The sequence below is a fragment of the Kiloniella laminariae DSM 19542 genome, assembly GCF_000374005.1.
GTDB lineage: Bacteria > Pseudomonadota > Alphaproteobacteria > Kiloniellales > Kiloniellaceae > Kiloniella > Kiloniella laminariae.
Genome location: NZ_KB893167.1, coordinates 57672 through 173014 on the forward strand (window position 1 = coordinate 57672; position 115343 = coordinate 173014).

General features: G+C 50.0%; 107 protein-coding genes, 5 tRNA genes and 1 riboswitch (2 of these 113 cut by a window edge). Of the genes, 76 read left to right on the forward strand and 36 right to left on the reverse strand.

From position 1 onward, the window contains the following. Window position 1, reverse strand: partial view of a type II and III secretion system protein family protein gene (locus tag B152_RS24155; protein WP_020593594.1) — a 1-nt sliver only. 1403 nt of this gene lie to the left of the window's left edge; a 1-nt sliver of its 1404-nt coding sequence is all that appears in the window; only part of the start codon is in view: it crosses the left edge, with 1 base visible at window position 1; its stop codon lies beyond the left edge, outside the window. Next, a protein-coding gene (cpaB, locus tag B152_RS24160; protein ID WP_157231143.1) for a Flp pilus assembly protein CpaB crosses the window boundary here: on the reverse strand, window positions 1-885 show its 5' portion. It extends 3 nt beyond the left edge of the window; 885 of the gene's 888 nt are visible here — the first part of the coding sequence; its start codon is at window positions 883-885; the stop codon falls past the left edge of the window. The genes B152_RS24155 and cpaB overlap by 4 nt, the downstream gene beginning before the upstream one ends. Before the next feature lie 130 nt (window positions 886-1015). Next, on the reverse strand, window positions 1016-1207 hold the full coding sequence (locus tag B152_RS0116780; RefSeq protein ID WP_020593596.1) for a Flp family type IVb pilin: 192 nt from the start codon (window positions 1205-1207) through the stop codon (window positions 1016-1018). A 350-nt stretch (window positions 1208-1557) separates the two neighbouring features. Here B152_RS0116780 and B152_RS0116790 point away from each other — a divergent pair, with 350 nt between their 5' ends. After that, window positions 1558-3039 carry a cobyric acid synthase gene (locus B152_RS0116790; protein WP_020593598.1) on the forward strand — a complete coding sequence of 494 codons (1482 nt, stop codon included), beginning with the start codon at window positions 1558-1560 and terminating at the stop codon, window positions 3037-3039. 147 nt (window positions 3040-3186) lie between these two features. Next, window positions 3187-4221, forward strand: a complete 1035-nt coding sequence (locus tag B152_RS24165; RefSeq protein WP_020593599.1) for a GlxA family transcriptional regulator — start codon at window positions 3187-3189, stop codon at window positions 4219-4221. Window positions 4222-4251: 30 nt separating this feature from the next. On the opposite strand, the gene B152_RS0116800 is transcribed toward B152_RS24165, so the two are convergent. From B152_RS0116800 to B152_RS0116835, 8 genes are all read right to left on the reverse strand, one after another. Continuing rightward, a complete protein-coding gene (locus B152_RS0116800; RefSeq protein WP_020593600.1) occupies window positions 4252-4941 on the reverse strand; it encodes a fumarylacetoacetate hydrolase family protein in 690 nt (229 codons plus the stop codon). Window positions 4942-5066: 125 nt separating this feature from the next. After that, window positions 5067-5438 carry a HesB/IscA family protein gene (locus B152_RS0116805; RefSeq protein ID WP_020593601.1) on the reverse strand — a complete coding sequence of 124 codons (372 nt, stop codon included), beginning with the start codon at window positions 5436-5438 and terminating at the stop codon, window positions 5067-5069. 65 nt (window positions 5439-5503) lie between these two features. Further along, complete coding sequence (locus B152_RS0116810; protein WP_020593602.1) at window positions 5504-5905, reverse strand: SUF system Fe-S cluster assembly protein; 402 nt, start codon at window positions 5903-5905, stop codon at window positions 5504-5506. Beyond that, on the reverse strand, window positions 5905-7170 hold the full coding sequence (locus tag B152_RS0116815; RefSeq protein ID WP_020593603.1) for an aminotransferase class V-fold PLP-dependent enzyme: 1266 nt from the start codon (window positions 7168-7170) through the stop codon (window positions 5905-5907). The genes B152_RS0116810 and B152_RS0116815 overlap by 1 nt, the downstream gene beginning before the upstream one ends. Before the next feature lie 47 nt (window positions 7171-7217). Beyond that, on the reverse strand, window positions 7218-8549 hold the full coding sequence (sufD, locus tag B152_RS24170; protein ID WP_020593604.1) for a Fe-S cluster assembly protein SufD: 1332 nt from the start codon (window positions 8547-8549) through the stop codon (window positions 7218-7220). Then, window positions 8549-9298, reverse strand: a complete 750-nt coding sequence (sufC, locus tag B152_RS0116825; RefSeq protein WP_020593605.1) for a Fe-S cluster assembly ATPase SufC — start codon at window positions 9296-9298, stop codon at window positions 8549-8551. Before sufC ends, sufD begins: the two co-directional genes overlap by 1 nt. A gap of 59 nt (window positions 9299-9357) precedes the next feature. Beyond that, window positions 9358-10815 (reverse strand): Fe-S cluster assembly protein SufB, encoded by a 1458-nt coding sequence (sufB, locus tag B152_RS0116830; RefSeq protein ID WP_020593606.1) that lies wholly within the window; start codon window positions 10813-10815, stop codon window positions 9358-9360. A gap of 45 nt (window positions 10816-10860) precedes the next feature. Then, a complete protein-coding gene (locus tag B152_RS0116835; protein ID WP_020593607.1) occupies window positions 10861-11328 on the reverse strand; it encodes an SUF system Fe-S cluster assembly regulator in 468 nt (155 codons plus the stop codon). Between the two features lie 396 nt (window positions 11329-11724). On the opposite strand from B152_RS0116835, the gene upp reads away from it, so the two are divergent. Continuing rightward, window positions 11725-12369, forward strand: coding sequence for a uracil phosphoribosyltransferase (gene upp / locus B152_RS0116840; protein WP_020593608.1), 645 nt, complete (start codon window positions 11725-11727; stop codon window positions 12367-12369). Between the two features lie 98 nt (window positions 12370-12467). Here upp and B152_RS0116845 read toward each other — a convergent pair whose 3' ends face one another. The 3 genes from B152_RS0116845 to B152_RS0116860 form a co-directional block, all read right to left on the reverse strand. Then, entirely contained in the window at window positions 12468-13133 is a 666-nt protein-coding gene (locus tag B152_RS0116845; RefSeq protein WP_020593609.1) for a substrate-binding periplasmic protein, read from the reverse strand. Window positions 13134-13397: 264 nt separating this feature from the next. Further along, a complete protein-coding gene (locus B152_RS0116850; RefSeq protein WP_020593610.1) occupies window positions 13398-14573 on the reverse strand; it encodes an MFS transporter in 1176 nt (391 codons plus the stop codon). Window positions 14574-14809: 236 nt separating this feature from the next. Beyond that, window positions 14810-16309 carry a DEAD/DEAH box helicase gene (locus B152_RS0116860; RefSeq protein WP_020593612.1) on the reverse strand — a complete coding sequence of 500 codons (1500 nt, stop codon included), beginning with the start codon at window positions 16307-16309 and terminating at the stop codon, window positions 14810-14812. Window positions 16310-16495: 186 nt separating this feature from the next. Here B152_RS0116860 and B152_RS0116865 point away from each other — a divergent pair, with 186 nt between their 5' ends. Continuing rightward, window positions 16496-17122 (forward strand): hydrolase, encoded by a 627-nt coding sequence (locus tag B152_RS0116865; RefSeq protein ID WP_020593613.1) that lies wholly within the window; start codon window positions 16496-16498, stop codon window positions 17120-17122. 5 nt (window positions 17123-17127) lie between these two features. Next, entirely contained in the window at window positions 17128-17832 is a 705-nt protein-coding gene (locus B152_RS0116870; protein WP_020593614.1) for an alpha/beta fold hydrolase, read from the forward strand. 54 nt (window positions 17833-17886) lie between these two features. Here the strand turns inward: B152_RS0116870 and B152_RS0116875 are convergent, their stop codons facing one another. The 3 genes from B152_RS0116875 to B152_RS0116885 form a co-directional block, all read right to left on the reverse strand. Continuing rightward, window positions 17887-18549 (reverse strand): class GN sortase, encoded by a 663-nt coding sequence (locus tag B152_RS0116875; protein ID WP_157231145.1) that lies wholly within the window; start codon window positions 18547-18549, stop codon window positions 17887-17889. A 14-nt stretch (window positions 18550-18563) separates the two neighbouring features. After that, window positions 18564-21137: a marine proteobacterial sortase target protein gene (locus tag B152_RS0116880; protein ID WP_020593616.1), complete on the reverse strand. Its 2574-nt coding sequence runs from the start codon at window positions 21135-21137 to the stop codon at window positions 18564-18566. 168 nt (window positions 21138-21305) lie between these two features. Next, window positions 21306-21659, reverse strand: a complete 354-nt coding sequence (locus B152_RS0116885; RefSeq protein ID WP_020593617.1) for a hypothetical protein — start codon at window positions 21657-21659, stop codon at window positions 21306-21308. A gap of 59 nt (window positions 21660-21718) precedes the next feature. Here B152_RS0116885 and B152_RS0116890 point away from each other — a divergent pair, with 59 nt between their 5' ends. Continuing rightward, window positions 21719-22153: a hypothetical protein gene (locus B152_RS0116890; RefSeq protein WP_020593618.1), complete on the forward strand. Its 435-nt coding sequence runs from the start codon at window positions 21719-21721 to the stop codon at window positions 22151-22153. A 140-nt stretch (window positions 22154-22293) separates the two neighbouring features. Here B152_RS0116890 and B152_RS0116895 read toward each other — a convergent pair whose 3' ends face one another. Both B152_RS0116895 and B152_RS0116900 read right to left on the reverse strand, forming a co-directional pair. Further along, complete coding sequence (locus B152_RS0116895) at window positions 22294-22500, reverse strand: hypothetical protein (protein ID WP_020593619.1); 207 nt, start codon at window positions 22498-22500, stop codon at window positions 22294-22296. Between the two features lie 457 nt (window positions 22501-22957). Further along, window positions 22958-23227, reverse strand: coding sequence for a hypothetical protein (locus B152_RS0116900; protein WP_020593620.1), 270 nt, complete (start codon window positions 23225-23227; stop codon window positions 22958-22960). A gap of 303 nt (window positions 23228-23530) precedes the next feature. Here B152_RS0116900 and B152_RS26660 point away from each other — a divergent pair, with 303 nt between their 5' ends. Next, window positions 23531-23719, forward strand: coding sequence for a transposase (locus B152_RS26660; protein WP_083921926.1), 189 nt, complete (start codon window positions 23531-23533; stop codon window positions 23717-23719). 284 nt (window positions 23720-24003) lie between these two features. Here B152_RS26660 and B152_RS24175 read toward each other — a convergent pair whose 3' ends face one another. Continuing rightward, on the reverse strand, window positions 24004-25371 hold the full coding sequence (locus B152_RS24175; RefSeq protein ID WP_020593622.1) for a sensor histidine kinase: 1368 nt from the start codon (window positions 25369-25371) through the stop codon (window positions 24004-24006). Further along, complete coding sequence (locus B152_RS0116915; protein ID WP_020593623.1) at window positions 25361-26035, reverse strand: winged helix-turn-helix domain-containing protein; 675 nt, start codon at window positions 26033-26035, stop codon at window positions 25361-25363. Before B152_RS0116915 ends, B152_RS24175 begins: the two co-directional genes overlap by 11 nt. A 359-nt stretch (window positions 26036-26394) precedes the next feature. On the opposite strand from B152_RS0116915, the gene B152_RS0116920 reads away from it, so the two are divergent. Next, complete coding sequence (locus B152_RS0116920; RefSeq protein WP_211212232.1) at window positions 26395-27441, forward strand: hypothetical protein; 1047 nt, start codon at window positions 26395-26397, stop codon at window positions 27439-27441. 170 nt (window positions 27442-27611) lie between these two features. Continuing rightward, entirely contained in the window at window positions 27612-28475 is an 864-nt protein-coding gene (locus B152_RS0116925; RefSeq protein ID WP_020593625.1) for an urea carboxylase-associated family protein, read from the forward strand. 236 nt (window positions 28476-28711) lie between these two features. Here B152_RS0116925 and B152_RS0116930 read toward each other — a convergent pair whose 3' ends face one another. Beyond that, window positions 28712-29281 carry a cysteine hydrolase family protein gene (locus B152_RS0116930; RefSeq protein ID WP_020593627.1) on the reverse strand — a complete coding sequence of 190 codons (570 nt, stop codon included), beginning with the start codon at window positions 29279-29281 and terminating at the stop codon, window positions 28712-28714. A gap of 203 nt (window positions 29282-29484) precedes the next feature. Here B152_RS0116930 and B152_RS0116940 point away from each other — a divergent pair, with 203 nt between their 5' ends. Further along, on the forward strand, window positions 29485-29925 hold the full coding sequence (locus tag B152_RS0116940) for an Lrp/AsnC family transcriptional regulator (RefSeq protein ID WP_020593629.1): 441 nt from the start codon (window positions 29485-29487) through the stop codon (window positions 29923-29925). Between the two features lie 99 nt (window positions 29926-30024). Then, window positions 30025-30124: riboswitch (purine riboswitch) on the forward strand. A 99-nt stretch (window positions 30125-30223) separates the two neighbouring features. Beyond that, window positions 30224-31249, forward strand: a complete 1026-nt coding sequence (locus B152_RS0116945; RefSeq protein ID WP_020593630.1) for an adenosine deaminase — start codon at window positions 30224-30226, stop codon at window positions 31247-31249. A 93-nt stretch (window positions 31250-31342) separates the two neighbouring features. On the opposite strand, the gene parE is transcribed toward B152_RS0116945, so the two are convergent. Then, complete coding sequence (parE, locus tag B152_RS0116950; protein WP_026261657.1) at window positions 31343-33334, reverse strand: DNA topoisomerase IV subunit B; 1992 nt, start codon at window positions 33332-33334, stop codon at window positions 31343-31345. 332 nt (window positions 33335-33666) lie between these two features. On the opposite strand from parE, the gene B152_RS0116955 reads away from it, so the two are divergent. Then, window positions 33667-34068 carry a hypothetical protein gene (locus B152_RS0116955; RefSeq protein ID WP_020593632.1) on the forward strand — a complete coding sequence of 134 codons (402 nt, stop codon included), beginning with the start codon at window positions 33667-33669 and terminating at the stop codon, window positions 34066-34068. 388 nt (window positions 34069-34456) lie between these two features. Further along, window positions 34457-34621 carry a hypothetical protein gene (locus tag B152_RS26065; RefSeq protein ID WP_020593633.1) on the forward strand — a complete coding sequence of 55 codons (165 nt, stop codon included), beginning with the start codon at window positions 34457-34459 and terminating at the stop codon, window positions 34619-34621. Window positions 34622-34894: 273 nt separating this feature from the next. On the opposite strand, the gene B152_RS0116965 is transcribed toward B152_RS26065, so the two are convergent. Further along, entirely contained in the window at window positions 34895-35092 is a 198-nt protein-coding gene (locus B152_RS0116965; protein ID WP_020593634.1) for a hypothetical protein, read from the reverse strand. Between the two features lie 778 nt (window positions 35093-35870). Between B152_RS0116965 and B152_RS0116975 the strand changes: the two genes are divergently transcribed. Both B152_RS0116975 and B152_RS0116980 read left to right on the forward strand, forming a co-directional pair. After that, entirely contained in the window at window positions 35871-36284 is a 414-nt protein-coding gene (locus B152_RS0116975; protein ID WP_020593637.1) for a FecR family protein, read from the forward strand. A gap of 23 nt (window positions 36285-36307) precedes the next feature. After that, window positions 36308-36916 carry an OmpA family protein gene (locus B152_RS0116980; RefSeq protein WP_157231146.1) on the forward strand — a complete coding sequence of 203 codons (609 nt, stop codon included), beginning with the start codon at window positions 36308-36310 and terminating at the stop codon, window positions 36914-36916. Between the two features lie 35 nt (window positions 36917-36951). On the opposite strand, the gene B152_RS0116985 is transcribed toward B152_RS0116980, so the two are convergent. Continuing rightward, window positions 36952-39036, reverse strand: coding sequence for a CHASE2 domain-containing protein (locus tag B152_RS0116985; protein WP_020593639.1), 2085 nt, complete (start codon window positions 39034-39036; stop codon window positions 36952-36954). 253 nt (window positions 39037-39289) lie between these two features. Between B152_RS0116985 and B152_RS0116990 the strand changes: the two genes are divergently transcribed. Further along, a complete protein-coding gene (locus B152_RS0116990; RefSeq protein WP_020593640.1) occupies window positions 39290-39916 on the forward strand; it encodes a response regulator transcription factor in 627 nt (208 codons plus the stop codon). Between the two features lie 490 nt (window positions 39917-40406). Further along, the gene (locus B152_RS0116995; RefSeq protein WP_020593641.1) at window positions 40407-43385 is read left to right on the forward strand and encodes an NAD(P)-dependent oxidoreductase; all 2979 of its coding nucleotides are present in this window, start codon (window positions 40407-40409) and stop codon (window positions 43383-43385) included. Window positions 43386-43618: 233 nt separating this feature from the next. Here B152_RS0116995 and glnA read toward each other — a convergent pair whose 3' ends face one another. After that, on the reverse strand, window positions 43619-45028 hold the full coding sequence (gene glnA / locus B152_RS0117000) for a type I glutamate--ammonia ligase (RefSeq protein ID WP_020593642.1): 1410 nt from the start codon (window positions 45026-45028) through the stop codon (window positions 43619-43621). Between the two features lie 54 nt (window positions 45029-45082). Continuing rightward, a complete protein-coding gene (locus tag B152_RS0117005) occupies window positions 45083-45421 on the reverse strand; it encodes a P-II family nitrogen regulator (protein ID WP_020593643.1) in 339 nt (112 codons plus the stop codon). Between the two features lie 497 nt (window positions 45422-45918). On the opposite strand from B152_RS0117005, the gene B152_RS0117010 reads away from it, so the two are divergent. From B152_RS0117010 to gloA, 55 genes are all read left to right on the forward strand, one after another. After that, window positions 45919-45995, forward strand: a tRNA-His gene (locus B152_RS0117010). A 179-nt stretch (window positions 45996-46174) separates the two neighbouring features. Further along, entirely contained in the window at window positions 46175-46528 is a 354-nt protein-coding gene (locus B152_RS0117020) for a PilZ domain-containing protein (protein ID WP_020593644.1), read from the forward strand. A gap of 108 nt (window positions 46529-46636) precedes the next feature. Then, window positions 46637-47587, forward strand: a complete 951-nt coding sequence (locus B152_RS25535; protein WP_020593645.1) for a tetratricopeptide repeat protein — start codon at window positions 46637-46639, stop codon at window positions 47585-47587. Window positions 47588-47696: 109 nt separating this feature from the next. Continuing rightward, window positions 47697-49160, forward strand: a complete 1464-nt coding sequence (locus tag B152_RS24190; RefSeq protein WP_020593646.1) for a bifunctional ADP-dependent NAD(P)H-hydrate dehydratase/NAD(P)H-hydrate epimerase — start codon at window positions 47697-47699, stop codon at window positions 49158-49160. A 155-nt stretch (window positions 49161-49315) separates the two neighbouring features. After that, window positions 49316-49567 (forward strand): hypothetical protein, encoded by a 252-nt coding sequence (locus B152_RS0117035; protein WP_020593647.1) that lies wholly within the window; start codon window positions 49316-49318, stop codon window positions 49565-49567. A gap of 181 nt (window positions 49568-49748) precedes the next feature. After that, window positions 49749-50474, forward strand: a complete 726-nt coding sequence (locus B152_RS0117040; RefSeq protein ID WP_281168730.1) for a DUF4197 domain-containing protein — start codon at window positions 49749-49751, stop codon at window positions 50472-50474. Between the two features lie 158 nt (window positions 50475-50632). After that, window positions 50633-50717 (forward strand) — tRNA-Leu (locus B152_RS0117045). A gap of 106 nt (window positions 50718-50823) precedes the next feature. After that, entirely contained in the window at window positions 50824-52251 is a 1428-nt protein-coding gene (tig, locus tag B152_RS0117050) for a trigger factor (RefSeq protein ID WP_026261659.1), read from the forward strand. A 122-nt stretch (window positions 52252-52373) separates the two neighbouring features. After that, window positions 52374-53015 carry an ATP-dependent Clp endopeptidase proteolytic subunit ClpP gene (gene clpP / locus B152_RS0117055; protein ID WP_020593650.1) on the forward strand — a complete coding sequence of 214 codons (642 nt, stop codon included), beginning with the start codon at window positions 52374-52376 and terminating at the stop codon, window positions 53013-53015. A 206-nt stretch (window positions 53016-53221) separates the two neighbouring features. Beyond that, complete coding sequence (gene clpX, locus B152_RS0117060) at window positions 53222-54487, forward strand: ATP-dependent Clp protease ATP-binding subunit ClpX (RefSeq protein ID WP_020593651.1); 1266 nt, start codon at window positions 53222-53224, stop codon at window positions 54485-54487. Window positions 54488-54623: 136 nt separating this feature from the next. Next, window positions 54624-57023: an endopeptidase La gene (lon, locus tag B152_RS0117065; RefSeq protein WP_020593652.1), complete on the forward strand. Its 2400-nt coding sequence runs from the start codon at window positions 54624-54626 to the stop codon at window positions 57021-57023. 177 nt (window positions 57024-57200) lie between these two features. Then, the gene (locus B152_RS0117070) at window positions 57201-57473 is read left to right on the forward strand and encodes an HU family DNA-binding protein (RefSeq protein WP_020593653.1); all 273 of its coding nucleotides are present in this window, start codon (window positions 57201-57203) and stop codon (window positions 57471-57473) included. Between the two features lie 135 nt (window positions 57474-57608). Next, window positions 57609-57684, forward strand: a tRNA-Val gene (locus B152_RS0117075). A gap of 449 nt (window positions 57685-58133) precedes the next feature. Next, a tRNA-Asp gene (locus B152_RS0117080) sits at window positions 58134-58210 on the forward strand. A 29-nt stretch (window positions 58211-58239) separates the two neighbouring features. Beyond that, a tRNA-Asp gene (locus tag B152_RS0117085) sits at window positions 58240-58316 on the forward strand. Window positions 58317-58577: 261 nt separating this feature from the next. Continuing rightward, window positions 58578-58949, forward strand: coding sequence for an NADH-quinone oxidoreductase subunit A (locus B152_RS0117090; protein WP_033406840.1), 372 nt, complete (start codon window positions 58578-58580; stop codon window positions 58947-58949). After that, window positions 58940-59494, forward strand: a complete 555-nt coding sequence (locus B152_RS0117095; protein WP_020593655.1) for a NuoB/complex I 20 kDa subunit family protein — start codon at window positions 58940-58942, stop codon at window positions 59492-59494. The genes B152_RS0117090 and B152_RS0117095 overlap by 10 nt, the downstream gene beginning before the upstream one ends. Window positions 59495-59527: 33 nt before the next feature. After that, window positions 59528-60148 carry an NADH-quinone oxidoreductase subunit C gene (locus B152_RS0117100; RefSeq protein ID WP_020593656.1) on the forward strand — a complete coding sequence of 207 codons (621 nt, stop codon included), beginning with the start codon at window positions 59528-59530 and terminating at the stop codon, window positions 60146-60148. Further along, window positions 60149-61327, forward strand: coding sequence for an NADH-quinone oxidoreductase subunit D (locus B152_RS0117105; protein WP_020593657.1), 1179 nt, complete (start codon window positions 60149-60151; stop codon window positions 61325-61327). Further along, window positions 61324-61941: an NADH-quinone oxidoreductase subunit NuoE gene (gene nuoE / locus B152_RS0117110; RefSeq protein WP_020593658.1), complete on the forward strand. Its 618-nt coding sequence runs from the start codon at window positions 61324-61326 to the stop codon at window positions 61939-61941. The genes B152_RS0117105 and nuoE overlap by 4 nt, the downstream gene beginning before the upstream one ends. Further along, entirely contained in the window at window positions 61934-63220 is a 1287-nt protein-coding gene (nuoF, locus tag B152_RS0117115; RefSeq protein ID WP_026261660.1) for an NADH-quinone oxidoreductase subunit NuoF, read from the forward strand. The genes nuoE and nuoF overlap by 8 nt, the downstream gene beginning before the upstream one ends. Before the next feature lie 9 nt (window positions 63221-63229). Further along, window positions 63230-65296, forward strand: coding sequence for an NADH-quinone oxidoreductase subunit NuoG (gene nuoG / locus B152_RS0117120; protein ID WP_020593660.1), 2067 nt, complete (start codon window positions 63230-63232; stop codon window positions 65294-65296). Then, on the forward strand, window positions 65289-66320 hold the full coding sequence (nuoH, locus tag B152_RS0117125) for an NADH-quinone oxidoreductase subunit NuoH (RefSeq protein WP_020593661.1): 1032 nt from the start codon (window positions 65289-65291) through the stop codon (window positions 66318-66320). The genes nuoG and nuoH overlap by 8 nt, the downstream gene beginning before the upstream one ends. Window positions 66321-66374: 54 nt before the next feature. Continuing rightward, on the forward strand, window positions 66375-66863 hold the full coding sequence (gene nuoI / locus B152_RS0117130; RefSeq protein WP_020593662.1) for an NADH-quinone oxidoreductase subunit NuoI: 489 nt from the start codon (window positions 66375-66377) through the stop codon (window positions 66861-66863). 74 nt (window positions 66864-66937) lie between these two features. Beyond that, entirely contained in the window at window positions 66938-67549 is a 612-nt protein-coding gene (locus B152_RS0117135; RefSeq protein WP_020593663.1) for an NADH-quinone oxidoreductase subunit J, read from the forward strand. A 2-nt stretch (window positions 67550-67551) separates the two neighbouring features. Next, the gene (gene nuoK, locus B152_RS0117140; protein ID WP_020593664.1) at window positions 67552-67863 is read left to right on the forward strand and encodes an NADH-quinone oxidoreductase subunit NuoK; all 312 of its coding nucleotides are present in this window, start codon (window positions 67552-67554) and stop codon (window positions 67861-67863) included. Window positions 67864-67870: 7 nt separating this feature from the next. Continuing rightward, entirely contained in the window at window positions 67871-69805 is a 1935-nt protein-coding gene (gene nuoL / locus B152_RS0117145; protein WP_020593665.1) for an NADH-quinone oxidoreductase subunit L, read from the forward strand. Window positions 69806-69810: 5 nt separating this feature from the next. Beyond that, window positions 69811-71340 (forward strand): NADH-quinone oxidoreductase subunit M, encoded by a 1530-nt coding sequence (locus tag B152_RS0117150; RefSeq protein WP_020593666.1) that lies wholly within the window; start codon window positions 69811-69813, stop codon window positions 71338-71340. Window positions 71341-71353: 13 nt separating this feature from the next. Then, the gene (gene nuoN / locus B152_RS0117155) at window positions 71354-72808 is read left to right on the forward strand and encodes an NADH-quinone oxidoreductase subunit NuoN (protein ID WP_020593667.1); all 1455 of its coding nucleotides are present in this window, start codon (window positions 71354-71356) and stop codon (window positions 72806-72808) included. A gap of 6 nt (window positions 72809-72814) precedes the next feature. Beyond that, complete coding sequence (locus B152_RS0117160; protein WP_020593668.1) at window positions 72815-73582, forward strand: biotin--[acetyl-CoA-carboxylase] ligase; 768 nt, start codon at window positions 72815-72817, stop codon at window positions 73580-73582. A gap of 14 nt (window positions 73583-73596) precedes the next feature. Then, window positions 73597-74382 carry a type III pantothenate kinase gene (locus tag B152_RS0117165; protein ID WP_020593669.1) on the forward strand — a complete coding sequence of 262 codons (786 nt, stop codon included), beginning with the start codon at window positions 73597-73599 and terminating at the stop codon, window positions 74380-74382. Window positions 74383-74387: 5 nt separating this feature from the next. Then, window positions 74388-76073 carry a ribonuclease J gene (locus B152_RS0117170; RefSeq protein ID WP_020593670.1) on the forward strand — a complete coding sequence of 562 codons (1686 nt, stop codon included), beginning with the start codon at window positions 74388-74390 and terminating at the stop codon, window positions 76071-76073. Window positions 76074-76115: 42 nt separating this feature from the next. After that, window positions 76116-76520, forward strand: a complete 405-nt coding sequence (mce, locus tag B152_RS0117175; protein ID WP_020593671.1) for a methylmalonyl-CoA epimerase — start codon at window positions 76116-76118, stop codon at window positions 76518-76520. 59 nt (window positions 76521-76579) lie between these two features. Beyond that, window positions 76580-76825 (forward strand): DUF1467 family protein, encoded by a 246-nt coding sequence (locus tag B152_RS0117180; protein ID WP_020593672.1) that lies wholly within the window; start codon window positions 76580-76582, stop codon window positions 76823-76825. Between the two features lie 138 nt (window positions 76826-76963). Further along, window positions 76964-77410 carry a hypothetical protein gene (locus B152_RS24195; protein WP_157231148.1) on the forward strand — a complete coding sequence of 149 codons (447 nt, stop codon included), beginning with the start codon at window positions 76964-76966 and terminating at the stop codon, window positions 77408-77410. Between the two features lie 217 nt (window positions 77411-77627). Next, on the forward strand, window positions 77628-78947 hold the full coding sequence (proS, locus tag B152_RS0117190) for a proline--tRNA ligase (protein WP_020593674.1): 1320 nt from the start codon (window positions 77628-77630) through the stop codon (window positions 78945-78947). 30 nt (window positions 78948-78977) lie between these two features. Then, window positions 78978-80225, forward strand: a complete 1248-nt coding sequence (locus tag B152_RS0117195; RefSeq protein ID WP_020593675.1) for a lipoprotein-releasing ABC transporter permease subunit — start codon at window positions 78978-78980, stop codon at window positions 80223-80225. Continuing rightward, on the forward strand, window positions 80218-80898 hold the full coding sequence (locus tag B152_RS0117200; RefSeq protein ID WP_157231149.1) for an ABC transporter ATP-binding protein: 681 nt from the start codon (window positions 80218-80220) through the stop codon (window positions 80896-80898). The genes B152_RS0117195 and B152_RS0117200 overlap by 8 nt, the downstream gene beginning before the upstream one ends. A 240-nt stretch (window positions 80899-81138) precedes the next feature. Next, complete coding sequence (gene dnaE / locus B152_RS0117210; RefSeq protein ID WP_020593678.1) at window positions 81139-84624, forward strand: DNA polymerase III subunit alpha; 3486 nt, start codon at window positions 81139-81141, stop codon at window positions 84622-84624. 219 nt (window positions 84625-84843) lie between these two features. Then, a complete protein-coding gene (rpsB, locus tag B152_RS0117215; protein ID WP_026261661.1) occupies window positions 84844-85632 on the forward strand; it encodes a 30S ribosomal protein S2 in 789 nt (262 codons plus the stop codon). A gap of 97 nt (window positions 85633-85729) precedes the next feature. After that, a complete protein-coding gene (gene tsf / locus B152_RS0117220; protein ID WP_020593680.1) occupies window positions 85730-86656 on the forward strand; it encodes a translation elongation factor Ts in 927 nt (308 codons plus the stop codon). Between the two features lie 154 nt (window positions 86657-86810). Continuing rightward, a complete protein-coding gene (gene pyrH, locus B152_RS0117230) occupies window positions 86811-87527 on the forward strand; it encodes a UMP kinase (RefSeq protein WP_026261662.1) in 717 nt (238 codons plus the stop codon). A gap of 31 nt (window positions 87528-87558) precedes the next feature. Next, window positions 87559-88101: a ribosome recycling factor gene (gene frr / locus B152_RS0117235; protein WP_020593683.1), complete on the forward strand. Its 543-nt coding sequence runs from the start codon at window positions 87559-87561 to the stop codon at window positions 88099-88101. A 26-nt stretch (window positions 88102-88127) separates the two neighbouring features. Next, window positions 88128-88844 carry an isoprenyl transferase gene (locus B152_RS0117240; protein WP_020593684.1) on the forward strand — a complete coding sequence of 239 codons (717 nt, stop codon included), beginning with the start codon at window positions 88128-88130 and terminating at the stop codon, window positions 88842-88844. Continuing rightward, entirely contained in the window at window positions 88807-89649 is an 843-nt protein-coding gene (locus tag B152_RS0117245) for a phosphatidate cytidylyltransferase (RefSeq protein ID WP_026261664.1), read from the forward strand. Before B152_RS0117240 ends, B152_RS0117245 begins: the two co-directional genes overlap by 38 nt. A 17-nt stretch (window positions 89650-89666) precedes the next feature. Further along, window positions 89667-90860: a 1-deoxy-D-xylulose-5-phosphate reductoisomerase gene (locus tag B152_RS0117250; protein WP_020593686.1), complete on the forward strand. Its 1194-nt coding sequence runs from the start codon at window positions 89667-89669 to the stop codon at window positions 90858-90860. A gap of 102 nt (window positions 90861-90962) precedes the next feature. Then, the gene (rseP, locus tag B152_RS0117255) at window positions 90963-92057 is read left to right on the forward strand and encodes an RIP metalloprotease RseP (protein WP_020593687.1); all 1095 of its coding nucleotides are present in this window, start codon (window positions 90963-90965) and stop codon (window positions 92055-92057) included. A 45-nt stretch (window positions 92058-92102) separates the two neighbouring features. Continuing rightward, window positions 92103-94394, forward strand: a complete 2292-nt coding sequence (gene bamA, locus B152_RS0117260) for an outer membrane protein assembly factor BamA (RefSeq protein WP_020593688.1) — start codon at window positions 92103-92105, stop codon at window positions 94392-94394. A 45-nt stretch (window positions 94395-94439) separates the two neighbouring features. Further along, window positions 94440-94955 (forward strand): OmpH/Skp family outer membrane protein, encoded by a 516-nt coding sequence (locus B152_RS0117265; protein WP_157231150.1) that lies wholly within the window; start codon window positions 94440-94442, stop codon window positions 94953-94955. 21 nt (window positions 94956-94976) lie between these two features. Beyond that, window positions 94977-96014, forward strand: coding sequence for a UDP-3-O-(3-hydroxymyristoyl)glucosamine N-acyltransferase (gene lpxD / locus B152_RS0117270; protein ID WP_020593690.1), 1038 nt, complete (start codon window positions 94977-94979; stop codon window positions 96012-96014). Continuing rightward, a complete protein-coding gene (gene fabZ, locus B152_RS0117275) occupies window positions 96007-96477 on the forward strand; it encodes a 3-hydroxyacyl-ACP dehydratase FabZ (RefSeq protein WP_020593691.1) in 471 nt (156 codons plus the stop codon). Before lpxD ends, fabZ begins: the two co-directional genes overlap by 8 nt. Then, window positions 96474-97262, forward strand: a complete 789-nt coding sequence (lpxA, locus tag B152_RS0117280) for an acyl-ACP--UDP-N-acetylglucosamine O-acyltransferase (protein ID WP_020593692.1) — start codon at window positions 96474-96476, stop codon at window positions 97260-97262. Before fabZ ends, lpxA begins: the two co-directional genes overlap by 4 nt. A gap of 1 nt (window position 97263) precedes the next feature. Further along, window positions 97264-98091: an LpxI family protein gene (locus B152_RS0117285; protein ID WP_020593693.1), complete on the forward strand. Its 828-nt coding sequence runs from the start codon at window positions 97264-97266 to the stop codon at window positions 98089-98091. Next, window positions 98084-99259 (forward strand): lipid-A-disaccharide synthase, encoded by a 1176-nt coding sequence (gene lpxB / locus B152_RS0117290; RefSeq protein ID WP_020593694.1) that lies wholly within the window; start codon window positions 98084-98086, stop codon window positions 99257-99259. Before B152_RS0117285 ends, lpxB begins: the two co-directional genes overlap by 8 nt. Before the next feature lie 48 nt (window positions 99260-99307). Then, window positions 99308-99712 (forward strand): lactoylglutathione lyase, encoded by a 405-nt coding sequence (gene gloA / locus B152_RS0117295; protein ID WP_020593695.1) that lies wholly within the window; start codon window positions 99308-99310, stop codon window positions 99710-99712. Window positions 99713-99784: 72 nt separating this feature from the next. On the opposite strand, the gene B152_RS0117300 is transcribed toward gloA, so the two are convergent. The 3 genes from B152_RS0117300 to B152_RS0117310 form a co-directional block, all read right to left on the reverse strand. Then, entirely contained in the window at window positions 99785-101089 is a 1305-nt protein-coding gene (locus B152_RS0117300) for a citrate synthase (protein ID WP_020593696.1), read from the reverse strand. Between the two features lie 101 nt (window positions 101090-101190). Then, entirely contained in the window at window positions 101191-102618 is a 1428-nt protein-coding gene (gltX, locus tag B152_RS0117305; protein ID WP_020593697.1) for a glutamate--tRNA ligase, read from the reverse strand. 237 nt (window positions 102619-102855) lie between these two features. Next, entirely contained in the window at window positions 102856-103764 is a 909-nt protein-coding gene (locus B152_RS0117310) for a LysR family transcriptional regulator (protein ID WP_020593698.1), read from the reverse strand. Window positions 103765-103874: 110 nt separating this feature from the next. Here B152_RS0117310 and B152_RS0117315 point away from each other — a divergent pair, with 110 nt between their 5' ends. Both B152_RS0117315 and B152_RS0117320 read left to right on the forward strand, forming a co-directional pair. Beyond that, window positions 103875-105134 (forward strand): MFS transporter, encoded by a 1260-nt coding sequence (locus tag B152_RS0117315; RefSeq protein WP_020593699.1) that lies wholly within the window; start codon window positions 103875-103877, stop codon window positions 105132-105134. A 19-nt stretch (window positions 105135-105153) separates the two neighbouring features. Then, window positions 105154-107238 (forward strand): ComEC/Rec2 family competence protein, encoded by a 2085-nt coding sequence (locus tag B152_RS0117320; protein ID WP_020593700.1) that lies wholly within the window; start codon window positions 105154-105156, stop codon window positions 107236-107238. Window positions 107239-107307: 69 nt separating this feature from the next. Here the strand turns inward: B152_RS0117320 and lexA are convergent, their stop codons facing one another. The 6 genes from lexA to B152_RS0117350 form a co-directional block, all read right to left on the reverse strand. Beyond that, entirely contained in the window at window positions 107308-108009 is a 702-nt protein-coding gene (gene lexA, locus B152_RS0117325) for a transcriptional repressor LexA (protein ID WP_020593701.1), read from the reverse strand. Between the two features lie 112 nt (window positions 108010-108121). Further along, the gene (locus tag B152_RS0117330; RefSeq protein WP_020593702.1) at window positions 108122-109315 is read right to left on the reverse strand and encodes a molybdopterin molybdotransferase MoeA; all 1194 of its coding nucleotides are present in this window, start codon (window positions 109313-109315) and stop codon (window positions 108122-108124) included. Next, window positions 109315-109797: a cyclic pyranopterin monophosphate synthase MoaC gene (moaC, locus tag B152_RS0117335; RefSeq protein ID WP_020593703.1), complete on the reverse strand. Its 483-nt coding sequence runs from the start codon at window positions 109795-109797 to the stop codon at window positions 109315-109317. Before moaC ends, B152_RS0117330 begins: the two co-directional genes overlap by 1 nt. Before the next feature lie 25 nt (window positions 109798-109822). Beyond that, window positions 109823-110617 (reverse strand): indole-3-glycerol phosphate synthase TrpC, encoded by a 795-nt coding sequence (trpC, locus tag B152_RS0117340; RefSeq protein ID WP_020593704.1) that lies wholly within the window; start codon window positions 110615-110617, stop codon window positions 109823-109825. Further along, on the reverse strand, window positions 110614-111651 hold the full coding sequence (trpD, locus tag B152_RS0117345) for an anthranilate phosphoribosyltransferase (protein WP_020593705.1): 1038 nt from the start codon (window positions 111649-111651) through the stop codon (window positions 110614-110616). The genes trpC and trpD overlap by 4 nt, the downstream gene beginning before the upstream one ends. A gap of 31 nt (window positions 111652-111682) precedes the next feature. Then, window positions 111683-112246: an anthranilate synthase component II gene (locus B152_RS0117350; RefSeq protein ID WP_020593706.1), complete on the reverse strand. Its 564-nt coding sequence runs from the start codon at window positions 112244-112246 to the stop codon at window positions 111683-111685. A 192-nt stretch (window positions 112247-112438) separates the two neighbouring features. Between B152_RS0117350 and B152_RS0117360 the strand changes: the two genes are divergently transcribed. Both B152_RS0117360 and cueR read left to right on the forward strand, forming a co-directional pair. Next, complete coding sequence (locus B152_RS0117360; protein WP_083921932.1) at window positions 112439-114904, forward strand: heavy metal translocating P-type ATPase; 2466 nt, start codon at window positions 112439-112441, stop codon at window positions 114902-114904. Between the two features lie 4 nt (window positions 114905-114908). Further along, a complete protein-coding gene (gene cueR / locus B152_RS0117365; protein WP_020593709.1) occupies window positions 114909-115301 on the forward strand; it encodes a Cu(I)-responsive transcriptional regulator in 393 nt (130 codons plus the stop codon). Window positions 115302-115343: the final 42 nt, after the last annotated feature.

The window sequence follows — 115343 nt, forward strand, 5'->3', positions numbered from 1 at the left end:
TTGGTCACCTACGATGACAGAACTGTTCCCGCGGGAGACGACCAACCCGCCTCCACCCGATGGGGTCTTTCCTTTGGAGAGAACCTTGCTTGCTTCATAATCCCAAGTATAGCTATCGCCCTTTACTGTTTCTTCTTCTGTAACAGCTGAACCAGTCTCAATAATTATCTGCATTTCTTCATCGTCTTTTGCCAATGGCCGCAGGCTTAGGGAAATGCGTCCCAGGTTTGTTGATACGGCGACGATCTCGACCTGGGCGGGGTTCATTTCCAGGGTAACCGTCTTGGCATTCGCATTTGTCTGGCCTTCTTCAGTCTGCAGGTCTGTGCCAAGAGCCAGAACTCGAACATTGGTGAGGATTGTCTCGCTCACCTTGCGTTGATCTGTTGCATCTTCAGTATTTTGCAGGTTCTGAGTAAGGATCAAGTCTACACGATCTCCAGGGAAAACTAGTCCACTAACCCCTGTGTCACTGGATATCCCGATTGAAACTGCACGTTGCCCGGGTTTGAGGACCGCGGCGAGGAATCCTCTTTCTCCTGGACTGACAAATTTATTGAGAAGGATAGGCTCTCCTGCGTCAATGTTAGATCTGGATACCCTCCCATTGAGGTTATCCATTTTGAAGTCTTCTTTTGTCAGGTGCTGGTCAGTCGCAAATTTTCCTGGCCAGGGTTGCCAGGAAAAATCGGATTCGTTAACGAATTTTCCCAGAGGAATGGAAGTTTTGGCTACCAGTATATGAACATCTGCTTGGGCTGCTTCAACCGTAACCTGAGCAGTTTGCACAGGCTTGCGATTTGCCTTAAGCCAGTTGTTGGCGATAAAGGCTGTTCCTGCACTTAGCAAGAGTGCGATCAGGATAAGAAGTAGTCTGCGTGCCATCATGAAGCCATGGTAAGGGAATAGGGTAAATGCTTCGTAAATATATGCGGTGTATGAATGCTAACGCCCCGATTCTGCATAAAAAAAGGCTGGCTCGAATGAGCCAGCCTTTTTGCTGATTCTATGGCTGTTATGGAGTTGTTGCCGCAGTCGAAGCTTTGGACAGTTCACCATCAACAACACCGAAGATGTCTTTAAGTGAATCACCCATCGCACTGAGGGCGCCAATTGCTGCAACAGATACCAGAGCGGCAATAAGGCCATATTCGATTGCGGTTGCACCGCTTTCGTCGTTCAGAAAATCTTTAGCAAATTTTTTCATGTTCGGGGCTCCTGTTCCTCTCGAAAACCTGCGATCATATTGGCACTTACTTATTAACAAATAGTAAATAAAATTAATGACTGTAATTTTTTATAGAATACATTTTATTTATATTTAAGTTTTCTTTTTTATTCAAGTAATGACAATTGAAAATACTTTTATGATGTATGTATGTAAAATTTTATATTAAGTGGTGACTGTTTTGTGAGAAGACGCATAGGATTCCTGTTCCGAAGTTTTGATTTCTGTGTGGCCTTTGGTGTCTTTGATAAACATAGGAAACAATGTAGAAGCTAAATAAATAGAATGATTTCTGTGGTTAAGCGAGGTGTCCGGTGGCGTACGCAGTAATGTTTCAGGGAACAGGATCTGATGTTGGGAAGTCTTTGCTGGTTGCGGGCTTGGCCCGGGCGTTGAGCAATAGGGGCTTTAAAGTGCGCCCTTTCAAGCCTCAGAACATGTCAAATAATGCGGCTGTTACGGCTGAAGGCGGTGAAATTGGCCGGGCCCAGGCACTTCAGGCCAGAGCCTGCCGGGTCAGGCCCTCGACGGATATGAACCCGATACTGTTAAAGCCACAAACCGATCTGGGGTCACAGGTTATTGTACAGGGGAAGATCTGGGGCAATACAACCACGAGCAACTATTGGCAGAAGCGCCATGAATTGATTGCAACAGTTCTGGAGAGCTTTCAGCGTCTTTCATCAGATGCGGACATTGTTCTGGTCGAAGGTGCCGGGAGCCCGGCGGAAGTTAATCTCCGGTCTGGTGATATTGCTAATATGGGATTTGCAGAGGCTGCAGATATTCCGGTTGTCTTGATCGGAGACATAGACCGGGGGGGCGTTATCGCTTCTATCGTTGGAACAGCTTACCTGATTTCTCCGGAAGAACGCGCCCGTATAAAAGGAGTGCTGATCAACAAATTTCGGGGAGATTTAGCTCTGTTTGAGACTGGCCTGAAAATTATCGAAGAAAAAAGTGGTTTTCCTTCTCTTGGCGTTATTCCTTTTTTTCCAGCAGCCCGTAAGCTGCCGGATGAGGATGCCGTTGCTGTTCAGTCTGCTCGCTCGCGGATCGGGTTCTCCCCAAAATCTATCCGGATTGCTGTGTTGCTGATTTCCCGGATATCAAATTTTGATGATATGGATCCCCTGATTGCTGAGACAGAAGTCGAACTCAGCTTTATTCATCCCGGGGAAGTTCTTCCTGCGGATTGTGATCTGGTGATTCTGCCCGGGTCAAAAGCAACGATTTCTGACCTGGCCTTTCTGCGGGAACAGGGATGGGACGTTGATCTGGCTGCCCATGTCCGCCGGGGAGGTCATGTTGTTGGTATCTGTGGGGGGTATCAGATGATGGGGATGACGATCTCTGATCCTGACGGCATTGAAGGAGATCCCATGACCGTGCCCGGCTTGGAGCTGTTGCCTGTAGATACCGTATTGACGCCGGAGAAAAAACTGATGGAGGTTTCTGGCCGGGACGCAGCGGATAATACGTCTCTGGAGGGGTACGAAATGCATGTGGGGGTCACAACGGCTCGTGCCGGTGTTGGAAATATGATGCCGATGCTTTACCTGGAAGATGATAATCGGCCAGAGGGATGCTCTGTCAGGGGAGGGCAAATTTCCGGATGTTATCTGCATGGTTTGTTCTCTTCTGACGGCTTCAGGAATAGTTTTCTTGATCGAATAAAAAGCCGGACGAGCCAGGATTTCTCTTATGAAGCTGAAATTGAAGTGACACTTGATGCCCTGGCAAACCATCTGGAAGAGCATGTTGATATCGATCGCATACTGGAAATTGCTGGTTATAAACCAGTAGTGTAAATTTAATGTCGTTGATGTCGTTTGTGGATATCTTTCTGGTGTTCTGGTGCAAAATACTGGCTTGGGTTTTCGTTTGTATGGAACAGGTCGAACGATCCCTCAGATAATCTAGGGCAGGGGATTGTTGAAAATTTACAGGGCGTGGTGATGCTTGATTTCCGTTATGAAGGGCGACCTATCAACGTGAAGGTGCTCCTGATGCCCGAGTTCCCTCAAACCGATGCTTCTATGGTTATTGACGTTATGCGGGTGACTAACCGGGTCAGCGGGCGGGAAATCTTTCGCTGGCAACTGCTGAGTGAGCAGGGGGGCGCGGTTACGGCAAGCAATGGAACTTCTATTAATAATACAAAGGTTATGTCGGAAGAGGACATGACAGATACAGACATGATTATTGTCTGCGCCAGTTATCAGATCGACCTCTACACCACAGCGGCAATCAAAGCCTGGTTACGTAAGGCAGACCGTAAAGGTATTGTTATTGGCGGGGTGGAGAGTGCATCTTACGTGCTTATTCTTGCCGGACTTATTCGGCATTCTCCAACGGCAATTCACTGGGAAATGCTGGCACATGTGAGAGAGCGTTATCCTGAAATAGATATCTCCAATGATCCTTACGAAATTCATGGCAAGCGTTTCACCTCGGCGGGTGGAACTGCCACGCTTGAAATGATGCTCAAGCTCGTTGGCTGCCTTTACGATACAAGCCTGGCAACAGAAGTGGGATATCAGTTTCACCACCCCCAGGTCCTCGCTCTGAGAGATGGGGAACGGGATAAGCGTACTGTGAGCCTGAGATTACGGGTTCATGAACCGAGCCTGATCAAAGTTGTCGAAATCATGGAACAGAATATAGAATTTCCGCTGGAGATAGAGGAACTGGCCAAAGATCTGCCTATATCTCGTCGACAACTTGAACGGCTTTTCCGGAAACATCTTAATGACACCCTGACCGGGTATTATCTCAAATTGCGTTTACGTTCTGCCCGCGAATTGTTGCAACAAACATCGATGTCTGTATTCGAGGTTGCTCTTGCCAGCGGCTTTGCCTCTGCACCCTATTTTTCACGCGCCTATAAAACCCGGTTTGGGGTTTCTCCGCGGGCTGACCGGCAGAAATATCTATCTTCTTATGGTCGCTCTGGTATTCCAGAAGTCCAGGTTATTAATCAGATACATTAGACGGTATCTAAGAGAAACAGTCTTCCTGTCTCAACTGACCCTGAAGACCAGAGGCTCCAGTCCTTCAACTGTCGCTGTGACAGTCTCTCCACGATGGAGCGGCCCCACACCTGCGGGGGTGCCCGTCATGATGATATCGCCTGAGCGAAGTTCGAAGAGGCGGGAAAGGTGGGCGATAATATTCTCGACGGACCAGATCATGTCGCCGAGCCGGGCTTTCTGTTTTATGTCCAGATTCACAGTAAGAGAGATTGCAGCTGAATCCGGCAATGTGGACTGTTTTTCACTGGGGGTGATCTTTCCACAGGGAGCAGAATGTTCAAAGGCTTTGGCAACATCCCAGGGGTGGCGATTGTCTTTACAGATTTTCTGCAGGTCCCGGCGAGTCAGATCTACGCCGACGGCAAACCCAAAAACATGCTGCAGGCTCTCTGTGGCAGAGATGTTCGTTCCTCCGCTTTTGAGTGCGACAACAAGCTCAACTTCGTGATGAAAATCTTCTGTCGCTGACGGGTAGGGGATATCTCCTCCTTCAGCAACAAGCGCTTCAGCCGGTTTCAAAAAGAAAACCGGAGTTTCCGTTTCCGGGTTTCCACCCATTTCTCGGGTGTGTTCGGCATAGTTCCTGCCGACACAAAAAATGCGTCGGACAGGAAACAGTTTTTCACTTCCGACAATCGGGAGGCTGGTAATTGCTGCAGGTTCGAAAAGGTATGTCATGGGATGCTCATTATCAGAAACAGTAACTGATAAAAGCACCTCTTACAGGAGAGGGGAAGGGAAATCAGGTCCAGAAAACTTAAGTCCTGAGAAACTTAAATTTAGAAAACTCAGGTCCCGAGAAATCAGACGGGGAGTTCTGCTGTATTACTTTCCGGTGCGACATGGAAGCTTTCGCCACAGCCACAGCGGCCTGCTTCATTGGGATTGCTAAAAACAAAAGCACTCTGAAATTTGTCTTCAACAAAATCCATTTCACTGCCGATCAGATACATAACTGCCGTCGGAGCGATAAAGATTTTTACACCTTTGTCTTCGACGACATCTTCGAATTTTTTCTGTTCGTGAGCGTATTCGACAACATAACTCAGGCCAGAACAGCCTTTGGTGCTGATGCCAACGCGCAAGCCCAAAACCCCGTCATCAGGGCTCTGGTCGATCAGTTTCTTCACACGCGCGGCTGCTGCATCTGTGAGGGTGATCAGTTTTGGCATCATCTTCTTGGCGCCTTCTTCTTTAATGGGTAACCGGAATATAGTTTACTATATGTAGGTGCTGTTCTCTACATGAAAAGCCCCAGGGCCAGTTGGGCATCTTCGCTCATCATGTTTTGGTTCCAGGGTGGGCTCCAAGTCAGAACGACGGTTACCTCTCCTATGCCTTCAACGGCTGCAACGGCTTCAGCCACCTGACCCGGCAATTCTCCGGCGACGGGACAGGCCGGAGCCGTAAGCGTCATGCTGATATCAACGTCCCCGTTTTCGGCAATGTCGTGTTTGTAAATCAGGCCAAGATCATAAATGTTCACCGGAATTTCCGGGTCATGGACGGATTGAAGGGCATCAATAACCTGAGTTTTGGATGCAATAGCGCTGCCAGCAGGCAAGGGGATTCCTGCTTTTGCCATAAAACCTTCTTCGGCATTTGGCAGGAAGTCACTCAGGGTTTTTCCATCATTAAACATCAGCTAAAAAGCTCCCGAACTTTTTCCAGAGCATCTGCAAGGGCATCGACTTCTGCACGGGTATTGTATATCCCGAATGAAGCCCTGGCCGTGGCTGGCAGATCAAACCGCTGCATCAAGGGTTGGGCGCAGTGATGTCCTGCCCGAACGGCAACACCCCGGCGATCAAGGATTGTTCCAATATCATGGGCGTGTGCTTCTTCCATGATAAAGGACAGGATGCTGGCTTTTTCTTTTGCCCTGCCAATGATTGTCAGGCCAGGAATACGACTGAGCCGTTCGGTGGCATAGGCCAGAATGCCATGCTCATGAGCGGAGATATTGTCCTTGCCCAGAGCCTCGACATATTCAATGGCAGCTCCCAGACCTATGGCTTCGACAATGGCCGGGGTTCCGGCTTCAAAGCGGTGCGGGGTATCCTTGTAAGTCGTCTTCTCAAAGGTGACGAGGTCAATCATTTCACCGCCCCCCTGATAGGGAGGCATACTGTTGAGAAGGTCTCGTTTACCATAGAGAACACCGATACCACTTGGTCCATAGACTTTGTGACCGGAGAAGCAGTAGAAGTCGGCATCAAGGTCTTGGACATCAATGATCGCATGTGGGGCGGCCTGACAGCCATCGACCATGACTTTTGCCCCATGTTCATGGGCAACGCGGATAATATCTTTGATCGGGGTGACTGTCCCAACCGCGTTGGAGATATGGGTAATGGCAACCAGCTTTGTCTTGGGAGTGAAGAGCTTTTCGTATTCATCGAACAGAAAGTTGGCATCTCCGTCAATCGGGACAACCTTGATAACAATACCGATCTGGTCTCTGAGCAATTGCCAGGGAACTATATTGGAGTGATGCTCCATATGCGAGATGATGATCTCGTCTCCGGCTTTGAGGAAGTGCCTGCCGTAACTGTGAGCCACCAGATTGATTGCTTCGGTTGCGCCTTTGGTCAGAACACAAAGTTCAGGAGATTCCGCATTGATAAAGCGGGCCGCTGCGTTACGTCCGGATTCAAAAGCTTCAGTGCAGGCCTGGCTCAGACTATGAACACCACGGTGGACATTGGAATAGTAGGTTTCATAGGCTTCCTGCATACGTTCCAGTACCTGGCGTGGTTTCTGGGCCGAAGCTGCACTGTCGAGGTACACCAAGGGACGACCATAAATTTCCCGTTTAAGGATCGGGAAATCTTCCCGTATTTTTTCCACATCAAATGCCAGGAGGGAATTGTCTCCTGCCTTGTTTACCGTGGCGGGCTTGTCCATTGTGCTATTCGTACTCATTCTACTTAATCCTCTGCCAACAAACAGGGCTATTGAGGGTTTTTGCCAAGCCAGTCAGCAATTCTTGTCAGAAAAAGATCTTTCAGATCTTCGTTTTGCAGTGCTTCCACAGCATCTGCAAGAAAGGCATTCACCAACAGAGACTGGGCCTGCTCCCTGCTCAGTCCACGGGAACGCAGATAAAACAAGGCATCCTCATCAATCTGGCCCGAGGTACAACCATGACTGCAAATCACGTCATCGGCGAAGATCTCAAGCTCTGGTTTGACGTCAACTTCTGCTGTATCAGACAGAAGCATCGCCCGGTGAGACTGATTACCGACAGTTTTCTGCGCCTGTTCGTGAACAATGATCTTGCCCTGAAACACACCGCGCGACTTACCAGCCAGAATGCCTTTGATAACCTCGTCACAGCTGGTGTGAGGTGTTTTATGATCAACACGTGTGGTGATATCACAGTGCTGGTCATCTTTGACCATATAGGCACCGTTGATATGGCAAGATGAATTGGGAGCAATCAGATTGACGTTGATATCCGAACGGGCCATGCGACCGCCTGTATTCAAAATAAAGCTGTCATAGCTGGAACCATTGCCAACATCTGCCTGTACAGAGGAGACGTGGAAAGCGGAGGGGGTGCTTTCCTGAATACGATAATGATGCAGTGTTGCATTCTCAGCCAAGGTGACATCGGTCACAGAGTTTGAAAAATAAACGTGGGCTTCCCTGTCTGCGACCTGTTCAATGATTGTGGCTTTGCTGCCGGCTCCGACCATAATCATATTACGATTATGATAGGAACTCTGTGGTGTACCGCTCCCGTAATGCAGAATTTCAATGATTTTTTCTACAGAGATATCCTTGGCGATCTCGATAATAAATCCGTCTGTCATCAGCGCGGTATTGAGGGCGACCAGTGGCTGTTCCTGCGCCAGATCCCGTGGCTGGAGCTTTTGTTGAAGATTATTTACTTCGTTGGAATCTGATTGTAGCGCTGCAGAAAAACTCTGTAACTTTACGCCTTTGGGTAAGTCTGTGTCGGAAAGGTGTTCCGAATAGAAACCATCAACAAAGACCAGACGGTGTGATTTTTGTTCACCAAGTAACCGGGGCAGGTCCTTAACTGAAAGCTTTTCCTCTGTCCTGGATACTGGTGCGAGAAACTGTTGTTTACGCAGGGGATTCAGACTTGTGAATTTCCACAGTTCGGTTTTGGCAGAGGGAAGACCAACTTCCTTGAACAAGGACAGGCCAGTATTGCGCAAATCGGAAATCCAATCGATATCGGCACCGGGAAGACGATTTCTTGCCTGATCAAAATGGGCAATGAATACGTCCTGATCGTTAGCGGATGTCATCATCAGGCTGCCTCACCGGAATAGTCAGCATAACCTTTCTCTTCCAGCTCGAGAGCCAGTTCCTTGCCGCCGGACCGACGGATCTCGCCGTGGGCAAGTACATGTACCTGGTCTGGAACAATGTAATTGAGGAGACGCTGATAGTGGGTAATCACCAGGATCGCATTATTTTCAGAGCGGAGTTTGTTTACACCGTCAGCCACGATGCGCAGGGCGTCGATATCCAGTCCGGAATCGGTTTCGTCAAGTACGGCCAGTTTGGGGTTAAGAACGGCCATCTGAAGAATATCGTTACGTTTTTTCTCGCCACCTGAGAAGCCAACATTTACAGCACGTTTCAGCATATCGTCCTTGATGCCGAGCTCTTTGGTTTTCCCGCGGAGCATTTTCACGAACTCCATGCCATCAAGTTCTTCTTCACCGCGATATTTACGCTGGGCGTTCAGGGCTTCTTTCAGAAAGGTTGTGTTGGTTACACCCGGGATTTCAACCGGGTACTGAAACGCCAGGAAAATCCCTTCTCCAGCACGTTCTTCAGGTTCTAGTTCGGAAATATCCTTGCCGTCAAAAAAGATGGAACCCTGGGTGACTTCATAGTCATCACGACCAGCCAGAACGTTGGCGAGAGTTGACTTACCTGATCCGTTCGGGCCCATGATAGCATGAACCTCACCTTTGTTGATGGTCAGGTTGATGCCTTTAAGGATGGATTTTCCCTCGACTTCTGCGTGAAGATTTTTGATTTCCAACATAGCGCTTAACTCTTCTTTTCTAATCTTTAAAATTCAGTCTGGTTTATGGTTCGGCGCGTCTAGCCGACGCTGCCTTCCAGGCTGATACTCACCAGTTTCTGGGCTTCAACGGCAAATTCCATCGGCAGTTCCTGGAGCACTTCCCGGCAAAAGCCGTTCACAACCAAACCAACCGCGTCTTCTTCGGAAATTCCGCGCTGGCGGCAATAGAACAGCTGGTCTTCGCTGATTTTTGATGTCGTGGCTTCATGTTCGAGCCGGGCAGAACGGTTTTTACTTTCGATGTAGGGCACGGTATGGGCACCACAGGTGTCGCCGACCAGAAGGGAATCACACTGGGTGAAGTTACGTGCTCCTTCAGCCTTGGCACTTACCCGGACCAGACCGCGATAGGTGTTCTGGGATTTTCCGGCCGAGATCCCTTTCGAGATAATCCGCGAAGTGGTGTTTTTACCCAGATGGATCATCTTGGTGCCGGTATCTGCCTGCTGACGTCCATTGGTGATGGCAACAGAGTAGAACTCGCCGACAGAATTATCTCCCTGAAGAATACAGCTGGGGTATTTCCAGGTAATTGCCGAACCGGTTTCAACCTGGGTCCAGCTGATCTTGGAATTTTTTCCCCGGCAGATACCGCGTTTGGTGACAAAGTTATAAATCCCGCCTTTGCCTTCTGCATCACCAGGATACCAGTTCTGGACGGTCGAGTACTTGATTTCTGCATCATCCATGGTGACGAGTTCGACAACGGCTGCATGCAGCTGGTTTTCATCCCGCATCGGAGCGGTACAGCCTTCCAGATAACTCACGTAGGAGCCTTCGTCTGCAACAATTAGTGTGCGCTCAAACTGGCCGGTGTTGAGTTCGTTGATGCGGAAATAGGTCGACAGTTCCATGGGGCAGCGGACGCCTTTGGGAATGTAGACAAAGGACCCGTCGGTAAAGACAGCCGAGTTCAGGCAGGCATGTTTGTTGTCACCGTAGGGGACCACCGATCCCATGTATTTTTTAACCAGTTCTGGATATTCCTGAACCGCATCGGAGATCGAACAGAAAATAACGCCAACTTCCTTGAGTTGCTCGCGGAACGTCGTTGCCACAGAAACGGAATCAAAAACGTAATCGACTGCAACACCCGCCAGAACTTCCTGCTCGCGGATTGGAATGCCCAATTTTTCGTAAGTTTTTAAAAGCTCGGGGTCTACTTCGTCGAGACTTTGTGGACGGTCTTCGTTGCTTTTTGGAGCCGCATAATAGTAGGAGTCCTGGTAGTCAATTGGTGCATGCTGCAGTTTGCCCCAGGTTGGTTCCGGCATTGTCAGCCAGTGGCGATAGGCCTTCAAACGCCACTCCAGCAGCCATTCCGGTTCGTTTTTCTTTGCTGAGATAAAGCGCACAGTGTCTTCGCTCAACCCTTTGGGAGCCTTGTCGCTTTCTATATCAGTAACGAAACCGTATTTGTATTTCTCCATCTCAAGAGATTTGACCTGTTCGACGGTTTCTAATGTGGCTGCCATATCTAGTACTCTCCTACCGGAATGTGTTTCTTGCTTTCGGACCTGTCAGGCGTCGACAGTGCCCTTGGGTCTTGTTTCCGGTTTTTGTTTATCAATCATAAAACTGTTTTCGAAGTCGATCATGTCCGCCAGTGTGACGGTTTTCAGAGCTTCCGCGACAACACTGTTAACCCGGTTCCAGTTGCCCCGCATTGGGCAAAGGTTCTCAACTGTACAGTTGTCTGCTGCGCCATCAACACAGGCGGTCAAGGCAATCGGGCCTTCCATTGCCTGGAGAATATCAGCCACGGTAATGGCTGTAGCTTCCTGATGGCAAATATATCCGCCTCCGGCACCGCGCAGCGAAGTGATGAGTTCTTGTCTGGAGAGAAGGCCAAGAATCTTGGCAACAGTAGGCAGAGGCAATCCTGTCTCTTCGGATAATTGAAGCGCGGTGACAACACGCTCTTTTTTCCGTGACATCTGTCCAAGAACAACAACTGCATAATCCGTAAGCCGGGTAAGGCGAAACATGGTTTTTCTCCATACTGGACTAATTTAGTCCGATTTTTTAAATAGCTCAAAAATGCCAAATTGCAACTGCTTTTTTTCAATTTTTTCTGATTCAAGAAATCCTTCTAATGGACGGTAATTGCTGGAAATTGTCAGAAAAACCAATCTAGCCAAAAAGATAGAGGAAATTCATAATTTAATTTGCGACTATTTGTCGCCTATAAAATACATCTTTAGTTTGGTCGAAAAAGAGAAAAGAAAAACTCAAAGCTTAGAGGCAAGGAATTTGCTGTGGTATAGAGGACTCCTGTTTTCAGGATTGACCAGGGCTCGACAGGCCGTGTGTAAGAGGGTAAGTAACACTTAAATCACAGAGAAAATCATCGAGTTTCAGAAATTGTAGAAAAGGTAGGCCTCATGAACAAAAGCGTGCCCGCAAATGTTACCATAGTCGATCACCCGCTGGTGCAGGTCAAGCTGACCCAGATGCGCAGGAAAGAGACCATTTCTTCTGACTTTCGTCGCCTGCTCAAGGAAATCTCTCTTTTGCTGGCTTATGAGGTAACCCGTGATCTTGCCCTGACCGAGCGCGAGATCGAAACGCCGATTGAGCGTGCAATGTTTCCTGTGCTTCGCGATCGAGAGCCTTGTTTTATTTCCATTCTTCGTGCTGGAAACGGTATTTTGGATGGTATGATGGATCTCTTGCCTTCTGCACGTGTCGGGCATGTGGGGCTTTACCGGGACCATGAGACGCTTGAGGCTGTTGAATACTATTACAAGGTGCCTTCGGATATTGCTGATCGTGAGGTTATTGTTGTCGATCCGATGCTGGCGACGGGTCATACTGCTGTCGCAGCAATTGAAAGACTGAAAAAGGATGGTGCTAAAAATCTGAAATTCCTTTGCCTTCTGGCCGCACCGGAAGGAATTGCGGAATTCCATAAAGGCCATCCGGATGTGCCTGTTTTTACAGCATCAGTTGATAAAAAACTCAACGAGCACGGGTATATTGTACCAGGCTTGGGCGATGCCGGGGACCGTATTTACGGGACAAAATAACCGGTTCTGGTGTCTGTGTTTCAGGCAATAAATTTTTAGGGCTCCGCAATTTTCGGAGCCCTTTTTGTTCTGTTAAGTCAGAAGAGAAGAACAGTGTTTTATTGATAACTCTTCCAGATTTTCTGGTAGGTACCGTTATAGCGGATGACTCTCAATCCGTGATTGAAGTCTTCAAGCAGTTCATCGACATCTTCAAGTTTTTCTGAAAAACAAAGATAATAAGGCTGGCTGTTCAGCTCACGATACTGAACATTACCGGATTGAGCATTATCCGGGCTTCCCTGATGGGACATTGTATAGAGGACAATATCGCGATAGCTGTAGATGGCCTGTACACGCCCGTTTTGCAACATGGAGAGCAGTTGCTTGTCATCTGTGGCTTCCTGTACCTTGATGCCATGATCCAGGAGTTCCTGATGAGGGGCATAACCCCGTACAGCTGCGACGGTCAGTCCCCGAAGGTCTTTGAGGGAGTCAAATGCCCCCAACTCTGCTCCTTTGGCCAGGAAGACCCCCTGGCTGTGATTACCCAAAAGGTCGGAAAAGCGAAAGGTACCTTCCCGTTCGGGCAGATATGAACAGCCGCAAAGACCATCGGCCTGGCCGGTTTCAACCAGCTTAACAGAACGTTTCCAGGGGTAGAATGTCGTAATGACTTCGTGACCACTCTGCGCAAAAGCAGCGCGCATGACCTCGACATCAATCCCTTCTCGGCCTTGTTCAGCTGTTCCTATCTTGTAGGGAGCAAAGGGACTGCAGGCCATGTTGACAGGACGCTTGGTCTCTTGTGCTTGTTTGCAGAGGCAGAGAAATCAGAAAAAGAGCTGCAAATATCAGATTTTGCCATTTCACGGATGAGTAACTCGAAATACTATTCATAATATATCAAGTAAACGTCAAGAAACTTTATAAAATCTTACCTTTTGTGACGGGGATATTGTTATGTAATTCAATGAAGGGTTGATAGTTATTGTTGTTTAAGTGCAAGGATTTAAGTGAATATTCCATGTATTCGACAACAGGCAGGGTTACGGATGCTCCTGGCCTGTAACATTCTCGGTTGTGCGTTTGGAACTCATAGGGACTCTGCTTGCAAGATAGAGGATAACCAGGCCGCCGATTGAGGCGAATCCGGCCATGGCGAAAAAAGCATAGGTCGGCTGGATTTTATAGAGCCAGCTGGAGAGCAGCATGGCCATGCCCATCATAAGACCATTGGCAACCCCGGAATAGAGGCTTTGTGCCGAAGCGGACAAGCCTGCGGGGGCGTGCCGGGAAATAAAGGCCATTGCGCCGAGGTGGGTCGCGCCGAAAGTTAGGGCGTGCAGCAGCTGAAGGGCGATGATGATAACAAGACTCTCGCTGAGGCCAAGACCAACCCAGCGCAGCAAAGCTGCAGCAGCTCCTAGTGTGATGAGATGAAGAGAGCGGGCGCTTTTGAACAGCTTGTCACTGAAGGCAAAAAGCAGAATTTCAGCAACCACACCAATTGCCCAGAGAGTGCCGATCAGGCTTTCACTATAGCCAAGCGACTGCATATAGAGAGAGATAAAGGCATAGTAAGCGGCATGACTGCCGATAATCATACCGGCACCCAGGGTGAACAGCAGAAATTTTGGGTTCTTTAACAGAAGCTTGATGTTCTTATTGGCTGGTTCTACAGGCAGGCTAGGGAGTAACCAGCTGGCTCCGGCGACGCAGGCCAGAGAGATAAGAATGAACCAGAGCCGCCAGTCAACATCAACCCTCTCGAGTACATAACCGATAGCAAAGCTGGTGAGGATGAAGGCAAGAGAGCCCCAGAGTCTGATGCGGCCATAGTCCAGATTATGCAGCCGGACGGCGCGGAGAGTCTGGCTGTCACCAAGAGGAATCAGGGAGAGGTAGGTTGAAGCGGCACAGGCCTGCAAAACCAAAAAGGCAATAAAGCTGTTTGAAAAATAGAACCCGAGAAAACAGGCAGCGGAAACGAGTGCCGTTGCCGAAAGAATGGTTCTGTGCAGTCCGCTGCGATCTGAGAGATAGGCGATGCTCGGGGATGCAAGGATCTTGATCCAGGGGGCAATGGAGAGGATCAGGCCGATATCGGATTCTGAGATCCCCCGGCTTTTGAGCCAGAGCGGCCAGAAGGGCAGAACGATCCCCATCATCATGAAGACACAGATATAGAAAATAGAATAGGGGGTACCCAGATGGTGCTTCACTGTGACCTCGTGCTGATAGGGATCTGTCCGGAATTCTGGCTAGAGGTAGCTTACGAAGCTGGGCAGATGACCGGCGTTAAGGAAATACAACCTATCACCCAGGAAAGAGCTTGCAACTTTTTGTTGAAGGATGAGGGGGATAAAGAAGCAGTCGGGATGCAAAAAGGCGGCTGAAACAGCCGCCTTTGCAATCTTTATCCTGCCTAGGAATGTGGCAGATACAACAACTTCTCGGGTCAGGCTACTTTTGCTTCGCGAAGAATAAAAGCAGGGGTGTGATCACCGAAAGAGCTGGTCGGGTTACTTGGTTCAGAAGAGGGTTCTCTTTCGCCGATTGTCGCAGAGGGTTTTGCTCTTCTGCGGGATGCTGCCGGGGTTCTCCGGTCAGCAGCTGCAGAAGTTTTCCGTTCCGGACGCTCTGTTGTCGTGGTTTCGACCAGGGCAATCTCGGCCTTCTCTGGCTCGACAGCGGGTTTTTCCGAAGATGCTGCTCTTGCCGGGCGACGTGCAGGTCTTTCCCGGCCAGAGGGTTTCGCTGAATCAGAACGCGCCGGGCGCTTGCGCCGACGGCCTTTGTTGGCTTCAGCTTCCTCGTCAGTCCAGCTTTCGAAACCTTCGAGGCTCTCGACAGGGACGTCGCTGCCGATCATGTTGATCACATTCCGAAGCGATTTGTAATCTTCCATCATGGCCAGAGTGAAGGCCTTGCCCGCCCGACCAGCTCGACCGGTACGACCAATACGGTGGACATAGTCTTCGGCGTTGATCGGCACATCGAAGTTAAAGACGTGGGACACGGCCGGAATATCGAGACCGCGTGCAGCAACATCCGAGCAAACAAGAAGCTTGACCTTGCCATCGCGGAAGAGTTCAAGAGTTTCGGTCCGGGATGACTGCGCCATATCACCATGCAGGGCTGCAGCCGAGAAACCGTGAACGTTGAGCGATTTGTTCAGGATGTCGACGTCTTTTTTGCGGTTGCAGAAAAGAATGCCGGACAGGATATCGCCCTCGTCGCGCATCAACTTTCGCAAAGCGTCGCGTTTATCCTTGGAATCCCCGTTGATCTTGATGATCTTCTGTTCAACGGTTACGGCAGTTGATGCCGGTTTGGAGACAGAAATTTCTTTGGGATTGCTCAAGAATTTGTCAGAAAGTTTCTTGATTTCCGGGGCCATGGTCGCCGAGAAGAACAGGGTCTGGCGCAGCGGTGGCAACAGGGAAACAATTTTTTCGACATCGGGAATGAAGCCCATGTCGAGCATGCGATCTGCTTCGTCAATCACCAGAAGTTTGGTGTCGACCAGCATGATTTTGCCGCGTTCAAACAGATCAAGCAGGCGGCCCGGCGTGGCGATGAGAACATCAACCCCGCGTTCCAGCAGTTTGATCTGGTCGGCAAAAGACGATCCGCCAATCAGCAGAGCTTTGCTCAGCTTACTGTGCTTGCCGTAGTTTTCGAAGTTTTCCGAAATCTGGGCGGCAAGTTCGCGGGTTGGTGTCAGGATCAGAGAACGCGGCATTCTTGCCCGCGCCCGACCACTGGACAGCATTTCAATCATTGGCAGGGTGAAAGAAGCGGTTTTCCCGGTTCCTGTCTGGGCACAGCCCAAAACGTCACGACCCATCAATACGTAGGGGATAGCTTGTTCCTGGATAGGCGTAGGTGTCGTGTAGCCGACTTCCTCGATGGCCTGCAGGAGCTTTGGATTTAATCCAAGATCAGAAAAGCTCATGTATTCCTTAGCACGCAAGAGCGTTAGTCTATAAAAGCAACGGGAGAGGCAGGTAAACTGCGGAGATATTCCCGAAGCGACGTGCGCATAATACGTAAAGCTTTGAAAAAGTCAATTTCTGCTTTGATTTTCGGGTAAAATCTATTGTTAATCTATTATTCCAGAGCTTTCGGGCAGGAATTAAGTTTGTTTTCCCTGCGGGTAAGCTTTAAGGACAAAGAGGTAATTCAACAGCTGCAGGCGGAAGAAGAGATGCTGATTGACGCGCAAAAGGCCCTGGTTGTCGTGATCGATGTCCAGGAAAAACTGGTTCCGGCGATCCATGAGCTGGAGCCTTTGCTCAAGGCAAGTGAACTGGTGTTGAAAAGTGCCTGTGAGCTGAATGTGCCTGTACTGGTGACAGAACAGTACCCGCGCGGTCTGGGTCATACCATCGAACGGCTGAAGACTTACTATGCACCGGGGGATGTCTTTGAGAAAATGTCGTTCAGCTCGGTCGGCTGTAGCCCTTTTATGGCGCAGCTCAAACAGAGCGGGCGTCAGCAGGTGGTCATCATCGGCATAGAAGCCCATGTCTGCGTACAGCAGACGGTGCTGGAGCTGCTGGACGAGCGGTTTGACGTCTTTGTGGTGGCGGATGCTGTCGGATCACGTACGCCGGAAAACAAGCAGCTGGCGCTTGAGCGCATGATCCGCTCTGGTGCCGAGGTGGTTTCGGCCGAGATGGTTCTGTTTGAGCTGCTGCGCGAAGCGGGAACCCCTGAGTTCAAGACGCTTTCCCGACTGCTGAAGACAGATAAAAGCGAACTTTGAACAGCATGTCCGATAAAGAACGCCTTGTTTTCCTGCCCGGCCTACTGTGCAACCAGCGGCTCTGGCGGCCTCAGATCACCTTTCTGGGCGAGGATTACGTCTGTAACGTGCCGGATCTGACGCGGCAGGACAGCATTCCTGATCTGGCGCTTTCGGTGTTGCAGCAGATCCGGGGCAAGTTCAATCTGGTTGGCCTGTCCATGGGCGGCTACGTCGCGCTGGAGATACTACGGCAGGCCCCGGAGCGGGTAAAGCGACTGGCCCTGATTGATACCAAGGCACGGGCGGATACGCCTGAGCAGCAACGCCGTCGCCGCGGGCTGCTGGCGCTGGCGGGCAAAGGGCGTTTCAAGGGAGTGACTCCCCACCTGATGCCGCTGCTGATCCACCCCGACCGCATGGCGGATGAAAGCCTGACCGGGCCGATATACCAGATGGCCGAAGAGGTCGGGCAGGAAGCCTTTGTCCGTCAGCAGACCGCAATCCTGACGCGGGAAAGTCATCTGGATGTCCTGGCGAAAATCAAATGCCCGACCCAGATTATCTGTGGACGACAGGACCTGATTACCCCGCTGGACTGTGCCGAGGAAATACAGGCGGGGATTGCCGGATCAGAGCTGCTGGTTGTTGAAAATTGCGGCCATCTCGCCAATCTGGAAGCGCCCGATCTGGTCAATAAAACACTGAAAAGTTGGCTGAAAACATCTTGATGTTTTGAATTATATATTTCCTTTAATGGGCTGATAATAAAATATATTTATGTGTTATTGAGGGCCTGTTTCATTGACCAGATGCCCTTCGACAATATAACGCAAAGGGCCGGGTTCAAGCGCATCAAAGGGCCAGCAGGTCACCAGGGCAATCCGGCGTTCATAATCATCGCCATAGAGTGCCGAGGCATCCCATGGCGCGACACGCAACTGATCCACCGCATAGTCAAACTGTTGCCCCCGGTTGTTGGTCACGGTGATGATATCACCTTTGCTGACCTGTTCGAGATAGGCAAAATGGGTGTCGCGGTGCGCGGCAAAGATGGCGGTACCAAACTCGCCGGGGCTGGCCGAATTGCCAAGGTGACCGGGACCGAAAGCCAGGGCTTCACCGCTGCTGCCGTTTAGGACAATGGTCTTCCCGCTGGAGATCGCCGGGATCTCGATACTGGCAACCGGGAAGGTATCGGCCCAGGGCCAGGCCTTGGCCGGGCGACCTGAATGCAGGGTCTCGCTCCAGGCCTGTTGCAATAACAGCTGGGCCAATCCGGCCTTGGCCTTGATGTAGAGACCTTGCCCGAGCAGGGTAATGCCAATGAGGAAAGACCCCAGCAGCAGAAAATTCACTGCCTGTCGGCGGAGCAGACGGGGGAGATATTTAGACGACCAGAGGCTTTCCGCGCTATCTTTCTGGAGGTGCCGGGGAGGCTTCTTCATCAAGGAACCCCCGATCAAGAGCTTTCTCCTTCTCTGTTGTCACGGGCTCTGTTGTTTTGGTCTCTGACGTTCAGGCGATGACCGTTAACAACGTGGCTGATCGGGGCGTGGTCAAGGCGTTGACGAATCAGCCAGAACAGCAGGCTGAACATCAACAGCAGCAGGCCGATCAGCATTCTGGTCTCCGCATCGGTTGCCGTGGCGGGCAGGGGGATAGACTTTTTGCCACTGCTCTGGCTTGTCACGCGGGTGGGGCTGGTCGCAATCAGGGAGAGTGCGGCCTGATCATTTTCGAAGCCCCTTTGTTCGGCTTGACCCGGTTGTTGAGGTAAAGGACGGGTGCCTTGATCCGGGGTGCCCTTTTCCAGCGGGCCAAAGACCTTGTCAAAATCCCATCCTGCGGGCAGGTTCAGTGGAACTTCTGTGCTGCCAAGCTCTGCGTCTTGTGGGCGGCTGGGGGTTACGTCAACGGCGACCAGACTGGTCAGGCGGCTGATCAGGTGAAAATCCATCGCTGTGGTGGTGATGAGCTGATCCAGCTCTGCGGGATTGTTGCCAAGGAACATCTGACCTTCGTAATCGGCGATCTTCTTCCGGGCCCAAAGCTTGTCGATCCCGCTTGAAACCGTGGCCTGTGCCAGTGGCAGACGCACCGACCAGGGCTGATCGTTGAAACGGCCCGACAGCACCATAAAGTCTTCGGGCTGGCCTACATCAGGCTGGCCTGAAGGGGTGTCCGCTGGGCTGTTGTTCCCCGAAATTTCATCAGAGGGGGGCACTTTGCGTCTTGCAGCAATCACCAGCGGTTCACCGCTATAGAGATCGGGCAGGGTCGCGGGACTGAGTTCGTAGGTGGCTGAGCTTGCCTTTTTTCCTTCCCAAGTGAGGGCAAGATCGGTCATCACCGGGTTTTCCAGTTTGGTGAAGAGGGCGGCCATACGCTCGCGCACCTGTTGTTCTGAGCCGATATGGGTAAAGCTGCCTTTGCCCATTTCCGAAGCCCGGGCCATAAAGTGGCTGTTAGGGGCGGAACCAATGCCGACGGTAAAGATCCGCGAGCGGCCGCGTTGTTTGACGATGGTATCAAACATTTCCTGTTCGTTGCCGATCGCCCCGTCGGTCAGGAAAACCACCTGCCGCAGGATATCGCTGTTGCTGACATCACCATCCTGAAGGGCGGCTTTGAGCGCGGGCAGCATTTCGGTGCCGCCGTTGGCTTCGAGGCCAGAGACAAAACGCCGGGCCTGATCAAGGTTTGTCGCAGAGGCATCGACAGCCCCGTTAAAGAGCACATCATAGGTGTCGTCAAAGCGCACAACGTTAAAACGGTCCTGCGGGGCGAGCCTGTCCAGGGCAAAAAGCAGGCTGTCTTTGGCCTGGACCATGGAGGGACCCGCCATGGAGCCGGAATTATCAATGACAAAGATAATCTCGCGCGCAGGGTTGGCAAAGTCTTTGGCTTGCAGATCGACCAGCTTGGGCGGGGTGATAAAGGCGAGCAGGAAATCGCCCTTGTCTGTGTTCTGACTGAAGAGGGCGGCACGGGGGCTTGCCCCCTTGTCAGCCTGCCAGGTCAGCTCAAAATCCCGGTCTGCGGGCACGACGTCTTCGCTGAGTTTGATCCGGGTATCGTCAGGGCTGTCGTGATCAATGGTCACCGCGTGAAACGGGCTTCTGATTTCGCCCAGCGGAAAGCCTGCGGCCAGATGAACGCTCAGGTAAACCGGATTGCTTGGGGCAGAAACCCGGGGATCAAGCACGGGGGCCGTGATTGTGTCGCGATCGGGCACCGGATCTTTGCCTGTTGTGCTGTTTTGATCGTTTGCAGCCTCATCTGCTGTTTCAACGCTGCCCCACTGGCTTTTGTCGCCATTGTTTGGGTCGTTGTTAAAAGAGACAGTTTCGACCAAACGGGGTTTGGGATTGTAGCGCGGGGCCACCACCATGGGATAACGCAGCGAGAACTGCCCGTCAGACTGTTTGACAGTTTCCTGGTATTCGATCTGGACCACGATGATTTCACCGGGGCCGATATTGGCAACCGCATTGGTGAAAAGATTGGGGCGCTGCTGTTCCACCAGGGCGGTTTTTTTGCCTTCGCGTTTTGCTTCCTCATAGATCTGTCGGGCTTCTTCGCGGGGTTTGATCTGCCCTTCGATAAAGCGTGTACCGATCTGCATCTTCAGACTGTCCACAGCGGCCTGTTCGGGCAGGGGAAAGACATATTTGCCCTCGACCCAGCCATTGGTCGGATTGCGAAAGCGCTGGGTGACCTTGGTCCGGGCAATCGGGCCGTTGATATCAATCTCGACCGAGGTCGCCAGCTGCGGTGCCTCGACCATCAAACCCGGCTCGGTCCCCTGAAGCAGCAACGAGCCACGGGTGGATTCCCCCGCTTTCACCACAGCCGTTCCATTACTGGGTGCAACATTGGGGAGAGGGCTATTGGCCCAGCCAACCGAGGGAAAGGCAAAGCTGCTCGCCAGAGCCAGCGCAGAGAGCCATCTCCGGCTGTTTCGTCTGCAGAATCTGTCAGACAAGGAACGGGATACGAAAAGAAGCGAAGTTTTGCAGCGAGAGATACCCATGACACGGCCCTGTTGGTTTTGAATTTATTTTTTCAACAGGAGGATGTTGGGCGCACTTTATGCCCAAACCGAGGTCATTTATGACCAAAAAACGGCCATATCAGGGGGAGTTTGTGGGAGCCGCTATTGTCTGTTGTTGGTTATCTCTGCACTAAAACGGTACTTGTCTCAGCGTTTTAAATTTTCAAAATCCAACTTCACCTCAGGTGACGTAAAAACTAAAATAATATCCCGTCCACCAAGCATAGTAACAATCATTTCTACCCTGTTACCTTGGGCCTCTACATGTAATATCATGTCTATGATACCCAAATGAGATTCTAAGGATTGATATACTCCTATACCATACTGCTTACTTCGAGCATCTTTCCAATTACTGATAACAAGCTTACAAGGTTTTTCTATAGTCTCATTTTCATAAATATAATCATAGTACATTTCGATTACTTTAGCTTCTGAATCATAAAAAAATGCTTCAACTACATTATCTGCAAATTCGTATTTCAATAAATCATCAAACATTCTCTAGGTCTTTGTTTGGGTGCTATCGTCAGGGAGGATTTTTGCTATTGGAATAAAAAATGTTCAAAAAAATGATATCAGCTTTGTTTTTGATTTTCCTAGCGGCAGGATCTTTGTTGGTCTGGAAATGTTACTCGGAACAACCAGCCAATATAATCAAATCGGCTGTACCAATGTTGGATTTTACTGATCATGAGATACTTTACAGTAATAGAGATAAAGGTGTTTTTGGTGGAACAACAATTTATTTGATAAAAATATCAGATATTGAGTCTCAGGATATAATAAACAACTGTGAGAATTTGGGATTCACAAAACAAGTATATGACTATAAAGATTTTACTGATGATTTATGGAGTGATTTGAATAACACGAAAGAAAGCCTCGGCGTAGGTATGTTCCCTGCCTGTTTCCATTCATCGAGAACAAAGTTAGACCGGAGCTTTATAATTATTGATAGAGGATATATTTATTTTCAATCCTCTTATCTCTAACGGCATTTATATAAAATATAAATGATCTCAAATGTATTCGAAGTGCATGTTAGGAAAATGGACACTTCTATTAACGTGTTTTTGGCGGCTTGTTGGTCTGACGGGTGCTTTGATGTCGACAAGTGAACAGTTTAAAAAGGCTAAATGATTTCTATTATTGATTTAACCTCTTTAAGTAAATTCATCACCTCGGCCTGAGTCGCACCCATACGTGGATGGTAATCAAAATCATCTAGTCCATCAAAAGTTTCATTCAAAGCGTTGTTGATAATTATTAACTCTTCAAGAGAAACATTTATGATTATTCTACCATTATCTATCTTATCTAATTCCACAGTAATACCCATTATTTAAGATCATCAAAATACCCTTTACCTCTGGTTGGTTATCTATTTTTTATCAAAATATCTTTTTGAATATGGCCAATTTGTTCAATCCGACTTTAGGGATGAACACAAAAGAAATCATCATTTATTTGGAGATTTATATCTCTGGCGTTTGAAATTTCGTTTTAAATACAGAGAAGTTCACGCTAAATACTATTATTATTTTGCAAAATCTATGTTTGTATTTTTTCGCATCTCTGTTTTTGGTTTTATTGTTATCCCCTCGATTAAGAAAATATCATATTGATGATTTTGATAGAGGAAATGTGGACACGATTATGATGCGCTTTATGCCCAAACGAAGTTATTTATAACTAATAAAGCGGCAATCCTGGGGCGGTCCAGAGGCCGGAAAAATTGTTGAACTAAGGTTAGGTGATCGTCAGCCAATTACCGTTCCTGTACACGTCTTCAACACCTAATCAAAGTCATACTTCCTCACAATACCTTTCGAGTTCACCATAATTTCAATTAGCATATCAAGATCTAGCCGGAAGGGTTCATCTCTTGGAAACATCAAAACCTGAAGTACCCCTCGGTTATCGACAACGATATGAAATATTTCCTCCCCATTTTGATCCATTATCTCCAGGGCTGTACCTTCATATTCAATGTCCCCGGTTGTTAGGCAAGAATCGTATTTTTCAATGAGTAGAGAGCTCTCGATTATATCTTTATACTTTGTCATAAAACTCTTCCCCAGACTTTATCTGTACCTTCAATTCAGTCATGATCCCCACCCAATAGCGAAGTAAACCCCATTACATTATATGCCTGATAACCAATCTTATTCGGAAAAATTAAAGCAGAACGCCCAGTCCAACTGAAGTGATCCTAGAACTTGGCCCGAAAGTATTTGAGTGATTACAATTGGTTATGGTTTTATTGGTTTTCAACAACAAATGGATCTCACCATGGTTCGGACTGCAACCACTCGGCGAGATTATGATCGGCCTAATTGCGGTTGTGCAAGTGATTTGACTGATCCGGAATGGGATTTGATAAAGGGCTTCATGCCGTTTCCCTATTTCAGGGTCGTACTCGGACAACGGATTTACGTGAGGTGATGAATGGTATTCTTTATATTGCAACAACTGGATGCCAATGGGTGATACTTGCCCGCCTGAGAGTTTCAGTCACAGTCTGGAGGATAAAAAATCAACTCCAGGACCCGAAATGAAAACCATCCACGATCATCCCACCCCAAAAGATGCCGACGCCCGCAAGGCGGTCGCGTCCGTGATCTGTTATCCCAATACGACCTTGCCTGCCTTTGATACTGCGTTTTTTGATCGCGCGCGCGGGGATGGAACTGGTGGCCGAGACCTATATCCCGCCGCGGGATGCACGTTGTTTTGAGGTGTCTGCCGGGCACTTTGACCACATTGTCTCGATGCAGGTAGGAGATGTTTCCGACAAGATGCCCGATTAGTCTTTACTCAAAATCCAGCTCAGAGATTAAGCCTACTGGCTTGGCAAGATAATGGTAACCTGAAAGCCGTTATGGTTTTCAAGTTTGAGTTGACCATTGTGAATGCGAAGCACTGCGGCAACCAATGACAGTCCAAGGCCGTTACCCGGGAGATTCCTGCTTGATTCAACCCGATAAAAGCGTTCGAGAACGTTGGATTGTTCGTTTTCCGGTATTCCAGACCCGGCATCATGAATAACGATTTCTGCGCCCGTTTCGACAGCGGAGAGGGTAATTGTGATTGTGCTGTTGGCCGGGCCGTATTTGACGGCATTGTCGATCAGGTTGGTAAAACATTGGGTGATCAGGTCACGATCCCCTAGGATCTGGCCCGCAACAGACTGTCCACTTAGGGTATCCTTCAGGATAATGTTTTGCCCCTTGTCTTCGGCAAGGGGTTCATAGATTTCAATCGCGTCTTCGATCAGCGATCCCAGAGGCATGGGGGCAAAGTTTGTCTCAAGTTCTCCGGTTTCCAGTCTTGTGATGCTCAATAGAGCGGAAAAGGTAACGAGCAGCTGGTCGACTTCGGCGATTGCCGCCTCAACCAGTTTTCTGTTCTCGTCATTTTCAGTCAGGGGAACCAGGCGTTCAAGACGGCCATGCAATCTGGTCAAAGGGGTTCTTAGATCATGTGCGATGTTGTCGGTCACATGACGGATGCCATCCATCAGGGTTTCGATACGGTCAAGCATGGAGTTCAGGGTATGGCCCATGACGTCGATTTCATCGCTGGTCCGGGAGACGGGGATGCGTTTGGAAAAGCGCCCGAGCATGATTTCAGAACAGGTCGCACTGATGAGGGAGAGACGCTTTTTCAGGCCGCGATGAAGGATAACGCCGGCAATCGTCCCGCCACAGAGGCTCAAAAGCAGGGCGCCCAGAAAAACAATAAAAACCTGATCTTCGAGCTCTTCTTCCTTGGTCGTATCCAGGCCGAGCAATAGGTGATACTGCCCGCCGAGAGGCCTGCTTAAAAAACGGTACTCGAGAGGGGTTGTATGATCATCTTCAAGCTCGGTAAAACCTGCGGTTTTGGGCACCTTTTCAGGCCAGGCGGGGATGTTTCCCGAGAGCTTTCTATAAGTTTTATCGGTCAAGAGGTAGATCTTTGACGCTGAAAGCTCTTGCCTTGCCCGGCGATCAATCAGGGTCTGGAGCAAGGTTATTCCCCCCAGATCATAGACTTCGTTCAGATCATTGATTTTGGTCTGGAGGCGGCTGTCGATTTCCTTTTCCATGAAGTGTTCCGAAGTTTCTGAAACGATGCCCTCAAAAATGAAATTGATCAGAAAGAAGACCCCGCCAATACTCAGGGCGAATTTGAGGGAAAGGGAAAGACGGGGAAGCTTAATCTTCACGGATACAATACCCCGCGCCACGAATTGTATGAAGGAGTTCGACGTTAAAGCCTTTGTCGATTTTATTGCGCAGTCTGCTCATATGAACATCAATAACATTGGTCTGAGGAGCAAAGTTATAATCCCAGACCTGTTCAAGCAGGATCGTTCGCGTGACGACCTGTCCCGCATGTCGCATCAGGAATTCCAGTAATTTGTATTCTTTGGGCTTGAGGTCGATTGTTTTACCCGCGCGGGTGGCCTTGCGCGATAGCAGGTCAATGCGCAGGTCCCCGACCGTCAGTTCGGTTTCCCCGCCAGAGGGCAGGGTTCTTTTCAGCAGAACCTGTACCCGGGCAACCAACTCGGCGACAGAAAAGGGTTTGACCATATAGTCATCCCCCCCGGAATGCAGGCCGTCAATTCTGTGACGGACTTCACCCAATGCGGAAAGTAACAGAACCGGGGTGGTGATTTCGGTCGCCCGAAGCGTCCGCAAGAGCGACAGCCCGTCCTTGCCGGGAAGCATGCGATCGAGAATGATAATGTCGTAATTTTCGTTCGCGGCCATATAGAGACCTTCGCGGCCATCGTGAACGCTGTCGGTAACAAAGCCGGATTCAGCCAGAGCCTGGGAAACAAAATCAGCGACTTCGAGGTCATCTTCGATTATCAGCGCTCGCATTTCTTAAGGTCATTTCATAGCTGTCTGAGAGGGAATCCGGCCAGTAAGTCCAGACGGGTAAGTCCTCCTGATCGGTAAATCCGGACAAGAACCGCCTGGGTCCGTTTGTTATGCGCGGATAATAACACGGGGAAAAGATGAATAAACAACATGAACAAAAATTTAGAATTCAACCACATTGGGGATAGGTAGAATGCCTTAACTTCTCGCTCGAGATCAGGTTTCAGCAGATCAAGAGGGATGGTTAAGCGGTTATGATTAAAAAGCGGAAACTCAATAGACTGTTCACATTGTCGATTTTCTCGGTTTCCATTCTTTCCGTCGCAAATATATCGGGGGTGATCCCGGGCCCCGTTTCAGTGGAAAAGGTTATTGAAACACTGCGTGATGTGGGAACCTCAAGCTATCTAAACTTGAGCAAGCAGCCTTTTCTGGTGGGGGAGCTGTCGAGCAATTCCTTGTTTTTTGCCCGGAAACACCCGGACATCTTTCAAGATAACCAGGGTGTCCTTGAGATAAAACCCGGGGTACATGACATTGATTTCCCTATTAATCTTGATGGATCTTTGCTGATCCAGCCCGGAACAACCCTTAATTTTTCCGCCAACAGCTACCTTCTGGTCAGGGGGGCGTTGACGGCTCTGGGGTCATCAGATGCGCCTGTCGTTCTGCGGGGGCAGAAAGATCAGTTGTGGAAAGGAATATATGTTCATGATGCAGGTAATCTGTCTGAACTGGATCATGTGATTATTTCCGATACCACAGCGTTCGAAGACGGGTATCTGAAGTTAACCGGAGGGGTGACGTTTTATAAATCGGCCCTGAAAATCACAAACAGTGACTTTAAAAACTCCGTGGCTGAGGACGGGTTGAATATCATCAACTCTGAATTCTCGCTTGCGCACACGCGATTTGAAAACATGCGTTCGGACGCGCTGGACAGTGATTTCTCGCAGGGAAGTATCAACAACGGCGTGTTCCATACCATCGGTGGGGACGCGATTGATCTTTCGGGAACCAGAAGCTGGATCCAAAGCCCGCAGATTACTTCTGTGCACGACAAGGCGATTTCTGCGGGCGAAAACTCGACAGTGGATGTGATCGGCGGGTCTGTCAGATCTGTGGGGGTCGCGGCGGCGTCCAAAGACGGCAGTCTCGTGAAAATCAGCGAGACACGTATAGACGATGTCACCTTGTTTGGACTGATGACCTATATCAAGAAATCATCTTATAGCTTTCCCACCCTGGAAGCCCATAACCTTTTCTGGGGAGAAGGGAGCGCCGGACCTGCTGCGAACAACTGGATCCGGCAGGCAGGAACCGTTCTGACCGTAGATGGTCACAATGTTGTTGAGGAGACTGTTGATGTCAAGGCGCTCTATAAAGGGGCCGTGATGTCCAAATAATGCCCTGATGGTGAGCAGCTATCGGGACTTTGAGTGTTTTCTTGTGGGGGAGGTCTTGTGGTTGGCAGGGTGAGCAAACCAAACCCCGGTTTGGGGCAAATCCGTTTCTTGCCCGCGCTGAGAGTTTCCGTCACAGTCTGGAGGATAAAAAATCAACTCCAGGACCCGAAATGAAAACCATCCACGATCATCCCGCCCCAAAAGACGCCGACGCCCGCAAGGCGGTCGCGCCCGTGATCTGTTATCCCAATACGACCTTGCCTGCCTTTGATGCTGCGTTTTTTGATCGCGCGCGCGCGGGGATGGAACTGGTGGCCGAGACCTATATCCCGCCGCGGGATGCGCGTTGTTTTGAGGTACCTGCCGGGCATTTTGTCCGCATTGTCTCGATTGAAGGGCCGCAGGTCGGTGATCTGAATTTCTGGAACGCGCACGATCTGACCGAGCGGTTTTTCAGTGGCAAGACCCGGGCGCTGCACGGTACCCATATCAGTACCGGGGATCGGCTCTGGAGTACCTTGCCACATCTGCGTCCGCTGGCGACGGTGACCCGTGACACGCTGGACTGGTACGGCTTTGATGAATTTGGTGGCGGGGTACACGATGTGATCGGTACACGCTGTGACCCCTATACCAATGCGGTGCTGCAGGGGACGGATTATCACTATTGCTGTCATTCCAATCTGACCCGGGCGCTGGCGGCACATTGCAGCCTGCCGATGGATGAGGCGGAACTGCTGGTCCATGATGTGCTCAATGTCTTTATGTGTACCGGCTTTACCAAAGATACCCACCAGTACTTTATGAAAGCCAGTCCGGTGCGCCCGGGGGATTATCTGGAGTTCTTTGCCGAAACCGATCTGCTGGGCGGCATGTCGGCCTGTCCGGGCGGGGATTGCGGATCATCGCATTCGGGCGATGCCGCGGCCTGTTATCCCATGAAAGTTGAGGTCTACAAGCCGCAGGCCGGGACGCTGGAGGGCTGGAGCCCGTCGCGGCCTTCTCCCTATTCCGGGGGGCATGGCGTGGCCTAATATGGCCAGGTTTTTGCCAAAGGACAGAAGGGATCAAGAAAAGGGCGCTGGTTCTGTTGATCCCGTTTGTTCTGCGGGAGTGACGGGGTAGCGGAATTTCCATAAAAATGGCGGCTCACCATGTGGGCCGCCATTCGTTGTTTGGGCGTGTTTATGTCGGTTGTGGCATGACGCCCGGATTTTTCAACCCTGCCAGTGTGTGGTCTGGTTTTGTCTTGTTTGCCTTTATTGAGGTCCTATGAGGCCAAAAGTTCTTTTGTTGTGACAACCTGACAGAATTCGTTATGCAGATCAGACAAGGACATTGCATGGATCATGTCAGCAGTATAGACGGTGCCGTCTGGCCCCACACGGTCAAAGGTTGCACAGGCATCACCGACCAGACGCACATCGTAATCCATGTTACCCGCCATTCGGACCGTGGTTGAAACGCAATGATTGGTTGTCAGCCCGGAGATCACCAGTTGCGGGGCCTGAGCCCGACGTAAAAATCCATCGAGATCGCTGCCGACAAAGGCGCTGTTCTGGCGCTTTACAAAAACCGCTTCATCGCCAAACGGCGTTAGTTCGGCGATGATTTCGCCGCCGGGTTTTTCCTGTCGCAACAGGCTGTCAGGGTTGAGGCTGTGATGCAGGGCATGGGCGATGGGCCAGCCTTTGGTTCGCCAGTGGTTCAGCAGCGCGGCAGCTTGCTGTTCGGCGTTGGGGTTGTTGCGGTTTCCACCCCAATAGTCCCAATCCTTAAAGCCGTTTTGCCAATCGATGAGCAGGAGGACTGGCGGGTTCGTGTTTGGCATAGCTGGCATATCGGGGTTTCCTTAAGGTTATGAACGAAAGCAGGGGATCGACAAGTCTTGTGGGCGGTTGCCGGGTTGGGGAAAACGTTTGGTTGCAAGGCTCATCTTGTTGATTATGATCGGGGAAATAAGACCTTTGCTCAATATGGCGATCGCGCCATTGTTTTGCGTAAAGATGTCAGATCCACCAGGACAAGGTTCGATTCCGCATAATGGCCAAAAATCAGCTTGATGACCGCGATCAAAAAATACTGTCGATACTGTCAGCGGATGCCCGAACGACGATCAGTGAATTGGCCCGTAACATCAGCCTGTCGCCGACGGCGGTGCGTCAGCGGATTGCCCGGCTGGAACGCGATGGTGTGATCGAGGGCTACACCATTCGCACAGCCCGGCTGGAAACTGAAACTGCGATCAAGGCCGTGGTCATGCTGACCCTGACAGGGGCCTTTTGCAGCAAGATCAAGGCGGCCTTTGGCCATCTGCCAGAGATCCGAAAGTTCTGGTCAACAACAGGGGAGCTGGACGCCACCATGATCTTGCAGGTGCCAACGATCGAACGTCTGCAGGAAGTGACCGAGCAATTCAGTGCGCATGAACTGGTCAAGCGTGTCCAGACCCATGTGATTATCGCAACCCACATCGATCGCTGAACAGGGTACTGGTTGGGGAAGGCGGAAGGGAGGTTCTGGATTGCTTGAATTTTACCAGACAAGGGGATATAACAAGGAACAGAGATCAGTCCGACCTGTGTCGGATTGTTTTCACCGCTTCGTATAACCCCGATAATATGGTTCGGGGGTCTCTACCAGGATCCGATAAATTCTGATTACGAAGAGCAAAGCCCGTTAAGTGCTTTTCTCTTTGTATGGCTGAATGGTTTATGATTATTCCGGGTCCGGCAGACTGAAAAGCTCTTGATTTCGATCAACACAAGTTAAGAGCAATTCCATGAATACCTTTTCAACACAGAAATTTATCGAAAAACTTCCCAAGGTTGAACTGCATCTGCATCTCGAAGGCTCGCTGGAGCCCGAGCTGATGTTTGAGCTGGCAAAACGCAACGGGGTCGAGATCCCCTTTTCCTCGCCGGATGAGGTTCGCGCGGCCTATGATTTTCACAATCTGCAATCCTTCCTCGATATCTATTATCAAGGGGCCAATGTCCTGATCAACGAGCAGGATTTCTTTGACCTCACCTGGGCCTATCTGCTGCGCTGTCAGGCCGATAATGTGGTGCATGTCGAGGTGTTTTTTGACCCGCAGACCCATACGGACCGGGGCATTGCCTTTGATGTTGTGATCGGTGGCATTCACCGCGCGCTGGAGCAGGGGCGGCGCGAGCTGGGCATCACCAGCCAGCTGATCATGTGTTTCCTGCGCCATCTGGATGAGACGGCGGCACTGGCCACGCTGGAACAGGCGCTGCCGCATCGGGACAAGATCATCGGGGTCGGGCTGGATTCATCGGAAGTCGGGCATCCACCGGAAAAATTCCAACGGGTTTTTGCCCGGGCGCTCGAGCTTGGTTTCCTGACCGTGGCGCATGCCGGTGAAGAAGGCCCGGCCAGTAACATTCACGGTGCGCTGGAACTGCTGGGAGTAACGCGGATTGATCACGGGGTGCGCTGTGTCGATGATGCCGAACTGGTGCAAAAACTGATTGCCGATCGCACACCGCTGACGGTCTGTCCGCTGTCCAACACCCGGCTCAAGGTGTTTGAGCGGATGGAACAGCACAATATTGTCGCGCTGTTGCGGCAGGGGCTTTGTGTGACCATAAATTCCGATGATCCGGCCTATTTCGGCGGCTATATGAACGCCAATTTTCTTGCTGTTGCCGAGGCACACCCCATGAGCCACGCCGAGATCGCCCGCTTTACCCTGAACGCGATTGAAGCCAGTTTTATCTCGGCAGAAGAAAAAGCCCGGCTGGCAGGAATAACGAATGATTATCTCAAGAAACACGCTGCCTGAGGCAGGACAGGTCTGAGCAGTAAAAAATAGGGGCCCAAGATTTTGTCTCGGGCCTCTTGTTCTTGTCTGTACTTTTTGAACCTCTGAAAGAGGTCAGATATCAATGTTGGAAACGAATCTGGCGTTTTCCTGAATGAAATTAAAGCGCAGTTCCGGTTTTTTACCCATCAGACAGTTAACCCGGTCAGCGGCATCGCGCTGGCTTTCCGCCGGGTCAAAGTCATCGACATGATGGATCATCACGCGCAGCAGGGTGCGCTTGGCCGGATCCATGGTGGTTTCCTTGAGCTGGCGCGGCGGCATTTCGCCCAGACCCTTAAAGCGGCTGACGTCAATCTTGCCCCGGCCGGCAAAATGGGTTTTCTCCAGCCGCTCGCGGTCCTGGTCATCCATGGCATAGACGGTTTTGCTGCCCTGGGTCAGGCGATAGAGGGGGGGCATGGCCAGATAAAGATGCCCACTTTCGATCAGGCCCGGCATCTCCTGATAGAAGAAAGTCATGAGCAGCGAGGCAATATGCGCTCCGTCGACATCCGCATCAGTCATGATGATGACGCGCTCGTAACGCAGCTTGTCCTTATCGAACTGTCCCTTGGTGCCACAGCCCAGCGCCTGGATAATGTCGGCAATTTCCTGATTGGCCTTGATCTTGTCGGCGGTGGCCGAAGCCACGTTGAGGATCTTGCCACGCAGGGGCAGGATGGCCTGGGTCTTGCGATCTCGGGCCTGTTTGGCGGAACCACCCGCGGAATCGCCCTCGACCAGAAAGATTTCGGTGTCGTTTGACTTGCCGCTGCTGCAATCGGCGAGTTTGCCGGGCAGGCGAACCTTGCGCGTCGCGGTCTTGCGGCTGGTTTCCTTGTCCATGCGTCGGCGCAGACGTTCTTCGGAGCGTTCGATAATCCGTTCGAGAAGAACGCGCGAGCTTTCAGGATTGCTGGAGAGCCAGAGATCAAAGTGATCCTTGATTGAGGTCTCAACCAGCTTTGCCGCCAAAGGTGTGGCCAGACGATCCTTGGTCTGTCCCTGGAACTGGGGATTACGGATAAAGGTCGAGAGCACGGCAATAGAACCATTCACGAGGTCATCTGCAGTGATCTGGGCGGCTTTCTTGTTACCAGTCAGTTCGCCATAAGCCTTGAGCCCTCGCAACAGGCCGCTGCGCATGCCGCTTTCGTGGCTGCCACCATCGTGGGTCGGAATAGTGTTGCAGTAGGAATTGACAAAACCTTCTTCATCCCGTGGCCAGCAGACGGCCCATTCGACCCGACCTTCGTTGTCAGGGAAGGCGGCTTCACCAGCAAAGCTGTCAGCGGTAATCGCAGTACGATTGCCCAGCTCGCCCGTGATGAAGTCCTTCAGTCCGTTGGGGAAATGAATGGTTTCATTCGAAGGGGTTTTTGTGCCTTCAACCAATGCCGGATCACAGGTCCAGCGGATCTGGACACCGCGGTAGAGATAGGCTTTGGAACGGGCCATCTTGAAGAGACGGGCCGGGCGGAAATGGCTGCCTTCCTCAAAGATCTCTTCATCCGGGTGGAAGGTAATGCTGGTCCCGCGACGGTTGTTGGTATTGCCGATCAGCTCCAGTTTGGTCACGGGGTGACCCCGACTGTAGTCCTGCTTGAAAACCTTGCGGTCGCGGGCGACCTCGACCGACATGGCATCAGAAAGGGCGTTAACCACTGATATTCCGACGCCGTGCAGGCCACCAGAGGTCGCATAGGCATTCTGGGTGAACTTGGCCCCGGAATGCAGGGTCGTCAGGATTACTTCCAGCGCCGACTTGTCTTTGTATTTTGGATGCGGATCAACCGGAATACCCCGACCGTTGTCGCGGATGGTGATCACGTTGTCCGCAGCAAGTTCGATGTCGATTCGGGTTGCATGCCCGGCGACCGCTTCATCCATGGAGTTGTCGAGCACCTCGGCGGCAAGGTGATGCATCGCGCGTTCATCGTTGCCGCCGATATACATACCGGGGCGATGGCGAACGGGCTCTAGTCCTTCGAGGACCTCGATATCCTTGGCTGAGTATTCAACGGGGGAATCGGTCTGAGGGGCGGATTGAAATAGATCTGACATGGGGCGCATTATGTGGTGACCGCAAAAGGAAGGCAAGATGCTCTTGCTGGGGAGCGTTTATTTATTCTGGCAAGATTCGCGACCTTGATTAAAGGGGAATGACCCTGGATTTCAGGCCCAAATCTGTTCAAGATCGTTTGAGGGGATTGAGCTAATTTTTAGTGAAATTTGTTTGATGCTCCGTCTGTCTTTGGCCCTTTTGTGGGTGGTTTGATTTAAGAGTTTGTTCAATGTAATTTTCCCCCGGTTTGACCTTTGGCTTTGAGCGGGTAGTGTTGTGAAGTCCTCAAGGCTGGATAAACCAGCGAGCTGGTGTGAAAAGGGAGTATGACTTGAACCGCCGGAACCAGATTCTTTTTACTGCTTCACTGCTGTTTGCTTTTGTCTTTGCTCCCGTCTTGATTGGGGGAGTGTCCGGGCCTGTTTTTGCCGGAGAAGCGGATGTGTTGTCCGTTGAAGCGGTAAAGGAGCGTGGAGGCAGTTGGCGGTTTAATGTTTCTGTGCGACATGATGACACAGGTTGGGACCACTACGCGGACAAATGGGAAATTGTTTCACAAGAGGGCTTGGTTCTTGGCACACGTGTGCTACACCATCCTCATGAGAACGAGCAACCCTTTGTCCGCTCTCTGTCTGGCGTGATCTTGCCCGAGGGCACAACCCGGGTAATTGTTCGGGCACATGACACTGTCCATGGCCTTGGTGGCATTGAGAAAATTGTCGATCTGGAATAAAATCCTGTGTCCGGATTGAAAAAGACATGGCAGATATAACAGGACTGCAGTTGATTTTTTTTCCAACATCCCTTATTTAATAGTTGTGCATTGCACAAAGCGCCTTTGGTGTGTCTCCGTTCCGTATTGATTCGCATACTGTTTTTGTGGTCTACTGTCGGAATCGCTACAATCACTGACGCAGTCGGATATGTAACCGGAAAGGATATCTAGTCACATCCTCTTCGGTTTTACACGTCGCTGCTCTGTCGGAATTGTGTATCGTTTGTGTTGGCTCTTGATAGGGCCTGGAGGCTGTTTCTTCTTCGGAAGGAATGAGAATTGTGTCTGTATGACCCTGACGACAATTCGTAGAGGCGTAAGTATGCCGGATCCTACGGAGGGATGAATGAGCGATCAGTCCAATACAAAGCCGGTTTCTGACCGGGTGTATGAAAAAAAGAAGCGTAACTGCCTGAAGTGCCGGGAAAAATTCGTGAGCGAATGGCCTGGTGAGCGCATTTGCAAAACCTGCAAGTCCTCGACAGCTTGGCGCGAGGGTATTGCTGCTTAAGCTATTGCTGCCTGAGTCTTAAATTTCAAGACAGCGGGCATACAACAAAGGCGCGGCTCTTTTAGACCGCGCTTTTGTTGTATCTGCCATCAGACTGTCGGGCTCTCCTCGCAGCCTGAATACAATAAATTATCCTGTTCTCAAGTATGTTGAAACGAGGGAGGGCTCTTGTCGAGAAGCTCTCGCTGGCGGTTTCGCAGGTGAATTTTAGGAACAGCTTTCGGGGGATAATTCATCAAAATACCTTGCGCGATGGTCTTGCCGGGTGATTTGTTAAACCAGAATATCCACGCGGCTTCCCCGGCCATCAGAGGGCGGTGGCAGCAGCTTTTTTGTGCTGCTGGCAGACTTTTCTGTGGCCTGAATTTCCAGCACCGTATCTTTTGCTGTCTTGAACGCCAGTCCCCTGTTCGGCGGGGGCTCTGGGGTGATCAGTGTTCCCGTCCTGGTGTAGAGGGGAGGGATATACATCAGGTGATCCCGCTGCAAACATAGTTAATGAAATGTTAACAATAAAGTCAGTAGCACTGATTTAAATCCATGTCTTTAAAAACTTGTCAGTGACTAGCGCAATAGGTGTTTTGCCTGAGACGACGTATGCTTCATAATATGCTGCGAACCAGCTTATAGGTAACTGCGGGATGTTGTCCTCAAACGAAGGAATAACCCATGCCACACTGTTCCTGATGTGTCTTATGTATTTTGACTTTTGTCGCAAGGCGCAGGCAGGAGTATACGCCAAGTCAAGGTATTTGGAAATATTCTGATAATAACGGCTCAAATACATTATTATCCAGATGAAATAGAGAAGGCAGGGGAGAGGTTTCTGGGAGAAGGTCTGTCAGACAATTTTGCAGAGAGTACTATAAAGGCGTAATTTGAAAATCGTAATTTCGCCCTGGCAGATGGAGCCGTAAAATTTTCAACATAGAAAGTAATCAATTGATTTGATTGCTATAAACGAACGGATGATTTGATCTCTCTTGTTGTAAAGTCTTCTCAGGTTTTGTTATCACTATAATTCAGTCTGGTGTCGAATTCTGCTGATCGTGCAATCAGGAGAAGAAATTCGTCATAATTTAGACTATGGTGGACGTCTGTACTCAAAACCCGAGGTTCTGATACTATGATCTTATCGTGTATGTTATCCGGGATGTCATCCGTGATATCCTTTGTAAAGTCTTCCGCGATAGCTTCCCGGAAAATACAGATCTCTTGCTCCCTCCTTTTTGCTTTTGCTTTGGCAAACATGTTTTGCTTTTCTGTACGGGCAGAGGAAAGCCCTATTGCTTATGTAAAAGTGGTCAATGGCACCTGCATCGCAATACAGCAAGGCGAAGAGCGGCCGCTCAACCTCGGAGACCCCCTGTTTAAAGCGGATGTTCTAAAAACCAGCAAAGAATCTTCTTTGGGTGTTTCCTTTCGCGACAATACCCTGATTTCCCTTGGCAGCAGCAGCCAACTGAAGCTGGAAAACTTCGAGTTCGATCCGGATAACAATCAACTGGCTTTTGCTGTCGAGTTGTTTGAAGGAACCCTGCTCTATATTTCCGGGTTGATAGCCAAGCTGACAAAGAAACCGGAGGAAGAATTGAGGATCACTACACCTGCGGGAACAGTGACTGTCCGCGGGACAAGACTGTTCATCAATGCTGAACAATGACGGGTAAGAAAGAGGCTGTTTCGATGTTAGATAAAACCTTTATCAAGTTTCTGTTTCCCTTGTCATTACTGTTACTGGCAGCTTGTTCCGCCCCCCGGGGGAACTATGTTATCCTCCTGGCAGAAGAAGACGGAACTGTGGGGCAAGCCAGTGTAAGCAACGCCCAGGGAGAATCCACTCTTGTAGCGGCCAATTCTGTGGTCGAAGTTCCTCGTCAAAAAGCGCCAAAGAAGGCGCGGGAGCTGGAAGCGGAAACTGTTGCAAAGCTGACAGCAGAAACCGAGGCGGCTCAGCCTCCCAAACCTTTGAACTTTGTGTTCTTCTTCGGTTTTGACAGCACGGAACTTACCGGAGATTCCGATGTTATCTTTGCCAGAGTTCTTGAGAATATCAAAAGCCGTGAGACGGTCGATATAAGTTTGATCGGACATACTGATTCAACCGGTTCCGTTGAATATAACCGGGAACTTGGCTTGAAGCGGGCAGACAAGTTACGTCAGCAACTGGTTGATAATGGCATTCCATCGTCCCTGATCGATATCAAATCCCTTGGTGAGGACAGCCCGCTTGCGGCTGACGAGGGACTTGACCAGCGTGCTTTGAACCGTCGGGTCGTAATGGTTTTGAGATAAAAACGAATAGCGCCAACTGCTGAGGTAAAAATCTGTTAATCTTTTGCCTGATCAATGGGAAGGGTGAAGAGAAAGACGGCTCCCCTTTTGTCTTTTTCTTCCATCTCGTTGTTTTTTTCCACCCAGAGCGCCCCACCGAGGGCCTCGATGATTGAGCGGCAAATGGAAAGACCCAGCCCCATTCCATGCATCTTGGTTGTGTAGAAGGGTTTGAAAAGGTTCTTCATTTCAGCCTTGCTCAAGCCAGGTCCTGTGTCTCTGATCGAGACCAGGATCATGTTGTTTTCGGTCTGGCTTGTTCGAACCGTAATCTTCCCCGGTTCACCGCTTGACGTAATGGCCTGCATGGCATTGCGGATCAGATTCATTACGACCTGGTGCAGCTGGATTTCATTGGCGCTGGCTGCTGGAAGATCGTGGGATTGCTCGAAATGCAGAGATACCAGATCACTGTCTCCGACGTCGTGGATCAGCTCGATTTCTTCCTGAATAATTTGATTTACATCAACAGCCCTCACTGTCGTGCTGCCGGTTTCGGCGACTTCCCTGATGCTTTTGAGAATATCATTGCCCCGGTGGGCCTGGGACAGGATTTTTTCGAGGGCTGTCTTGAGGATTTCCGGTTTAAGTGTTTCCGGATCATCCTGAGCATTTTCAAGCAGTCTTTTGGCGGCGTTGGTGTAATTGCAGATCGCCGCCATAGGCTGGTTCATCTCGTGGGCAATCGAGGAGGAAAGTTTCTGGACGGAGCTTTTGCCAATGGTGTGCATAAGTTCATTTTGCAGCCGTCGAATACGGGATTCCTTCTCGCGTTCACGTTTGGCTGCTTCGAGAGCATCAAAGTGCCGCTGGCGTTGTTCGGTAATGAATCCCGAAGTGGCCGAGACGAGAAACATTACCAGAGTGAGCAAAAAGGGCAGTGTTGGATCAATGAGGAATCCGCGAAAATAGAATCCTCCCCAGGAAAGCAGGATTGTCGTCCAGCCTAGAACAGCGAAGGTGACTGTCAGCTCCAGCGCGCTATAGCGCTGGGCAATGAAAATCAAGGAAAGGCCGATTACAAGAAATAGGCCCAGCTCAATTGCCATCATCGCAGGTGTGCTGACGAGCAGGGAATTGGTCAGGATGCTGTCGAGGGCCTGGGCGTGAAAGGACAGGCCGGAAAGGTTCTCGCCCGTGGGAGAAAGGGTATAGTCGGCAATGCCCACAGCAGTCACACCAAGAAGGACGATCTTGTCAAAAAAGAGATCGCCAGTGATTTCACCGGCGAGAACTTGTCTGGCAGATACATGTTGAATGTTGCTGTTTGGCGTGAAGTGGATCCAGACATGCCCATGTTGATCCGTTGGAATGTTATAGCGACCAATCCTGACTTTTTTAACTTCGGATTCTGTCATGAAGGCTTCGCCTAATGCGGCACCAGAGGCAACACGGAGGACTTCTGTTTCAAAAGAGGGGATCAGGCTGTGGCTGATATTGTAGAGCAGAGGGATTTTCCTAATCAAACCATCCTGATCAGGAGCGAGGTTGGATATCCCCTGACCGATGGCAGCTTCGTCCAGAAGAGGAATGTTGCGCAGGAGATTCCCGACTGCGGGGAGCACCTTTCGACCATCTTTGCCAATCATGACCATTTTGTTCAGATTGGGAGAGGGGATGTTGCTTTCCGGGCCAAATCCTGCCGCCAAGCTGAGGACAACGGGATACCTGGCAATGCTGTTGGCAAGTTTTTGATCATTTGAAGGGGCGAGAGAGAGCTGTTGTCTCAAATCCTCGGGCAGGTGCTGATTTGAAAGGGCGATTTGTTCGGGGGAGCTTCTGTCTGCTTCGGGAAAGAGAATGTCTACCCCCAAGGCTTTTGGGTTCTGCCTGGTAATTTGTTCAATCAATTCTGTCAGCAGATCCCGGGGCCAGGGCCATTGGCCAAGAGTCATCAGGCTTTTTTCATCAATCTGTACCAGAACGATCTGATCAGATGTTGTTTGCCTGGGGCTGATTTGCTGATAGCTGTCGAGGATGTTCCAGCGTAAGAGTTGCAAGGGCCAGGGATCATTAAAACGAACAAGTACAGTTGTTATGACAATCAGAGCCAGAAAGCGGCTCAATGTCAGATGTCGCATTAAAAGCGCAAGAGCTGTGTTGTTCTTCCTCATGAGATTGAACTGAAACGCCTTTTACTCTACCTTGTCATGTGCTTAGTGCGATACCACGCTTTTATGTGTCTTATAACAGAGTAAATAGAAGCAACACATTCTTGTACACTGGTTTCGTCGGCTGCAAAGGCAAGCTTTGTATGATTAGGCTCTTTGACAAGCTGGGGCACTTTCTTGTCATCTGAGCGGCAGGGCAAAGTGAAATATAGAAGGTTGATAGATGTATATATACATTGTTGATGACGATGATGCTGTACGTGAATCTACGCAGATGCTCCTGCAATCTTCAGGGCTGGAGGCCACGACCCGTACTTTTCCCTCCGGTGAGGAATTCCTTGCCGAAGACCTGCTGGCGACATCCGGGTGTGTTTTGCTGGATATTCGCATGCCGGGAATGAACGGGGTAGAAGTGCTTAAAAAAGTCCGTGAGGCGAACAGCAGTCTTTCAGTCGTCATGATTTCCGGACATGGAGACATCCCAAAAGCCGTTGAAACAATGAAAGCCGGTGCTTTCGGGTTCGTCGAAAAGCCTTTTTCTGATACTGAAATCATTTCTGTGGTTTCAGAGGCTTTGCAGGACAGCCAGAGCCATGAAAAAGAAGCAAGTCAGCGGCAAAATGCCGAGGAAATTTTGGCAAAGTTGACACCACGGGAAGCTGAAGTGCTTACAAAACTGGTTCTGGGGTTGCAGAACAAGATTATTGCCTATGAACTGAGCATCAGTACCCGTACGGTTGAAGTCCATCGCGCCAGAATAATGGAAAAGCTTGAAGCCAGAAGTCTGCCTGATCTTGTTCGACTGTATTTTACGGCTGGCCTTGATACGGAAACCTTGTCGCAGGGCTAAAATGTCCTGATCCTCTGAGGAACAAAAAGATTATTCGTGCCGTTCTCATGATAATAGCACGGGTCTGAACGACTGATTGTCGAGTAAAATTAACTGTCTCAAACCTGGGTTTTTGCCTGGTTGTGCATGGATAGCTGATCTGCATCAGCCTGATTAATCTGTGGCGATCCCGACCTATATGTGGGGGAAATACCCAGAACTGCGCCCTTTTTAAGAAGGTGTGGTCGTATTTGCCACATTAGGCTGCGCTTTCAGCGACATCCACCTTGCGACTGGGACGTATATATATTCATTGAATAGCCTGAAAAGGGGCAGCGGGATTATCCAGCTTTTTCAACAACAGAAATGTCGTTGAAAAAAGACCTTGATCCTGTTTGATTTCAATAGCGGATTAGCTGTTTTGTTTCTTGGATTAGGAACAAAACAAGGGGTCTTATATACCTACAGGCCACACCACAAAAGCCAATGAAAATACAGGGGAACTAAAGCCATGCCTTCGATTGATGACCTTAAGGCCCAGCGCGCAGCGTCAATGGTAATTACAGCGAACGGAGCACCCAAAAGGACGTCGAACCAGTTCTTTGGTGTGGGGCCGATTACAGATATGACTTCTGACGAGGTTGACGGTCGTCGTTTGCGTTTTCAATTCGATGCCTGGCTGGAAAACAACTATGCCAAGGTAGATGATCGTGGCAATCGTATCGGTAGTTTTACGACTTCTGAAATTGGCCGCAGCATGCACCGGGGATACCCTGCCGACAAGGTGCTGCTGGACATGGCCCGCGAAATTCATCGTTATTTCGAATTCCCCAAGAAAAACAAGATGGCCATTGGTCTGGGCGGAGGACACAGCGGCTTCACGGTTTCCATTCTCCATCTGATGAATGCCAATGACGAAAGCCAGCGGCTGTATGTTGATACCCCCCGCCCTGAATCAGAAGAAGCCAAAGCCGGTGGGTTTTTCCGTCAGTCCTGGGGCTCTCAGATCCTTGAACTGCAACAGTTTGCGGCAAAAGGTGATGTAAACCGCATCAGCTTTAGCGAGGGTGAAGGCTCTATTCCGACGGCTGATGAACTGGTTGCGCTGGGCACAAAGATTTTTGTCGGTGTTGGTCATGAAACCACAGGGGCGACGACCTATAGAGAGTCCGAAATTAAAAACCTGCTTGAATGGATTGATCGTAACCCGGCAGAACACCATGCAATTATCGACAGTACTTCCATGCTGGGCGCCATGCCCTGGGCGGAAGAAGTGGTTCTGGCTGTTCTTGACAAGTGCTGTATGTTTATGCCGTTCCAGAAGGCAATTGGCGGTATTTCCGGTTACTTCATCGCCTCTTATACACCACAGGCAATGGCGCTGATTGATGCGAACCAGAAAGATCCTTCCTGGGCCATTCCACGCCAGCTTAAGATCGCTGTTCCAAAAGATGCCAGACATCCTTTGAGCAGTGAAAAGACCTTTGCTCTCGGCCCCGTCTATGACCCGGCAGAACACAAGATGCTGGGGGGAATTATCAACACCTATTCCACCCTTGCTTTTGCCGAGACAACATTCGGTTTGCTGCGGGCTGAAAAAGCAATTGGTTCTGTCCGGGAAATGAACAAACGGTCGGCTGAAAATCGTAAAAAAATCAATGAATGGATTGACAGTAATCCAACCTTGGAACTCGGTGTTGCCGCCCCTGATAACCGGGGTGCTGCTGTGACACTGCTCAAGGTAACTGAAGGCAATACAGCTGATCCCGAGTTGCACGCCAGAATTATCGCCCGTTCCAAACAGATTCTTGGTTACGAAGGTCTGACGCATCCGAACGGTGAACATGAAAAAGGCCTTGATGTCGCGCGTTATGTAAATGCCTTCCCCGGTACTCCGGGGGATTATCGTGCCTGGATCGGCGGTATTCGTCCGGCTGCTGATGTTGTGGCGTTGCTTGAGAACCTAGAATACGCCTATCACCGTGCCAAGATCGTTGTTCTGGAAGAAATCCTGGCAGAACAGGGCGTAATCTTTGAGGCTTCTGCCACAGCCAATGCCAATGTCAAAGTACGTCAGGATGACCCGAGCAAAGCCTACAAGGTGCTGGTTGCTGATCTGGTTGGATTGAAATTCGATGTCCAGGGCAAGCCGGATCACTCTGAAGTGCGCCGTTATATCGAAGCCAAAGGCGGGGTGTTTCATGACGGCCCTATTGCCGATGATGCCAAACTTGAAGCCGGAAAAATTCACTTCTCATATCAGCCGGACCTGAGCAGGGAAGAAGAACTGCTGCCGCAGACTGATAAGGGGCAGTATGATGCAACAATTGTTGCCGCAACTTTCTTGCCAAAGGCTTCTGTCTTCAAGCATGGTGGTGTGCGTATCGGCGCAGGTACTGGCAATATGGGATCTGATTCCTGGGGCGGCGGTAACGGTGTCGGGGGTGAAGCTCCCCTGATGAATACACCAAGCTTCAACAGCCGGGCTACGGCCCAGATGGCGATGAAAGCCCTGTTGAAGGTTATGCCGGATCTGCCTGTGGATGAAATGCACAAGCTGGTTATTGCAGGTGATTTCGATACCGGTAAGGATCTTTGCAAGTTTCCGACTGAAAAGCTTGAAGGCAAGCGTCTGGCCGTTATCGGCTATGGTAATATCGGCCGCGAGCTTGCCCACTTGGGTAAGGCCTTTGGTATGGAAGTAGCAATCCATGCCCGTCCGCATCACAAGGCGTGGATTGAATCTGAAGGCTTTATCTATGCAGAAACCGCAGAGGAAGCTGCCAGAGAAGCAGATGTTCTCAGTCCGCATACAGGGCTTGGGCCTTTGAATGCAGAAACTGGCAAGTTTGCCAATGATAGCCTGGTTGGAGAAGCTGTTCTCTCTCTGCTTAACAATGGTGCTGTGATTGTGAACTATGACCGGGGTGAAGTGATCAATGTCGCTGCACTGGATGCGGCACTGACTTCCGGCAAGGTTCGTTATGCCGCGATTGATGCCGATCTGTTCAAGAATGCAGAAACTGGCGCCCTGAGCGGGCCAATGGTTCCTTATCTTGATCTGGTTGAACGTCATGGAGATAAGCTCGAGCTGCTACCGCATGCCGCAGCGGATACAGAGCATATGTCCCGGGTGCAGGGCGCAAAGCAGGCTGTTGACCAGATTTTTGATGTGATCCAGTTCAAGTCTGTAATGAACCTTAAGGGAGATCTGCCAGCAGGCTATAGTGATGCCGGTGCAACAACGGTGAACGGTGTTGGTAAAGTTACGTCCAATGCTCTGGTTGCTGTGGCAGCTGCGGACGAAACTGCAGCAGAGCTTCGCAAGTTGACCGAAGACATGGCTGCGATCTGGGGTGCCCTGTCTGTAACCAAGGATGCTGACCGTCGTCAGGATCTGGTCGAGCGCTATGGTGCCCAGCTGACTCTGGGCAGTAACCGTTACATCACCTTGATTGAGAAGCTCGGTCTGAAAGGTCCTTACGGCTGATTAATTTCTCGTGGGAGCCTGGCTCCCTCGCTTTCCGTTAGAAAAGGGGCTGGTCTATCAGACCAGCCCCTTTTCTGTTTGCGGAAGAAGTCATGCTGAGGATTGGCACATTGGGCCAAAGGCAAAATAAAAAGCCCCCCGAACAAGTCAGGGGGCTTTCAAGTTGCTTGATACCCAGGTTACTGCGCCTTGCAGGGCTGCTGCAGAAACCGGGAGCTATCAGTCAAACAGTCTTAGGCGCTGTAATACATATCGAACTCGATCGGGTGCGGCGCCATTTCAAAGCGCTGTACTTCGTGCCATTTCAGGTTGATGTAGGCATCAATCTGGTCTTTGGAGAAGACGTCACCAGCCAACAGGAACTCGTGATCAGCTTCGAGAGCTTCGAGAGCTTCGCGCAGGGAACCACAAACTGTTGGAATGTCTTTCAGCTCTTCTGCTGGGAGATCATAGAGATCCTTGTCCATTGCTTCGCCTGGATGGATCTTGTTGCGGATACCGTCAAGGCCAGCCATCAACAGAGCAGAGAAGGCCAGATAGGGGTTGGCAACCGGATCAGGGAAACGAACTTCTACACGTTTGGTTTTGGGGTTCGAGCCGTGTGGAATACGACAGGAAGCAGAGCGGTTTCTGGCGGAATAAGCCAGCAGAACAGGTGCTTCAAAACCGGGAACCAGCCGCTTGTAGCTGTTAGTTGAAGGGTTGGTGAAAGCGTTCAGTGCTTTGGCATGTTTGATAACGCCGCCGATGTAATAGAGGCAGGTCTCGGAAAGGCCGGCATAGCCTTCGCCAGCAAACATGGCTTTTCCGTCTTTCCAGATGGACTGGTGACAGTGCATGCCCGAACCGTTATCGCCGGAGATTGGTTTGGGCATAAAGGTTGCTGTCTTGCCGTAGGCATGGGCAACGTTGTGAACCACGTACTTGTAGATCTGCATTTCGTCTGCAGCGCGAACCAGCGTATTGAATTTCACCCCGAGTTCATGCTGGGAAGGAGCAACTTCGTGGTGATGTTTTTCAGCAGTAACGCCCATGGCTTTCAGGACAGTAACCATTTCTGCACGCAGGTCGATCCCTGTGTCTACTGGTCCAACTGGAACATAACCACCCTTGACGCGCGGGCGATGACCACAGTTGCCGCCATCCTGCTCTGCACGGTTCATGTGGGGAGACTCTTCGTCGTCCAGCTTGAAGAAACTGTGATGGCTGTTGGTGTCGAACTGAACGTTATCGAAAACAAAGAATTCGGCTTCCGGGCCAAAATATACAGTATCACCAATACCGGTTGACTGCAGATAGGCTTCAGCACGAACAGCAGTCGCACGGGGGTCACGGTTGTAAAGCTGGCCTGAATCCGGCTCGTACACTGTACAGGTAAGAATGATCTGTGCCTGTGCAGAGAAGGGATCCATCACGGCGGAGGTAAGGTCAGGCTTGATGATCATGTCTGATTCGTTGATCGCTCTCCAGCCTTCGATGGAGGAGCCGTCGAACAGGATCCCTTCATCCAGTTCATCTTCGCCAACAGCGGAGGCACACATGGTCATGTGGTGCCATTTACCACGTGGGTCAGTAAAGCGGTAATCAACAAACTCGACTTCGTTTTCCTTGATCATGTCAAGGACGCTCTGCACGTCAGACATAAACTCTTTCCTTTGTTTTGATAGGTATTTTTTTGATGATTTTAACAGACAGGATCAGATGGCATCTCTGCCGCGTTCCCCTGTCCGGATACGGATGGCTTCGTCAATTGTGCTGACGAAAATTTTGCCGTCACCGATGCGGCCTGTCTGTGCAGCCTGTTGGATGGCTTCTGTTGCACGTTCTGCCAACTCGTCTTCGATAACGATTTCAACTTTGACCTTTGGAAGAAAGTCGACAACGTATTCAGCACCACGATAAAGTTCTGTGTGGCCTTTCTGTCGTCCAAAACCTTTGGCTTCGGTTACGGTGATCCCTTTGATCCCGACCTCATGAAGGGCTTCCTTCACTTCATCGAGTTTAAAGGGCTTAATGATCGCTTCGATCTTTTTCATCTGTCCGAATGCTCCAGCAGCAAGAGGGGTTGGCTCTTTCGTCCATTTATATTTTGACCATAGTACTGCAGGATGTATGCCAACTTTTATCTTCCAGAAATTATCAGCTTTATAAGCCTGTTACCCTAATCATGATTAAAAAATAGACAGGATCTGTATAAAAATTGGGCGGCATGATTTTTTTTGTGCAGAAGGCCGATGTCGCCTCGGCAGTTATTTGACTGACCGGGTGATTGGAGGAGGGGGCAGCTATTGTAAAGTCAGGAGACGTGCAGGGGGCCGATTTTATGATCTCGGGCCATTATAAGGGGTGGGGATGATTTTGAAGTCGCTTAAAAGCGGGCTCCGGTTTTCGATTCTCGCTGACTGGTATCTCTTGAAAAAAGCCCGTAATAAAGAATTTTAAAACTGGAGCGCAGTTGTGCTTGACGCCTTTGTCTGTTGTGTATAAAACGCGCTCATCAGCCGAACTTGTTTCGGCAGGTAAAGATCTTATGGTGGCTGTAGCTCAGTTGGTTAGAGCACCGGTTTGTGGTACCGGGGGTCGGGGGTTCAAGTCCCCTCAGCCACCCCATGATTTACAAAAACGCGGCAGCCTCAGGCGCCGCGTTTTTTGTTTTTATTATCCTGTTTTTTTTTGTGGTTTCTATCGGCAGGATTGCCACGCTGCCAGACCGCTCGGGATTAACGACTATTTAGTCAATTTAGATCTATCCTGTCGGGGATAAATATTGTTTTGAAAAGGCTAGGATAATGGAAAACAACGGGCTTTCAGCTGAAGATCGTCGATTGGCTCCCCGATTTCCTGCTTCTGATCCCATCTCTCTTAAAGTGGTCGACAGGGAAGGCAAAGTGGTCATTACGACTATTGCAGATCTTTCTTTTGGCGGATTTTGTCTCAAGAGTAATGATGAATTTTCCGGAGTTGGCGAGCAGGTGACCCTAACTCATTCAATCGCCGGAGAATTCAAGGGAGAAGTTATGTGGCACAGGGGAGACCAGATCGGTGTTCGGGTGATCATGTCATCCGGTGATCGGGAAAAGCTTCTGCAGTACACATGTCTGGCGCTCTACCCTGACAAGGATATCCCGGCGCAGATTAAATAAGATTCCTGAACCAGGACGCTGTGGATTAAATTAGGCCTTGGTTGAGCCATATTGTTTCTGCATATAAACTCTGATGAAGCAGTTTGGTCTTATCAGAGTAGTGAAGTAATGAAACAGACCCTTTTAGGCATCGCAGCGGCATGCGGTATTATTCTCTTTACCTTTTCTCCGGCTCTGCCCGATGAATATCTGAAGGGGGTTGATGCTTATGAAAGTGGCGATTTGTCTGCGGCAACAGCCTATTGGTTGCCTCTGGCCGAGGCGGGAGATGCCCGCGCGCAATACAGTCTTGGAAAACTCTTTGAATCCGAGAGTGAAGGGGTGACGCCTCACTATCAAGAAGCTATTCACTGGTATCAGAAGGCGGCGGACCAGAATGTTGTGGCAGCCCTGAACAATCTTGGACGGCTCTATGCCCAGGGTAAGGGATTTGCTCCCAATCAGGAAAAGGCCGTTGAGTACTGGCAGAGAGCTGCGCAGGCGGACCATGCCATGGCTCAATATAATCTGGGATTGGCTTATTTGCGGGGGGAGGGTGTTCCCCGGAATCTAACCCAGGCAGTCTTCTGGTTCCATCAATCAGCGAATGGTAATGAATCGGGTGCCCAATTTGCCCTTGGCGAGGTGTACAGATTGGGGATATCTGTTCCTCCAGATCGGCAGCAGGCAGAGAAATGGTACAGGTTGGCGTATGAGGCGGGTGATACTAGAGCAGAATTGATGCTTGATCGCCTGGCATCAATAAATAATCTCGAGCAAGCTCAAGAGAACCTGTCAAATTCATATGATGAAGAAGCTTCAGCAGCTTTGCAGGGTAAATCAGAAACTATTGTTTCTGTTCCGGTGGCTGGTGCTCTCCCGGATGCTCCTGATCCAGGCGCCGTTGTCCCTGGGGCAGCGAAGACTGTTGAAATTGCCGTTGTCGAGGCTGGGGCCGATGGACAGGAGGCGGTTGCCCTGCTTGAAGGCACTGCACCTATTCCCCTTCGAAACCCTCGCCGGTATGAGGGGAATAGTCGTGATGTTGCAGCAAAGCCCAAACCGAATCCCCGACGATAGAATATGGTATATCTTCACAGTATCTATGCTGGATCTATAGGGGGAACCACAGTTCTCATATTTTCAGTCAAGAGCCATAGTTCCGGTATTGCAATCAGGAACAGCTAAAATGAGCTGGAACAAAACGCCGCTTCTTACAGTGGAGGAAATGTACCTTGCTGATCGTTCCACGATTCAAGACGGGGTTTCTGGTTGTGCTTTGATGGAGCGAGCCGGGGCGGCGGTGGCAGAGGTGGTGCAATCCTGCCATGGCGAAGGGCAAATTCTTGTACTTTGTGGCCCGGGAAATAATGGTGGAGACGGTTTTGTCGCAGCAAGGCTTCTTCGAAAAAGTGGTCGGAAGGTAAAACTTTTTCTGTCAATTGAAGGGGAGAAACTGAAAGGTGATGCCCGACTTATGGCTCGGCGATGGTCTGGGGGAATTCATTTTTCTCTGACCGAAAAGGATTTTAATGAAAGTTCCTTGATTATTGATGCCCTCTTCGGAACAGGGTTGGCGCGCCCCCTGGAAAAGCGGCTTCTTGATTTTTCTGTTTGGGCAGTCGGAAAAGAAGTGGTTTCGGTTGATATACCAAGCGGCATTAGCGGAGATACCGGGCAGGTAATTGGTGCAGGAGCTTTCGCGGCCTTGAGAACAGTGACGTTTTTCAGGAAAAAAACCGGGCACCTGCTTTTCCCCGGGAGAGCGCATTGTGGTGAGATCATCCTCGCTGATATCGGGATAGATAAAAGCTGCCTTGATGTTCTGGAACCGAAAGTAGCGGAGAATTCTCCTGTTCTCTGGCGGCAGACGCTGCCGGACATCAGTTTTGATAAACACAAGTATCATTTTGGCCATGCGGTAATCTATGGTGGTGAAATGTCAGGTGCAGCACGTCTTGCTGCTTTGGCGGCGCTCCGTATAGGTGCCGGGCTTGTCACGGTTACCTGTCCGCAGGCCGATAAACTGATCTATGCCCTGGCTTCTCCAAGCCTGATCATCAAGGAGAGGGAACGGGGCGGCGCACTGAAAGCGCTTCTCGTGGATAAGCGGAAAAACGCGGTGCTTGTCGGGCCGGGAGCCGGGTGCTCAGAGGAAGTTGTTGCCGAAATTCGTTCTGCAGCAGATGACCCGGAGAGAGCGATTGTTCTGGATGCGGATGCCTTGACTGTCTTTTCAGAAGATCCTGCCGGGTTATTTGCACTTTGCCATGGCAAGATGGTTCTTACGCCACACGAGGGAGAATTCAGAAAACTTTTTCCGGATCTGAAACAGAGCAGAATCGAAAATATTCGGATTGCAGCCCGGCGGGCCGACTGTGTTGTGATACTCAAGGGGGCGGATACTCTTGTCGCGGCACCGGACGGACGTCTGGTGATTAACGCCAATGCACCTTTCTGGCTGGCAAAAGGAGGAACCGGGGATGTTTTGGCCGGAATGGTTTGTGGATTTCTGGCTCAAGGGATGCCAGCTTTCGAGGCTGCTGCTGCCGCGGTTTGGTTTCATGGTGAGGCGGCCAAAGTCGCCGGAAGAGGCATGCTGGCGGAAGATTTGCTTCTTGGCATAAAAGAAGTGAATGCTGGATTTTTTTAGTAAATAATATCTCTTATTGTCTCGCGTTAGTTGTGATTTGTATTAATAGAAAAATTCCCAAGTATTTGATCTATATATTTACTCTTAATTAATTGCTTTCTGTCATTCTTGATAGAATGTTTTGATAAAGTGTGTTCGTTGCTGCAGGTAAAGTCATGTCATTTATAGATAGTATCCGTAAAGTAAAACGTAATTCTGACGAGGTGAAAGTCGGCGGAAGTTATCGTTATGTTGGTCCGCATCGGGTCATTGAGACGGCTAAGGTCCTTAAGGTTCAGACGGATACCTTTGGTATTCCCCATGTTCATTTTTCTATTTCGGTGGATGGGGATCACCTTACTGGATTTGAAGATTACCGGACGCTTGGAATATCAAGTTTTTCTGAACGCTATCGCCAGGCCGTCTAGGCCAAATCTCACCCCGCTCATCATACGGCTATGGATGTGATCCAATTCTGATCGCGGGTGTTTTCCTGTTTTTTACAGATGTCTTTCACTTGCAGTGGAAAGTCGTTATCCCTTCTGGATAAAGAGGGGCTATTGGACCTCTCGGGCTCATTACCAGGAGGGGTTCATGATTCGTGTACTTATGCTTTTTCCACTTTTTTCTTTACTGGCATTTCAGGTCGCCTTGGCGCAGGGGAGTTTTCTTGATCAGGGGCTTAAGCTTTTGAGGAAAGATTCCGGGGCAGAGCAGGAGGGCGGAAATTTCTCTTCTGAAAAAATATCTTCCGGTCTTAAAGAGGCATTGCGTATCGGTTCCGGGAAAGTTGTCGACCAGATCAGTCAGGCAGGAGGCTATGGCAATGACCCTTCCATTCACATTCCTCTTCCTAAAAATCTTCAGACGGTTCAGACGGCTTTGAAGACGATTGGTCAAAGCTCATTGGCGGACGAACTTGAAGCGAAGCTCAATCAGGGGGCGGAAAAAGCCGCCATCGAGGCCCGAACTCTTTTTGTTGAGGCGATCTCTGAAATGACTCTGGAGGATGCTCAGCGCATTTATAATGGGGAAAAAGATGCGGCAACCCGATATTTTCAGAAGAAAATGACACCGGAACTTACAGATAAATTCAGACCAATTGTGAGTGAGAATTTGGCTGATGTTGGTGCTATAAGTACTTACAATAAAATGATAGATGACTATAAAACCATTCCTTTTGTGCCCGATGTAAAAGGGAATTTGACGGACTATACGGTGGGAAAGGCTCTTGAAGGGTTGTTTTATTACCTGGCAAAGGAAGAAGAGCAGATTCGCCAGAATCCGGCTGCAAGAACAACAGAGCTGTTGCGGGAAGTCTTCGGTGCGAACTGACCATAGCATTGGGCGCTAAGCTAATATACTGATAATAATGAATATTTTGTTGTATCTCTTTTCTTGACAGTGTTATTCCGAAAAAAATCTCGGAAAACTGAAAAGTCTTGGTTGCGCAGTCTGCGGGGATGTATTAAACCCCCAAAATCGAAAAGAGCGCGGGTGTGGCGGAATTGGTAGACGCACCAGATTTAGGTTCTGGCGCCGAGAGGCGTGGAGGTTCAAGTCCTCTCTCCCGCACCATTCGAAAATTATTGTTAAGACCCTGGAAGGCCAGCGCTGCCCGGGCAGCTTGCTTTTGCGCCTTTCAGGTTATTGCCATGAATATTATGAAAGGCGTCGCCGGCAAATGCAGGTAACTGAGACTAACGCGGACAATCTGAAACGCGAATTCACGGTGGTCGTACCCGCCACGGACATCGACGCAAAAATCGATAGCCGTCTGGTCGAGTTGAGCTCACAAGTTAAGCTCCCTGGCTTCCGTCCAGGTAAAATACCCATGACAATGCTGAAACAGCGTTACGGGAAATCCGTAATGGGTGAGGTACTTGAGGCACTGGTGAACGAAACTTCCCAGAATATTATTTCCGAGCGCAGCCTGCGTCCAGCAATGCAGCCAAAAATCGAAGTGACTTCCTTCGATGAAGGAAAAGATCTTGAGTACACAATTGCTTTCGAGATCATTCCTGATGTTGAGCCAATGGATTTCTCGACGCTGAAGCTGGAAAAGATTTCTGTTGAAGTGCCTGCGTCTGAAGTTGATGAAGCGCTGGAGCGTATTGCATCAAACCACAAGACAACTGTTGCTCTCAAGCGTAAGCGCAAGGCCCGTGAAGGTGACATCGTTACTATTGACTTCAAGGGAACTGTCGGCGGAGAGGCGCTTCCAGGTATGGCCGGGGATGATTTCAAACTCGAACTTGGTTCTGGCCAGTTTATTCCGGGTTTTGAAGACCAGGTTGTTGGCGCAAACGTCGATGATGATGTGACTGTTAATGTGACCTTCCCTGAAGGTTATGGTAACGAGAAGTTGTCTGGCAAAGACGCTGTTTTCGAAGTGAAGGTCAAGGATATCGAAGAAACAGCAGCTGCTGAAATCGATGATGCTCTTGCCGAGAAGCTTGGCGAAGAAAACCTTGAGAAGCTCAAGGCACGTGTTGCCGAGCAGATCAAAGGTGAATATGACCGTGTTGCTCATTCCCGCCTGAAGCGTGACCTGCTCGACAAGCTAGCAGAAAGTCATGATTTTGACGTTCCGGAATCGATGGTCGAGTCAGAGTTCGAAGGCATTTGGCGTCAGATTGAGTCTGATAAAGATCAGGGCAAACTTGATGAAGAAGATGCCGCCAAGTCAGATGATGAGTTGAAAACGGAATATCAGGCGATTGCGGTTCGTCGTGTACGTTTGGGTCTGCTGTTGTCTGAAGTCGGTACTAAGAACCAGATTGAAGTGACCCAGGATGAGCTGAATTCAGCTCTGTTGCAGGAAGCGCGCAACTACCCTGGTCAAGAGCAAGCTGTCTTTGAATTCTATCAGAAGAACCCGCAGGCAATTGCCAATCTGCGTGCGCCAGTCTTTGAGGACAAGGTCGTCAATTACATCGTTGACCTCGCCAAGGTAACTGAGAAATCAATGTCTCCTGACGAGCTGCGCAAGGCCTTTGAAGCGGAAGGCGTTTCGACTTCCGATGATAAGCCTGCAAAAAAAGCAGCCGCTAAAAAAGCACCAGCAAAAAAGCCTGCTGCCAAGAAAGCGAAAGCTGACGCGGAAGCATAAGAATTCTGCTTTTGAAAGCTAACGTGTTTGTATGGGTTGTGCGAATCTATCGCGCAACCCATATTACTTTCTGAGACATATAGTTAAGTTGTCCAAGACACGCGTATTTCTAAGAGGAAGCCATGAGTGATCCCCGCGATATATTTATGAATACACTTGTCCCCATGGTCGTTGAGCAGACGAGCAGAGGGGAACGTTCTTACGATATTTACTCCCGGCTTCTAAAAGAGCGTATTATTTTTCTGACTGGTCAGGTTCATGACCAGGTAGCGAGTCTGATTTGCGCTCAGTTGCTGTTTCTGGAGTCAGAAAACCCTAAAAAGGATATTTCCTTCTACATCAACTCTCCGGGCGGTGTTGTGACAGCTGGTTTGGCTATGTACGACACGATGCAGTACATCAAGCCGCAGGTCTCGACCGTTTGTGTCGGTCAGGCTGCTTCTGCTGGTTCTCTCCTGTTAATGGCTGGTGCCAAGGGCAAGCGCTATGCCTTGCCAAATGCCAAGGTTATGATCCACCAGCCGTCTGGTGGTTTCCAGGGGCAGGCAACAGACATTGAGATCCATGCCAAGGAGATCATCAAGACACGATCCCGTCTGAATGATCTCTACGCCAAACACACAGGTCAGCCGATTGAGAAAATTGAAGCCGGTATGGAGCGTGATAATTTCATGTCTCCAGAAGAAGCTTTGGCATTCGGTCTGATCGATGAGGTGGTTTCGCACCGCAAGGCTGATGTGGAGAGTGAAGGTTCTTCATCCTGATAAGGGCGGACCCGATTCACAGGGATAGGTATTTTCCTGTTGGGAAGAGTTCATTAACGAAGGTTTGTTATCCTTCGGGAAAAGAGGGCGAATATGATGGGTGTTAATCCCGAATTTGCTTTGATAATGGACAATTTACCATTGTGTGGGTCGGGTCGGTCTGTCAACATACCCTTGATGGGAATTGATTTCGAGGCTCAAACGTAATGTCAAAATCGAGCGGTAACGACTCGAAAAATACTCTCTACTGTTCCTTCTGTGGCAAGAGCCAGCATGAAGTCCGCAAGCTTATTGCGGGACCCACCGTCTTTATTTGTGACGAGTGTGTCGAACTTTGTATGGATATCATTCGTGAAGAACATAAATCATCACTGGTAAAATCGGGCGACGGAGTGCCATCGCCTCAGGATATCTGTGATGTGTTAAATGATTATGTCATTGGTCAGACACACGCCAAAAAAGTTCTCTCGGTCGCGGTTCACAACCACTACAAGCGGCTGGCGCATGGGAATAAAACTGGCGATGTGGAGTTGGCAAAGTCGAACATCATGCTGGTCGGTCCGACGGGTTGCGGTAAAACGCTTTTGGCCCAAACATTGGCCCGTATTCTTGATGTGCCCTTTACCATGGCAGATGCAACGACCTTGACCGAGGCTGGTTATGTCGGAGAGGATGTGGAAAACATCATTCTCAAGCTTCTGCAGTCTGCCGATTACAATGTTGAACGTGCCCAAAGAGGGATCGTTTACATTGATGAAGTGGACAAGATCAGCAGGAAGTCTGATAACCCTTCGATTACCCGGGATGTATCGGGTGAAGGTGTCCAGCAGGCACTTCTGAAGATTATGGAAGGGACTGTTGCTTCGGTTCCGCCTCAGGGTGGACGCAAGCATCCGCAACAGGAATTCCTCCAGGTCGACACCACGAATATTCTCTTTATCTGTGGTGGGGCCTTCGCGGGTCTCGACAAGATTATCTCAACACGAGGCAAGGGATCTTCTATTGGTTTCGGTGCTGATGTGCAGGGGCCGGATGAGCGTCGTATGGGCGATATTCTGCGGGAAATTGAACCTGAGGATCTTCTCAAGTTCGGATTGATTCCCGAGTTTGTCGGAAGACTGCCTGTTGTTGCTACTCTGGAAGATCTGGACGCAGATGCTCTGATCGAAATTCTCTCGCAACCGAAGAATGCGCTGGTCAAGCAGTACAAGCGTCTCTTTGAGATGGAGAATGTAAATCTGAGTTTCTCGGATGGGGCTTTGCTTGAGATTGCGAAAAAGGCGATCGATCGTAAAACCGGAGCACGCGGACTGCGCTCTATCATGGAAAGTATCCTTCTGGATACGATGTATGAGCTCCCTGGTTTGAAGGGTGTCGAGGAAATCGTCATTAACAGTGAGGTTGTGGTGGGTAAAGCCAAGCCGCTTCACATCTATGGCGACAGCAAGGAAGATACCGGAACAGATTCCTGATTTATCTTCGTAGGTGCCATTGATCGGCACTTGAAGATAAAGGAAGGTTTCATATCTATCATTTGTTTTGTTTTATTGGGGGGTGATTGTTTCATCCCCCGAACCTGCTTTTAAGCCAGTGTGCTTGTGAGGATACATGTTAGAAATTTCTCACGGTGATGTTTATCCCGTTCTCCCCCTGCGCGACATTGTGGTTTTCCCACATATGATTGTGCCTCTTTTTGTTGGCCGCGATAAATCGGTCCGGGCACTGGAAGACGTGATGAAAGACGACAAGCAGATCCTGCTTGTCACACAAAAGAATGCATCACAGGATGATCCAAGCCCGTCTGATATCTATAGTGTCGGGACCATCGGGACCGTGCTTCAGCTTCTGAAGCTGCCGGACGGCACTGTAAAGGTTCTGGTGGAAGGGGCCAAGCGTGCCCGGATTACCAAGTTCTCGGAAAATGATGAGTTTTTCCAGGCGGAAGCCATTCCCCTTGATGATAGCGAAGGGGATGAAAAGGAACTTGATGCGCTTTCTCGCAGTGTGGTTTCGCAGTTTGAGCAATATATCAAGCTCAACAAGAAGATTCCGCCCGAGGTTCTTGTCTCGATTAATCAGATAGACGAATCTGGCAAGCTGGCAGACACAGTCGCTTCGCACCTGACGTTGAAGATTGCCGAGAAGCAGGAGCTGCTTGAATGTGCCACGATCGCCGAGCGGTTGGAGAAGATCTACGGCTTCATGGAAGGCGAGATCGGGGTGCTGCAGGTTGAGAAGCGTATTCGTAACCGCGTGAAGCGGCAGATGGAGAAGACCCAGCGCGAGTATTACCTCAATGAACAGCTCAAGGCGATTCAGAAAGAGCTGGGTGAGGGTGAAGACGGGCGCGACGAGCTGGCGGAGATCGAGGAGAAGATCTCCAAAACCAAGTTGACCAAGGAAGCCATGGAAAAGGCCACTGCCGAGCTGAAAAAGCTCCGCAATATGAGCCCCATGTCAGCCGAGGCGACGGTCGTCCGGAATTATCTCGACTGGATGCTTTCTATTCCCTGGAAAAAACGCACAAAGATTAAGAAAGACATCCCCAATGCCGGACTGGTTCTTGATAAAGAACATTTCGGCCTCAAAGAGGTTAAGGAACGTATCCTTGAGTATCTCGCTGTGCAGCAGCGGATGCAAAAAGTAAAGGGGCCGATTCTCTGTCTGGTTGGGCCGCCTGGTGTTGGTAAAACTTCTCTGGGGAAATCTATTGCCCAGGCAACCGGCCGGAACTTTGTCCGCATGAGCCTTGGTGGTGTGCGGGATGAATCCGAAGTTCGCGGACACCGTCGGACCTATATTGGCTCCATGCCGGGCAAGGTGATCCAGGGGATGAAGAAGGCGAAGTCTTCCAATCCGCTTTTCCTGCTGGACGAGATTGACAAGCTTGGCAATGACTGGCGCGGTGACCCGTCTTCTGCACTGCTTGAGGTTCTGGATCCGGAACAGAACAACACTTTTAACGATCATTATCTGGAAGTTGATTATGATCTTTCTGATGTGATGTTCGTGACGACCGCGAATTCACTTCGCATGCCGCAGCCTTTGCTGGACCGGATGGAAATCATTCGGATTCCTGGTTATACCGAGGACGAGAAGCTCCAGATTGCCATTCGTCACCTGATTCCCAAGCAGTTAAAAGACCACGGTGTCAAAGCTGGAGAGTGGAAGGTCGACGACGAAGCACTGCGCAAGTTGATTCAGCACTATACCCGGGAATCCGGTGTGCGTAATCTTGAGCGGGAAATCGCCAAGCTGTTGCGCAAGGCCATCAAGGACATCGAGATGGGTGTGACAGAGTCGGTTCACGTGACAGTGGACAATCTGGGTGATTTTGCCGGTATTCAGCGCTATCGCTATGGCGAGGCTGAGCAAGAAGATCTGGTTGGTGTTGTTACTGGTCTGGCCTGGACAGAAGTTGGTGGTGAGTTGCTGACCATCGAATCTGTTACTGTTGCCGGAAAGGGGAAGGTTTCCTCGACGGGTAAACTGGGCGATGTGATGAAAGAATCGATCCAGGCAGCAGAATATTTTGTCAAAAGTCGCAGTCTTGATTTTGGTATCAAGCCATCGCTCTTTGATAAAAAGGATATTCACGTACACGTTCCCGAGGGAGCTACGCCCAAAGATGGTCCTTCAGCAGGGGTGGCGATGGTCACGTCCATCGTTTCTGTCCTGACAGGAACGCCGATTCGACACGATGTCGCGATGACTGGTGAAGTCACACTGCGTGGTCGGGTTCTGCCAATCGGTGGTTTGAAGGAAAAACTTCTTGCGGCTCTTCGCGGGAATATCAAGACGGTCGTGATCCCGAAGGAAAACGAAAAAGATCTTGCTGATATCCCCGAGAATGTCCTGAAGGGACTGACCATAATTCCCTGTTCTACGGTAGATCAGGTGTTGAAAGAGGCACTTACAGAGACTCTGGTGCCTATTGAGGACTGGGTTGAGGGAAGTGATGTTGAAAAGCGTCATGGAACAGACCTGGAGGGAGTTATTACGCACTAGTTTGTGCTTTTTGTGGGGCAAGTTTGGCGGAGATAGATAAAATGCCGCCAAAACCCTTGAGATTCGGTCGTTTCTTACATTGACGTCGAGATAGGAAGCGATCTACAATCACCGCACAATCAAGAAGTCGTGAGACATTTTTCAAACTTATCCCGTTTAAATAGAGGGGGGGTCAACATGAATAAAAATGATTTGGTCGCTGCAGTTGCAGAGAAAACTGGTCTGTCTAAAGCAGATGCTGGCAAAGCTGTAGATGGCGTTTTTGACGCTGTGACAGATGCACTGAAAGGTGGTGATGAGGTTCGCCTTGTTGGCTTCGGTACTTTCAGTGTTGCAGCTCGGGCAGCTTCACAGGGTCGTAACCCACGTACAGGTGAGGTTATCCAGATCCCTGCTTCCAAGCAGCCAAAGTTCAAAGCAGGCAAAGGCCTGAAAGACGCTGTAAACTAAGTTTAACTGTTTGTAGCTATTAGAAAAAACCGGTTGGCACTATGCCAGCCGGTTTTTTTTTATTTTGTCATATTTTCCTCTTGCCATGCCCGGCGAATCACCTTAAAAGCTCCTTCATCAGACGGGACGTCTGGTGGGCGATTAGCTCAGTTGGTAGAGCATCTCGTTTACACCGAGAGGGTCGGCAGTTCGAGCCTGTCATCGCCCACCAGACGTCTTGATAAAAAGCGCTTCATTCGTGAAGCGCTTTTTTTGCGTCTTTATTATGGCTCCTTGGTAGTATGGTGAAGAGGGGCAAAAAAGGCTGTACTTCTTTTGAGAAGCGGCTTTCTTTTCGAAGGCGAGGGGCTATTTAATTGTTGGAAAGTCCGTAACTGTTTCTGGGGGCTATTCACTGTATCGCTTCCCCGGGTTTATTCTGACCCATGTTTATTCTGATAGCAGAGGGAAAAAGGATTCTGTTTTCCACTGTTTCGGGCATTGGATTGCTGCTTTTATTCCCCGTAAATCGATTCGTCATTCTATTGAAGTAAAAGGATTTTCTGCCTTTTTGTGACTTTATTCAGAAAAGCTGTAAAAAAACTTTCGAAATTGGATTCAGTTGCTTGACAGGGGCAGGACACTACATTAAACAAACCCTCGTCCGCAGGGACGGTTTGTGGGGGTGTAGCTCAGTTGGTTAGAGCGCTGGCCTGTCACGCCAGAGGTCGCGAGTTCAAGTCTCGTCATCCTCGCCATACAACCGTTCATCGATGGCACCTGCTGCGGGGGTGTAGCTCAGTTGGTTAGAGCGCTGGCCTGTCACGCCAGAGGTCGCGAGTTCAAGTCTCGTCATCCTCGCCATCACTTCTCAAAATATATTCCCTTCGAAAATAATACTTATTTAAAGAACTTGAGGCAACATGGTCTGCTTCGGGTTATACTTGATTCCTTTACTCGGAATACACGATTTTTTTAGGAATTGTGGCGATTCTATGTTTGCTTATGTCGCCTATGGGCGATATTAAGTACGTACCAAAAAAATAGGGCCGGTTAAGGCATCTTGTCATTTTCGACATGAAAGGCGATTTACGCAATTCCCATTGTGTAGATTGTATTGGAGAGATGGGCTTAGATGGGATGTTGGCAGAATATCTGCCAATTCTGATCTTCCTCGGAATTGCGGTAGGTCTTGCTATCGTTATGATGATGGCTTCCGTCATCATGGCAAAGCAGCACCCCGATTCAGAAAAGATCAGTTCTTATGAATGTGGCTTCGAGGCATTTGACGATGCGCGTGGCCGCTTTGATGTTCGCTTCTACTTGGTAGCAATCCTCTTCATTATTTTTGACCTTGAAGTTGCCTTCCTGTTTCCCTGGGCCGTCTCACTGAGTGATGTCGGCCTGTTCGGTTTCTGGTCGATGGTGATCTTTCTGGTTATCTTGACGATCGGGTTTGCTTACGAATGGAAGAAAGGGGCTTTGGAATGGGAGTAATCTCTAATCCGGCTCTCAAGGAAGGAGCGCCTCTGCCTCCTGGGCCAGCACAGGATCTCATCCTGAAAAGTGTTGGTGAGGAACTGGCAGAACGCGGTTTCGTTCTCGCACAGATGGACAAGCTGACAGGCTGGGCCCAGTCAGGTTCTTTGTGGCCGATGACCTTTGGTCTCGCCTGCTGTGCGGTTGAGATGATGCATGCGGCCTGTAGCCGATATGATATGGACCGTTTCGGGATGGTTTTCCGACCTTCTCCGCGTCAGTCTGATGTTATGATCGTTGCTGGAACTCTGACCAACAAGATGGCGCCGGCATTGCGCAAGGTCTATGACCAGATGCCGGAGCCGCGCTGGGTGATCTCCATGGGGTCCTGCGCCAACGGGGGAGGGTACTATCACTATTCCTATTCCGTGGTGCGTGGATGCGACCGTGTTGTTCCGGTGGATATCTATGTTCCTGGCTGTCCTCCAACTGCTGAAGCATTGATCTATGGTATCTTGCAGCTGCAGAAGAAAATCAAACGTACCGCGAAGTTCCGCAGGTAAGCCTAACGGCATCCCAAAAAACTGGTGAACTATATGAATCAGGCTTTATTGGACTTGGGCGAATATATCGCCTCCGCCTTGGGAGAAGCGATTACTGGCACAGAGCTTAAGAACGACGAACTCGTTCTCTGGGCAAAACCAGATACGCTTCTCAAGGTGTTGAAGTTCCTTCGAGACAATCAGAATTGCCAGTTCCGGCAATTGGCAGAAGTAACGGCTGTGGATTATCCCAGCCGTGAAATGCGTTTTGAACTTGTCTATTGTCTTCTTTCGCTGACACATAATCAGCGGATCAAGGTCAAGATTGCTGCGACCGAAGAAGAGCCGGTTGACTCGGCTACTTCTCTTTTCAGTTCCGCAATCTGGTATGAGCGCGAAGTTTGGGATATGTACGGCATCTTCTTTGCCAACCATCCCGATCTGCGTCGTATCCTGACAGATTATGGTTTTGAGGGGCATCCTCTGCGCAAGGATTTCCCGCTGACTGGTTATGTCGAGGTCCGGTATGACGAAACGCAAAAGCGTGTTGTCTATGAGCCGGTCAAGCTCAGTCAGGAGTTCCGTAACTTTGATTTCTCCAGCCCTTGGGAAGGGATTGTCCAGCTTCCCGGTGACGAGAAAGCCGAGAAGGAAAAAGAAGGGGGCGCTGCTTAAATGGCTGAAGCTACAATCAAGCCGCTTACGCTCAACTTTGGTCCGCAGCATCCAGCCGCACACGGTGTTCTCCGCCTTGTTATGGAAATGGATGGCGAGATCATCGAGCGGGCAGATCCGCATATCGGACTCCTGCATCGCGGCACCGAGAAGCTGATCGAATACAAGACCTATCTGCAGGCTTTGCCTTATTTTGACCGTCTCGATTATGTCGCACCAATGAACCAGGAGCATGTTTATGCCCTGGCTATTGAAAAGCTGCTGAACATCGAGGTGCCAAAACGCGGCCAGTATATCCGGGTCCTTTATTGCGAGATCGGCCGTATTCTGAACCACATTCTGAATATCACGACCTTCGCAATTGACGTTGGCGCGATGACCCCAATTCTCTGGGGTTTCGAGCAGCGTGAAAAACTGATGGAGTTTTACGAAAGAGCCTGTGGTGCAAGACTCCATGCAGCTTATTTCCGTCCCGGTGGTGTGCATCAGGATCTGCCCGCAGGTCTTCTTGCTGATATCCTGACATTCTGTGAGCAGTTCCCGGCCTTTCTTGATGACCTTGAGGGACTTCTTACGGAAAACCGGATTTTCCGTCAGCGTACTGTCGATATCGGCACGATCAATTTTGATGAAGCGATGGACTGGGGTTTCTCTGGTCCGATGCTCCGGGGCTCCGGTATCGCCTGGGATCTTCGCAAGTCACAGCCTTATGATTGCTATGACGAGATTGATTTTGATATCCCGGTTGGTAAAAACGGGGACTGTTTTGATCGCTATCTCGTTCGCATCGAGGAAATGCGCCAGTCCCAGCGGATTATTGAGCAGTGCATCGAAAAAATGCCTGAAGGGCCTGTTCTGGCGCCTAATCACAAGGTCACTCCACCTCGACGCGATGATATGAAGCGTTCGATGGAGGCGTTGATCCATCACTTTAAACTCTATACCGAAGGATTCCACGTGCCAGAAGGGGAAACCTATACAGCCGTAGAAGCTCCCAAGGGAGAGTTCGGTGTCTATCTTGTTGCTGACGGATCAAACAGACCGTACCGCTGCAAAATCAAAGCACCGGGATTTGCCCATCTGGCGGCCATGGATTACATGTGCCGTGGCCATATGTTGGCTGACAGTGTCGCAATTCTCGGATCCATGGATATCGTGTTCGGCGAGGTCGACCGATGAAAACCAGTAGTTTTCCAAAAGCAAAAACCGGCGATTTCAAGTTTACCGAAGAGAATCTTCGCGAAGCCGAAAAACTCGTCGCAAAATATCCCGAAGGCCGTCAGGCCAGTGCAATTATCAGTATGTTCTATCTGGCTCAGAAGCAGAACGACGGCTGGTTGCCACCTGAAGCCATTGAGTATGTTGCTGAATATCTCGACATCGCGCCTATCCGTGCGCATGAGGTCGCGACTTTCTATACCATGTTCAATCTCAAACCTGTCGGGACTTATTTTATCCAGGTTTGTCGTACCACACCCTGCTGGCTGCGCGGATCCGAAGAGATCCTCAAGGCTGCGCTTGAGAAAATCGGCGTGAGCAAGGCCGGAGATGTCAGCGAAGATGGTCTCTTCTCTGTTGTTGAGGTCGAGTGTCTAGGTGCCTGCTGTAATGCGCCGATGGTGCAGATCAATGACTGGTATTACGAAGACCTGACAGTTGAAAGCATCTCGAGAATTATTGACGAGTTGCGGGCAGGCAAGGAGGTCGCGATCGGGTCACAGACCGGACGTCTGACCTCTGCCCCTGAGGGCGAGAGAACAACCCTGAAGGAGGGTGGCGATGCAGATGCTTGAAGATAAGGATCGTATCTTTACCAACCTTTATGGCCAGAATGACTGGGGTATCAAAGGTGCCAAGAAACGTGGCATCTGGGATAACACCCATGCTTTGGTTGCGCTGGGACGTGAGGAAATTGTCAACCGAATGAAAGACTCCGGGTTGCGTGGCCGTGGTGGTGCGGGTTTCCCTGCAGGTATCAAATGGTCATTTATGCCCAAGGAAGATCAGTCGCGTCCAAGTTATCTTGTTGTGAACGCGGATGAGTCCGAACCAGGGTCCTGTAAAGACCGCGAGATCATGCGTAATGATCCGCACCGTCTGATCGAAGGATGTCTGATTGCTGGTTTTGCGATGGGGGCTCATACGGCTTACATCTATATTCGGGGCGAGTATTACCTCGAATCAACCCGTCTTGAAACTGCAGTTGAAGAAGCCCGGGCAGCCGGGTTGCTCGGCAAGGATGCCTGTGGCTCCGGATGGGCTTTTGATGTGCATGTTCATCGCGGGGCAGGGGCCTATATTTGCGGCGAAGAAACCGCGCTTCTGGAAAGCCTTGAAGGTAAAAAAGGCCAGCCTCGTCTGAAGCCTCCTTTCCCTGCTGCCTGTGGTCTTTATGGTTGCCCAACAACGGTGACCAACGTTGAAACGGTTGCTGTCTCTCCGACAATCCTGCGCCGTGGTGCAGACTGGTGGAAGCAGTTCGGACGGGAAAACAATACCGGAACCAAGATCTTCTCGATCTCTGGCCATGTAAACCGTCCCTGCAACGTTGAAGAAGCCATGAGCATTCCGTTGCGAGAATTGATCGAAAAACATGCCGGTGGCGTCCGTGGCGGTTGGGATAACCTTCTTGCGGTGATCCCAGGTGGATCTTCGGTGCCGATGTTGCCAAAACATGTCTGCGATACCATGACAATGGACTTTGACGCCCTGCGTGAAGCAGGTTCCGGTCTCGGGACAGCTGCGGTTATTGTGATGGACAAGTCTACGGATGTGATTGAGGCGATCTGCCGCCTGTCACACTTCTATCAGCATGAAAGCTGTGGTCAGTGCACACCGTGTCGCGAAGGAACCGGCTGGATGTTCCGTCTGATGCAACGCATGGTTCGCGGTGAGGCTGATGTCGACGAGATTGACATGCTTTGGGATGTTACCAAGCAGGTTGAAGGTCATACCATCTGTGCACTTGGTGATGCTGCTGCCTGGCCAATCCAGGGGTTGATCCGCAATTTCCGTCCCGAGATGGAAAAACGGATTGAGGCATACAAGCAAGCTCGCCGGGCCGCGGAATAGGAGATACTGATGCCAAAGTTGACGATTGACGGCAAGGAAATCGAAGTCGCTAACGGCCTGACAGTGCTTCAGGCCTGCGAACTTGCCGGAGCGGAAATTCCCCGCTTCTGTTACCACGAACGTCTGTCCGTTGCAGGAAACTGCCGGATGTGTCTGGTGGAAATGGAACGGGCGCCGAAGCCCATTGCATCCTGTGCGATGCCTGTGGGCGAAGGCATGGTTATTAAAACCGATACCGATCTCGTGAAAAAAGCCCGCAAGGGCGTGATGGAATTCCTGCTGATCAACCACCCGCTTGACTGTCCGATCTGTGACCAGGGCGGTGAGTGTGACCTGCAGGATCAGGCCATGGCCTTTGGTCTTGATCACGGACGCTACAAGGAAAACAAACGCGCGGTTAAAGAAAAATACATGGGGCCTTTGATCAAGACGATCATGACCCGTTGTATCCAGTGTACCCGCTGTGTGCGTTTCTCCACCGAAGTTGCCGGTATCGAGGAAGTCGGGTTGCTTCATCGCGGTGAAAAAGTCGAGATCACCACTCTGGAGAAGGCAGTTAATTCCGAACTTTCCGGAAACCTGGTTGATGTCTGTCCGGTTGGTGCCCTGACGTCCAAGCCTTATGCTTTCAACGCCCGTCCCTGGGAGCTGAAAAAAGTCAACTCCATTGACGTGATGGATGCGCTTGGTTCCAACATTCGCATCGATGTTCGTGGGCGAGAAGTTCTCCGTGTTCTTCCCCGTATTCATGAAGATGTGAATGAAGAGTGGATTACCGATAAAACCCGTTACATTACCGATGGTCTGAAGCGCCAGCGTCTTGACCGTCCTTATGTTCGTGTTGATGGCAAACTGCGTGCGGCGAGCTGGGATGAAGCTTTTGCGGTGATCAAAGACAAGATCACAGGCCTTAAAGGTACTGAAATTGCAGCTCTTGCCGGTGATCTTTGTGATGCAGAATCAATGCTGGCGCTCAAGGATCTGATGGCGAACCTTGGCTCCGAGAATATTGATTGTCGCCAGGACGGCGCCAAACTGGATGCTTCAAGCCGGGCTGATTATCTTTTCAACAGCTCTATTGCCGGTATTGAAGAGGCGGACGCCGTTCTTATCGTCGGTAGTAACCCGCGTTGGGAAGCTGCTTTGATCAATACCCGTCTTCGCAAGCGTTTCCTGACTGGTGCGCTCAAAGTTGGTGTCATTGGGGAAGCGGTCGATCTGACTTATGATTACGATTATCTTGGGGCGGGTCCTGACACACTCAAGGAAGTTGCTGAGGGTAAAAATGCCTTTGCCAAAGTTCTTGAAGGCGCAAAGAAACCGATGATCATTCTTGGAATGGGCGCTCTGGCACGTAAAGACGGTGCTGGGGTTTTCGCTTTGGCCAAGAAAATTAGTAAAAAGTTTGATCTGGTTCACGAAGGCTGGAACGGTTTTAACGTTCTGCATACAGCGGCCTCTCGGGTTGCTGCCCTGGATCTGGGATTTGTCCCCGGCAAGAAAGGCCTTGATGTCGAGGCAACACTTGCTGCTGCTGAAAAAGGTAAGATCAAGGCTGTGTATCTGCTCGGGGCTGATGAACTTGATGTTTCAAAGCTGAAAGACGCTTTTGTGATCTATCAGGGGCATCATGGTGACAAAGGAGCTTCGGTTGCAGATGTCATTCTGCCGGGGGCTGCCTATACCGAAAAGAACGGTACCTATGTGAATACTGAAGGTCGTGTACAGCTGGGACGTCTGGCTGCATTCCCTCCGGGCGAAGCACGAGAAGACTGGACCATTATCCGAGCTCTCTCGGAACAGGTTGGTGAGGCATTGCCTTATGACAACCTTGGTCAGCTTCGTCAGCGCCTGATTGAAGTCAATCCGGTTTTTGCTGCGGTTGACCAGATTGGCCAGAGTGACTGGAATGATAAGGCCTCAGACAAGGGAGAGATCAGCTCGGACCCGTTTGTTCTGGCAATTGAGAACTTCTATATGACTGATCCAATCAGCCGTTCATCCGAAACGATGTCTGCCTGTACAGCACAGTTTGTATTGGGCAAAGAGCAGGGAGCTACTGGAACAAATGGCTGAACTCTGGGAAGGATACGCTCTGCCGACGATTATTATCGTTGCACAGATCATGGCAATCGTCGGACCTCTGTTGATTGCGGTGGCCTACCTGACGTTGGCTGAGCGCAAGGTGATTGGTGCGATGCAGCTGCGCAAGGGACCCAACGTGGTTGGTCCTTTTGGCCTGTTGCAGCCTTTTGCCGATGCTGTAAAGCTGATGATGAAAGAAACAATCATGCCTTCCGGGGCAAACAGGATTGTTTTCATCATGGCCCCGATGCTTACTTTCATTCTCAGCCTTGTTGCCTGGGCGGTTATTCCTTTTGGCGAAGGTCTGGTTGTCAGTGACATCAATGTTGGAATTCTCTACCTCTTTGCTATTTCATCTCTCGGTGTTTACGGGGTGATCATGGCGGGGTGGGCATCGAACTCTAAATACCCCTTCATCGGGGCATTGCGCTCTGCGGCCCAGATGGTTTCCTACGAAGTCTCCATGGGACTTGTGATTATCACTGTGCTGATGTGTGTCGGGTCTTTGAACCTGTCTGATATCGTGATGGCACAGAAGGGCGATTACGGCTTGCTTAACTGGTATGCCTTTCCACTTCTGCCGATGTTCGTGATTTTTTTCATCTCCATTTTGGCTGAAACCAACCGTTCTCCTTTTGATTTGCCGGAAGGCGAGTCCGAGATTGTTGCTGGTTTTATGGTTGAATATTCCTCGATGAGCTTTGCGCTCTTCTTCCTTGGGGAATACGCGAACATGATCCTGATGAGCGCCATGGCTGCAATCCTCTTCATGGGTGGCTGGTTGCCTCCATTTGATATTGCACCGTTCAACTGGATCCCCGGGCCAATCTGGTTTTCTTTGAAAATCGCTTTTGTTCTTTTCTGTTTTCTCTGGGTTCGTGCCACATTCCCGCGTTTCCGCTATGACCAGCTGATGCGTCTGGGGTGGAAAGTATTCCTGCCGTTCACTCTTTTCTGGGTGCTCTTGACGGCGGGCGTGCTGGTTGGCTTCGACCTGTTACCTGCTGCACATTGAGGCCTGGTGATGGATAACAAACAAATAAAAAGAAATATGGAGAGATAGAGGACTATGGCATTTATGAGAAACCCCGCCCGCAGTCTTCTCCTTACCGAGCTGATTTCCGGGATGGCCCTGACCTTGAAGTACTTCTTCAAGCCAAAGGTAACCCTGAACTATCCTTATGAAAAAGGACCAATCAGTGCGCGTTTTCGCGGCGAGCATGCCTTGCGCCGTTATCCAAACGGTGAAGAGCGCTGCATTGCCTGTAAACTGTGCGAAGCGATTTGTCCGGCTCAGGCGATTACGATTGAAGCCGAACCTCGTGATGACGGCAGTCGACGGACGACCCGTTACGACATCGATATGACGAAGTGTATCTATTGCGGTTTCTGTCAGGAAGCTTGCCCGGTTGACGCCATTGTGGAAGGTCCGAACTTTGAGTTCGCGACCGAAACACGTGAAGAGCTGTTCTACAACAAGGACAAGCTGCTCGAGAATGGTGATCGCTGGGAAACTGAACTTGCCCAGAGCATCGCACTGGATGCGCCTTACCGCTAAGAGCTTGGGATTGAGATTGTGTCAAAATACAACACTGTTTGCCGAAACCGGGCTCGTAAAGAAAGGGTAGCCAAATGATTATACAGGCTCTCGTCTTTTATGTTTTTGCTGCTGTTACCATCGCCGCAGGGCTGATGGTTATCACGGCTCGTAACCCTGTACATTCTGTACTGTTCCTGATCCTCGCTTTCTTCAATGCTGCCGGACTTTTTGTCCTGATGGGCGCTGAGTTTCTGGCGATGATCCTGGTTGTGGTCTATGTCGGGGCTGTTGCTGTTCTCTTCCTTTTTGTCGTGATGATGCTTGATATCAATGTCGAGAAAGCACGGCAGGGGTTTAAGAAGTATCTCTTTATCGGTGGGGCGATTGGACTGGTCCTGCTGGTTGAGTTGGTCTTGATCCTCAGCAGCGTTGTTTCTACCGATGTGAGTGTGGTTGCCTCTGTACCGATCCCGGCGATTGACGATGTGCATAACACCCGTGCTCTGGGGCAGGTCCTCTACACCAAATACGTATATCTCTTTGAAGCTTCCGGGATGATCCTTCTCGTTGCGATGATTGGTGCCATTGTGCTGACCTTGCGTAAACGCGAAGGTGTCCGCCGTCAGGTAATTGCCGATCAGGTGAACCGGAGCCGTGAAGAGGCCGTTGAAATCAAAAAAGTATCCAGCGGGAGTGGCATCTAACCATGTTAGAAATTGGTCTGGCCCATTACCTGATCGTTGCGGCGGTTTTGTTTACAATGGGTATCTTTGGCATCTTTCTGAACAGAAAGAACGTCATTGTTATCATGATGTCCATTGAGCTGATGTTGCTTGCCGTAAACATCAATTTTGTGGCGTTCTCAACTCACCTGGGTGACCTGGTTGGTCAGGTCTTCTCGATCTTCATCCTGACTGTTGCAGCCGCTGAGGCTGCGATCGGGCTGGCGATCCTGGTGATCTACTTCCGTAACCGCGGATCTATCGCGGTTGAAGACATCAACGTGATGAAGGGCTAGTTTGACGATGGAAAACTATATTGTCTTTCTGCCCTTGCTCGGTGCTTTTATTGCCGGACTGTTCGGGCGCTTTATCGGAGATCGCGGGGCGCAGGTTGTAACCACAGGGTTACTGCTTGTATCTGCTTTCCTGTCCATTCTGGTTTTCAAAGATGTGGCTCTGGACGGCAACAGCCGTTCCACCGACCTCTTTACCTGGATCAACTCCGGCGATTTCATCCTCTCCTGGGCGTTGAATATCGATACCCTGACGGCTGTCATGCTGATTGTTGTGACTGTGGTTTCCTCCATGGTGCACCTCTATTCAGTCGGTTACATGTCCGAAGACAAATCGATTTCCCGCTTTTTCTCCTATCTGTCGCTCTTTACCTTCTTCATGCTGATGCTGGTGACCTCTTCCAATCTGGTCCAGATGTTCTTTGGCTGGGAAGGGGTGGGACTGGCATCGTACCTTCTGATCGGTTTCTGGTACGAAAAACAGTCAGCCTGTGCTGCAGCGATCAAGGCCTTCCTGGTCAACCGCGTTGCCGATATCGGTTTTGCTCTTGGCATCATGGGGGTCTATGTTCTCTTTGGGACCGTAGATTTCGCGGCGATCTTTCCCCAGGCAGAAGCCCTTTCAACAGCACAGATTACTTTCCTGAACTTCGAAGGCCATGCGCTGACGATTATCTGTCTGCTGCTGTTCATCGGCGCCATGGGGAAATCTGCCCAGTTGGGGCTGCACACCTGGTTGCCTGATGCGATGGAAGGACCGACACCGGTTTCCGCGCTTATTCATGCGGCGACGATGGTGACAGCGGGTGTCTTCATGCTCTGTCGTTTCTCGCCAGTGTTTGAATATGCTCCCTTCGCCCTTGAGGTTGTGACCTATGTTGGGGCTGCGACAGCATTCTTTGCCGCAACAATCGGTCTGACCCAATTTGATATCAAACGCGTGATTGCCTATTCAACCTGTTCCCAGCTGGGATACATGTTCTTTGCAATCGGTGTGTCGGCCTATGGTGGTGCGATTTTCCACCTTATGACGCACGCTTTCTTCAAAGCCCTGTTGTTCCTTGGTGCGGGCTCGGTTATTCACGCCATGCATCACGAACAGGACATGCGCAAGATGGGCGGGATCTGGAAGATGATTCCGGCAACCTATCTGCTGATGTGGGTTGGCTCTATCGCTCTGGCGGGACTGCCTCCTTTTGCCGGGTACTTTTCCAAGGATCTTATTCTTGAAGCTGCCTATGCCGCGCATTCTACTCAGGGAACATTCGCTTTCTGGGCCGGGACAGCTGCTGCCTTCATGACGGCTTTCTATTCCTGGCGTCTGCTGATCATGACCTTCCATGGCAATCCCCGTGCCGACGAGCACACCATGAAAGGTGTTCATGAATCTCCGATGACCATGATGATCCCTCTGCTGGTTCTGGCGCTCGGAGCGGTGTTTGCTGGCTGGCTTGGCTACAGTTACTTCGTTGGTGATATGAGAGCTGAATTCTGGGGCGAGGCAATCTTTGTTCTGGAAGCAAACGATAGTGTTGAGGCCGCGCATCATGTGCCGACCTGGGTCAAGCTTGTGCCTTTGATCGCTGCTATCAGCGGGATTGTACTGGCTTATGTGTTCTACATGTTTGCACCGGGACTGCCCGCAGCCTTTGTTCGCATGGTCAAGCCGGTTCACAGCTTTGTCTACAAAAAGTGGATGTTTGACGAACTCTATGACTTCCTGTTCGTTCAACCAGCCCGTAAACTTGGCCGGTTCCTGTGGAAATCCGGTGATGGGGCGGTGATTGATGCCTATGGTCCGGATGGGGTCTCTGCTCTCACCCGCCGCCTTGCAGGTCGGGCAAGTCGCCTGCAGAGCGGGTATGTCTACCACTATGCCTTTGCCATGCTGATCGGGGTTGTTGCCCTGATCACCTGGTACATTGTTACCAACGCAGGTGTGTAAGAGTTATGCAAGATCATCTTCTATCTATCGTGACCTTTGCACCACTGTTTGGTGCGCTGGCGATCATTCTGCTGGTTCGAAGCGAGAATGAAGAAGCCGTTGCCAAAAATTCCCGCTGGGTAGCCCTCTGGGTTTCCGGTGTGACTTTTCTGGTATCGCTGTTCCTCTGGACCGGATTTGAACAGGGGACGTCAGACTTCCAGTTTGTCGAACAGGTTGAATGGATGCCATCCCTTGGTCTGACCTACCATATGGGGGTCGACGGGATATCCGTTCTTTTTGTCCTGCTGTCTACGCTGTTGACACCGATCTGTATCATTTCGTCCTGGGGCGCTGTTAAAAAACGCGTCAAGGAATACATGATCGCCTTTCTGATTCTGGAAACGATGATGATCGGCATGTTCTGTGCCCTTGATATCGTCGTCTTCTATGTCTTCTTTGAAGGTGTTCTGATCCCGATGTTCCTGATTATCGGGATCTGGGGTGGCGAACGCCGGGTCTACGCGGCATTCAAGCTGTTCCTTTATACCCTGGCGGGCTCTGTTCTGATGCTGGTTGCCATTCTGGCAATGTATTTTGAATCAGGGACTGCCAACATCGTCGAATTGCTTGCCTACAGCTTCCCGGTAGAGATGCAGAAGTGGCTCTGGGTTGCATTTTTTGCTTCCTTTGCTGTCAAGGTGCCGATGTGGCCGGTTCACACATGGTTGCCGGATGCTCATGTTGAAGCGCCAACTGCCGGATCGGTTATTCTGGCGGGTGTTCTGCTGAAAATGGGTGCTTACGGGTTCCTCCGGTTCTCTATGCCAATGATGCCGGATGCGTCGCTTTATTTCTCTCCGCTGGTTTATGCCCTGTCGATTGTCGCGGTGATCTATACGTCACTGGTGGCATTGGCGCAGGAAGACATGAAAAAGCTGATTGCCTATTCTTCGGTTGCCCATATGGGATATGTGACCATCGGGATCTTTGCAGCAAACCAGCAGGGCGTTGAGGGTGCAATCTACCAGATGCTGTCTCACGGAGTTGTTTCTGCAGCGCTCTTCCTTTGTGTTGGTGTTGTTTATGACCGTATGCACACCCGCGAGATCAATCGCTATGGCGGTGTCGTTGAAAAGATGCCGAACTATGCACTTGTCTTCATGGTCTTCATGCTGGCCTCTGTCGGTCTGCCCGGTACAGGCGGGTTTGTTGGTGAGTTTTTGGTTCTGGTTGGTGCTTTCAAAGCCAATACCTGGGTTGCCGCACTTGCCGCGACAGGGATGGTTCTGGGGGCGGCCTATATGCTCTGGCTTTACCGCAAGGTCGTGTTTGGCAAACTTGAAAAGGATGATCTGAAATCGCTTCTGGATCTCAGTCTGCGTGAAAAGGCAATCTTTTTGCCTTTGCTGCTGATCACGCTCTGGATGGGGATTTATCCGCCAAGCTTCCTGAACATCATGTCTGCTTCTGTAAGCAATCTAGTCAACAACTACGAGGCAGCCATTACCGCCTCTAATGCCGCGCCGATGTTTGCGCAGGTATTTGGTCAATAGAGGGGCTATCAAGATGATCACAACAGATCTGACCATGGCATTGCCCGAGATTTTCCTGGCCTGTGCTGCAACGACTCTGCTGCTTTTCGGGGCTTTCCGGGGAGAGCAGGGGGCGAGCTTTATTTCCGCGTTGTCTGTTGCCGTTCTGGCGATTGCCTTTGGCCTGATTTTCCTGGGCAATCGCCCGGAAGGTGTGGCTTTTGGTGGGCTTTTTGTCGTCGATGCCTATGGCGACTATATGAAGCTTGTGGTTCTGGTGGCTGCCGGTTTCGGTATTCTCATGACGCAGCGTTTCATTGAACGCGAAGGGATGGACCGTTTCGAAATTCCGGTGCTGATGGTTCTCGCAACCCTTGGCATGCTCATGATGATTTCGGCCAATGACCTGATGTCGCTCTATGTCGGTCTCGAACTGCAGAGCCTTTCGCTCTATGTTATTGCCGCCATCCGTCGGGAAAACCTGAAGTCATCCGAAGCGGGCCTGAAGTACTTTGTTCTTGGGGCGCTGTCCTCCGGAATGTTGCTGTACGGCTCATCCATGGTTTATGGTTTTACCGGTGCAACCGACTTTGCCGTTATCGGTGAAAATCTCTCTGTTGCCCTGTCAACCGGAGGCGTTCCCGAAATCGGCCTGATTGTTGGTCTGGTCTTTATCTGCGCCGCGATTGCCTTCAAGATCTCTGCCGTGCCGTTCCACATGTGGACACCGGATGTTTATGAAGGTGCGCCGACACCGGTGACGGCTTTCTTTGCCTCGGCACCAAAAGTTGCCGGAATTACCCTCTTTGCCCGTGTCCTCAGCGATCCTTTTGGTTCGCTGGTTGGTGAGTGGCAGCAGATTATTGTCTTTGTTGCCCTGGCATCGATGATCCTTGGATCTCTTGCCGCGATCAAGCAGACCAATATCAAGCGTCTGATGGCCTATAGCTCGATTGGTAATATCGGTTATGCTCTGGTTGGTCTGGCTGCGGGAACCCAGGCGGGTATTGAAGGTCTGCTGATCTACATGACCATCTATATCTTTATGAACATGGGAACTTTCGCCTGCATTCTCAGCATGCGCCAGAAAGGAACCATGGTCGAGAATATTGAAGACCTTAAGGGATTGAGCAAAACCAGTCCTTTGATGGCTTTTGCCCTGACCGTTTTCATGTTCTCCATGGCGGGTATTCCTCCTCTTGCCGGTTTCTTTGGCAAGTATGTGGTCTTTGCTGCCGCGGTTGATGCGGGCCTGACTACACTGGCCGTTATCGGGGTTTTGACCTCGGTGATTGGTGCTTTCTACTATCTGCGTATTATCAAGGTGATGTATTTCGATGAGCCAACGGCGTCTTTTGACAAGCCGATCGGGGGTGAAATGACGTTGGTACTGACGGTTTCATCTGTCTTCATCGTATTTTTCATTCTGTTCTCTTCGCCGATAATGGACGGGGCTGCGCTGGCGGCTTCTGCCCTGTTTGCGGGATAGTGACATATGACTGAGGGCTCTTTGTCCCTGGATATTCCGGCTTCTTTTACCCTGCATGCCAGAGAAGAAGTCGGAAGCACCAATGATGAAGTTCGCCTCCTTGCCGAAACAGGGGCCCAGGATCGCACAGTCGTCTGGGCCCTTCGTCAATCTGCGGGGCGGGGACGACAGGGGCGAACCTGGGTCAGTCCAGAGGGAAATCTTTATTTTTCACTTTTACTGCGCCCCGATGTTCCAATTGCAGAGGCGGCCAATCTCAGCTTTGTTGCGGCTCTGGCTCTGGCGGATGCGATCAGGCAGTTAAATCCGGCAATCTCTCCGAGCTTGAAATGGCCGAACGATGTTCTTATTTCGAACAAGAAGGTGTCCGGTATTCTGCTTGAAAGTAAATCGACAACAGCGGGCACGCTGGATTTTCTGATTATGGGGATTGGCGTGAACATCCAGGCTTATCCCGATGATGCCCGTTATCCGGCGACATCTCTGGTTGAACAGGGCGCGCGGCAAGATCTGCTTCCCGGAGAACTGCTGGAAGCTTTCCTTAATAGCTTTGACCCTTGGTACAAAGTGTGGAAGAAAGACGGTTTCACTGCCATCCGGTCTGCCTGGCTCGATCAGGCTCACGGAATTGGCAAGACCATTTATGTTCGCCTGCCGCATCAGACACTTTCGGGGCGGTTTGTTACAATAGACAAGGACGGGGCTCTGGATCTGGAGCTTGATAGTGGTGAACAGTGTCTGGTCACTGCCGGTGACGTCTTTTTTGCTTCTTAGGATCTATAGGCAAAATGCTGCTTGTGATTGATTCAGGGAATACCAATGTCGTTTTTGCCATTTACGAAGGGCAAGAACAGAAGGGCTGTTGGCGGGCCACCAGTGACAGCAAGAAAACGGCAGACGAATATGCTGTCTGGTTGACCCAGCTTATGGCACTGAAAGGTCTGGTTCCGAGTGACATTACGGGCAGTATTCTGGCAAACGTGGTGCCGGCTTCGACCTATAACCTAACACGGCTGTGCGAGATCTATTTCAATTCGACTCCCCTTTTGGTGGAGCTGGGGAAAATTGACCTTGGGCTGACGATCAGAATTGATCACCCGGAACAGGCAGGGGCGGACCGTCTGGTGAATGCTGTTGCAGGTTATCAGAGATATGGTGGTAATCTGATCCTGATTGATTTCGGGACAGCGACTACATTTGATATTGTCGGTGACGATGGCGCTTATGAGGGCGGTGTTATTGCCCCGGGGGTCAATCTTTCGGTTGAGGCGCTCTATATGGCTTCGGCCAAGCTGCCGCGAATTGATATACGTCGTCCAAAAAACATTATTGGCAAAGCAACCATTCCTGCCATGGAATCCGGTATATTCTGGGGATATATCAGTATGGTAGAGGGCATGGTTAAACGCATTCGTGAAGAATATGGCGCCCCGATGCAGGTTGTGGCAACCGGCGGTCTGGCCCAGCTATTTACAGCAGCTACAGAAGTTATTGATCATCTTGATAAAGATGTGACACTCCGCGGGCTTATTTCCATCTATGAACTGAATACCCGGGATAAAAAAGTTAGGTAAAGTATATGAGTAAACCAGTAGTCCCTAAAGGCGACGAACTGTTGTTTTTACCGCTTGGCGGAACCGGCGAGATCGGTATGAATCTCAATCTCTATGGGCATAACGGCAAGTGGTTGATGGTTGATCTGGGAATTTCCTTTGCCGACGGGGCAAGGCTTCCCGGGGTTGATGTCATCATGCCTGATCCCTCGTTTATTGAAGACCAGCGCGAAAATCTGGTTGGGCTGGTTCTGACCCACGCCCATGAAGACCACATCGGGGCCATTCCCCATCTCTGGGCTGAACTGCGTTGTCCGATCTTTGCCACGCCTTTCACCAAGACTATGGTCTATTCCAAACTGGTGGAAGCGGGGCTGGAAGATCAGGCCGAGATTACGGTGATCCCGGTTGGGGGCTCCTTTAAAGCGGGCCCGTTCGAGGTGGAAATGATTTCCATGACTCACTCGATCCCCGAACCTTCTGCCCTTCTGATCACGACCCCGGCAGGTAAAATATTCCATTCCGGCGACTGGAAGTTTGATCCTGATCCTTTGGTTGGACCTGATTTTGATCAGAAACGCTTGGAATCCCTGGCGGATGAAAATATTCTGGCGATGATCAGTGACTCGACCAATGTCATGTCATCCAGTGAAGTTGGCTCGGAATCTTCGGTTCGTACCGGACTGGTCGAGGTTATCTCGAAGCAGCGGAACCGGGTGCTGGTTACCTGTTTTGCCAGTAACGTGGCACGGGTTGCTTCGGTTATGAAAGCCGCGCAGGAATGCGGACGACGGGTTGTGCTTATGGGACGTTCCATGCAGCGGATCTATGCTGCTGCGCGCGAAAATGGCTATCTGCTCGATATGCCTCCTCTCTTGTCTGAAGAGGAATTCTCCTACACACCCCGTGACGAGGTACTGATCCTCTGTACCGGAAGTCAGGGAGAGCCGCGGGCAGCCCTGACCCGTCTGGCCAGAGATGAATTCAAGAATGTACATGTAGACGCAGAAGATACGGTGATCTTTTCCTCGCGGATTATTCCGGGCAACGAGACAACGATCTTTAATATTCACAACACCCTGGCAGCAAAAGGCGTGAAAATAATCACCGACCGGGATGCGCACGTTCACGTTTCGGGACACCCCGGGCGAGATGAGGTGAAGAAACTTTATCAGTGGGTCAAGCCCCAGATCTCCATTCCGGTTCATGGCGAGGCCCGGCATCTGCACGAACACGCCAAACTTGCCGGTGAATGTGGGGTGAAAACCCAGATCGTTGCCCAAAACGGTGATCTTATCCGCCTTGCGCCCGGAAAGCCGGACAAGGTTGATGATGTACACAGTGGCCTGCTGGCAATCGAGGGCGACCGCCTGGTGCCGATTGATAGTCCGATCATCAAAAGCCGCCAGAAAATGATGTATAACGGCGCCGCCATGATTACTCTGGTGATTGATGAGGACGGAAAGCTGGCAGCAATGCCTGATGTGAGCATTCAGGGCGTTGTTGATAGCGAAGATGAGCCCGATGAGTACAAGGATATTGTTATTGCTGTACGCAATGGCGTCCGGCTTTTGAAAAAAACAGAGATGAAGCGAGATGAGCTGGTTCGTGAAGTTGCGGTTCGGGCCTTGCGCCGTCACTGCAACAAGGTTTTTTCCAAGAAGCCGGTTACAGATGTTCATATTGTCCGCCTGACGGATTATTTTGAATAACTGGACCAGAGCTTTAACGTAGATAGGGGAGGATGATCTGTCATGATCGGACGGTTAAACCATGTCGCGATTGCTGTGCCGGATCTGGAGGCTGCAATCGCCCAGTACCGGGATGGTCTGGGGGCAAAAGTTACAGAGGCAACAGATCAGCCGGCTCACGGTGTGACAGTGGTGTTCATTGAGCTGCCCAATACAAAAATTGAACTGCTCTATCCCCTGGGTGAAAACTCTCCTATTCGCAATTTTCTGGAGAAAAATCCTTCAGGAGGTATTCATCACATCTGTTATGAGGTGGATGATATTCTGGTCGCGCGCGACAAGCTCAAGGCTGAAGGAGCCCGGATATTAGGGGATGGGGAGCCGAAGATCGGGGCCCACAACAAGCCCGTGCTTTTTCTACACCCTAAAGATTTCTTTGGCACCCTGATTGAACTCGAGCAGTGCTGATGACCCTGTTTTCCTGATTTTTTCGGATTTTTCTGATACTTTTCTTGCAAGGACATACGATGAACTGGGTAACCGGTATGCTTGTATATGTTATCATCTGGTGGCTGATTTTCTTTATGGCCCTGCCTTTTGGGGTGAAACCTACGGAAAACCCTGGTGTTGGCCATGAGCCTTCTGCTCCGGCAAATCCGATGCTGTTGAAAAAAGCCCTGATCACCAGTGTGATTGCCGCTGTGCTCTGGGGTGTCGCCTATTACGTAATTACCAACAAGCTGATCACTATCGGCGAAGCGGACTTCGGCTGAAATCCTCTCAGGGAACCCGATTTGTTGAGGGAAGGGATAAGATAACTTCTTTCTATATAATCTGCCTGTGGGTATTCTTTAGCCACAGGCATTTTTTTATGCCTCCTGCAACAGTGGCTGAAAAGGTGGCTGATGAGAATGAACTATAGAAACTCTATCCGTAAAGTAATCCTGGCTGGCCCGGTCTTGGTGGGAACAACTTTTCTGCTTTCCCCGGGGATTGCGGATGAGCAGGCTGGTCTTATCCGGATTACACGGCAGGATTGCCAGCATCTTGTTGCCCATGTGCCTGCCGATGATGTGGCCTATACACCGGGTGTCACGGCACGGGGCGAGAAAGTCGTTCCTGCAGATCTAAATGCCCAGACCATCACCTTGCCTGAAGTTATTCGTATTCCTATTACAGTAGATCTGTTTAACCGCTTTAATATTCCTGCCAACCCAAACAACTTTGAAGCAGAAGCCGAGATAGGTGTGGTTGAGGTTCATAAAGACGGTACAGCATTGTTCAATGGAACACCCTTGCAGAGCGCTGAGCAGCGTGAGTTATCCATTAAATGCCAGGAAATTCTGAAATCCCCTTAATGTTTTAGGTTTTATATAATCCTTAATATGTTGATATTTAACTGAATGTCTCCAGTCTTTAGCTGTTTTCATGACGGTTGCTTCCGAGATTTTTACCGCGTCAATGGCATGGACAATCATCTTTTGATCCCATATACATGTGCACCATATCAAACGGCTGAAAAGCTGATCCGACTGCCGTATCGACTGTATCTCTATAACGCTCCAGGAAACTGAAATGCGCCTTTCCGCTTATTTCCTTCCCACGCTGAAGGAAAACCCCACCGAGGCACAGATTGTCTCACACCGCTTTATGCTTCGTGCCGGGATGATCCGACAGGCGACATCCGGGATTTATTCCTGGCTGCCGTTGGGACTGAAAGTCCTCCGCAATGTTGAGCGGATTATTCGGGAAGAGCAGAACCGTGCCGGGGCGCAGGAAGTGCTGATGCCAACGATCCAGCCTGCTGATCTCTGGCGGAAATCCGGTCGGTATGATGACTATGGCAAAGAGATGTTGCGGATCAAGGATCGCCATGACCGTGATATGCTCTATGGGCCAACCAATGAGGAAATGATCACAGAGATTTTTGGCAACGCGGTCAAAAGTTACAAGGACCTGCCAAAGAACCTCTATCACATACAGTGGAAGTTCCGCGACGAGGTTCGCCCTCGTTTTGGTGTGATGCGTGGGCGTGAATTCCTGATGAAGGACGCCTATTCGTTTGATATCGATTTCGAGAATTCCAAGGCAGCTTATAACCGCATGTTTGTTTCCTATCTGCGGACCTTTGAGCGCCTGGGGCTGCGCGCCATTCCCATGGCAGCAGATACGGGACCTATCGGTGGAGAACTGAGCCATGAATTTATTATCCTGGCCGATACTGGTGAGTCTGAAGTCTTCTGTCACGCTGACTTCCTGACCAAAGCCTCTCCTTCTGCTGATGTCGATTACAACGGCGATCTTCAGTCGATTGTTGATGACTGGACCAGTATCTATGCTGCGACTGATGAAATCTATGTTCAGTCCGAGTTTGAAAGCTCGGTCCCTGAAGACAAACGCATGCAGTGCCGGGGCATTGAAGTCGGGCACATCTTTCATTTCGGCACCAAGTATTCCGAACCAATGGGCGCCTATGTTCTGAACAAGGACGGCGAAAATGTGCCAGTCTTTATGGGGTCTTATGGTATTGGGGTTTCCCGTCTTCTCGGGGCGATTATTGAAGCCAGCCACGATGAAAATGGTATCATCTGGCCCGAAGCAATTGCACCTTACAAGGTTGGTCTGATCAACCTCAAGGCAGGCGATGCAGACTGTGCCAAGGCTTGTGATGATCTCTATAACCGTTTCAATGCGGCCGGGATTGAAGTTCTTTACGATGATCGAGATACCTCTGCCGGGGCCAAATTCAAGGATATGGATCTGATCGGTCTGCCATGGCAGCTGGTTATTGGTCCCCGCGGCCTTAAAAATGGCACAGTTGAGTTGAAAAATCGGGCCAGTGGTGAAAAAGAAGAGCTGTCACTGGATGCTGCTTTGAACAAACTGGGCCTGTAGGTCACGACGAGACGGGAAGAGGGGGAAGTAATGGTTTTTGGTGCCTTTGAACGCATGGTGGCCTGGCGCTACCTCCGTTCCCGTCGCAAGGAAGGTTTTATCTCTGTCATCGCGGGCTTCTCGCTTGTCGGGATTGCTCTGGGTGTTGCTACGCTGATTATTGTCATGGCAGTGATGAACGGGTTTCGTCAGGAACTGCTGGGGCGCATCCTCGGAATTAATGGTCACCTGGCTGTTACGGCCATTGAAGGTGAGCTGGTCGACTACAAGACAATTGCAGAGCGCATTGCAGCGATATCCGGTGTTGCCAGTGCCACGCCCCAGGTACAGGGGCAGGTTATGGTGACGGCACAAGGAACCGCAACCGGTGGTCTGATCCGTGGAATGGCCAATGAAGACCTCAAGGCCCGCAAGCTGATTTCGGAGAAAATCGTCGGTGGTACCCTGGACGATTTTGTCGGGGACGATGCGGTTGTTATTGGTGCACGGTTGGCTCAAAATCTGGGGCTGAGCGTTGGAGACAGCGTCACACTGGTCTCTCCTAACAGCTCCATTACGGTCTTTGGCTCCATACCGCGTTTGAAAGCCTATACCATTGTCGCCCTGTTTGATGTGGGAATGTACGAGTACGACAGCAGCTTTATCTATATGCCGCTTGAGGCGGCGCAGATCTTTTTTGAGCTGCCGGATCAGGTGAATACCATCGAAGTTTTTGTCGATGATGTCGAGCAGACAACAGCTGTCCGGCGGGAAATCCACAATGATATCGGTTATGGGATCATCACGCGGGACTGGCAGCAGAACAACGCAAGTTTTTTCAATGCGATCCAGGTAGAGCGCAATGTGATGTTCCTGATCCTGTCGCTGATTATCCTGGTCGCAGTGTTTAATATCGTTTCCGGCCAGATCATGCTGGTCAAGGACAAGGGACGTGATATTGCGATCCTTCGGACCATGGGGGCCACCAGTGGTATGGTCCTGCGCATTTTCTTCCTCAGCGGAGCTTCGATCGGTGTGTTTGGTACCTTGATTGGCTTTATTCTTGGTCTGTCGTTTTCTTCAAACATCGAGAGCATTCGTCAATGGCTTGAAGGTCTTTCGGGAACCAACCTGTTTGATGACGAGATTTATTTCCTCTCCAAGCTTCCGGCCATTGTCGATAGCGGAGAGGTGATTCAGATTGTTGGGATGGCTTTGTTTTTCTCGGTTCTTGCGCCCATTTTTCCCGCCTGGCGTGCCGCACGTCTCGATCCGGTAGAGGCCATTCGCTATGAGTAATTCAATGAAGGGGCTCTCTCTTGCCTCCGTGAGCAAAACCTATCGTCAAGGCACAAATGAACTTCACGTGCTTAACGATGTCAGTTTTGACATCAAGCCGGGTGAACTGGTTGCGCTCATCGGACCTTCCGGCGCAGGTAAATCAACCATGCTGCATATCGCCGGATTGCTGGAGAAACCGGACAGCGGAGATATTCTGGTTAACGGAGAGTCTTCTGCCCGGCTGAATGATAAAAAAAGAACTGCTCTGCGTCGTGATACCATTGGCTTTGTCTACCAGTATCATCACCTGCTACCCGAATTCTCGGCAGTGGAAAACGTGATACTGCCGCAGATGATCACGGGGCTGTCCCGTAAAGAAGCACAGGACCGGGCCGTTGACCTGCTCACGACCGTTGGTTTGGCTGATCGTGTCACACATCGCCCGGCAGAGCTTTCTGGTGGGGAACAGCAGCGTGTGGCGATCGCCCGGGCGCTGGCCAATGCGCCGTCGGTTTTGCTTGCGGATGAACCCACTGGAAACCTTGATCCTGAAACTGCGAACAAGGTCTTTGATCTGTTGCTCAATCTGGTCCGCTCTGTTGGCTTGACGGCCCTGATCGCCACCCATAACCACGAGTTGGCGAAACGTATGGACAGGGTACTTCATTTTGAAGGTGGTAAAATCTGCTGATAATTCTGAGAAAATCTCTGTAACGCATTATTTTATAATTACTTTTAAAAAGTTCGCCGGAAAATTCGGCGAACTTTTTTCTTGATTTGATAAATGCTTTTATTGGTTCCTTCCTTGGCGCGGGCTGAGGAAACAGGTATCAATGGGTCGGAAAATGCAAAAATAAATATCAATCAGCCCCGGACATATTATTTCGATGTCCAGGCGGAATTGATGGGGATGATTTGTTGAGGTTGGTTTATGGCGTTTGCTGATTTTGTTCATCTTCGGGTTCACACGGCCTATTCTCTTTCCGAGGGAGCGATCAAGGCCAAGGAGCTTGTTGATCTTTGTAAAAAGCATGACATGCCAGCTGCTGCGATAACCGACAGCAGTAATCTTTTTGGCGCAATGGAGTTCTCGCTTGCTGCCAAGGCTGCAGGTATCCAGCCCATTCTGGGTACTCAGATCATGGTTGGCAGAGAAGATCGCGACCAACGACCCGGCGCTTTGATACCCGAGCCGGATCAACTGGTGCTGCTGGTGCAAAACCAGAAGGGTTATATGAACCTGATGCATCTGATCTCCCATGCTTTTATGGAGACAGAAACCGGGCTGACGCCGCAGATCTCTCTTGAAGGGTTGCGGGGCTGCCATGAAGGTCTTATCGCGCTTACGGGAGGCCCCAAGGGTGCCGTGGGGCGTCTGTTACTGGAAAACCAGGATCAGGATGCGGAAACACACCTTTGCGCCCTGGCGGAAATCTTTCCCGGGCGTCTCTATGTTGAGCTGTTGCGTCACGGGATGCCGGAAGAACGGGCCATCGAAGATCGACTGGTTGATCTGGCTTATAAACATACTTTGCCGCTGGTTGCGACAAACGAAGCCTTTTTTGCCAGTGAGGATATGCATCAGCCCCATGATGCCCTGATCTGTATTGCCGAAGGTGCCTACGTTTCCCAAAGTGAGCGACGCCGTCTGACTGCAGAACACCGTTTTAAATCTGCTGATGAAATGAAACGGCTTTTTGCTGATATACCCGAAGCAATCCAGAATACGCTGGTGATCGCCCGGCGCTGCTCCTGGTTTGTCGAGCCGATCGGACCTATCTTGCCGCCCTTTGATACTGGCGCCGGTCGCTCGGAAACCGATGAGCTGCGTTATCAGTCAGAGCAGGGACTGGAAGGTCGTCTGGTCCGTCATATTTTTACTGAAGGAATGTCGGAAGAGGAAAAGGAAGCTCTGGCAAAACCCTACCGGGAACGGCTGACTTACGAGCTTGATGTTATTATCCAGATGGGATTTCCGGGATACTTCCTGATCGTTGCCGACTTTATCAAGTGGGCCAAGGATCACTCCATTCCGGTTGGTCCCGGTCGTGGATCGGGAGCAGGGTCTGTCGTTGCCTGGGCTTTGACCATTACCGATCTCGACCCCTTGCGCTGGGGGTTGCTGTTTGAACGGTTCCTCAACCCGGAACGTGTCTCGATGCCGGATTTCGATGTGGATTTCTGTCAGGATCACCGGGACAAGGTTATCACCTATGTTCAGGACAAATACGGCCGGGACAAGGTCGCCCAGATCATTACCTTTGGTAAGTTACAGGCGAGGGCGGCGCTTCGCGATGTGGGCAGGGTGTTACAAATGCCATACCCACAGGTGGACCGCCTGTGCAAGCTGGTCCCAAACAATCCGGCCAAGCCGACGTCCCTGCCTGAAGCAATCGCTCAGGAACCTCTGTTACGGGAAATGGCCCGGGCTGACGAGAATGTCGGTAAGCTTCTTGAGGTGGCTCAAAAGCTTGAAGGGTTGTACCGCCATGCGTCGACGCATGCAGCGGGGGTGGTGATTGGAGATCGTCCGCTGGATCAGCTGGTGCCGCTCTACCGCGATCCGCGGTCAGATATGCCCGTGACCCAGTTCAACATGAAGTTTGTGGAACAGGCCGGGCTGGTCAAGTTCGACTTTCTGGGGCTTAAGACCCTGACAGTTTTAGAGCGGGCCTGTAATTTTATCAGAGCGGCGGGAACACCGATTGACCTCGCGGAGGTTCCACTTGATGACACCGCTTCGTTTGAATTGTTGGGCAGAGGGGACAGTGTCGGGGTGTTCCAGCTGGAATCCACAGGCATGAGGGACGTGCTCAAGCGGCTGAAGCCTGACCGCTTTGAGGATATTATTGCGGTGGTCGCGCTCTATCGCCCCGGACCGATGGAGAATATTCCCAGCTATATTCGGCGTAAAAAAGGGGAAGAGACACCTGATTACATGCACCCGCTCATTGAGGATATCCTCAAGGAAACTTACGGGATCATGATCTATCAGGAACAGGTCATGCAGATTGCCCAGTTGCTGTCCGGTTATTCGCTGGGTGGTGCGGATCTTCTGCGCCGGGCAATGGGTAAAAAAATTCAGGCCGAGATGGATGCCCAGCGCAAAATCTTTGTCGATGGTGCTGTCGAGAAAAAAGTTCCGGCCAAAAAGGCGGATGAAATCTTTGATCAGGTCAACAAGTTCGCAGGTTATGGTTTTAACAAGAGCCATGCGGCTGCCTATGCCCTGGTGGCCTATCATACAGCCTATCTGAAGGCAAATTATCCGGAAGAGTTCATGGCGGCGACCATGACTTATGATATTTCCAATACAGACAAACTCAATGTCTTCCGGCAGGAACTGTCCCGTCTGAATATCCTGCTCTTGCCACCAGATATTAACAAGTCTTATGCCGAGTTTGTCGTAGAAACTCGTGAAGATGGCTCAAAGGCTGTTCGTTATGCTATGGCGGCAGTGAAAAATGTCGGAGAGCAGGCGATTGAAACCATTACCAAAGAACGCAGTGAGAACGGTCCTTTCAAAGACCTGACCGACTTTGTGGCCCGGGTTGACTCCAAGTCGATCAACAAGCGACTGGTGGAAAATCTCTCCAAGGCGGGTGCCTTTGATAGTCTGACAGAAAATCGCCAGCAGGTTTTTCTCGGGGCAGAAAATATTGTCCGGAATATTTCTGCTGCGGCCCAGGAAAGGGCAAGTGATCAGGTAAATCTCTTTGGCGGGGACGACAGTGGACCCATGATTGACCTCTCTCTGCCCAAAGTTCCTGACTGGCCAGAGTTGGAGCGCCTGAAACATGAATATGATGCGATCGGTTTTTATCTTTCCGCGCACCCGATCGATACCTATGAGCAGATCCTGAAAAGACTGCGGGCCCAGACAACACAGGAAGCCGTCTTTCTGACCAAGAAAACCAAGGGGCAGGGCGGTCCGTTGAAGGTTGGCGCCATTGTGATCGGTAAACAGGAGAGGACCTCGAAAAAAGGGTCCAAGTTTGCCTTTATCCAGATATCAGACGCCCATGGTACGATTGAGGCAATGGTGTTTTCCAATGTGCTAATGGCATCACGTGACGTTCTGGAGAGTGGCGTGCCTATGCTTTTTACCCTGACAGGGGAAGTAAAGCCTGATGATGATGAAGCGCGTTTCCTACTTCAGGCCGTTAAACCGCTTGATGAGGCTGCATCCCTGACCGACACGGGTTTGAAGCTTTATATCAGCAGTGAAAACCCGCTTGAGCCGTTAAAAACAGTGCTGGAACAACATGCTTCACCCGGGAGGGGAAAAATCTCTTTGATGCTCGGGCTCGAAGATGGTCAGGAACTCGAACTGGAGCTTCCGAAAGGCTATACGGTCTCTCCATCCATCCGTCAGGCTATCAAGGCGATTGAAGGTATCGACCTGGAAGAAGTCTGATTGTTTTCGGAAGTGTTTCATGGCAAAATGTGATGATTGGGTTACGAATGCAAAAAATACTTGCATCCTCTGTTGAGGGGGAGTATCACCCGCAACATCACTAAAAAACACGTGGGCTTAACGGGATCGGTTTTCCGTTCTTCGTTTCTGGTGTTTCCGTTTGAAAAGGCGGAGATTACAGCCTGCGGAAGTTTAACCGGAAGAGAAAAGGTTTATTCTATGGCGCTTCCTACCTTTACAATGCGTCAGCTGCTTGAAGCTGGTGTTCACTTTGGTCACACAACCCGTCGCTGGAACCCGAAGATGTCTTCTTTCATCTTTGGCGAGCGCAACGGCATCCACATTCTCGATCTTGAGCAGACTGTTCCTTTGCTGCACAAGGGTATTGCTTTCACACGTGAAGTTGTGGCCGGTGGCGGTCGTGTACTTTTCGTTGGCACAAAGCGCCAGGCAAGCGAGAAAATGGCTGAAGCAGCCAAGCGTTGTGGCCAGTACTATGTGAACCATCGCTGGCTCGGCGGTATGCTGACCAACTGGAAAACTGTTTCCAACTCCATCCGTCGCCTGAAAGAGCTTGATGCACGTCTTGAGAACGAACATGTCGGTCTGACCAAGAAAGAGCTGCTCAACCTGACACGTCAGCGCGACAAACTTGAACGCGCTCTCGGCGGGATCAAGGAAATGGGTGGCATTCCTGATGTGATCGTTGTTATCGACACCAACAAAGAACACCTTGCGATTGCAGAAGCAGTCAAGCTTGGCATTCCTGTTGTCGGTATTCTCGACTCCAACTCTGATCCTGCTGATATCACTTTCCCGATTCCAGGGAATGACGATGCGATCCGCGCGATCAGTCTCTACTGTGATCTTTTCGCTGATGCCGTTATCGACGGCCTTCAGCAGGAGCTTACTGCATCCGGTACCGACATCGGTGCAGCAGAAGAAGCCCCTGTTGAGCAGCTGCCAGAAGTAGAAGCTGCTGAAGAAGCAGTTGCTGCCGAAGCCTAAGCTGTTCGCGAATGAACTCTGCGAAACGGCGGCTCCTATGCCGCCGTTCTCGTACCTGTATCAATGATGATATTTAATTTCTAAAAAGAGATCGAAAATGGCCCAGATTACTGCTGCCCTAGTTAAAGAGCTCCGGGAAAAGTCCGGCGCAGGCATGATGGATTGTAAAAAGGCGCTGTCAGAAAATGATGGCGACTTGGAATCTGCCGTTGACTGGCTTCGTAAAAATGGCCTTGCTGCCGCTGCGAAAAAAGCTGGTCGTGTTGCTGCTGAAGGCCTGGTTGCTGTTGCAACATCCGGCACTAAAGGCGCTGCCGTTGAAGTGAACGCGGAAACCGACTTTGTATCCCGTAACGAAAAATTCCAGTCTTTTGTCAAAGCCGTTGCTGAGCTTTCCCTCAATGCCGGTGGTGATGTTGAAGCTCTGTCTTCTGCAGCTTTCCCAGGCGAGAGCGGCACTGTTGCTGAAGCTCTGACCAACCGCATTGCGACGATTGGTGAGCACATGAGCCTGCGTCGTACTGCTGCTCTTGAAGTGAAGCAGGGCGTTGTTGCATCCTACATTCACAACCAGACAGCAGATGGCCTCGGCAAAATCGGTGTTCTGGTCGCTCTGGAATCTGCTGGTGACGCTGCCAAGCTTGAAGCTTTCGGCAAACAGGTTGCTATGCACATTGCTGCAACCAACCCGCTTGCTCTGGATCGTTCTGCTGTTGATGCCAGCGCTCTTGAGCGTGAAAGAGACATTATTGCGGATCAGGCACGTGCTTCCGGCAAGCCAGAAGAAATCATTGGCAAAATGGTTGAAGGTCGTCTTCGCAAGTATTACGAAGAAGTCTGTCTGCTTGAGCAGAACTACGTTATTGATGGTGAAAACACTGTCGGTAAAGCAGTTGAGCTTTTTGCCAAAGATCTTGGTACTGCGGTTGCCCTGACCGGCTTTGTCCGCTTCCAGCTCGGTGAAGGCATCGAGAAGAAAGAAGAAGACTTTGCTGCTGAAGTAGCTGCTACACTCGGCAACTAAGATTTTTTGACGATGGCCGTGATCTTGCTGAGGGACTCAGTCAAGGCGCGGCCATTTTCATATCCAAAATCACCAACATCGACTACAGTAGCCATCATTTAGGCATAATGCCGGGATAGTTACTGATAAGAGCAGAAAAGATCGGGAGATTTCCGTGAGTGATACACCACGATACAAGCGTGTTTTATTGAAGCTCTCTGGTGAGGCATTGATGGGGGCGGGCAAATTCGGTCTCGATCCTGAAACTGTCGATCAGATTGCCATCGATATCAAAGAAGTCGTTGATATGGGTGTTGAGGTTTGTGTCGTCGTCGGTGGTGGAAATATTTTCCGTGGCCTTTCTGGTGCGGCTGCCGGGATGGAGCGTTCGACAGCTGATTACATGGGAATGCTGGCGACGATCATGAATTCTCTGGCCATGCAGAACGCGCTGGAAAAGATCAATATCCCGACGCGTGTCCAGACAGCCATTCGCATGGACGCTGTGGCAGAACCTTATATTCGCCGCCGTGCTGAAAGACATATGGAAAAAGGCCGTGTTGTGATTTTTGGGGCAGGAACTGGTAATCCCTATTTTACAACGGATACGGCTGCTGCACTGCGGGCATCGGAAATGGATTGCGAAGTTCTGCTGAAAGGCACAAAAGTTGATGGTATTTACTCGGCAGATCCAGTAAAAGATCCAACCGCAACCAGGTACGAGAGCCTTTCCTACAGACAGGTCCTGACAGAGGATCTTGGGGTTATGGATCATTCGGCTATTGCACTGACGCGTGAAAATAATATACCGATTATGGTGTTTTCGATTTATGAAAAAGGCTCTTTTGCCAAAGCTGTTTGTGGCCAGGGCCGTTTTACAATTGTTGAATAAAAGGGGATAGACGTTGTCTCAAGATACCCTCATGAAAGATTTGTCCCGACGCATGGACGGCGCCATTGATGCGCTGAAAAAAGATTTTGCGGGACTGCGCACGGGCCGTGCGTCCACGGCTCTGCTTGAGCCGATCATGGTTGAGGCCTATGGCGCATCGATGCCGATTACTCAGGTTGGAACGATTACTGTTCCTGAATCGCGGATGCTTGCTGTTCAGGTCTGGGACAGATCCATGGTTGGCGCTGTTGAAAAAGCCATTCGTGAATCCGGGCTTGGCCTGAACCCGTCACCAGACGGACAACTTGTTCGTGTACCAATTCCTGCACTTTCCGAAGAGCGCCGCAAGGAGCTGGTCAAGATTGCTGGGAAATATTCAGAGCAGGCCAAGGTGGCTGTCCGCAACGTACGCCGTGACGGAATGGAAGCTTTGAAGAAGATGGAAAAAGACGGCGACATTTCACAGGATGAAATGCACAGCGTGGGTGATGATATCCAGAAGCTGACTGATAAACATATCAAGTCAATTGATGATGTCTCCGCCCAGAAAGACGAGGAGATCATGCAGGTATAATCTTGCATGATTAATTGTACGCAAAGATGACCAAGGGAATACCAAATCATATTGCCGTTATTATGGATGGCAATGGCAGATGGGCCAAGGCACGCCGTCTTCCGCGTGCTTTCGGGCACAGGAAGGGCGCGGAAGCGCTTCGTGAATTGCTGAAGGCTGCCATTGATATTGGTATTCCCTATATGACCTTCTACAGTTTTTCGTCAGAAAACTGGAGCAGACCACAAAGTGAAATTGAAGATATTATGGGCCTGCTGCGCCGCTATCTTCAAAGCGAGCTTGCAACCTTTCACAAGGCGGGGATCCGCTTGAAGGTGATCGGTGAAAGGTCCCGGCTGGCAAAAGACATCGTACAGCTTATTGACGATGCCGAGCAACAAACGGCAGAAAATGACAAGATGACGGTTGTTATGGCACTTAGCTATGGCGGGCGTCAGGAGATTGTTGAAGCCGCTCGTCAGATGGCCGTCAGGGTAAGTAATAATGAACTTTCGCCAGATGATATATCGGAAGAGCTTTTCGAGCGGTCACTCTACACCAAAGACATTCCTGACCCTGATCTGCTGATCCGTACCAGCGGTGAAATGAGGATCAGTAACTTTCTTTTATGGCAACTGGCCTATAGTGAAATGGTCTTTGTTGAAAAGAACTGGCCTGATTTTACCCGGGATGATCTGGTCTGGGCTATAGAGGAGTACCAAAAGCGTGACAGACGTTATGGAGCCGCAGCCGAAGCCGGATAAAAAAAACAGCGATCTTGCGATCAGGGCGCTGTCTGCAATTGTACTAGGGCCGCCAGTTCTTGCGGCTGTATATCTGGGCTCTCCCTTCAGCGATATTCTGATTTTTGCCTGTGCCGGCATTCTTGCCTGGGAATGGGCCATGCTGTGTGGCCGAAAGGTTGTCGGGATTAACGGGACGGTTTTGATTGGCTCGGTTCTGGCGGTTACAGCTCTTGGTGTCTTTGGATATTATTCTGCGGCAACTTGGGCTATTCCCGTGGCTGCGTCCTGTATGTTGCTGCAGTCTCTCTCTGTCTCCAGCAAAACCGAACCACGACAGGAGAATAATACTCTCTGGCTCATTACAGGCCTGATATATATTTCTTTAGGCTGCCTGGCTTTGCTTTGGATCAGAAACAATCCATCAGGCAACGGCTTCTTTATGTTGCTCTGGGTCCTGCTGGTTGTATGGGCCACAGATATCGGCGCCTACTTTACGGGGCGAAAAATTGGCGGGCCGAAAATTGCTCCCCGTATCAGTCCCAAAAAAACCTGGTCAGGCCTGGTTGGCGGGATGATTTTTGCGGCTTTGGTCAGTCTTTTTTGTTCTTTCTGGCAAGAGAGCAGCAACGCTGTTTTCCTTATGATGTCCGGAGCTGTTCTTGCCGTCGTGGCCCAGGTAGGTGATTTTTTTGAATCCCATATCAAACGCAAATTTGATGCGAAGGATTCCAGTAACCTGATACCCGGGCATGGCGGCTTGTTCGACAGGGTCGATGGCCTTGTTTCTTGCGCGATCTTTGTTGTTTTTTTCCAGTACCTCTAGTGTACGATAGGTTTTGAATGCACCCCGATAACATTTCTGCGGAACTGAAAGCTGTTTCTGCGCCAACTCCGCGTTCTATAAGCGTTATGGGGTCGACTGGATCTATTGGCACCAATACGATTGATTTGATCGAACGAAATCCGGACCTCTTCCGGGTAGAGGCTCTAACTGCCAACAAAAATGTAACCCTTCTGGCGAAGCAGGCCGTTGCCCTAAAGGCAAAGTTGGCTGTTGTTGCTGATCCTGGCTGTTTCGCTGCTCTCAAGGATGCCTTGGCTGGTACAGGGATAGAGGCCGCTGCCGGGCCCGAAGGTTTGCTTGAAGCAGCAGAGCGACCATCTGATCTTGTTATGGCAGCAATTGTCGGTTTTGCCGGGCTGGCTCCAACCCTTGCGGCGATCAGAAGAGGGGCGACGTTGTTGCTGGCCAATAAGGAGGCTCTGGTTTGTGCGGGTGAGCTGATGATGGCTGCCGTGCAACAAAGCAAAGCGAGAATTCTTCCTGTAGATTCTGAACATAATGCCATTTTTCAGGTATTTGATTTCGAGCGGAAGTCCGGTATCGAGCACATAACTCTAACAGCATCCGGTGGTCCCTTCCGGCTTTTCTCAAAAGAGCAGATGGAGCATGTGACCCGGGAAGAGGCTCTGGCTCATCCAAACTGGGTGATGGGTGAAAAGATCTCTGTTGATTCTGCCTCTATGATGAACAAGGGATTGGAGTTGATCGAAGCGGCGTATTTGTTCGGATTACCGGAAAAACAGATCAAGGTTCTGATCCATCCCCAATCAATCATTCACTCCATGGTCAGTTATGTGGATGGCTCTGTCCTGGCGCAGTTGGGTTCTCCTGATATGAGGACACCAATAGCCTACACGCTGGCTTGGCCCGAGAGAATAAAAACACCAGTTGCACCACTGGACCTGGCCCGGATAGGTCAATTGACATTTGAAGAACCTGATCCTGAACGTTTCCCTGCGCTTGATCTGGCAAGGGTGGCGCTGAAAACGCACAAGACGGTTGTTTTTAATGCGGCAAATGAAATTGCAGTAGAAGCATTTCTGTCCGAGAAAATAAATTTCGCTTCTATTGCCCGCTTTGTTGCAGGAGCCATGGACAGATTTTCTGGTCTTGAAAAAGCATCTCTTGAAGAGATCATAGCACTTGATGAAGAGGTGCGCTGCTGGTGCAACAGGTCGTTAAAAAATTAGCCTGTTAATTAATTACTATTGGGGCTTTTGAATAGACCCGCAAAAGGCTACTATGCCGTGCCTTTTAATTTACTTTTTCAGCAACAGAAACCAGACTGCAACATGGACCTGATAACGACGACACTTTCTTTTTTGGTACTTCTGACCATTTTGGTCTTTTTTCACGAACTTGGCCACTATTGGGTCGCGAGAAAAAACGGCGTTAAAGTGAATGTCTTTTCTGTCGGCTTCGGCCCCGAGCTGTTCGGCTATACCGACAAGAACCAGACCCGCTGGAAATTTAGCCTCGTTCCTCTGGGGGGCTATGTTAAAATGTTTGGGGACAGTGACGTTTCCAGCTCGACCCATGAAACCGGAAACCTCAGTGAAGAAGAATATCTCACAACTTTCAAGGCCAAGTCGGTATCCCAGCGCTTTGCAATTGTCGCAGCAGGACCGATAGCCAACTTCGTTCTGGCGATAATTCTTCTGGCAGGACTCTTTATTTTTGTCGGGCAGCCCTATTCGGTTCCCCGCGTTTCAAATGTCATGGAAGGCAGTGCCGCTGAACAAGCGGGTTTTATGGTCGACGACCTTGTCGTTGAGGCCGATGGTCAGAGTGTTTTACGCTTTGAAGACCTTCAGCGGATCGTGCAGCTTGGAACCGGAGACGCGATTACAGTTCATGTGGAACGAGACCAGCAGGTTGTCGAGCTGACTGTAACGCCGAAAGTAGATATCTCTTTTGATTCTCGCGGCAATGAAGTGAAGCGTCTGTTGCTGGGGATACAAAGCAAGGGATCCAGTTATAAAAAACACGATCCTTGGACTGCTGTCGTTCAGGCTGGTGTGGAAACATATGATCTGTCAATCGGGACTTTCAAAGCCATCGGTCAGATCTTTCAGGGGCAAAGATCTGTTGATGAGCTTGGTGGACCAGTTCGGATTGCTCATATGTCCGGCCAGGCTGCAGAAGCCGGTTTGGCAACTTACATCTGGCTGATGGCTGTTCTTTCGATAAATCTTGGATTGCTTAACCTGATGCCGATTCCCATGTTGGACGGCGGACATTTGCTCTTTTATGGCTTTGAGGCGGCTCTTGGTCGGCCGATTAGTGATAGAACGCAAGAATACTGTTTCAGAATTGGCTTGGCTCTGGTATTGAGCTTAATGTTATTTGTGACCTGGAACGATGTCGGATATTTTCAATTGTTCTGAATCTGCTAACGAGATCAAACTCATGCGGATTACCCGGGGGTAGACGTGTTACGTAAAGCGCTTTTTTCGTTGTTGGTTGGGGGATTGCTTCTGGCTCTTGAGCCTGTAAGTGGTCAAAAACATGTCTTGGCTCAGGCTTTGATGTCAGGTGGAACCATTGACAATATTGTTGTTGAGGGAACCCAGAGGATTGAGCCAGAGTCCGTTCGTTCCTACATGTCTGTGAACCCTGGCGATACTTTCGATCCTGTTCTGTTGAACAGATCATTGAAAAGCATTTTTGCTACGGGTCTCTTTGCCGATGTCTCGCTTAAACGTCAGGGCAACGATCTTATTGTCGTGATTGTCGAAAACCCGATCATCAACCGTATCGCCTTCGAAGGGAACCTGCGGATAAAAGATGAAATCCTGCAGGCTGAATCCAGCCTTCGCGAACGTGTTGTCTTTACCCGAACCAAAGCACAGGCCGATGCCCAGAGGCTTCTTGAACTATACCGTCGCTCCGGTCGATTTGCCGCTACCGTCGAGCCAAAGGTTATCCAGTTGCCACAAAACAGAGTTGATCTGGTTTTTGAAATCAGTGAGGGCGACCGGAGTTACGTTACAACAGTGAACTTCATCGGAAACCGGGAGTTTTCAGATGGCGCGCTTCAGGATGTTGTTTCGACAACCGAAACCGTATTCTGGAACTTCCTCACTGATAGCGACACCTACGATCCCGATCGTCTGACTTTTGACCGTGAACTCCTCCGCCGGTTCTATCTCAAAGAGGGGTATGCTGATTTTGAAGTCCAGTCTGTTATTGCAGAACTGACGCCAAACCGGGAAGCTTTTGTCGTGACCTTCACCGTTTCGGAAGGTGCAAGATACAAATTTGGCACTATTGATGTTGAAAGCGCCCTTAAAGACTTTGATCCGGCAACGGTTCAGGATCAGATTCTTACCGAAGAAAATGAATGGTATGATGCCAGCCTAGTCGACAAGACTGTTGATAACCTGACGGATGCTGTTGGTAACCTCGGGTATGCTTTTGTTGAGATCAGACCATCTCCTGACAAAGATAGTGAAAACAAGATCATCCATCTTGTTTATAACATTTCCGAGGGTCCTAAGGTTTATGTTGAAAGAATTGATATCGAAGGCAACTCCCGTACGATTGACAAGGTAATTCGTCGTGAATTTCGTCTGGTAGAAGGGGATGCCTTTAACAGTTCCAAATTGCGTCGTTCAAAAAGTCGTATCCAGAGGCTTGGTTTCTTCAAGGCAGTTAACGTTGACAACGAACCCGGCAGCACACCTGACCGGACAGTCATCAAGGTCGAAGTTGAAGAACAATCTACCGGAGAGCTGACCTTTGGAGCTGGCTTCTCTTCATCTTCTGGACCTCTTGGCAGCATTGGTATCCGTGAGCGTAACCTTCTTGGACGTGGTCAGGACCTGCGGTTTAATATCGCCCTGGCCGGTTCCGGTTCCGAAGCAGATGTCAGCTTTACCGAGCCTTACTTCCTGGATAAGGAAATTGCGGCAGGTTTTGATATCTTCAGAACCACGAGAGACGAAGACAGCCTGTCTTTTGAGGAAAAGAAAACCGGGGGAGCCATACGTGTAGGGTATGATCTGTCAGAGGAATTGCGTCAGGTTTTACGTTACAGGTTCGAATATATCGAAATTGAGAACGTTGATTCAGATGCCGCGTCTCTGGTCAAGGAGCAGGAAGGGCAAACCATCAAGTCGTCCATTTCCTCGACACTGACATATGATAAACTTGATTCCCGTACAGAGCCTACGGAAGGCTATATTCTAAAGCTTGAAAACGAAGTTGCCGGACTTGGTGGAGACGTTAAACATCTCAAGATCTCCATGGGCGGAACGCACTACTATACCTTTGAAGAGAACTGGACACTCCGTTCTCGTGCAGAAGTAGGCAATATTATCGGCTTGGGTGAAGATACACGTATTGTTGACCGCTTCTTCCTTGGCGGGGACAAGCTGCGCGGGTTCAAGACCGGCGGTGTTGGTCCGAGAGATCGAAAAAGTGACGATGCGCTTGGTGGCAAGCACTTCTATTCTGGAGGCCTGGAGTTGAGCTTCCCGCTGGGCTTGCCCAAAGAATTTGCCGTTAAAGGCCGTGTCTTTACCGATGTTGGTGCAACCTGGAATATTGATGGTAATGATTCCGGTGTGGATGATGAATCAACACCACGCCTTTCCATCGGAGCAGGTTTGACCTGGTCGTCTCCTTTTGGTCCTCTGGCAACCGATCTTGGTTTTGCCACTCTTAAAGAAGATTTTGATGAAACTGAAATCTTTAGCTTTAGCTTCGGAACACAATTCTAAATTATGAATAGCTGCGTATACTTTAAATTTCGCTGGTTTGCCTTAGTGGCTGTTGTTGCTTGCGCTTTATCATTCTCATCCCAGGGATGGGCGCAAACAACAGAGTTGAAAATTGCGGTTATTGATACCAAAAAGGTTCTGGATTCTTCTCAGGCAATGGCGCAGGTCAACCAGAGAGTTCTGTCCATGCGTACTCAGTTTCAGCAAGAATTCAGCCAAAAAGAACAGCAGCTCATTGCCCAGAATCAGGAACTTTTTAAGCAGAAAACTATCCTGTCATCAGAAGTCTTCGCTCAGAAAAAAGCAGATCTCGACAAACAGGCCGCGATCATCCGGAGTGAAGCAAAAGACAGAAAAAATAGTTTGAATCAGATACATAATTCAGGTTTGAGCCAGGTTAAGGATCAGCTTGATGTAATCATCAAAAGTATTGTTGAGGCAAAGAGTTATGATGTTATTCTTGCCAAGAATACAATTGTCTATTCAGCCAACAGTCTGGATATCACGGACGAGGTCGTTCAAAAACTCAATGCGGCACTACCTGCTGTGTCTATTCAATAATATATAGAAAAGTAATGTGCCATGGCTGATTCTCGATTTTTTCAAAAGGCTGGCCCTTTCACTTTGGCTGAACTTGCCAACCTTGTTGGTGGGGAGCTTTCGGCACCTGCTGATGGGCAGTTGCGGATCGATGATGTATCCCCCCTTGAAACAGCGGGTGAAGGGCAAATCAGCTTTCTGGATAATAAAAAGTATCTTGCTGCCTTTAAAAGTACTAAGGCCGCGGCCTGTATTGTCGATCCCAAATTTGCCGATATCGCACCACAAAATACTGCACTGATACTGACTGCCAAACCCTATAAAGCCTATGCCTTGATTGCCCAGAATATTTATCCTGCAGTTTTGGGAGGGGCTCAGATCCATGCATCTGCCATTATTGATCCTCGTGCCAAGATTTCCGATGATTGTCATATCGGAGCAGGTGTCGTTGTTGGTCAAAATGCTGAAATTGGGACGGGCTGTCGTATTGGAGCAAACACGGTCATCGGTGATGGGGTAATCATCGGATCAGGTACGACTGTTGGTTCGAACGCTTCTTTAGAGTTTTGTTTTATCGGCAACGACTGTCAGATCCATGCCGGTGTCCGTATTGGAAATCGCGGATTTGGGTTTGCTATGGAAGCTGAAGGATATATTGATGTTCCTCAGCTTGGCCGGGTGTTGGTCGGAAACGGTGTTGAGATCGGTGCGAATTCGACTGTTGACCGGGGGGCTGGGCCTGACACAATTATTGGCGACGGCAGCAAAATTGATAACCTGGTCCAGATCGGCCATAACGCTCAGATTGGAAAACAATGTGTTGTGGTCGGCCAGGCGGGAATTGCCGGAAGTGCTGTTCTTGAGGATTATGTTGTGCTTGGTGCACAGTGTGGGGTCAATGGCCATATTCGTCTCGGGACGGGTGTCCAGGTGGCAGGACAATCCGGGGTTATGAGAAATGTTGAGCCTGGTCAGGCGGTTGCAGGTACACCCGCCATGCCAATCAAAGATTTTTTTCGCCTTTGCACGCTATGGCAAAAGCAGTTGAAGACAAAAAAGAAAGGTAACGAGAATGAGTGAAGAAGCCGTAACAGCGGAAGAGGGGCGCTCTGTCGGTATTCTGGAGATCAAGGAAATGATCCCGCATAGGTACCCGTTCCTGCTCATTGATCGCGTTGACAATATTCTAAAAGACCAGAGTGCTGTTGGTCTTAAAAATGTTACGATTAACGAACCTTTTTTTGAAGGTCACTTTCCGCGCCAACCTATTATGCCGGGTGTTTTGATTGTTGAGGCTATGGCCCAGACGGCGGCCGTTCTGGTCGTCGAAACACTCGATGGCGCGGCTGCTGGCAAACTTGTATACTTTATGACTGTAGACGAGGCCCGATTCCGTAAACCGGTTGGACCAGGGGATCAAATTCGGATCCATGTAACTAAAACCCGGAGCCGGGGCAATGTCTGGAAATTTGAAGGCAAAGCGCTGGTTGATGGCAAACTGGTTGCCGAAGCAAAGTTTGCCGCAATGATCATGGACGATTGACAGTGAACATTCATCCTACAGCGATTATCGAAGATGGTGCAGAGGTTCATGAGAGCGCTCAGGTTGGACCCTACTCCATCGTAGGTGCCAATGTTGTGCTTGGAGCCAACGTGGTTTTACATAGCCACGTTGTTATTGCAGGCCGAACCTCTATTGGTGAAGGAACAGTAGTTTTTCCCTTTGCGTCTATTGGACATCAACCTCAGGACCTGAAGTTTGATGGTGAGAAGTCCGAGTTGATCATCGGCAAAAATAATAAAATCCGTGAACATGTCACGATCAATCCAGGGACTTCCGGTGGTGGGCTGGTGACCCGTATCGGCGATAACTGCCTTTTGATGATGTCGGCACATGTCGCACATGACTGTGTTATCGGTAACAATGTTATCCTGGTAAATAACGCAACTTTGGGCGGGCATGTCGAAGTCGATGACTTTGCAATTATTGGCGGACTTTCTGCCGTGCACCAGTTTGTGCGCATTGGCCGCAATGCGATGATTGGCGGGATGTCCGGAGTTGAGAATGACGTTATTCCCTTTGGCTTGGTTATGGGGGATCGGGCAAGATTAAGCGGCTTAAATCTGGTTGGTCTGAAGCGACATGGGTTTGCGAGAGAGGATATCTCGGGGCTACAGGCTGCCTTCAGGATGCTCTTTGCCGATGAAGGGACTTTCGCTGAACGTTTGGCCCGAACCCAGTCGAGTTTTTCCGATAATAAAACAGCCATGGAAGTGATTGCCTTTATTACCGAAGACTCTTCCAGAGCTATTTGCCAACCGAAATAACATGACCGCAAAACTTGGCATATTGGCGGGGGGCGGTGAACTTCCCCGACGTCTGATCAAGCTTTGTCACGAAACTGGTCGTGAAGTGTTTTTAGTTGCTTTTACGGGGCAAACTGACCCGGAAACCACCCTTGGAGTTGACCACCTTTGGACCCGTCTCGGGGCAGCAGGACAGGTCATCAAGCGACTTCAGCAAGAAGATGTTCGTGAACTGGTCATGGTTGGACCAATCAAACGTCCCTCTATGGCAGAGTTGCGCCCTGACTGGAGGGCCGTGCAGTTTTTCGCCAGAGTTGGGGCCAAAAGCCTAGGTGATGACAGTCTCTTGCGATCGGTTATTTCTGCACTTGAGGAGGAAGGTTTTCTCTTTAGAGGAGTGGATGATTTATTACAGGATCTGATTGCCCCCGAAGGACTTTATGGTCACGCTGTTCCTGATGAACAGGCCTATAGTGATATCAGGCGCGGTGTTGAGGTAGCCAAAGCCATGGGCCGGGTCGATGTTGGACAGTCTGTGGTCGTTCAGCAGGGGCTGGTGCTGGGGGTTGAGGCCATTGAAGGTACAGATGCTCTGTTAATCCGCTGTGGTCACCTTAAACGAGAGGGGGCCGGAGGCGTTCTGGTCAAGCTCAAAAAACCGGAACAGGAACGGCGTGCTGACTTGCCGACAATAGGTATCGAGACCTTGCGTCGCGCAGCTGAATCCGGGCTGCGCGGTATTGCAATTGAGGCAGGGGGCGCTCTGGTGGTTGATCGGGATGCTCTCTCTCTCGAAGCCGACAAGCTCGGTCTTTTTGTCCTTGGGATCTCTCCTTCAGACTATGAATGATCAAAATGACAATATTCCCCTGATCTATCTTATTGCCGGTGAGCCTTCCGGGGATCAGCTTGGTGCACGGCTCATGGCAGCTCTCAAGCGGGCGACAGATGGGCGTGTAAGGTTTGCAGGAGTTGGCGGTGAGAGAATGGAAGCCGAAGGGCTGAACAGTCTTTTCCCGATGAGTGAAATTGCCGTTATGGGCTTGGCCGAAATTCTGCCCCATATTCCGGCTATCTTGCGCCGGATCAAGGAAACAGTTGCTGATGTTGAAACGAAAGCGCCGGTTGCACTTGTCACGATTGACGCCCCCGGGTTTTGTTCGAGAGTAAGTAAAGCGCTTAAGGGAAAAGGTATTCCTTTAATTCACTATGTTGCACCTTCTGTTTGGGCCTGGAAAAAGAAACGGGCACAGAAGATTTCAACCTATCTGGATCACCTTCTGACACTTTTACCTTTTGAGCCGCCATACTTTGAGAAACACGGCCTTGCTGCGACATTTGTCGGGCATCCGGTTATTGAAGTTGTTGATGTTGTTGGTAAAAACCGTCGTGATCTTCTGTGCCAGGAGCTGGGGCTGACACAGAACCGGCCGACGCTTGTAATTCTTCCGGGGAGTCGTCGAGGAGAAGTTGCACGTCTTGGTCCTGTATTTAAAGAAACTGTCGCTCTGTTGGCACAGTCCATTCCTGATCTACAGTGTGTAATCCCTACCGTTTCTAATGTTCGCGAAGCTGTCAGTGAACTGGTTGGGGACTGGCCGGTTCCAGTTCGGGTGATTGAGGGTGTAGATGGTAAACATAAAGCATTCAGCTGCGCTGATGCAGCCCTTGCGGCTTCGGGAACTGTTGCTCTGGAACTTGCGGTTGATGGTGTACCTGCTGTAATTGCTTATAAAGTTGCCCCTTTGACAGCTTTTCTTGCCCAGTTTCTTATTTCTATAAAGTTTGTCAGTCTTCCCAATATTCTTATGAACAGGGAAATTCAGCCAGAGCGAATACAGGAAAACTGTAAAGCTGTTATCCTTGCTGAAGATCTTCGAAAGCTTATGCTTGATCCCGAAGCCAGGAAACGCCAGGTGGAAGGTTATACAGCCGCAGTAAATCTGTTGAAATCCGGGAATGATATGCCAAGTGACAAAGCAGCAGAAACCATTCTTGCCGTTATTTCTAATCGTTAAAATACTTCGGTAAAATTTCTTTAAGTTTATTATTCAGGAGAGACTGAGATGTCTGATAGCAAATCGTTCAGATTTTTACACACAATGATCAGGGTACGGGACCTTGAGAAATCAATCGATTTTTACAGTCGCCACCTTGGAATGAAGTTGCTGAGAAAATCTGATTATCCCAGCGGTGAGTTTACCCTGGCTTTTCTGGGCTATGGCGACGAAGACAACAACACCGTTCTGGAGCTGACCCATAACTGGGGGCAGGACAAGGCTTATGATCTGGGCACGGGGTTCGGTCATCTGGCTCTTGGCATCCCGGACATTTACAGCACCTGTGCTGAACTGGAAAAAGAAGGTGTCGTTATCAGCCGTGCCCCAGGACCGATGAAACATGGAACAACTGTTATTGCTTTCATCGAAGATCCGGACGGCTATAAAATCGAGCTGATTGAACGTTCCTGAGCAAGGTACTGACCAGAAGATAAAAAAAGCGCTGTGGAAACGCAGCGCTTTTTTTGTTGAGTTCAGGGGATATTACCGTTTGTCCATTGGGACAAATTCACGGGCGTCAGCCCCAAGATACAGCTGGCGCGGACGGCTGATTTTGTGGTTTGGATCTTCAATCATTTCTTTCCACTGGGCAACCCAGCCGACAGTTCTTGCCAGGGCAAAGAGAACTGTGAACATCGAGGTTGGGAAGTTCATGGCACGGAGGATGATACCGGAATAGAAGTCCACGTTCGGGAAGAGTTTCTTTTCAGTGAAGTAAGGATCTTCCAGAGCGACACGTTCCAGCTCCATCGCCAGCTCAAGAAGCGGATCGTTGATGCCAAGTTCTGTGAGAACTTCATGACAGGATTCCCGCATAACCGAGGCGCGTGGGTCGTAGTTTTTATAAACACGGTGACCAAAGCCCATAAGACGGAAGGGATCATTTTTGTCTTTTGCCCGTTCGATGAAGGCTGGAATGTTGTCCTTGTGTCCGATCTGCTGGAGCATACGCAGAACCGCTTCGTTGGCGCCGCCATGGGCTGGGCCCCAGAGGGATGCGATACCTGCTGCAATACAGGCAAAGGGGTTGGCACCACTTGACCCGGCAATTCTGACAGTGGAGGTCGAGGCATTCTGTTCATGATCGGCATGAAGAATGAAAATACGGTCCATAGCCCGGACAAGCGCGGGGCTTGCCACGTATTCTTCGCAGGGAACCGAGAAGGTCATGTGCAGGAAGTTTGCCGCGTAGCTGAGATTGTTCTGTGGATATACAAAAGGCTGGCCAATTGAATACTTATAAGCATAAGCAGCAATTGTTGGCATTTTTGCAATGAGACGGTGCGAGGCAATCAGGCGCTGATGTGGGTCCCGGATATCTGTCGAGTCATGATAAAACGCGGAGAGAGCCCCAACAACACCAACCATGACGGCCATGGGATGAGAGTCACGGCGGAAGCCCCGATAGAAATACTGCATCTGTTCATGCAGCATGGTGTGATAGGTGATCTGGTTTTTGAATTCCGATTTCTCTGACTGGTTCGGCAGCTCGCCGTTCAACAAGAGATAACAGACTTCCATGAAGTCACTCTTTGCCGCGAGGTCTTCGATTGAATAGCCCCGGTGACGCAGGATACCTTCATCTCCATCGATATAGGTAATGGAGGAATCGCAACTTCCCGTAGAAGTGAAGCCAGGATCATAGGTAAAGCAACCGGACTCGCTATAGAGCTTTCGGATGTCGATAACATTAGGGCCACAGGTTCCTTGAAGGATTGGCATATCCCAACTGTGTCCCGTTCGGTTATCGGTCACGGTAACGCTGTTTTTATTGTTGGTAGCTGTCATGTTCTGGAACCTCTGCTCTTTGTTATTTTTTTAGTCGTTTATCTGGGACCATCATATTACGTTTGTTGGTCAATATCAATTTGTGCGCTGCAATATTTTTATTAATTTTTTTGTGAAACCTGGTCTGAAATTCTTCCAAGGGTCTCTTCTTTTTCAAGGATTACCATTACTTCAAAAATTCCCGGTGATACATTGGACCCACTTAGTGCAGCGCGAAGAGGTTGTGCAATGTTACCGAGTTTAAGTTCCTGCGACTGGGCAAAATCTTTAATAGTGGCTTCGATGTTTTCTTCAGTCCAGGACTCGAGATTTTCCAGAAGAGGCAAGACCCCGGCCAGATGTGTCTTGGCGACTTCGGACAAAAGCTTATCAGCCTTTTCATTAAGAATCAGTGGACGAGAGCGAACATAAAAAGCCGCACTGTCAGCCAGTTCATGTACAGTTTTAGCACGCTCTTTAAGACCGTTCATCCCTGCTGTCAGTCTTGCCAGTCCACCCGCATCAAGTGTGATATCTTCTTTTTCACATATTTTTGGAGCAATAATATCTGTCAGATACTTGTTGTCAGCATGCCTGATATAGTGTCCGTTCAGATTTTCCAGCTTGGCAAAATCAAATCGGGAAGGAGATTTGCCGACGGCATCAATATCGAACCACTCGATTGCCTGTTCGGTAGAAATGATTTCCTCATCGCCGTGACCCCAGCCAAGGCGTAACAGATAGTTTCTCAGCGCTTCTGGCAGATAGCCCATTTCGTCCCGATAGGCCTCAACACCCAGAGCGCCATGTCTTTTTGAAAGTTTCGCGCCATCTGAGCCGTGGATGAGAGGAATATGCCCGAACTCGGGAACATCCCAGCCCATGGCAAGGAAAAGCTGGTTTTGCCGGAAGGCATTGGTCAGGTGATCATCACCACGGATCACATGGGTGATGCCCATATCGTGATCATCAACGACGACAGAAAGCATGTAAGTTGGTGTTCCATCGGCACGCAGGAGCACCATGTCATCGAGCTGGCTGTTTGCTACAGTCACATCACCCTGAACCAGGTCACGGATGACCGTTTCACCTTCCTGGGGCATGCGCAGACGAATTACCGGATCAATTCCGGCAGGGGCCTCAGAAGCCGGACGGTCGCGCCAGCGACCATCGTACTTGATCGGACGGCTTTCTGCACGGGCAAGGGCGCGCATTTCTTCAAGCTCTTCCGGACTGCAGTAACATCTGTAGGCTTTACCCGACGCGAGCAGCTCATTGGCAACTTCACGGTGGCGCTCGGCACGGGCAAACTGGAAGGTGATTTCACCGTCGTGATCAAGACCGAGCCAGTTCAGACCATCAATAATTGCTTCAATGGCTTCGGGGGTCGAGCGCTTGCGGTCTGTATCCTCAATTCTAAGAAGATACTGTCCACCGTGATGCTTTGCAAACAACCAGTTAAACAGGGCAGTACGGGCTCCTCCAATATGCAGAAAACCGGTGGGGGAAGGTGCAAAACGGGTCACGACCTGTTTCGTGGACTGGCTCATTACAGATATTCCGATAATTAATAAGTATTTAGGGTGTTTGTCTCACGAGGGACTGTTCGCGTCGAGACAGGATAATTTTTTATCCGTTCAGCAAACAATTGAGACAGTTGTTTCGCGAAATGTTTAGCATACTGTCTTGCTTGTCGCAAATGCTGTTGCATTCCATGTGATCTGATAGAGAAAGAAAACCGGACCTGATTGAACATTTAAAGGGTGTTTGTGGCCTGTTGCTGAAGTTCAAAACCTGATCTCTTCCAGTGTTTCGTTCAGGAAAGAGAGAAAAGCGTGAAGCTTTGGGACCAGCTCTCGTTTCTGGTGATATACGGCGTAACGATCCCGGGCGATTTGAGGGTATTGGGGGAGAAGGGGAACAAGAGCACCGTTCTTGATATCTTCGGCGACCATATAGTCGTTTAGATTGGCGATTCCCTGACCTGCTCTGGCCGCGTCCCTCAGGATGTAATAGCTGTTGGTTTCAAGCCTTGGCGATAATCTGATGCGATAAGACAGGCTGGCTCTGGTGAAGCTCCACTGGTTGGGCTGCTTCATTGCTGAATAGATCAGGGTGTCATGTTGTTGCAGGTCTCTGGGGCTGGTAGGAGATCCTTTTCTTTCGAGGTATGCCGGGGAAGCAACCAGATATCTTTGTTGAGAGACAAGTTTAAGGGCATAGAGAGATGAGTCCGGCAAGCCATCGCTGGATCTGATGGCAAGATCATAACCGTCACGCGTTATGTCACGTAGCTCCTCGGTAAGATCAAGTTCTACGGATACCTCCGGATATCGAGCAAGAAAGAGGGGCAGCTGTGGGCCCAGATAGTATTGCCCAAAAGCAGTGGGGGCTGTAATACGGAGATTTCCGACAGGCTCTTGTTGCATCACACTGATTGTCCCCTCAAGTGAGGTAACACGTGTCAGAATATCATTGCAGTCCTGATAATAGAACTTTCCGGCATCCGTCAGGCTGAGTTGGCGCGTGGTTCGATAGAGAAGAGAAACACCGAGGTCTTTTTCAAGTTGCGAAATTGCCTTGCTGACCGAAGATGCCTTTAGTCCCAGGCTGTCAGCGGCTTTGTTGAATGCTCCAGATTCCACTACTCTGACAAAGACGGACATCAGGTGAAATTTATCCGAATATCGACGCATAACTGTTTCCATAAAAGAATTATAAAGTCGATATTATAGGTAATTATCAGGGGTAAAAGGAAATAGTATCCAGTAGATCCTATTTTTAAAGATCTATTGGATACAACTGAATGTCTTCTCTTGCCTGCTCGATGCGCTTGTACCTGCTTGTCGTTTCCAATCTGGCGACTTCTATCGGACAGGGTATAGCCTTGATCGCTACTCCATGGTTCATCATTAACAACCAGAATGGTTCAGAGTTTTTTGGAATTGTTGCCTTTGCTACAAATGTCCTGATTTTTTTGACAGCCCCTTGGTTTGGGGTTTTGGTTGACAGATTTTCCCGGAAAAAAATTCTTGTCAGTCTTCGATTGGGATTTATTTCCCTGCTTCTGGTGCTGTTATTGTTCGTAAAGTTTTATCCTGATCAATATTCTTTGTTTCTTGCTCTGTATTTTACCTGCGGGAGCTTCTTTCTGATTCTGAACCAGTCTTCACGTTCGGCCTTTATTCAGGAGATTTTTTCCAAAAAACAGTATGCCAGAGTAAACTCAATCATGGAGGTTGAAGGACAATCGGCTGCGGTGATTACTGGCGCTATCGCGGCTGTAATATTGTCCAGCTGGTCCCTGGAACATATATTGTGTCTCAACATAGCTGTATTGGGGCTTTCCTTGGTTACAATTCTGGCGATTGGGTATACCCTCAGGACCCTTGACCCCAAAAATCATGGTTCATTTGGTCAAGAATTTATCGTCGGGCTGAAGTACTTGGTACGTCATCCTAAAGAAACTATTTTTATCTTTGCCAGCTTTACGCCTTACAACTGTGTCCAGACAGCCAATTACCTGGTACCTGTCCTTTTAATCAGCCTTCTGGGAGAAACGGTCGAAGTACTTGCGCTTTATGAGATTGTCTTCGGGGCAGGGGCTATTGTCGCTGGTCTTGGTATCGTTGTTCTTTTTAAGGATATGCTTTCCACTAGAATTATCCTTGCCAATATGACGCTCTATACCTTCGTTCTGGCGTTGCAGTCTGTTTGGCCGAGTGTCTGGACGATTGTATGGATGGCTTTTTTTCTGGGGTTTTCCAATAGCGCTCTGAGGGTTGCCCGTAATAACTGGATGATGAACATTATTGATCCTCAGGTTTTTGGGCGGGTTATGACGACAGTTCCCAGTTTGATGCTGGGGTTTAAGGCCCTTCTTATTGGGCTGGTTGCTTTTGTGGTTGAAGTTTTTACCCCCCATGCCGGTTTGTTTGTTTTGTTTGGATTCCAGTTATTCTCGCAGATACTTGCATGGTATTGTCAGAAATCCGGGTTGAAAGAAAGTCAGGGTGAAGATGAAACAATACTGATTGGCCTGGCGGGCATAAAACATAATATCTGACTGAATATGCGATTTGTATATGATTCACAGTATATTACCTGCATTTATTAAGGTGTTGGATGGGCAAGGAAGTCTTCGGCTTGCGAACTGGATCCCGGTTCCTGTCGGGGGTGGTATTGCCCTTTATTTTCTGCTTTCTTTTGAGCCTGTGTTTAATCAGCTTGCTTTTCTGTGCCTGCTATTCTGGTGTATTTTTGCCTTGCTCTGGAGAAAGGCAAAAAAACCTGTTGGTTGGGGGATGGTTCTGGTCGTGAGTCTTGTTCTGTCGGGGCTTGCCCTAGCAAGCTGGAGAACGTCGATAGTGAACGCTCCCAAACTTCTGTATGAAATTGGGCCCCGGTATTTTGAAGGTGAAGTGGTCGCCGTCGAACCGGCATCACCGGGCCAGAGGTATTTACTGACGGGGCTGGATAACAAGGGCTTTGCCAGGCAACCGGTCCCGACATTCATCAGAGTAAGATCTAATCTAATCCAGCAAGAAATTGAGATTGGATCTCGCATTCGGTTTCTTGCTGTGCTGGCCCCACCTTCAGGGCCTTCGTCACCCGAAGGGTTTGATTTTGGCAGGCTGGCCTTTTTCAAACAGATTGGTGCGGTCGGCTATATCTGGGGCAGGGTAGAGACGATTTCTGCTCCTGCAAAAGGAACGGATCGCCAGTACAGGGCTTTCTGGAACGTCACCAGACATCAGGTTACACGCCGTATAGAAAGTGTGCTTGATGGTGTTGCCGAAGATCTCGCCATTACCTTTATGACAGGGCAAAAAACAGGTCTCTCCAGAAAAGATCAGGAGAACATCAGAAAATCCGGTTTGGCGCACCTGTTGGCAATTTCCGGTTTGCATATGGGACTGGTTGCGGGCCTGGTTTTTTTCTCGGTGCGTTTTCTGCTGACCTGCTGGTCTTATCTTGCCCTGAGATATCCAACAAAGAAAATTGCAGCGCTGGTGACACTGGGCATCTGTTATGGATATCTTGAACTGGTCGGAGCTCCCTTATCAGCTCAACGCGCTTTTGTCATGGTTGCGATTACCCTGCTGGCAGTTCTGCTGGACAGGCAGGCGATTTCGATGCGCACGGTTTCTGTTGCGGCTCTGGTTCTTCTGATTATCACACCGGAAGTTCTGATATCAGCCAGCTTCCAGCTTTCCTTTGCGGCGGTTATTTCTCTGGTCGCAGTGTTTGAATACCGGAACAGTAAGGCGTTTGGGAACACACGGATAAAGGACAGTAACCCTGGAAGCCGAGTTTTCGACTATTTAAGCATGACGGTTCTTTGCTCTTTAACCGCAACTGTCGCGACGGCTCCTTTTATCGCCTATCACTTTCATAGCATTCCTTTATTGGGCGTAATCGCCAATCTGGTTGCTGTACCTTTAACGGCGATAATTGTGATGCCGTTGGTGCTCTTGAGCTATCTTTTGATGCCTTTGGGATTAGAGCAACTTGCACTGGTTCCGCTTGGCTGGGCGTTTGAATTTCTGGTTCTGATCGGGGAAATGGTGGCTTCTGTTCCTGAGGGAGAGATGAGGGTTCCGGTCTTTCCTGTCTGGTATCTTGTTTTGTTTATCTTTGGCGGATTATGGCTCTGTCTCTTCAAAGGGATATTTAGATACGGGGGCGGAGGATTGATTGTTCTTTTTGTCGGGCTTGTTGTTTTTACAGGAACAAAGCCGGATATTCTTGTTGATGGGAAAAGTGGACTGATCGCGATACGGCAGGATGAAAAACTATACCTCAATCATCCTCGGCGTGCCCGTTTTGTATCTGGTATCTGGCAAAAGGAAACAGCGAGTGTGCAAGCTTTGGACTGGGTAAAGTTGCCACCAGACAAATTTCGCTGTGACGCCTGGGCCTGTCGACTGGATCTGGCAGATAAGAAAATTGCTTTGATACATGCGGGAGAGGCGTTTGAAGAGGATTGTTCAAATGCTGATTATATTATTTCTCTGCTCCGCGTGCCAAAGTGGTGCGGAGGTGAGAACAGGACTGTGATTGGTTATGATCAATTGAAGAAACAGGGGGCTCACCACCTGTTTCTTGCCGAGGAAGGTCTGCGAATAAACTATAGTAAAAAAGAAAGTGATTTTCGCCCCTGGATGTAAGGGGCGAAAGAATTCTTTAATAATTTACATTAATATTTTATTTTAAGTCACTGTAATTGATGTTATTATTTAGTGATATTTTCTTAACAAGCCAACAAGCTTCCCCTGTACCTGTACCCGATCAGATTCGTAACTTTTGCTTTCATAAAGAGCATTTGCAGGTATCAGTTCAACACGGCCTTTGTTGCGGCGGACATGTTTAAGGGTTGCTTCAGTATTGTCGACAAATGCTACGCCAATCTGGCCATTCTCGATGACGTCACAGCGCTGGATCAGGACAGTATCCCCATCCAGTATGCCAGCTTCAATCATGGAATCTCCTTCGACTGTCAGCGCATAGTGATCACCAGTTCCAATCAATCCAAAGGGGACATCCAGGTAGGAAGAGGGGTCACTCAAAGCTTCGATAGGCGTTCCTGCAGCAATTTTGCCATAGAGCGGGATTTGTAATGTGTCATCATCCTGCGAAGACTGGTTGGCGGCTTCGACTGTGGTGCCCAGAAGAGGGTTTCTGACTGCTGTCCGGGAGTGAGGCTGCGCAGAGGTACTGGCAAGATCTTCGGGCAATTTCAAGATCTCGACTGCCCGGGCACGGTGGGCAAGGCGTCGTATGAAACCGCGTTCTTCCAGCGCAGTAACCAAGCGATGAATACCAGATTTTGATTTGAGAGAAAGTGCGTCCTTCATCTCGTCAAAAGAAGGGGAAACCCCGGTTTTTGATAGATGATCCCGAATATAGATCAGCAGTTCTCGTTGCTTCTTGGTCAACATCGCTCTTCCCCCGGGACTGTCTATTTTTTAAATAGAACAAAACAAAAACACATAGATTTGTTCTACTTTAGTTCTCATTTGTGGTCAAGCTGAAAGTGCAGAAAACCGGGAATTAGAGCCTGATAATCTCTACTTCAGTTCCTTTTTCTGCTGCTGGAGCAAAGGGCGGCCGTATCACAAGGCAGTTTGCCTGTTTCAACAAATTCAACATTGAGCTGTCTTGCTTCTGGAAAGGGGTGACTGATAGTTGTCCTTCCTTGTTTCTGGAAAGACTTGCCCGGAGATAGTCCTGACGCTTGTCATTGGCTTCAAGAGAGAATTCCAGAACAGCGGTTTCGCTTTGCTGGTTATCGGGATCTTGTCCGGTCATTTTTTTCAGAGCCGGGCGGGCAAAGATATAGGCACAGACAAGAGTCGAAACCGGATTGCCCGGCAGACCAAGTATGGGGGTCTTACCCAGCTTGCCAAAAATCAGCGGCTTTCCAGGACGCATGGCAATACGCCAAAAATCAAGCTCGAGCCCCTGTTCCCCGAGAACCGATCGCACCAGATCGTGATCTCCGACCGAAGCTCCGCCCGTTGTCAGTAGTAAATCCGCACCTTCTGCACCGCGGGCCAGTCTGGCCAGAGCATCGCGGTCATCCGGCGCAATCCCCAGAGAGATGGGCTCGCCCCCGCATTCCCTGACAAAAGCCATCAGGGCTGTTGTATTCGAGCTGACAATCTGGTTCGGCCCAATATCTTGCCCGGGCAAGACGACTTCATCCCCGGTTGCCAGAATTGCCACACGGGGCTTGCGATAGACTTCAAGCCAGGGGTGATTCATAGCTGCAGCAAGGGCGAGGTCACGGGCTGTGAGCAATGTACCTTTCACAAGGCCGGTTTCGCCTTCTTTGAAGTCAAGTCCGGCAGGGCGGATATAGCGACCGGGCTTTTCACCTTCTTTGATCAGAACAATTTGATCAGTCTGATGCGTATTCTCCTGAATGATAATGGTATCAGCTCCGCGAGGAACCGGGCCGCCAGTAAAGATCCTTACTGCCTGTCCGGCAAGCAGCTCTTTGGGATAGCAACCACCGGCAGGGGCTTCGCCCACGACCGTCAACTCAATTGGGAGTTTCCGAATATCTGTGGCGCGAACAGCATAGCCATCCATGGCAGAGACATCTGAAGGAGGCTGGGTTAGTCTGGCTTTGAGGTCACTTGCCAGGACTCTTCCCAAGCCGTCGTTGAGTGAAATCGTCTCAGGAGCCAGAGTATCGAAGGCTTTGAGTATACGACTGAGAGCTTCTTCAACTGATAACATTATACAGCCTCGTAGGTGCCTGATTTTCCGCCTGTTTTTTTCTCCAGCTTGATGTCGGTGATCTGGATGCCTTTATCAACAGCCTTGCACATGTCGTAGATGGTCAATGCAGCAACGGACACAGCTGTAAGAGCCTCCATCTCGACGCCGGTTTGCCCGGTTAGTTTACAGGTGGCTGTGACCTTGATGGTGTTTTGATCTGGCAGCAGTTCAAAGTCGACTTTGACCGAGGAGAGCATCAGGGGGTGGCAAAGCGGGATCAGATCCGGCGTACGTTTTGCCCCCATGATCCCGGCCAGGCGGGCGACGGAAAGAACATCACCTTTTTTCAGGCCGCCTTGCCGGATCAAAGCCATTGTTTCCGGCTGAACCAGGACCCGTCCGCTGGCCGTGGCGCTTCTGGATGTTTCCTGTTTGTCGGACACATCCACCATGACAGCCTTGCCGTCCTTGTCAAAATGCGTGAACTCGCCACCGGACATTTTTTACGCCTTTCCTGGGCTTGCCTTATTGTTGCAACAGCTTGCGTGTTGCTTCTGCTACATCATCCTGACGCATCAGGGATTCTCCAATGAGGAAAGTTGTCGCACCCGTCGCTTTCATGCGTTTCAGGTCTTCTGGCGTGTGCAGTCCGCTTTCGGCGATCAGCAGTTTTTCCGCAGGGACCATACGCGACAGCTCTTCAGTCGTGGCGATATCTATCTGCATGGTTTTGAGGTTACGGTTGTTTACCCCAAGAAGGGGAGATGATAACCGGGACAAGGCACGGGTCATTTCCTGAGCGTCATGAACTTCGACCAGCACATCCATGCCCAGTTCAAAAGCCAGGGATTCCAGCTCGGATGCTTGGTTGTCAGACAAAGCAGCCATGATCAGCAGGATACAGTCAGCCCCAAGAGCCCGGGATTCCACAATCTGATAGGGTTCCAGCATGAAATCCTTGCGCAGCGCCGGTAAGGTAACGGCATCTCTTGCCGCGACGAGATAGTTGTCAGACCCCTGAAAATAAGGCTCATCTGTCAGGACCGAGAGGCAGGTTGCGCCACCATTCTGATAAGCACGGGCCAGAACTGGAGGATCAAAATCCGCCCGGATCAGGCCTTTGCTTGGCGATGCTTTTTTGATCTCGGCAATAAGTCCATATTTGCCAAGGTCAAAACGTTGTTTCAGGGCCTTATAAAAACCGCGGGCAGGAGACTGCTCCTTCGCCCTGTTTTCCAGATCCCCAAGAGAGACCGTTTTTTTTCTGGCGGCAACAAAGGCGGTCTTGTCGTCACAAATACGTTTTAGAACATCACTCACGACAGTGCCTCTTCACTTGTCAGGGAAACCAGAGCATCAAGTTTTGCCAAAGCTGCGCCGCTATCAATCGCTTTGGCCGCCAGCGCTGCGCCTTCCTTGAGATCTGAAGCGATACCCGCAACGATCAAGGCAGCCGACGTGTTCAGTAAAACCGCATCGCGATAGGCGTTCTTCTGACCCGAAAGCATGCTGCGCATGGCTTTGGCGTTGTACTCGGCATCGGCTCCGATAATCTCGGATATGGGAGAGCAGTCCAGCCCGGCCATTTCTGGAGTGACTTCTAAGTGGCGGATCTTCCCCTGGTCAAGCTCGGTGACATAACTCAAGCCGGAAATGGAAAGCTCGTCCAGGCCTTCTGCACCGTGGACAACCCAGGCTTTTTCATGACCGAGTGCCTTGAGTACAAGGGCAACCGGTTCAACCCATTCGCGAGCAAAAACGCCCGTTAATTGACGTGTGACCTTCCCCGGGTTGGAAAGAGGGCCAAGAAGGTTGAATATTGTTCTTGTGCCCAATTCTGCCCGGGTTGGTCCAACATGACGCATGGCTGAATGATACAGGGGGGCTGCTAAAAAGCAGGTACCGATTTCGTCAAGAGCCTTTTCAACCACTTCAACAGAAGCTTCTATACCAATACCCAGAGCGCCGAGAACATCGGAAGCACCGCTTTTGGATGAGGCTGCCCGGTTCCCGTGTTTAGCTACAATTGCCCCGGCCGCAGAGGCAACAAAAGCCGTGGCCGTCGAAACATTCAGAGTTCCTTTGGCATCACCGCCAGTGCCGCAGACATCAATGGCCCCGGCTGGGACGTTGATCGTGCGCATCTTGTGGCGCATTGCCCGGGCGGCACCTGTGATTTCCGCGACGGTTTCGCCGCGAACTCGCAGGCTCATCAGCAGACCTGCGATCTGGGAAGGTGTTGCTTCTCCGGTCATCAAAAGAAGAAAGGCGTGTTCGGCCTGCTCGACAGACAAACTGTTGCCTTCTGCGGTGTAGGCAATGATGGATTTAATGTCATTCAGTTCCGATGTCATGGAACAGGCCTCCTGAGACAAAGATGCGTGTTTATACGGTAAGGAAGTTCTTCAGAAGGTCATGACCTTTTTCGGATGCAATGCTTTCCGGGTGGAACTGAACACCGTGGACAGGCAGATCCTTGTGCTGCAAGCCCATAATAACGCCATCATCCGTCCAGGCTGTCACTTCCAGACAATCGGGAATAGTTTCCGGCGCCAGGGTCAGGGAGTGGTATCTGGTAACGTTGAGCGGATCAGGCAGATTTTTAAAAACGCTCTTTCCATTATGGCGGATGGCGCTGATCTTGCCATGCATGGGAACAGGGGCCCGAACAACCTTTGCGCCATAAACCTGGCCGATTGACTGATGACCAAGGCAGACACCCAGAACAGGGATGGCGCCTGCAATCCGCTCGATCAACTCCAGGCATATCCCGGCTGAAGAAGGGTCGCAGGGGCCGGGAGATATAACAATCCGTTCCGGTTTCATTTCAAGAACCTGATCGACGGAAATCTGGTCATTCCGTTCAACAGATATCGTGGCTCCAAGCTCTCCCAGGTAGTGGTAGAGGTTGTAGGTAAAGCTGTCATAGTTATCGATCAGGAGTAACATTGCGGCACGCAGGCTTTCACAAAAAGTCTTTTATAATGAATCCCGGAAGTTATATCAGTTCAGACCATTACAGGAAATAAGGAATGGCCGGTTTTTTCTGTATTGGAAAAAAAAGTAATCAAGAAGACTTGACCTTCCCATTACTGGAAGCTCCATATCTGATGCAGATGTGATTTTTGAAAGATTACTGCGATGGAAAATACAATAGAATTATCGATTGAGGGAATGCGCTGTGCCGGATGTGTACGCTCTATCGAGAAAGTACTTCTTTCTGTAGAGGGAGTGCTGAGTGCGTCTCCGGATTTATTGACAGGAAGTGCGACGGTTGTTTCTGCTGCGGATCTTGACAATAACCTGTTGTTACAGGCGCTTGCTGGGAAGGGTTATCAGGCCCGCCTTGTTGAGCCCAGTGTTTCCGAGAGTTTAACCCAAAATGTGATGCTTGATTTTAAGATCGAAGGCATGACCTGTGCCGGTTGTGTCTCTTCTGTCGAAAAGGCAATTGCCCGCGCAGAAGGTGTTCGATCTGTTGATGTTGACCTGATTTCGGGCACTGCGCGAGTAATGGTGGAGCCGAGCGGCACTGAGACTGTACAAGAAGCAATTATCGGGCAGGTTTCCGAGGCTGGCTATAAAGCCTCGGCTGTAAGCGAAGAGCAAAATGTTCTTGTCGATATTGGTCTGGACGAGAGGAAATCGCAAACCTACAGACTACTGGTGATTTCTGCTTTATTGACGGCTCCGCTGGTGGGGCAGATGATCCTGATGCCTTTTGGTGTTACAGCAACGTTGCCCCCCTTGTTTCAACTCCTCCTGGCGCTACCAGTTCAGCTTGTTGCCGGGGCAAGGTTTTATAAAGGATTCTGGAGCGCACTAAGGCATGGGCGAAGCAATATGGACACGCTGGTTGCTGTCGGAACCTCTGCAGCGTTTGGTTTATCTCTTGCCGTGATGCTGGGCGATTTTTCCCAGTGGTTATCCTGGTCTTCCCATATCGCTCACAGCCTTTATTTTGAAGCATCAGCTGCTGTGATTACTCTGGTTTTACTGGGTAAAATTCTTGAAGAAAAAGCCAAGGGAAAAACCAATGAGGCCCTTATGGCACTGATGAAGCTACAGCCTTCCAAAGCCACCGTTGAACGGGGAGGAGCGCAGATTGAAGTCACGGCAAACGCTGTCCGGGCAGATGATATTGTTATTGTAAAACCCGGTGATTCTATTCCTGTGGATGGTGTTGTTATCTCTGGGGTTAGCCAGGTTGATGAAGCGATGGTGACCGGAGAATCAATGCCAGTCGCACGCAAGGCGGGAGATGCGCTGATCGGAGGAACCATCAACGGGGAAGGGGTCTTGCGGATAAAGCCCTCCACACTTGGTAAAAATTCGCGTCTTTCAAGAATTATCGAACAGGTGAAATCTGCCCGGACCAGCAAGCCAAAAATACAAAAGCTGGTTGATGAGGTCAGTGCTGTTTTTGTTCCTGCTGTATTGCTCCTGGCTACAGCAACATTCCTAGGCTGGTGGCTTTGGGCTGAAATCCCTGTCGAAGCAGCGATTATCAATGCGGTAACGGTTCTGGTTATCGCTTGCCCTTGTGCCTTGGGGCTGGCCACACCGACAGCGATCATGGTTGGGTCCGGCCAGACTGCCAGAATGGGTATTCTGGTCAAGGATGCTGATGCAATTGATGGCTTGGCCAAAGCGACCACTGTTGTCTTTGATAAAACAGGTACTCTGACCGAAGGGCGTCCGGAAGTCGTGGATTATATGATTGGAGAGCCAGCACTTTCCAGCAGAGCCCTATCGCTGGCCTTAAGCCTGGCGCGGGACAGTGCGCATCCCCTGTCAAAGGCGATAGTCCTTAAAGTACAGCCGTTATCAGATGCAACCCTGCAGCTGGAAAACTCTCATGCCCTGCCTGGGCTTGGCGTTAAAGCCGAGAATGAAGGTCGGAAAATTTATATGGGCAGCAGCAAACTGATGCTCCAGGAAGCAATCGATCTTACCCAATATAATGCTTTCATTAAACGCAATGAAGCTGAGGGTGCAACCTTGGTATGGTTGGCGGAAAAAGAAGGGACTGCTGGAAAGACACTTGGTGTGTTTGCTCTTAGGGATAAGCTCCGCCCTGAATCCTATGACGCGGTAGTTGCCCTGAAAAAGGATGGCTTGAAGGTTGTTATGTTAAGCGGTGACCAAATGGCTTCTGCTCGGGCTGTTGCTCATTCACTTGGCATTGACCAGGTTGAAGCCAACCTGTTGCCAGAAGATAAGCTGACTTATCTGCAGAAGCTTCATACGCAAGGCGAAATCGTCGTAATGGTCGGGGATGGCATTAATGATGCTCCAGCTCTTGCCGGTGCAGATATCGGTCTGGCGATGGGCGATGGTACCGACGTTGCCATCAGTTCCGCGGATGCGTCATTGACCAAGAGTGATCCAACTCTTGTCCATAGGGCCATCAAGGCGGGGCGGATTATCCGTCGGAAAATAGCCCAGAACCTCTTTGGTGCTTTTGTATATAATGTGATTGGCTTGCCGTTGGCGGCCTCGGGGATGTTGAGCCCTGTACTGGCTGGTTTGGCAATGGCCCTGAGTTCTGTAACAGTGATGGCGAGTTCACTTTCACTATATTCTTCCCTGAAAAGGATAGATTAAGATCATGAAAATAGGACAAGTCTCTGACAAATCAGGCCTGCCAACCAAAACGATCCGCTATTACGAATCAATCGGACTGATCGCCCCGGCAGGTCGAACGGCGGCTGGGTACCGGGCATACGATAAAAATGATCTTGAAACTCTCAAGTTTATTCAACGAGCCAGAAGTCTGGGGTTCAGTATTCAGGAGGTTTCTGCACTTTTGATGCTCTGGAATGATCGTAATCGTGCCTCGGCGCAGGTCAAGGAGCTGGCGAAACGTCATGTTGAAGAAATTGACAGGAAAGTTGCCGAGCTACAGAGTATGAAAGAAACGCTGAGTACCTTGATTGATAAATGTCATGGTGATGATCGGCCGAACTGCCCTATCCTCAACGATCTGGCGAACGCCCGCTGACTCCTGCTGGCGGGGGAGCAGGATAAAAAATGACGGGCGCTA

Coding starts and splice junctions, on each gene's coding strand:
- B152_RS0116780 (WP_020593596.1), bottom strand. CDS start 1,207: ATGAAAAAATTTGCTAAAGATTTTCTGAACGACGAAAGCGGTGCAACC.
- B152_RS0116790 (WP_020593598.1), top strand. CDS start 1,558: ATGTTTCAGGGAACAGGATCTGATGTTGGGAAGTCTTTGCTGGTTGCG.
- B152_RS24165 (WP_020593599.1), top strand. CDS start 3,187: ATGCTTGATTTCCGTTATGAAGGGCGACCTATCAACGTGAAGGTGCTC.
- B152_RS0116800 (WP_020593600.1), bottom strand. CDS start 4,941: ATGACATACCTTTTCGAACCTGCAGCAATTACCAGCCTCCCGATTGTC.
- B152_RS0116805 (WP_020593601.1), bottom strand. CDS start 5,438: ATGATGCCAAAACTGATCACCCTCACAGATGCAGCAGCCGCGCGTGTG.
- B152_RS0116810 (WP_020593602.1), bottom strand. CDS start 5,905: ATGTTTAATGATGGAAAAACCCTGAGTGACTTCCTGCCAAATGCCGAA.
- B152_RS0116815 (WP_020593603.1), bottom strand. CDS start 7,170: ATGGACAAGCCCGCCACGGTAAACAAGGCAGGAGACAATTCCCTCCTG.
- sufD (WP_020593604.1), bottom strand. CDS start 8,549: ATGATGACATCCGCTAACGATCAGGACGTATTCATTGCCCATTTTGAT.
- sufC (WP_020593605.1), bottom strand. CDS start 9,298: ATGTTGGAAATCAAAAATCTTCACGCAGAAGTCGAGGGAAAATCCATC.
- sufB (WP_020593606.1), bottom strand. CDS start 10,815: ATGGCAGCCACATTAGAAACCGTCGAACAGGTCAAATCTCTTGAGATG.
- B152_RS0116835 (WP_020593607.1), bottom strand. CDS start 11,328: ATGTTTCGCCTTACCCGGCTTACGGATTATGCAGTTGTTGTTCTTGGA.
- upp (WP_020593608.1), top strand. CDS start 11,725: ATGAACAAAAGCGTGCCCGCAAATGTTACCATAGTCGATCACCCGCTG.
- B152_RS0116845 (WP_020593609.1), bottom strand. CDS start 13,133: ATGGCCTGCAGTCCCTTTGCTCCCTACAAGATAGGAACAGCTGAACAA.
- B152_RS0116860 (WP_020593612.1), bottom strand. CDS start 16,309: ATGAGCTTTTCTGATCTTGGATTAAATCCAAAGCTCCTGCAGGCCATC.
- B152_RS0116870 (WP_020593614.1), top strand. CDS start 17,128: ATGTCCGATAAAGAACGCCTTGTTTTCCTGCCCGGCCTACTGTGCAAC.
- B152_RS0116875 (WP_157231145.1), bottom strand. CDS start 18,549: ATGAAGAAGCCTCCCCGGCACCTCCAGAAAGATAGCGCGGAAAGCCTC.
- B152_RS0116880 (WP_020593616.1), bottom strand. CDS start 21,137: ATGGGTATCTCTCGCTGCAAAACTTCGCTTCTTTTCGTATCCCGTTCC.
- B152_RS0116885 (WP_020593617.1), bottom strand. CDS start 21,659: ATGTTTGATGATTTATTGAAATACGAATTTGCAGATAATGTAGTTGAA.
- B152_RS0116890 (WP_020593618.1), top strand. CDS start 21,719: ATGTTCAAAAAAATGATATCAGCTTTGTTTTTGATTTTCCTAGCGGCA.
- B152_RS0116895 (WP_020593619.1), bottom strand. CDS start 22,500: ATGGGTATTACTGTGGAATTAGATAAGATAGATAATGGTAGAATAATC.
- B152_RS0116900 (WP_020593620.1), bottom strand. CDS start 23,227: ATGACAAAGTATAAAGATATAATCGAGAGCTCTCTACTCATTGAAAAA.
- B152_RS26660 (WP_083921926.1), top strand. CDS start 23,531: ATGGGATTTGATAAAGGGCTTCATGCCGTTTCCCTATTTCAGGGTCGT.
- B152_RS0116915 (WP_020593623.1), bottom strand. CDS start 26,035: ATGCGAGCGCTGATAATCGAAGATGACCTCGAAGTCGCTGATTTTGTT.
- B152_RS0116925 (WP_020593625.1), top strand. CDS start 27,612: ATGAAAACCATCCACGATCATCCCGCCCCAAAAGACGCCGACGCCCGC.
- B152_RS0116930 (WP_020593627.1), bottom strand. CDS start 29,281: ATGCCAGCTATGCCAAACACGAACCCGCCAGTCCTCCTGCTCATCGAT.
- B152_RS0116940 (WP_020593629.1), top strand. CDS start 29,485: ATGGCCAAAAATCAGCTTGATGACCGCGATCAAAAAATACTGTCGATA.
- B152_RS0116945 (WP_020593630.1), top strand. CDS start 30,224: ATGAATACCTTTTCAACACAGAAATTTATCGAAAAACTTCCCAAGGTT.
- parE (WP_026261657.1), bottom strand. CDS start 33,334: ATGTCAGATCTATTTCAATCCGCCCCTCAGACCGATTCCCCCGTTGAA.
- B152_RS26065 (WP_020593633.1), top strand. CDS start 34,457: ATGAGCGATCAGTCCAATACAAAGCCGGTTTCTGACCGGGTGTATGAA.
- B152_RS0116965 (WP_020593634.1), bottom strand. CDS start 35,092: ATGTATATCCCTCCCCTCTACACCAGGACGGGAACACTGATCACCCCA.
- B152_RS0116975 (WP_020593637.1), top strand. CDS start 35,871: ATGTTTTGCTTTTCTGTACGGGCAGAGGAAAGCCCTATTGCTTATGTA.
- B152_RS0116980 (WP_157231146.1), top strand. CDS start 36,308: ATGTTAGATAAAACCTTTATCAAGTTTCTGTTTCCCTTGTCATTACTG.
- B152_RS0116985 (WP_020593639.1), bottom strand. CDS start 39,036: ATGCGACATCTGACATTGAGCCGCTTTCTGGCTCTGATTGTCATAACA.
- B152_RS0116990 (WP_020593640.1), top strand. CDS start 39,290: ATGTATATATACATTGTTGATGACGATGATGCTGTACGTGAATCTACG.
- B152_RS0116995 (WP_020593641.1), top strand. CDS start 40,407: ATGCCTTCGATTGATGACCTTAAGGCCCAGCGCGCAGCGTCAATGGTA.
- glnA (WP_020593642.1), bottom strand. CDS start 45,028: ATGTCTGACGTGCAGAGCGTCCTTGACATGATCAAGGAAAACGAAGTC.
- B152_RS0117005 (WP_020593643.1), bottom strand. CDS start 45,421: ATGAAAAAGATCGAAGCGATCATTAAGCCCTTTAAACTCGATGAAGTG.
- B152_RS0117020 (WP_020593644.1), top strand. CDS start 46,175: ATGGAAAACAACGGGCTTTCAGCTGAAGATCGTCGATTGGCTCCCCGA.
- B152_RS25535 (WP_020593645.1), top strand. CDS start 46,637: ATGAAACAGACCCTTTTAGGCATCGCAGCGGCATGCGGTATTATTCTC.
- B152_RS24190 (WP_020593646.1), top strand. CDS start 47,697: ATGAGCTGGAACAAAACGCCGCTTCTTACAGTGGAGGAAATGTACCTT.
- B152_RS0117035 (WP_020593647.1), top strand. CDS start 49,316: ATGTCATTTATAGATAGTATCCGTAAAGTAAAACGTAATTCTGACGAG.
- B152_RS0117040 (WP_281168730.1), top strand. CDS start 49,749: ATGCTTTTTCCACTTTTTTCTTTACTGGCATTTCAGGTCGCCTTGGCG.
- tig (WP_026261659.1), top strand. CDS start 50,824: ATGCAGGTAACTGAGACTAACGCGGACAATCTGAAACGCGAATTCACG.
- clpP (WP_020593650.1), top strand. CDS start 52,374: ATGAGTGATCCCCGCGATATATTTATGAATACACTTGTCCCCATGGTC.
- clpX (WP_020593651.1), top strand. CDS start 53,222: ATGTCAAAATCGAGCGGTAACGACTCGAAAAATACTCTCTACTGTTCC.
- lon (WP_020593652.1), top strand. CDS start 54,624: ATGTTAGAAATTTCTCACGGTGATGTTTATCCCGTTCTCCCCCTGCGC.
- B152_RS0117070 (WP_020593653.1), top strand. CDS start 57,201: ATGAATAAAAATGATTTGGTCGCTGCAGTTGCAGAGAAAACTGGTCTG.
- B152_RS0117090 (WP_033406840.1), top strand. CDS start 58,578: ATGGGCTTAGATGGGATGTTGGCAGAATATCTGCCAATTCTGATCTTC.
- B152_RS0117095 (WP_020593655.1), top strand. CDS start 58,940: ATGGGAGTAATCTCTAATCCGGCTCTCAAGGAAGGAGCGCCTCTGCCT.
- B152_RS0117100 (WP_020593656.1), top strand. CDS start 59,528: ATGAATCAGGCTTTATTGGACTTGGGCGAATATATCGCCTCCGCCTTG.
- B152_RS0117105 (WP_020593657.1), top strand. CDS start 60,149: ATGGCTGAAGCTACAATCAAGCCGCTTACGCTCAACTTTGGTCCGCAG.
- nuoE (WP_020593658.1), top strand. CDS start 61,324: ATGAAAACCAGTAGTTTTCCAAAAGCAAAAACCGGCGATTTCAAGTTT.
- nuoF (WP_026261660.1), top strand. CDS start 61,934: ATGCTTGAAGATAAGGATCGTATCTTTACCAACCTTTATGGCCAGAAT.
- nuoG (WP_020593660.1), top strand. CDS start 63,230: ATGCCAAAGTTGACGATTGACGGCAAGGAAATCGAAGTCGCTAACGGC.
- nuoH (WP_020593661.1), top strand. CDS start 65,289: ATGGCTGAACTCTGGGAAGGATACGCTCTGCCGACGATTATTATCGTT.
- nuoI (WP_020593662.1), top strand. CDS start 66,375: ATGGCATTTATGAGAAACCCCGCCCGCAGTCTTCTCCTTACCGAGCTG.
- B152_RS0117135 (WP_020593663.1), top strand. CDS start 66,938: ATGATTATACAGGCTCTCGTCTTTTATGTTTTTGCTGCTGTTACCATC.
- nuoK (WP_020593664.1), top strand. CDS start 67,552: ATGTTAGAAATTGGTCTGGCCCATTACCTGATCGTTGCGGCGGTTTTG.
- nuoL (WP_020593665.1), top strand. CDS start 67,871: ATGGAAAACTATATTGTCTTTCTGCCCTTGCTCGGTGCTTTTATTGCC.
- B152_RS0117150 (WP_020593666.1), top strand. CDS start 69,811: ATGCAAGATCATCTTCTATCTATCGTGACCTTTGCACCACTGTTTGGT.
- nuoN (WP_020593667.1), top strand. CDS start 71,354: ATGATCACAACAGATCTGACCATGGCATTGCCCGAGATTTTCCTGGCC.
- B152_RS0117160 (WP_020593668.1), top strand. CDS start 72,815: ATGACTGAGGGCTCTTTGTCCCTGGATATTCCGGCTTCTTTTACCCTG.
- B152_RS0117165 (WP_020593669.1), top strand. CDS start 73,597: ATGCTGCTTGTGATTGATTCAGGGAATACCAATGTCGTTTTTGCCATT.
- B152_RS0117170 (WP_020593670.1), top strand. CDS start 74,388: ATGAGTAAACCAGTAGTCCCTAAAGGCGACGAACTGTTGTTTTTACCG.
- mce (WP_020593671.1), top strand. CDS start 76,116: ATGATCGGACGGTTAAACCATGTCGCGATTGCTGTGCCGGATCTGGAG.
- B152_RS0117180 (WP_020593672.1), top strand. CDS start 76,580: ATGAACTGGGTAACCGGTATGCTTGTATATGTTATCATCTGGTGGCTG.
- B152_RS24195 (WP_157231148.1), top strand. CDS start 76,964: ATGAACTATAGAAACTCTATCCGTAAAGTAATCCTGGCTGGCCCGGTC.
- proS (WP_020593674.1), top strand. CDS start 77,628: ATGCGCCTTTCCGCTTATTTCCTTCCCACGCTGAAGGAAAACCCCACC.
- B152_RS0117195 (WP_020593675.1), top strand. CDS start 78,978: ATGGTTTTTGGTGCCTTTGAACGCATGGTGGCCTGGCGCTACCTCCGT.
- B152_RS0117200 (WP_157231149.1), top strand. CDS start 80,218: ATGAGTAATTCAATGAAGGGGCTCTCTCTTGCCTCCGTGAGCAAAACC.
- dnaE (WP_020593678.1), top strand. CDS start 81,139: ATGGCGTTTGCTGATTTTGTTCATCTTCGGGTTCACACGGCCTATTCT.
- rpsB (WP_026261661.1), top strand. CDS start 84,844: ATGGCGCTTCCTACCTTTACAATGCGTCAGCTGCTTGAAGCTGGTGTT.
- tsf (WP_020593680.1), top strand. CDS start 85,730: ATGGCCCAGATTACTGCTGCCCTAGTTAAAGAGCTCCGGGAAAAGTCC.
- frr (WP_020593683.1), top strand. CDS start 87,559: ATGAAAGATTTGTCCCGACGCATGGACGGCGCCATTGATGCGCTGAAA.
- B152_RS0117240 (WP_020593684.1), top strand. CDS start 88,128: ATGACCAAGGGAATACCAAATCATATTGCCGTTATTATGGATGGCAAT.
- B152_RS0117250 (WP_020593686.1), top strand. CDS start 89,667: ATGCACCCCGATAACATTTCTGCGGAACTGAAAGCTGTTTCTGCGCCA.
- rseP (WP_020593687.1), top strand. CDS start 90,963: ATGGACCTGATAACGACGACACTTTCTTTTTTGGTACTTCTGACCATT.
- lpxD (WP_020593690.1), top strand. CDS start 94,977: ATGGCTGATTCTCGATTTTTTCAAAAGGCTGGCCCTTTCACTTTGGCT.
- fabZ (WP_020593691.1), top strand. CDS start 96,007: ATGAGTGAAGAAGCCGTAACAGCGGAAGAGGGGCGCTCTGTCGGTATT.
- B152_RS0117285 (WP_020593693.1), top strand. CDS start 97,264: ATGACCGCAAAACTTGGCATATTGGCGGGGGGCGGTGAACTTCCCCGA.
- lpxB (WP_020593694.1), top strand. CDS start 98,084: ATGAATGATCAAAATGACAATATTCCCCTGATCTATCTTATTGCCGGT.
- gloA (WP_020593695.1), top strand. CDS start 99,308: ATGTCTGATAGCAAATCGTTCAGATTTTTACACACAATGATCAGGGTA.
- B152_RS0117300 (WP_020593696.1), bottom strand. CDS start 101,089: ATGACAGCTACCAACAATAAAAACAGCGTTACCGTGACCGATAACCGA.
- gltX (WP_020593697.1), bottom strand. CDS start 102,618: ATGAGCCAGTCCACGAAACAGGTCGTGACCCGTTTTGCACCTTCCCCC.
- B152_RS0117310 (WP_020593698.1), bottom strand. CDS start 103,764: ATGCGTCGATATTCGGATAAATTTCACCTGATGTCCGTCTTTGTCAGA.
- B152_RS0117315 (WP_020593699.1), top strand. CDS start 103,875: ATGTCTTCTCTTGCCTGCTCGATGCGCTTGTACCTGCTTGTCGTTTCC.
- B152_RS0117320 (WP_020593700.1), top strand. CDS start 105,154: ATGATTCACAGTATATTACCTGCATTTATTAAGGTGTTGGATGGGCAA.
- lexA (WP_020593701.1), bottom strand. CDS start 108,009: ATGTTGACCAAGAAGCAACGAGAACTGCTGATCTATATTCGGGATCAT.
- B152_RS0117330 (WP_020593702.1), bottom strand. CDS start 109,315: ATGTTATCAGTTGAAGAAGCTCTCAGTCGTATACTCAAAGCCTTCGAT.
- moaC (WP_020593703.1), bottom strand. CDS start 109,797: ATGTCCGGTGGCGAGTTCACGCATTTTGACAAGGACGGCAAGGCTGTC.
- trpD (WP_020593705.1), bottom strand. CDS start 111,651: ATGACATCGGAACTGAATGACATTAAATCCATCATTGCCTACACCGCA.
- B152_RS0117350 (WP_020593706.1), bottom strand. CDS start 112,246: ATGTTACTCCTGATCGATAACTATGACAGCTTTACCTACAACCTCTAC.
- B152_RS0117360 (WP_083921932.1), top strand. CDS start 112,439: ATGGAAAATACAATAGAATTATCGATTGAGGGAATGCGCTGTGCCGGA.
- cueR (WP_020593709.1), top strand. CDS start 114,909: ATGAAAATAGGACAAGTCTCTGACAAATCAGGCCTGCCAACCAAAACG.